The sequence below is a fragment of the Volucribacter amazonae genome (assembly GCF_029783845.1).
Classification (GTDB): Bacteria; Pseudomonadota; Gammaproteobacteria; order Enterobacterales; family Pasteurellaceae; genus Volucribacter; species Volucribacter amazonae.
The window spans coordinates 403,700-519,042 of the sequence record NZ_LWID01000001.1 but is presented as its reverse complement, the minus strand read 5'-3'; the positions used below and the strand labels follow the sequence as shown (position 1 = coordinate 519,042).

Here is a 115,343-nt window from a genome sequence, read left to right as displayed (position 1 = left end):
GGGCTATGGCGAAGATGGCGAACGTTGGTTAATAGATCGCTATAATATTTCTCATCGTTTACCTGATGCCGATGGAGTCATCGAACCTATTGATCCAAGAAATGCTGATGATTGGGCGATATTGGTTTCTGATGTATTAGAAAAAACCTATCCCCTTGCTTACCCTACTCAATATGCTATGCCGATTTTAGCCATGGCAGTAGATAGCGGAGGGGAAGAGGGGGTTACCGATAATGCCTATCGTTTCTGGCGACAATGTCGGCGAGATGGGATTGCCAAAAAAGTCTATTTGGTCAAGGGCGACAGTACAAAACGACAAAAGTTAATTACTCGCACTTACCCCGATAATACCCATCGTTCAGATCGTCATTCTTCCGCACGAGGTGATGTGCCTTTATACCTGTTACAAACAGATTATCTCAAAGATCGTATTAGTAATGCCCTTGCACGCCAAACAGTGGGGGCAAATTACATTCATTTTCCCGATTGGTTAGGAGAATGGTTTTTTAATGAATTAGTGTACGAAGAGCGAGGTGCTGATGGTAAATGGCGAAAACCGGGCAAAGGGAATAATGAAGCCCTTGATTTATTCTGTTATGCCCACGCAGTTGCCATTTTACGAGGCTATGAACGCATTAAATGGGGTGATGAACGAGATGTACCAAGTTGGGCAAATTTAGCGGAAATCAATCCCAATATTTTGCGAAATCATACCGCACTTTCTGAGCAATCCCCTACTCCCTCAGGACAATTTCCAAAAGCGAATAAAGAAAATCCGTCAACTTGGTTAAATGGGCAAAACAATAAAAGAGGTTGGTTATGAATATTTATACCATTGAAGAACTCAAACAAAAAATCCGTTTACTTGATGAAAAAATTGAAGCAGGTCAAAGCCAAGTCAGTTTCAATGGGCGAACAGTGGCATACAACATTAATGAGTTAACTAAGCAAAGAGAACGTTATCAACTCATGTTAGACCAACAACTTGCCGAAACAGGGCAACGAGTGAAAAAACACCGAATCAAATATGCGAGATTAATTTCATGAATATTCTGGAAAAAACCATTGCCGCCTTTTCGCCCAAATGGGCGGTTAGTCGAGCAAGAAATCGTTATGTGCTAAATGCTTACGAAGCCACCCTACCTAGCCGTAGCCATAAAGCTATACGAGAAGGGCAAGGAGCCAATCGTACTATACAGCAAAGTGCCATAAGCCTCAGAGAGCAAGCTCGCTCGTTAGATCAAAATCACGATATTGTGATTGGTATTTTAGACAAAATGGAAGAGCGGGTTATTGGCTCAAAGGGTATTCACGTTGAGCCTCAGCCATTAACCCTATCAGGCGACGTTCACGAAGAACTGGCAGAGCAAATTCGCCGTTTATGGGCAGAATGGTCGGTAAAACCTGAGGTAACAGGCTTATATACTCGTCCCTTACTAGAACGTATGCTACTAAGAACATGGTTAAGAGATGGCGAGGTTTTTGTTCAGTTAATTAAAGGTAAAGTAGCAGGACTAAAGCACGCTTCTCCCATTGCTTTTTCTCTTGAAGCCTTAGAGCCAGATTTTGTCCCATTAGCGAATAATGAAGCGGAACAGGGGCTGGTGCAAGGCATTTACATTAATGCTTGGCGAAAACCCACCGCTTATCAAGTTTACCTAGAAAACCCACAAGAGCCTCGGCATAGCACGGATAAAGTGAAAATTGTCAATGCTGAAAATATGCTGCATCTTGCTTTCCGTAAGCGACTTCACCAACTTCGTGGTGTAAGTTTATTACATGGCGTAATCATTCGCTTAGCGGATTTAAAAGAGTATGAAGAAAGCGAAAGAGTGGCAGCTCGTATCGCAGCCGCAATGACCTTATATATTAAGAAAGGCGATGCACCTTTATATGAAGAAAGCGATCTTCATCAAGAACAACGCTTATTTGATATTGCACCAGGGGCGGTGATTGATGACTTAAAACCGGGGGAAGATATTGGCTTGATCAATTCAAACCGCCCCAACACCAATTTAGAACATTTCCGTAATGGGCAACTTAGAGCGACCGCCGCAGGTACACGTTCTAGCTACTCCAGTATTGCTCGTGATTATAACGGCACCTATTCTGCTCAACGGCAAGAATTAGTGGAAAGTTTTGAAGGCTATGCGGTGTTACAAGATTGGTTTGTGGCCACCATTTCTCGCCCAATATATCGAGAATGGTTAAAAATGGCGATTGCCTCAGGCGTCATTCATTTACCGCATAATATTAATAAGGATTCCCTATTTAATGCCATTTACTCAGGGCCTGTTATGCCTTGGATCGACCCGATCAAAGAAGCAAATGTTTGGGCTGTACGAATTCGTGGCGGACTCGCCACCGAAAGCCAAGCCGTACGAGCCAGTGGCGCAAATCCTGCGGAAATTAAACAACGGCGTATCCTTGAAGTGGGAGAAAACCGTAAATATGGACTGAAATTTGATACAGATTTAACCAATACACAGGTAACCCATTATGACAACAACACAGCACAATCCAGCACTGACAAAGAATAGCCGTTCTTGGTATCAAATCCAAGCCAAAGGTAAACAAGGGGCTGAAATCCGTATTTTTGAAGAAATTGGTTTTTTAGGTGTTACTGCAAAAGCCTTTAGCAAAGAACTTACTGCCTTAGGTAAAGATTTAGAACAGCTTGATATTCATATTCATTCGCCCGGAGGCGATGTATTTGAGGGCATTGCCATTTACAACCTTCTCAAAAATCATCCAGCGAAAAAGACCGTCTATATTGACGGTCTTGCTGCCTCTATGGCATCGGTCATTGCCATGGCAGGCGATGAAATCATTATGCCTGAAAATGCTATGATGATGATCCATAAGCCTTGGGGCGTACAAGGTGGCGATGCGGAAGAAATGCGTAAATATGCTGATCTGCTTGATAAAGTAGAACATATTTTAATTCCTGCGTACGCTGAAAAAACCGGCAAATCTCACCAAGAGTTAGCCGAAATGCTAGCCTGCGAAACTTGGCTTAACGGACGAGAATGTGTTGAACAAGGTTTCGCCGATATACTTGCCAAGCCCTTACAGGCAATGGCTTCCTATCAATCCAAAAAACTAGAGGACTACAACAATATGCCAAAACACATTAAAGATATGTTATCTACAGAAGATAACCGCGTACAGGCGTTAAGCCAACAAGAACAACCTACAACGCAATCCCAGCCAGAAGCGCCAGCTCAGACGGCACAATTACAAGCCCAAATGGCGGAACGTAACCAAGCCATTAAAGCGGTATTTGCGCCCTTTAATGGGCAATACAATGAATTATTGGTGGAATGTTTAGGAGATATTCATATTAGCCCAGAGCAAGCCAAAGACAAACTGTTAGCTAAATTAGGCGAAAATACCAGCCCAAGCGTGCCACAAAACTATATTTATGTAGACAACGGTAATTTAGTGGGCGATAGTGTCAAAGCCTCATTGCTTGCCCGAGCAGGCTTTGAGGGTAGCCAAAAAGACAACGCTTACAATGCAATGACATTGCGTGAATTAGCCCGAGTGTCTTTAACTGATCGAGGTATCAGCATTTTAAACCTCAATCCAATGCAAATGGTCGGTTTAGCCTTTACTCACTCTACCTCTGATTTTGGGCAGATTCTCATTGATGTTGCACATAAATCCGTCTTAAAAGGTTGGGCAGAAAGCACCGAAAACTTTGAGCAATGGACACATAAAGGCACCTTAACGGATTTCCGTCCTGCTTATCGGGTCGGATTAGGTGGCTTTGATAGCTTACCACAAGTTCGTGAGGGGGCTGAGTATCGCTATGTTACCTTAAGCGACACAGGAACCCAAGTTTCCCTTGCCACTTATGGCGGAATGTTTAGCTTAACACGTCAGCTTATCATTAATGATGATATGCATATGTTAACCCAAGTGCCTTATAAATTAGGGCAAGCGGCACGAGCTACCATTGCGGATTTAGTGTTTGCGCAATTAACCGGCGATCCTGTGATGGGCTATGATGGTAAAAAACTCTATGATGCTTCCCATAAAAATACCCTAACGAGCGGCAAAATGGATATTGCTACCCTTGATAGTGCTATTCAGTTAATGAATGGACAAAAATCCTTTGATGGTAAGCAACTGGCGATTGAGCCTGATTTATTGCTTGCCCCTACCGCCCTATATACAAGAGCTAAACAAGTGATCGGCTCCAGTTCAGTAGAGGGGGCGGAGATTAACTCAGGTATCATCAATCCATTGAAAGATATTGTGCCTGTAGTGAAATCGCAACGCTTACAAGCTCAAAATGCCAAAATCTGGTACCTAATTAACAAAGAAGCCATTGAAGTGAGCTATTTAAATGGGGTGGAAACGCCATTTATTGATCAGCAAACAGGCTTTAATGTGGACGGGGTAACCACCAAAGTGCGTATTGATGCAGGGGTTAATGTATTAGACCATCGTGGTATTGTACGTGTAACCAATAGCTAATCCATCGCAAAAACTTCACTAAAACTGACCGCTCTTTGAGCGGTTTTTTATTTATAAAGGAAAACATTATGGCAAAAAATTTTATTCAACAAGGCGATACCATTGATTTTACGGCTAAAAAAACGCTTACCAGTGGCGAAGTCGTCGTATTAGAAGATCTGATTGGTATCTGCGTCACCGATGTAGAAAACAAAGGCACAGGTACAGCCATTGTTGGCGGTGTATGGCAAGTAAAAGCGAAACAAGCCGATGATATTAAACAAGGGGCGGTTTTATACTGGTCTGATACTGAGGGAGCAACATTAACCGCTGGATCAAATAAACGGCTAGGTATTGCTTGGACAAACTCAGATACCTCTTCATCATTGGTCGAGGTAAAGATCAATGCTTAGCCCCTTTGAGCAAGCATTGGCAAAAGCAGAGCAAGATATTCAACAGCTTATGATGAATGAATGGCTGATCCAAAATCAGCCATATCCTGCTTTACTTGATGAAAGCCCTAATGTAATGGGCGATGATCCGATTATTAACGGTACCTGTCGTACTCTAACCTTGTTTAAGTCCTCAGGTTACCAACCTAAATTAGGGCATCAGGTTAGTCGTGGACAACAACATTACGTTGTACGAGGGTTTAGCTTTAGTGATGAGCTTATTATTTTACAGTTGGAGTAACGATGAGTGTAAAGGTAACGGGGCTAGAACAACTACAAGCCAATGCGCAACAATTAGTAAAACAACAGCTCCCTAACGCCGTTGCCAAAAGTTTGAATAAAATTGCCAAAAATGCCCGTAAAAAGGCGATTAAACAAGTGGCGGCTCATATTGGTGTTCCAGTTAGAACCTTACAAGGACGTGTGCGTAGTCAATCAGCGAAACGGCGTCAGCCTGTGGCAAAAATGCGAGTGAATCGTATGGATATGCCATTAATTCGCTTGTTAGAACGCCCTAGAAACAAAATATGGGTAGGCAAAGGTGGCATTATCGTAGGTAAGTATGCGGTTGAACGTGGTTTTAAACAAAAACTGAAAAACGGACGACAACATATTATGCAACGTGTCGGCAAAGCGCGTTATCCTATTGATGTGGTTAAAATTCCCTTAAGTACCCCATTAACCAATGCGTTTCATCAACAACTGAAAGATTATCCTGCTCAAGTACAAAATGAGTTACGTCAACAACTCCAATTTATACTCGGAAAATAATCATGTTAATACATCAAAAAATTCGTGAAAAAGTGACCGCCCTTTTAACAGGGAATATTCCCCTTATCAATCATATTTACCCCTGTCGTCCATTATTTATTGATATTGATCAGGAAAAAGCGGTCATTGCCGTTTTTCTCAGTGATATTGAAGCTCAAGAAATTTCCCTTTGTAGTCATCAATGGAACGCCGCTCTCAATATCGCGATTTACCTTAAAACCGCAGAAGGCGAAGCCGAGCTTGATCGCATTGCTGAACAGGTTAAACAATGCCTTCAACAAGCGGTAAAAACCGAGGCGATTTTTGACGTCGTCAATGAAATCTCCTTGACTGAATACCTTTATGAACAAGATCAAACCAATCGTACTTGGTTTGTGGCAAATATTCGTTATCAAATTAACTATGAGGACTAAATTATGGCAACTAAAACTACCCCCTTTCAAGGAACAAAATTTTATCTCGGCATTGGCTTAGAAGCCAGTAAGAAAATCACTGCTTGCACCATTGCAACGCCCACCGTAACCGTTGCCTCCAATGGTTTAAAAGCAGGCGATGCGATCAAAATTAGCGGACTTGGTTCGTTAGATGGCTACTATCCTGTTAAATCCGTGGCAAGCGAAGTCATTACCTTGGCTGATGAAGTAGATTGGCGTGACAAAGACCAACCTACCGATTTCAAAAATGCCACCATTGAAAAAGTCAAATGGTCATCCAATTTCTGTGCCATTAAAAACATTGAAAAAGACGGTGACACCCTTACCGAAGAAGATGTGACGACAATGTGTAGCGAAGGTACTGAAACCGAACCGGGGGATATTGAATATGGCTCAGTAAAACTGACCTTTTTCTATGCCCCAGCCACCACCATGCAAGCGGATTTACGCAAAAAATTCTATGGCAAACAAACTTTCCCTTATTTAATCGTCTTCAAAGAACAACAAGGTTCGCTTTACGGCACCGGCTTTATCCAAACCAGTGCCAACATTAGTGGCGAAGTCAAAGGCAAGTTTGAAAGTGGCGTAACCATTAAACAAGCAACAAGAGATTATTTATTGCCTGTTAGTTAACAGCATAATTCGTTAAATACCGTATGTGGCAAAGCATACGGTTTTTTATTATCAAAAATCCAAGGAGATTAAAAATGACACTGCAAAAAATAGAAAACTTTGAACAATTTCTAAAGGTTAATGAGAAACAACGTATCGTTACCACATCTCGTCATATCGCAACAGTATTTGGTAAACGGCACGATAATATTATTCGTGATATTAAAGCTCTCATTATTGAACAAGATTGTGGAGAATTTGCTCTCCTCAATTTTGAGGAGACCACCTATATTGATGAATGGGGACGAAAACAACCAATGTATCAAATGACTAAAAATGGTTTTTTACTCTTAGTGATGGGTTATAGAACAAAAAAAGCAATGAAATTTAAAGTGGAATTTATCAAAGCATTTGATCTCATGCGTGAAAAATTACAACAAGAAGGTTATAGCTTAATACATAAATATAATGCGTTATGTCTTGAACATAAAGCCGAACAGAAATTTGCTAGTCTTTGTGGACAAGGGCTAAATCAATGGAAAGAGAAAAAGCCATTACTTGAAGCAACACTAAAAGTATTTGAAAACAAAATGCAAATTGAACTCCCACTTTTAACCAATCAATAAGGAAAATACGATGAAAGGTAATCGAGAATTACTACTAGCGACTAAGCCGAAATTAAAAGCACTCAACATAGATGGTGCAGAATATTTTATCCGAGAATTAACTGTTGGCGAAGTTAATGAACATCTTTACGGACAACAACAACGCCTTATTCAAATTGCTCAACAACAAGGCATAGAGCTTGATTTTGATAATGAGGAACAGCTAAGCAAACAGCTAGCTCAAGTTTATGATCCATACACCTTAGCCAGAACCCTCGCCCTACGTCTTTGCGATCAACAGGGGGTAAAATTGTTCGATCATAACAACCTTGATGATCTCAACGCACTAAGCCAATTGGACAAAAGTGTTTTTGAACAACTAAGCGAAGCTCTTGCTGAGGAACAAGTAAAAAACTCACCACCCGACGCAAGTTCCAATTAACCCTCTCACTTGCGTTGGGAAAAACATTGGCTGAAATTGAGCAAATGCCAGAAAGCCACTTGCAAGAATACCAACTCTTTTATCAACAACAACCCTTTGGGCTTTGGCGAGAAGATTACCGCACCGCTCAAATTAGCCATTTATTAGCGATGATCAACAGCGATCCAAAAAAATCTTCGTCCAAGCTTAGTGAGTTTATGCCTTTTTTCCCTACAACGTCAGAACAAACACAAGAGCAAGTCTTTGACGATGGTTCAGAGGTGTTTTTGGCGAGTCGTTAGAGTAATTCAATCATTTTTATTCATCAAATGAAAGTGATCTTTATTTATTGTAAGCTGTCTGTAAATATGATTTAATTACTTCCGAAATATTTACGGAGGATCTATGAAAAAATTATTGGTAATTGGATTAATTAGTGCTGTGCTAGCGGGTTGTTCTGTTAATAAAGAGCTTGTTGCCACTGGTGGAAGCAAGGCAGATGGTACAATTGAATTATCTTTTGAACATTCGCCATTTGAAACCCCTATAATCAATGAAGAAAAAGGGCTAGAACTTGCCAAAAAAAGATGTTCTGCTTGGGGATATGAAAATGCTGAAAAATTTGGTGGGCAAAAACAAATATGTACTCGCTTTGGTGGATTTGGCGGATGCGCTCTTTTTTTAGTGACTATTCAATATCAGTGTTTGGATAAATAATTCCTCAGTAATATCTTAGAATAGCGCCCCTACTAATGAAAATTAGCAGGGGATTTTATTTGACAACCAACCCTCATTTCATTATTATCATCAACAAGGTGTCGCAGCCTTAACAAGAAGCGGTAATCCGCAACCGAAATCCTATGCGGTTTTTTTGTATCTAGAATTTGACTTTTCCTTTTCTCTTTCCAGTCAATTTTAGAGTAAAAAACGGTAATAAAAAATCAATGCCGAGAGGGCGAGGAATACAATACCCGAAAGGGGAATAACTCCAGCTGACTTCTTGCAGCTTGCGAACCTCTTGGCACCCCTTATGTGTTGGGTACAAATTTCGCAAAATACAAGGAGACTAATATGTCTAATCAAATTTCATTTCAAACTTTTAATTTTAATAACACCCCTATCCGTATTGAAATTAAAAACAAAGAACCATTATTTTGTTTAACTGATGTCGCTCAGGTTTTGGATATTCAAAATGCTAACCCATTGAGATTTAACTTAAAAAATGACGGTATACATTTAATGTATAGTGTCGATAGTAAGGGCAGAAAGAATGAAATTACATTCATTAACGAACCTAATTTATATCGAGTGATTTTCAAATCACGCAAAGCAGAAGCGGTAAAATTCCAAGACTGGATTTTTGAAGAAGTGATCCCGCAAATCCGCCAAACAGGGCGGTATAGTATTCAGCAATAACAGCAACTCCCCTTACCCAAACCAGAGCCTACCTATACATTCAAATTCACTGAATATGAATTACAACAATTGGCTTGGTTATGGTTCGGACATAAACAAATGAACGAACTACTTGGCGAACTTATCGAGCCACTAGAAGCATTAGGCTCACGATTTAAAGGCAAGGTGTACAGCCACCACCACGAATATCGCCGACAATACGAAAATACCCAACAAACGCTACAACGGCTGATACGTCCTTTTGTTAATTCTAAAGAACTTAACTGGACAAGGGTAATTCCATGTATCTGCCCAAACCGACAGCTTATTAATAAAACGGATTTCTAAAAACTTCCCCAAAATCGACCGCTCTTATTTTAGGAGCGGTTTTTTATTATCCAAAATCCTCAGACAGCTTTAAATTGGTAGATACCAAGCCTGTAAAGGTAGATTTGTTGTAGGCAATACAACCCGATCAGAAATGGTCGGGTTTTTTATTATCTAAAACCCAAGAGGCATATCATATGGAAACATTAAAAGCAGAATTTTTAGGACAACAAATCACATTAGTGGATAACAATGGCGTAGCCTATGTTGCTATGCGTGAGATTGTTGAAGGGATTGGACTTGATTGGAAGTCTCAACATAGAAAATTAATCTATCAGTCTGGTAAATTCAGTTGTGGTCATATCACCACAACAGGGAAAGATGGCAAGAAATATGAAATGCTTTGTATCCCCATCAAAAAGCTAAACGGCTGGCTATTTTCAATTAATCCTAACAAAGTGCGTTCGGATTTAAAAACACGCTTAGAGGAATATCAGGAAGAATGTTTCTTAGCTTTATGGGATTACTGGACGCTAGGCGTAGCTAGACGTGATGAGGTTAAGAATAAATTATTAGAATGGAAACAAAAGGACTTAGAATCAAAAGAACGGGGGAGTGAAGCTGGTCGATTGCTAAATAAAAGAAAGCAAGAGAAAGCAATGTTAGAGATTGAGTTTTTACAGATTAAACAAATGGAGCTATTTATGCCAATTTAAAAGCATTGACAACTAACTCCTTGTTATCGTAATAAAAAACAAACCCCGATTACGGCAAACAATCGGGGGTTTTCTTTTACCCCTTATCCAAGTTTAGCAACTAAGGAGCAATTTTGATTAAGTATACACCAAAACATCAAGTAAAGGTAGGTGGAAAAAATAAGTAATTTACAAAAATCGACTAAACCAAATAACACGACCAATGATGTTCACTTTGCCTTTATTCATATATATTGGTAGATAGTTTTCATTGACGGAGCTGAGAATATACTCTTTAGCAAAATCATTATAGCTAACAAGTTTTACTCCACAATAATCCTCGATTTCAATTAAGCATGCTGAATTTAGAGTGATTTTTGTATCTGATTTATCAATCAGTAAAATGTCTCCGTCTTGGAATAAAGGTGCCATAGCATCACCTTTATAGTAGTAAGCTAATAAATTCTTTGAATCTATATGTTTAGGTAACATATCATCTGCAATATGAAAATAATCTGAGTCATAGTCTTCACTTAAGTAAAAAGGTACTTTAATTAAGCTAGTCTCATTTTGTTCAAGTGATTTGATAAGTGTCTCTAAATCAATATGTAGTACTTCGGCTATACGTTTTGCAGTTTCTATACGGGGTTTAGATAAACCATTTTCGTATTTAGAAATCAGTGCTGGCGTAATATTTGTTAGAGATGCAACCTCTTTTTGGGCTAGATTTAGTTTAATCCTCTTTTCTTTTATTAGCTGTTTAAATGGCAATAAAGGCATAAAAATTACTCTTATAAATAAAAAATTATTTGAAATTATCTTTTTTAATGATAATATTACTACTGATTACTTAATTGTGATCGACTATATAATATTAACACAAATTTATAGGTGAATACTATGAAAGAAAAAACAAGTAAAAAAAACATTACTGCAAACTTACCCACTTATCTCGTTGAATGGCTACAAAATTCGGCTAAAAAGAATTATCGCTCGGTAACACGTGAACTTCAGCGTTGTTTAGAAGAATGTATGAAAAATGAAAGTACAAAAGCATAGAAATAAGAAAGCCTTAATGGCGGCAACCATTAAGGCTTACGAAGAAACCTCTAATTAGCATCTAGGAGATTCAATTATGAATAATACTACTTTATCAGCAGAAATTCAAAACATTTCTACCCATAAACGTGCAGTTAAAACTGTCAATTTCCACAACCAAATACTTTTAACCATTGAACAAAACAACATTCATTATGTTGCTATGCGTCCTATATGTGAAAATATTGGTTTAGATTGGGCTGCTCAATATTCAAGAATTAAGCGTGACGAAGTGCTTTCGCAAGGTGTTGTCATCATAACAACACCTTCAAATGGTGGAGAACAACAAACACTTTGCCTACCAATCCAATACCTAAACGGTTGGTTGTTTGGCATTGATACAAAAAGAGTTAAACTAGAAATTAGAGAAACCTTAATTAAATATAAAAAAGAGTGCTACCAAGCTCTACATGATTATTGGTTTAAAGGCGAAGCTAAAAGAGAAATTAAACCACAAAAACTCACGAAAGAACACCAACTGTTTTTAAAAGATTTGGTAATGGATCGCACAAAACGGTTGCCGAAAGACAAGCAAGCCAAAGGGGCAATAACCCAATGGTCTGCGTTAAAAACGCATTTTGGTAAGTCTTATAAAGACATTGATGATGAACAGTTTGTGGAGGCAGTGAGCTTATTGGCAAGGTTGCCATTAGAGGGCGAGCTAATCGTTGAACAACAAAATACAGAGATGATTCAACTGCCCTACTCTATTTTTCTCGGTATTATGAAACATACTCGCTTGGCGAAGAAACTCGGTGAAAAAACAGAAACACTGCATAGAACGCTTTTTGAGTTATTAAAGATAGATCGTTATACCAGAAACGATCTTGCCGCCATAGCCTATGATGTCAGAGCTGAATTTAATGCTGTCTTAGATGTGGGCGAAAAATACTTGCGAGAATATCAAATTAAAAATGGCTTACTAGAGGAAATAAAGCCTAGAGTAAGAATGATAGCAAAATACTAGAAATTTTTTGAAAATCGACCGCACTTCGGTGCGGTTAAAGATGAGATTGATAAACTATTTAAACTTTGCTAATGTTAAGTAAAGCTAATCAAAAAAACAAAGGAGAAGAGCAATGGATAAATTCTATGATTTTCTTTTTAAGTCAACGAATTTTGCCTTTTTATGTGTCTTTATCGGTTTTTCTATCGTTGCTTTGCTTTTTATTGGCATTGTTGTCTATTCTGTTGTATTAAAACAAAGTGAATATCTCGAGTTTTTATTATGGGGATTTCTTCCTCTGATCATTATTACTCTTATTTATTACGGCATTAATTATTATAAATTTCATCAAGAGCTAAATAAAAAACACGCTGAACAACTTGCTAAAATAGCACGTGAAAGCCAAATCAGACAACAAAAACTTGAGGAAAGAGCATTAGAACTGGAAAGAAAATTAGCCAATTCTCCCGATATGACTGCTGAAGAAGTAACAACGCTATTGGAAGAGTTTTGTGCTAATGCCCCTCAAAAAGTACAAAGTAGCAAAAAAGAAGAAAATCCCCTTATCATCAATGTTAAAGTTACTTATGTTAAACCTAATGAAGAACAACAGAGAGGATAAAGTGATGTTAGAATTTATTGATAAATGTGCTTGCAAAATACTGAATATTTGCTTTTTTATTATAGTGTTTTTTTTCCTCTATTTTTGTGGTTTTGTTTTGTGGGTTATGGTAAAAGATTCAGAACTTTTCTGGACGATATTAAAAGTGGCAGGTCTCTTTTTAGTGGCACTACTGATTGGTTTAAGTACTTTCTCTTATTGGTTGCAGCAAAAAATAAAAAAAGATCTGTCGAAACCAACCGATAACGGGGTTAAATATATCATCATCAAATAATCATCTTTAACAACAATATAAAGCTCGCTTTGGCGGGCTTTTTTTATGGAGAAAATTATGTCTGGTGGATTAGGTCATCTCAATATTCAGCTTAGTTTAGATCAAGTTAAATTCCAGCAAAACTTACACAAAGCCCAACAAAAAGCCAAACAGTTTTCTGAACGCACTACCCAATATTTGGGTAATATTGAAAAAGCAATGAACTCCATTGATAGTTCCAATTCTTGGACAAGATGGGCTGTAAAATTAACGATTGGAAAAAATATAGTCAAAAGTGCGTTAGCTCAAGCCGATAGCTACACCGAATTACGCAATAAAATGGCATTGGTTACCGAATCAGCTACCGCCCAAAGTCAAGCCTTAGCCAATGTGTTTGATATTTCTATGCGAACCGCTCAAAGTGTAGAAGCAACTTCCTCGGTTTATCAAACTTTCGCACAAAATGCCAAACAATTGGGGCTTAATCAAGCGGATGTCGCAAATTTAACAGAGACCGTATCCAAAGCTGTGGCGATTTCTGGAGCAAGCACGGCAACAGCTTCTAATGCGTTAATTCAATTTAGTCAATCTTTATTAATGGGTAAGCTCAAAGCTCAAGAGTTTAATTCCTTAATGACCCAAACCCCTGCGGTAATCCAAGCCATTGCCAATGGGCTAGGTTTAACCACTGCTCAGCTTAAGGCGATGGTAGATAAAGGCGAAATTAGTGCAGAGAAAATGATTGAGGGCTTACGCAAAGCCAAAACCAGCGTTGATGAGTTACACCGCCAAACGGCTTTAACGGTTAACGGCGCTTTTGGTAATTTAAGCACCGCAATGACAAAATTTGTCGGCGAAGTGGATCAGGCTCATGGTGTTTCACAAAAACTTGCGGAAGCTATTGATTATGTTGCCCAAAATTTAGAGGAAACAATAAAAATGGCTGGCTTATTTATTGCCGCCTTATCCTTAGGGCATATAGGGAAATATACCGCCGCATTAGTCAGAAAAAGTTATGCTATCGCTAAAAACACGTCTGAGACAATAAAAGAGGCGCAGGCAATTCACAATAAGGTTCAAGCAGAATTAAAAGAAGCACAATCAACACAACGCCTTTTAGAAAGACAGCTAAGATTAAGCACAATAGAACAGCAAAGAATTGCTATTCGTCATCAAATAGAAGCTCAAAGCGTGCGGATAAAACAGCTCACAGATGCAGAAACGCTAGCTCAGCAAAATCTTACCTATACGAAAGTATTAGCGACTAGAGCCACTAAAGGTCTACAAGCCGCAATGGGCTTAATAGGTGGACCCGCTGGAGCAGCAACTATTGCAATAGGGGCTTTAGTTTCTTTTGTTTATCAAGCCAAACAAGCCAGAGAACAGGCACTTGATACTGCCAGTGCCAATGATCGTTTAGCGGAAAGTTACGACAACTTGACTGAATCCGCTTTAAACTTAAAGATTCATCAACAATTAGAACAGTTAGAAAACTACGAAGAACAAATCAAAAAAACACAACAAGCTATTAGTATCATTCAACAAGCCGCTTGGCAATTTGGATTGCCTATCAGTGAAAAAGAGTTAAAAAATATCCAAAAATTGCAAGCGGAATTAGAGCAATTAAAAGAAAATCAAAATATCGATCTATCGGCTTTAGAAAAACAGCTTACTCAACTGGGGAAAACCTTTATCCGTAGCGGCAAAAACATTGAGGAGTTCAAACAACATTTAAAAGTCATGGGAATTCAAGCAGATTTGGTAGAAAAGGTTATTCAAAATGTGCCACTAAGCCTTGATGAGTTAACCGATAGTACCAAACAAAGCGAGCAAGCCATTATTGATTTTGAACAGGCTCTCAAAAAGCTAGCCGAGAAAGAACAAGAGGTTTCTCAACGCCTTGAGATTTTAACTCTTGAAACCGCAGGGCATAATAAAGAGGCTTATGTACTGGCAGGGCTTTATCAAACCCTTGGGGTAACCGGTAAAGAATATGCTGAAGTATTAAAAGCGATTGCCACAGGGGATATTGAAGCGGCAGAAAGTGCGGCACAAGCCATTAATCTTTCCGCTGAGAGCTTACAGACTATGCTTAATATGGCGGGGCAATTAGGGGGAATGTATGAAAAGGATAAACAAAGCCAAACATTAAGTAAAAACCTGAAAGCAAGTGCCAAAAAAACCACGCAAGAGTTACGCAAAGAATGGACAGATTATTTTTATCAACTTGAACGCACTGGGGCAAATACTTGGCAAACGATTCAACTTGAAGAACAACGTTCTTTGCAAGAATTGGCGGAGAAATTGAAACATAGCATAGCCAGCTATGAAGAAGTAGAGCAAGCAAAAACATTGATTGTTCAACGTTATGCTAAACAACGTGCAGAATTAGCCGCCAGATACGATGTAAAACTTGCCGCTAAACACCAACTTGATCAACAAACACAAGAAATTGATGAGTTGCAAAAGGCAGGCGCATTAGGTTCATTGGAAGCAACTCGAGCTAAACAAAATGCCAAGTTTCAATATGCCCAAACTGTAGCACAAAATGCCGTATCTCCATTAGATCAAATGCAAGCCCTTTACGATCCAAATCAAGCAATACAAAATCAGCAAAGCCAAGAACTGGCTTTATTACAAGCCTTCAACGAGCAAAAGTTGATGACTGAGGAGGAATTCCAGCGGCGTAAACAGCAAATTATTGATCGTTATAAATATGATCAACAGCAAAAAGATTTGACCGCTTATTCTGAAGGCTTATCGGCTTTAGGATCTAGCTTTGAACAAATGGCATCCATGGTGGAACAATCTGCGGGGAAACAATCAGCCGCTTATAAAACCATTTTCGCTACGGCGAAAGCCTTTGCCATTGCGGAAGGTATGGTCAATATTTATAGTGCCGCCATAAAAGTGATGAACGATTGGGATAGTATGACCTATGCGGAAAGGATTGGTAAAAGTATGGCATTAATGGCACAAGGTATGGGCTTAATTACCAAAATTTCTAGTGTAGGATTTGCTAGTGGTGGTTATACGGGAGATGGCGGTAAATATGCTCCTGCGGGCATTGTCCATCGTGGCGAATATGTGATAACTAAAGAGGCTACTGCTCGTTTAGGTCGGGGCTTTTTAGATCAGCTTAATTATGGCATTGTTCCTCGTCGTGGTTTTGCCACTGGGGGAGGTATCGCAATCCCTGCTGTCCCTCGTCAAAATACAAATTTTTCCCCATCAAATGGGCAAACAACTTCGCAAGTGAATATTACGATCAATATTGATAAGTCAGGTAATGAAGAGAGTGATACTAAACAACAGGCTCAACAAGCCGCAACATTGGGAAGAGAGTTAGAAGCTGCTGTTTTAGCCGTATTACATAAACAACGTCGCCCGGGTGGGCTCTTATCAGGAGGATAAATGACATTAGAGATCTTAGCTTATTGCCCTAAACCGGGTTACAGCATAGCTAGTGAACCTCGTCGCAAGGTAAATCAATTTGGAGACGGTTATCAGCAACGTCAAGTTGATGGACTTAATCCTTTATTACGGGAATATCAATTAACCTTCAACCTTAATCATCGACAAGCGAAACAGTTTGAACAGTTTTTGATTAAAAAAGGCGGGGTTACCGCTTTTTTATTTCGAGAAAAACCGAAAGAAAATCTTATCAAAGTGGTTTGCCCTAAATGGGGGCAAATTGTGGGAAAAACCCATATTGAGTTTAATTGTACTTTTGAGGAAGTTGTGTAATGCCCAATATCATCACCAACCAAATGAAACTGGATTTAGCTCGCCTTGAACAAGATGCTATGGTGGAATTGTTTGAGGTGGATTTACGTGGGCTTAAGGATAGAGATGGCATCAATGGCGAACTTTATCGCTTTTATGCGGGGAGTAATCAGATGATGCAACCTATTACTTGGCAAGGGAAGGTTTATCAGCCTTATGGGGTAAAAGCGGACGGTTTTGAACTCTCTGGGCAGGGACCGAGCAATCGTCCAACCTTAACCTTAGCCAATATTAATGGTTTTATCACAGGATTGATTGAGCGTTTTGAACAATGCCTTGGGGCTATTGTGCGACGGCGTTTGATTTATGCCCAATATCTTGATGCGGTTAATTTTGCTGAGGGGAATCCACAAGCCGATCCTACGCAAGAGGCGTTGAGTGTCTTTGTGATTGAGCAACTCTCTAGCTTGAAACAGGATATTGCGAGCTTTACCTTAGCCTTACCGTTAGAAACGGATAATGCGATGATTTCTTCACGCTTAGTCACAGTAACCTGTTGTTGGTTATATCGTAGCAGTGAATGTGGTTACACTGGTCCTGCGGTTGCCGATGAAAAAGATCAGCCTGTTATTGATATGACAAAAGATAAATGTAGCCGTCTTCATACGGGCTGTAAATTGCGGGGTAACCTTGCCAATTTTGGTGGGTTTGTGAGTGTGAATAAATTAGCTTAGGGGGAATGATGTTAGCCTTAAAACAAACAATACTGGCTTATGCCAAACAATGTGAACCGCAAGAATGTTGCGGTTTTGTTGTTTTTAGGGGCAAGCAACAGGTGTTTATCCCTTGTCAAAATATCGCACAAGACCCTGAGAACTTTTTTGAAATTGCCCCAGAGGACTTTATTCAAGCTAGCCAATATGATGGCATTGTTGCCTTGGTACATTCCCACCCTAAGGGCGAGCCGAGATTATCGCCGATGGATCGGCAAATGCAGCTTTATTCTGGCTTAGATTGGTGGTTAGTTGCCAACAATGAAGTCCATCGCTTTGCCTATATCCCCCCTTTACTAGGGCGACCTTTTGAACATGGTGTAACGGATTGCTATTCCCTTTTTCGGGATTTTTACCGTTTAGCTGGCGAGGAATTGCCTGATTTTGAGCGTGCGGATTATTGGTGGGAAACGGGACAAAATTTGTATTTAGACAATATGACTCAATACGGCTTTGAGCGGTTGCCAGCGGAAAGTGCGGTGCAAATTGGCGATATTATTTTAATGCAAGTGGGGGCAGAAGTCCCCAATCACGCAGCCATTTATCTTGGCGATCAACAGGTATTACATCATTCCCCTAAGCGTTTATCAAAACGCGATTTATACGATGGGTATTGGTTAAAGCATACTCATAGCATTTGGAGATTTAGACAATGGTCAAGGTTAGATTTTACGGTTCCCTTAAACAGTTTGGCACAGTATTCTGCTTAGATTGTCAGAATGTCGCTGAGATTATCCGCGCATTAACCACGCAAAATCCGGCATTACGTCAGTTTATGCAACAGGGGTTATTTAAAATCCGTATCGGTAAGGATTATCTGGATAATCGTTTTCTTGAAAAAGGGATGTTTTACCGTTTAAAAGACAATATGACAGTGCATTTTACGCCAGTATTAAAAGGAGCAAAAAAATCTGGCATAGGAATATTTCAAACCATTGTAGGAGCAATAATGGTTGTCGTAGGCTTTGCTCTTTCTTGGACAGGTGTTGGAGCGGCAATAGGTACTTTAGGAGTTGGGTTATTAGTCGGAGGGGTAGCACAAATGCTAACAAAAACCCCTAATATGAGCAATAACGGCAATGATACGGAAAAAACACGTTCTACCTCTTTTTCCAATCTTAGCAATATGGTGGCACAGGGCAAAATGGTGCCATTGGCTTATGGGCAAATTCGTACCGGCTCATTAGTTATTTCGCAAGGGGTAGAAACCTATGATGTTGACTCAGCAACACAAGATAATTCCTCAGTGGGTTTTAGAAAAGGTCAAATAAAGATAAGTTAAGGAGAGAATATGGGCGGTAGTCAAGGTGGTGGCGGTCGTACGCCAGTGGAAGCCAAAGAAAGCGGACGTTCTAAACAGAAGGTTAAGATTGTTGAGATTATTTCAGAGGGAGAAATTCAGGGGCTTGTTGATGGGGTAAAATCTGTCTTTTTAGATAACACCCCTATTCAAGCGAGCGATGACAGCTATAACTTTGAAAACGTGGTCGCCGAGGGGCGAATTGGTAGCCAAGATCAAGATATTTTAACGGGATTTGATACTTCTGAGAAAGAAGTGTCGGTAGGAACGCAAGTTCGTAAAACCACGCCGATTACCCGTACTATTACTGATAACAAGGTAACCCGTTTACGCTTAACCTTAGGGGTACAATCTTTATTTGCTCAAAACGATCAGGGCGATACTAATCCTACCCATGTGGACTTGAAAATAAGCATTGGCGATAAAAGCTACTCAGTGAGTATTCATGGCAAATATAGTTCACAATATTTACGCCAATTTGTTTATCAGGATTTGCCCCCTGTGCCGTTTCGTGTGAAAGTGGAGCGAATCACTGCGGATAGTCAATCACAACGTTTACAAAATAATACCCTTTGGGCCAGTTATACGGAAATTATTGATACAGAATTTACCTACCCTAATACGGCGGTGGTGGGAATGAATTTTGATTCCGAATATTTTAGCTCAATACCTAACCGCACTTATGAGGTGCTTGGCATTAAGGTCAAAGTACCGAGCAATTACGATCCTATTACACGTCAATATCAAGGCATGTGGGACGGCACTTTTAAGATCGCTTGGACAAATAATCCCGCTTGGGTGCTTTATGATATTGTAACCAATAAACGTTACGGCTTAGGGCAACGCTTAGGGGATTTCGGCGTAGATAAATGGGCATTATATCAAGTGGCACAATATTGCGATCAGCTTGTGCCAGACGGTTTTGGCGGACAAGAGCCACGTTTTACCTGTAATGCATGGATCACTGAACAACGCTCAGCCTATGAAGTGATTAATGATATTTGCTCAATTTTTCGTGCAATGCCAGTATGGAATGGGCGTGAACTCACCGTCATTATGGATCGCCCTGCCGATCCTGTTTGGACTTATACTAATGCCAATGTGCTTAATGGCGAGTTTAGTTATCAATATTCGGCAATGAAAGCCCGTCATAATGCGTTACAAGTGGAATATGCCGATGCCACGAATAATTACGAAAAAACCATTGAATATGTGTCTGATGATGAAAGTATTCGCCGTTACGGCTTAAACCTGAAAAAAATCACTGCCTTTGGTTGTACGAGCCGAGGACAAGCCCACCGCACAGGTTTATGGATTTTACAAACAGAGAAATTAGAAACCAAAACCGTTACCTTTAGTGTAGGGGCGGAAGGCTTAATGCATATCCCCGGCGATATTATCCAAGTTGCGGATAGCCATTTTGCGGGTACAGACATTGGCGGACGTGTGGTTGCAGTGAATGGGCGAATGGTTACCCTTGATCGTGAAATTGATCCACAAGGGGAAAGCTATTTTAATTATATTAATTCCTCAGCAAAATCCGTTAATATCAAAATATTAGCGGTGGCGGGTAAACAAATTACCCTTGATAGCCCGCCTACAGGCTTACAGGAGCAAGGGATATGGACGCTCACTAGCCAACAAGTCAGCTCGCAATTATTTCGAGCCTTAACCATTAGCGAGGAAGAAAAAGGCAAATACCGTATTACCGCCTTACAGCACGAGCCACAAAAAGAAGCGATTGTGGATAACGGGGCATTTTTTGAACCTAAGAAAACCACTTTATTGACAGCCCCACAATTACAACAACTTTATATTGGCACCGCAGAAAATGGGGCGATTGCTGTAACCGCCACCACCAGTAGTGGATTAGGTAGCGTAAAATATGATGTACGGATTTATAAAGACGGCAGCCTGTATGATGTCAAACTCGGTTTAAATACCCCAAATCTCACGTTGGAAGATTTACCTAATGGTGAATATCGTTTAGTGATTGCGGCGAAAAACGAAGACGGCCAGCTTATTAACGAAAAAATCGAGAGCTTTACCGTAGATAAGCCACCTATGCCTACAGGCGTGCGGGTTACTGGGGGATTAAGCGACATTAGTCTTGAATGGGATTATATTGATGAATTTACCCAAACAGAGATTTTTGCCTCAGCAAAAAATCAGCTTTCAAGTGCGGTCAAAATTGCCAAAGTTTTTGCCAAAAGTTACAGCCATAATGTCGGGGCAAAACAAATCCGCTATTACTGGCTAAGACATACGCGTGGCATCAACACAGGGGCATTTTACCAACAACAGGGCTTAAAAGGCGAAAGCGGCGTAGATATTGAGCAAGAGCTAGCTTTCCTTAACGAAAAGTTATCGGGCAATATTGTTAATGACATTATCGACACTGCCCTACCAGCTCGCAATCTTGAATTGATTAAATACGTTGATGAGCTAGACGTTAATACCAACATAGGACACAATCAAGTTAGCTATAATGGGCAGTTGTACACTTGGAATAAAGAGGAGAATAAATACAAAGCCTTAGATGTTGATACGATAGATGCAAGTAAAATCAATGGGAAAATTGGATTAAGTCAGATTGAAACCATTACATTTAACAACATTACAGGCGAGATACCTACAACAAAATTGCCTAAAATTAGCTTACAGGGTTTAAGTACTGATTTAGTTAATTCATTAAATGAAATGGATACCTATATAAGTGAAACATTTCCTAATGATTTAAATAGCGTAAAAAATAGTGTGCAACAGGTCAGCAACAGTTTAACTACTACAGCTAGATCAATCGGTACTAAAATCACGAATTTAGAAACAGCTAACAAGAATACTGCTGAAAGCATTAAAACACTTACAGCCCAATCCAAAACGAATAAACAAAATATCGCAGGGTTACAACAAAGCGTTAGTGCTATTGCTAATGATACTTCAACACAAGCACAAAGTATTAATTCATTAAATACAGAATTAGCAGGTGTAAAAGGTAATGTAACAGCGTTACAAAATAGTATTAGTGAAAACAACAAAGCTATTACTGAAAAATATAACGGTTTAAGCACAACAGTTAATAACGTAACAAGCAATATCCAAAACCTACAAAAAACGGTTAGTGATAATAATAGTACACAAGCTAAAAGTATTGAGAATTTAAGTTCACGTTTAGATAATATTAAAATTGGTGGACGTAATTTAATACTTGGATCGGAAGTTATTTTTGATAAATATACTGGTAGAGATTTAGCGAAACTAGAAGTAAGCCCGTATATTGTTGAATATATGAATAACACGCCTTTAGATTTAACAGTATCAATTTATATTGAATACTCAAACTTTAAAGGTAGTACTACATATTTATCTAGTAACCGCATAGGTCTATGTGTTGGTATCAGATACACAGACAATACCACTCAATGGGTAGAAGTCTTTTCAAATGGTGAAACCAATGTATTACCTACTAGCATTAAAGGGCGTATCTCAAAAAGCTATAAAGTTGCAGGTAACAAAACAATTAGAACTATTGATGTTTATGTGCAGAATAGATTAGCCAATTTTGATGCTATTGTGGGCTATCCACAATTAGAGATTGGTAACATTACTACAGAATGGACGAAAGCACCAGAGGACACAGATACTAAGTTGTTAGATGCAGTTAGTGCTGATATTAAAACGTTGAAAGAAACACAAACAACACAAAATACAGCTATAACACAGCAATTATCAACAGCAACAAGCAAAATAACTAACTTAGAAAGCAGACAATCCGCACAGTCAGCTACTGTCTCAAACCTACAAAAAACGGTTAGCGATACAAGCGGAAAAGTACAAAGTATTTACGGTGTAAAGATTCAGACGGTTAGCAACGGTAAGAAAGTGTTAGCAGGGATAACGCTCAACGCTAATGAAATCGCTAGTGAGATTGTACTCGCTACAAATAAGCTATTGTTGATTGATCCAACCAGTGGCAATAATACAGCACCTTTTGAAGTTAAAGCCATTAGTGGTAGTGCTAAGATTTTCTTAAAAGGAGACTTGATTGCTAGCGGAACCGTAACCGCAGATAAAATAGCAAGTAATGCTATTACTTCAAGCAAAATAGCCACCAATTCAATTAATGCGAGCCATATTGTTGCAAACAGTATTACGTCCGCCCAAATCCAAGCCGGGGCGATTAGAGCCGAGCATCTAGCCGCAGATGCAATTAGTGCAGAGAAGTTAGCCGTAGGTTTAGGTGGTAACATTATACCTAACCCTATTTTTGCCAATGATGGTTATGGTTGGAAAGAAAGTAAAGGCACTTATACCGGTACTGTTACTAGAACGTTCAGAAGTGAGGGGGATAATAATTGGACGGTTAAAGATGCTTTACCTACTGAAAAGGTATCAATGACTAGGTTTAATGGCACAGTGAATACTACCGGACGATATGATCCTATGGCTATTGTAATGAGAGTAAGTAGAGGTAAAACTTATATCTTTAGTGGTTATTTTCAATGCTTGAGATGTGAGGGAATGTTGTTGGTAGAGGAATATGCGAATGAAACTACATACACTAAATTATTAGCCCAAAGCAATCCTTTGGTACGTAGTAACGGCAATACAGATAGTAACGTAGGAGGTTCGTTTATTAATGGCTTTGCTACTGCACCAAGATACTTTTTAAAATTCACAGCACCAAATAGCGGTTGGGTAAGACTGGCATTTAGGGTGGTTAGTTGGAACGGAACTAATCCTGACGTGTACATAGGACGCCCACAATTAGAGGAAGTTCCCACCGGCGTAAATGCCCCTACTCAATGGAAGAATAGCGGTGTTACCAGTATTCATGGCGGATCAATTGTCGCCAACAGCATTACCACCGAACAACTCTCTGCAAATGCGGTAACTGCCAATAATATTGCAGCAGGTGCTATTAACAGCAACCACATTGCCACTAACAGCATTAACGCTAATCACATTGTCAGTAAATCCCTTACCGCTGATTTACTTAATGTCAGCAGTTTATCAGCGATTAGTGCGAATTTAGGGGCTGTTACGGCTGGACGGATTACAGGAACAACCATTGAAGGTAATCAAATTGTCGGAGGAAGTATTTCGGGTACAACCTTAACAGGTTCAACGGTAAAAGGAGGTATAATTGAAGGAAATACCATTAATGGCGGCGTAATAAATGGGGCAACAGGAAATTTTGCTGGCACTATTTATGCTCAAAATATTATTGGTGATGTCGTAAAAATGTATGTTTGCAATAAAAATCAAGTCATAACTATTGGAGCAATGCCTTTTACAAGAATACTTATTTTAATTCCTATTATGATTAGTACTAAATACACCTCTGTACAATCAGGAAGTAATCCGAATGTAACAAGAAGAACATATCATAAAGTATTTATCGATAATGTAGATAATAACAAGGCTATTATAAGTGATGAGGTTATAGCTTATAGTGGAGGTGAAAGAGAATATAAAATGGTATCGGGGTACTATACTATTCCTGCTGATACAGAGCTTAAACTCAAATATCGTACTTATAACAATGGATCATCTCCAAATACGGTTACTTTTCTTGTATCTAAAGTTTAATCAAATCAATTCGTAATCCAACTAATAAAGGAAAAACACAATGACAACATTTAACAAAATCTTAAACCCAATGTATTCAACTATCGCTTCTTACTCAACCCAAGACGACGGCTCAATGAGTGCCAAATATGTCGTAGGTACAGGAAAAGATAGCAAGGGTAGTATAACCGAGTTTACGCCGATTATCAGCGAATATAAGTATATCGATCCTGAACAAGCCAAACTCATTAACGAACAGCCACTTACCGCTGATGATATTGGTAAAACGCCTAGTGAAATTATGCTAAAACGGATTTATAATTACTTAAAGGAGAGTAATCAGATTGTAGTGTAGGTTAAAGGGGGCTAATGGCTCCCTTATTTTTTATTAGTAAATAAGAGATTTTATAAGTGATCAATTGAAATAGGAAATTTAATAATGTTTGACGAGAATTTGACGTAATAGTTATAAATAACAATTAAATCTTGGTAAGATAATTAAGGAATGATATAATGAATAGGTGTTTAAGTCTTTGATTTATAAGTTAATAATAATTACATCTATTTATAAGATAGGGGTCTTGAAAACCGGCGAGGGTTTACGCCCTCCGTGAGTTCGAATCTCACTTCCTCCGCCATCAAGTTCTATTAAGTCGTAAGTAAAAGTATGAAAATCAATAACTTACGGCTTTTTTATTTTCTAAGTTTCTTATTTTAGATAACAAAATTACGATTGATCAGTCCTTAGATATTTCCAGAATATTCCTATTTTTGCATAACTTAAAAAGTAGCTTGCATTTTATAGATGAAATTGTAAAATAGCCATTCCTTTGTCTTCGCTGAACTAGAGATCGGCGAAAGATGTATGATTAACACTCTCAATTTATTAGGAGTAAAAAATGTCTCTAAGCGTAGAAAAAAAAGCAGAAATCGTTGCAGAATTTGGTCGTGACAGCAAAGATACAGGTTCTGCCCAAGTACAAATTGCGTTACTAACTGCACAAATTAACCATTTACAAGGGCATTTTGCAGAGCATAAAAAAGATCACCATGGTCGTCGTGGTTTATTACGCATGGTTTCTCGTCGTCGTAAATTATTAGATTACTTAAAACGTACTAATTTAGAACTCTATACTAGCACTATTGCTCGTTTAGGATTACGTCGTTAATTATTTTACTAAATAAAAAAAGCCCCTTAAGTGATCTGCCCCCCAAAAGTTGGACTAACTAACCAACAGATTAAGGAGCAGATTTTTTATGACAAAATATAGCCAAGACTTTAAACAACAAGTGATTGATTTCTATTTTCAGCATAACAACGAACTTGCCCACACTTGTCGCCATTTTAACCTCGCGAAAAAGGTAGTAAGATGCTGGCTCCGCTTATTTAATTATGCTGGAAAAGAGGGATTAAAAGTGCGGCAGACCCGACAGGTTTATTCTCCTGAATTTAAACTTCAGGTACTTGAACCCATTCTGCGTGGAGATTGTACCGCCGAGCAAGCGATGGTTGACTTTGGTTTGTCTAATACAGGGCTTATCAGCCAATGGTTGAAAAATTATTTAGAACAAGGTATAAACGGGCTATTGTCGAAAAAACCTCAAGGTTCAAGCAAAATGAAAACCAAATACCCCCAAATGCCACCGCCACCGAAAACCGAAGAAGAACGCTTGCGTTATCGTATTTTAGAGCTTGAGGCGGAGGTCGCCATTCTAAAAAAGTGGCAAGAGTTAAGCCAGCAAAAAATCCGGAAAAAGCCGAAATAGTTAAGGCATTACGCCAACATTTTCCTTTAGAAATCTTGCTGACCTTGACAGGATTGAAACGGAGTACATTCTTTTACCATTTGCCGCCAAAAAGCGAGAAAAATGCGGAAATCACCGAGAAAATTCTGGAAATTTACGAGGAAAATCAGGGAAATTATGGCTATCGGCGTGTTTGTGCTGAATTGCGTAAGTCTATGATGATTAATCATAAAAAAGTGCAAGCGATTATGCAGCAGTTAGGCTTAAAAGGGAAATGTGTTCAGCAAAAATACCGCTCTTATCGCGGAAAGGTGGGCGATATTGCGGACAATCTTTTGCAACAAGATTTTCAGGCGAAAGCCCCTAATGAGAAATGGGTAACCGATGTGAGCGAATTTAAGTGTAAAGAGGGCAAGCTATATTTATCACCCATAAAGGATTTATTTAATGGGGAAATTATTGCTTATGATATTTCTCGCAGTGCGAATTTTGAGCAAATTAGGCGAATGATGGGGCAAGCTATTGCCAAACTTGATGGAAGCAAGCCGATACTGCATTCCGATCAGGGTTGGCAATATCAGATGATAGGTTATCAGCGATTATTGCAAGAAAAGGGTATCCGCCAGAGTATGTCTCGGAAAGGCAATTGCCTTGATAATAGTGCGATGGAAAGTTTTTTCGGGCGGTTAAAAACGGAATGTTATTTTGGTAAGGTTTTTGAGCGTTTTGAGCAACTGGAAACGGCGTTGCATGAATATATTGCATATTACAACAATAAACGTATTCAAGCTAAATTAAACGGATTGAGCCCGGTGGCGTATAGGGTTCAGTCATTGATGAGGTAAGTCTAAGTTTTTGGGGTCAGATCATAAGGGGCTTTTTTATTATATACTTCTTGACTTTAGCCCATGAAACCCGTATTATTCCCACCGTCCTTAGACAAGGAGGAATGGTCGAGTGGTTGAAGGCACCGGTCTTGAAAACCGGCGAGGGTTTACGCCCTCCGTGAGTTCGAATCTCACTTCCTCCGCCATCAAGTTATATTAAGTCGTAAGTAAAGAGCTTTCAAATCAATAACTTACGGCTTTTTTATTTTCTGGCAGATCGAATAAATTTTCGTTTTCTGCTTGCATTTTTGAGCTGTCAAAAATAGACTTTGACGAAAACTTGACTTGATTTGCGTAGTTCAATAAATGCTCTGCGTTTAAATGGGCATATTTCTGCACCATTTCTAAGGTTTCCCAGCCACCAAGTTCTTTTAAAACCATTAGCGGCGTGCCGTTTTGAACATGCCAACTTGCCCAGGTATGCCTTAAATCATGAAAACGAAAATTGGTTATATTGGACTTATTCAAAGCCCGCTTAAAATCCTCCCTATCAATATCCGTAATTAATTTTCCTTTTCCCCGATGAAAAATGTAATTTGAGATTTTCTTCGTTTCTTTTTGCCTTAAGAAATTGATTGCTTCGTGGCTTAAAGGCAATGCCCTTGCTCGCCCTGATTTGGCAATATCGCTCGTTACAATAGCGATACTTCTTATAAAATCAATTTTATCCCAAGTAAGTATCAGGATTTCGGCCATTCTAGTCTCCTGCTTGATTTGCTCCAAAAGGTAAGCATCCAACAATAAAAAGTAATCTTAGAACCTACCGAGTTTTATAGCAGGTAATATCGTTATCATTAATATTAAACAAAGGGTAATTTTTTTAAATAAATTTACAATGAATTATCTTTATTTCGGCAGTTTATTATCACTGCCAATCTACTTAAATCCTTAGCTTTTATTCCCTAATCATCTCCAAAAACAACCGCATAATGGATAAATCAGCGGTTAATTCAGGGTGAAAAGCACAGGCGAGTTGTTTGCCTTGTTTGGCTAAGACAGGGTTGCCCTCAAATTCGGCTAAAATTTCTACCTTATCGGTATTGACGGCTTTAATGTAAGGGGCGCGAATAAATACGGCTGGAACAGGGGTTGGAAGTCCCTTTACGGTAAGATCGGTTTGAAAGCTATCCACTTGTCGCCCAAAAGCATTACGTTGTACCACAATGTCCATCAAATTAAGATGACTCGGTTCATCGCCCACCAGTTGTTTTGCCAATAGGATCATACCAGCACAAGTGCCGAAAATGCCTTTGCCCTCGTGAGCAAATTGTTGAATTGCCTCAATAAAACCATATTGACGCATTAAGCGACCAATGGCGGTACTTTCACCGCCAGGAAGGATTAAACCATCAAGTGCGGTCAGATTTTCCACTGTTTTTACCGCAATCGCATTTGCACCAAGTTGTTGAATTTGCTGTAAATGTTCACTTACAGCCCCTTGTAATGCCAATACGCCAATGCTGAGTTGTGCATTTGTTTTCATTTTACCAACCACGCTCTTGCATACGTTCATTCGCAGATAATTGTGAAATGTCTAAACCACGCATAGGTTCGCCTAATTGTTCAGATAAGCGGGCAATCAGATCATAATCTTGATAGTGGGTTGTGGCTTGTACAATGGCTTTGGCAAATTTTTCAGGGTTTTCCGCTTTGAAAATACCTGAACCGACAAATACGCCATCAGCGCCTAATTCCATCATTAATGCGGCATCAGCAGGGGTGGCAACGCCGCCTGCGGCAAAATTAACTACTGGCAATTTTCCTAATCGTTTGATTTCTAGTAGCAACTCAAAAGGCGCACCAAGATTTTTTGCTTCTGTCATTAATTCATCTAGGTTCATTGCCACCACTTTACGCACTTGGGCATTGACTTTACGCATATGGCGTACCGCCTCAACAATATTGCCTGTGCCGGGTTCACCTTTGGTACGCAACATTGATGCCCCTTCGCCAATACGGCGTAACGCCTCGCCTAAATCACGACAGCCACAGACAAATGGCACAGTAAATTCACTTTTGAGCAAGTGAAACTCTTCATCGGCTGGGGTTAATACTTCGCTTTCATCAATATAATCCACCCCCATTGCCTCAAGTACGCGTGCCTCCGTAATGTGTCCGATACGGGCTTTTGCCATAACAGGGATTGATACTGCATTCATCACTTCTTTTACAATGCGAGGATTTGCCATTCTCGCCACCCCACCTGCGGCACGAATATCAGAGGGGACACGCTCTAATGCCATTACTGCCACCGCTCCTGCAGCCTCGGCAATACGTGCTTGCTCCGCATTGACTACGTCCATAATCACGCCACCTTTTTGCATTTGTGCCATACCACGTTTTACGATGTCTGAGCCTAAAATTGTTGTCATTTGGGTTTCCTTCAGTTGAATTGAATAAATGAGTGGCTATTTTGGCTAATCTTAGGTATGGTTAAAAGGGTCAATTTTTAATAAAATAATGAGGTCAGATTATGCGGCGATTGAATTATCAACTTTATCGGCACAGTAGCACACCTTTATATGTACAGCTTTATCAGCAAATTCGCCAAGCTATTCACGCTGAACAACTTCAATTTGGCGATAAATTACCCTCTAAACGGCATTTATGCGATTATTTACAAATTAGCCAAAATACCGTTGAGAATGCCTATGCTCAATTATTGGCAGAGGGATATATTGAATCGCAGCCAAGACGGGGGTTTTTCGTATGTTTTCAATCGGAATTACAATTAGCTCGCCAACCCCCTCGTCAGAAACCAACCGCATTTCAGCCTAAAGCGAATTATCTCTATGATCTCAACCCTAATGCCATTGATACCGCACATTTTCCTTTTGCCATTTGGCAAAAATGCGGACGAGGCTTAGGGCATAAACAACAAGAACAATTATTAAGTTTAGGCGATAATCAAGGGGAATTGAGCTTGCGTAATGAGATTGCTGATTACTTACTTGCCTCAAGGGGCATTCATTGTGAGCCTGCCCAAATTGTGGTGGCGGCTGGGGTGGATAGCTGTATGCAACAGCTTATTTTGCTCTTTAATCAGCTAATGGAAAAGCCCGTTTATGCTATGGAATCTTATGGTTATACTTCAGTAAAAAAGCTGTTAGCCCTTTATCATAAACCCATAGTTACCTTGCCTTTACACCAGAATAATGAACTTGATCTCAGCCAGTTAGCCCCACAATCGGTTAATATTGCCTTTGTTACCCCCTCTCATCTTTATCCTTTTGGACAAGTGTTAAGCATTGGGCAACGGCAAAATTTGTTAGAATGGGCGGATAACGGCACGCAACGTTATATTATTGAAGATGATTATGACAGCGAGTTTCGTTACAAAGGAAAACCCATACCTGCTTTGCAAAGCCTTGATATGAATCAAAAAGTCATTTATCTTGGTTCATTTTCCAAGTTAATTATGCCAGCTTTGCGTATTGCCTTTATGGTGTTGCCCAAATCCTTATTGCCTGCTTACCAGCAATATTGTGGCTTTCTTCATTCTTCCGTTTCACGTTTTGAACAACAACGGCTAGCAAAATTTATGGCGCAAGGCTATTTTGAACAACATATTCAGCGTATGCGTAAGCGTTATCGCAAAAAAATGGAATTATTATGCCAATTATTAACCCCTTACCGCCAATACTTACGCTATTATGGCGAACATTCAGGTTTTTATTTATTGATTGAAGTATTAAATAGCCTTTATGATGTAAATGAATTAACCCAACGAGCAAAAGCAGTAGGGATTTTGGTCTATCCCATTAATTATCCGAATAAATGTTTATTATCCCTTGGTTTCGCAAATCTCAACGAAAATCAGTTAAGTAACGCTGTTGGTTTATTGTGTTTGCAGTGGGGGTTAAGGGATAAGTGTTTATAGAAAGAACAGTAAAAAATACCCAAAAACTCATCACACTTTTATAGATCTGGCAACAAAGCGTTTTGAGATCAAGCAAATGATATGTTGAAAAGTGATTAAGAACTACAAAATATTGAGCCTAATGCTTACTTTTTAGTACGTATTCATCTAATTTCCAAATTTTTATTAAATATCGCAAACGTTTGCTTAAAAGTGCGGTATAATTTTTCAAAATTTTTTAATACAGGTAAACACAATGACAGAAATTAGCTTAAAAAAAATTTATTCAGGTAAAGTGCGAGATCTTTATGAAATCGATCAGCATAGAATGTTAATGGTTGCAACCGATCGTTTATCGGCATTTGATGTGATTTTGCCCGATCCAATCCCGGGCAAAGGGGAAATTTTGACGCAAATTTCCAATTTTTGGTTTAAGAAATTAGCCCATATTATGCCAAATCATTTCACAGGCGAAACAGTGTTTGATGTTTTGCCTGCTGAGCAAGCGGAACAATTACAATATCGTGCGGTGTTGTGTAAGCGTTTAACGCCGATCAAAATTGAGTCTATTGTGCGTGGTTATTTGACGGGCAGTGGCTTAAAGGATTATCAAAAAACAGGCACAATTTGTGGGCTTGCTTTACCTGAAGGGCTGGTTGAGGCGAGTAAATTACCAGAGCCTATTTTTACCCCTTCAAGTAAAGCGGAGGTGGGCGATCACGACATTAATATTAGCTTTGCTCAATGCCAACAAGCAATCGGTAAAGAACTGGCAGAACAAGTCAAGGAAAAAGCCATTGCGTTATATACTGAAGCTGCAAGATATGCTTTGAGCAAGGGCATTATTATTTGTGATACCAAGTTTGAATTTGGGCTAGATGAAAACGGGGTCTTAACTTTAATGGACGAAGTGTTAACGCCAGATTCAAGCCGTTTTTGGTCAGTGGAAACCTATCAAGAGGGGACAAACCCACCGTCTTTTGATAAACAATTTATTCGTGATTGGTTAGCCCAAAGCGGTTGGAATAAACAACCGCCTGCGCCAACCGTGCCAGCTGAAATTATTGAAAAAACTGTTGCAAAATATCAAGAAGCATTAGATTTATTAACCAAATAATGCTTATTTTTAACTTAAGTGATTTTCCCGCCCTTTGTTTTATCAAAGGGCGGTCATTTTTTGGATTATTTCTGTTAATTTTTTGTTAAGCAAACGATTGCTTATACCTTATTTTCAAGTATAATCCGCCACTTAAATTTCATTTTAATCTAAGGAAAAACATGAACCATTTATTATATTCCGTTGAAGATAAACCACCATTCGGCTTGAGTTTATTATTAGCAGCACAGCATTTATTAGCCGCATTAGGCGGCATTATTGCCGTTCCTTTGGTAATCGGTAATGTATTAAAATTGCCTGTGGAAGATACCATAGTGTTAGTAAATGCCGCTTTGTTAATTTCAGGGGTGGTAACCATTGTACAATGTAAAGGGATTGGGCCTATTGGTATTCGTTTGCCTAGCGTGATGGGAACGAGTTTTACCTTTGTAGCCGCGGCATTAGCCATTGGTTTTAGTGAATATGGCGTGGCTGGCATTATGGGCGCATCGCTTGCGGGATCGGTGGTAATGATTATCGGCAGTTTCTTTATGCCTTATATTCGTAAACTTTTCCCACCTGTGGTAACAGGTACAGTGGTAATGATGATCGGTTTAAGTTTGATCCCTGTGGCGGTAGACTGGTTCGCAGGTGGGCAACGTGGCGATAGTCATTATGCGACCCCTGAAAATTTAATGATGGCGACCTTTGTATTGGTTATCGTAGTGGCATTGGTACAATGGGGGAAAGGCATTTTTTCTGCCGCCGCTATCGTGATTGGTATGATGACTGGCTATATTGTTGCTTTAGCATTAGGCTGGGTGGATTTTACGGGTGTTAAAGAGGCGCAAGTTTTTGCCGTACCTCAACCTTTGCATTTTGGTTTAGCCTTTCCCATTTCAGGCATTATTGGTATGAGCATTGCTTATTTGGTTACCATTGTGGAATCCAGTGGCAACTTCTTAGCCTTAGGTAATGCCACCCAAACAGAGATTACCGGCAAACATTTACGAGGCGGAGTATTATGTGATGGATTAGGCTCTGCTTTGGCGGCTTTGATGTCCACCACGCCATTTTCTTCTTTCTCACAAAATATCGGTGTGATTTCACTCACAGGCGTAGCAAGCCGTTATGTGGTGGCATTAACAGGGGCATTATTAGTGTTAGCAGGTTTGTTCCCTGTTTTTGGAGCATTGATTGTGTCTATTCCATTACCCGTATTAGGTGGTGCAGGATTAATGATGTTCGCTATGATTATCGCCGCTGGGATACAAATGCTAGATAATGTTGAACGTAGCCGCCGTAATGGCTTAATTATCGCCATTTCTATTGGCTGTGGCTTAGCGGTAACCACACGCCCTGAATTATTAGATAAATTACCGAGCTTTTTCAAAGAAGTGTTTGGTTCAGGTATTACAGTGGGATCATTACTGGCATTGGTATTGAATTTAGTTTTACCCCAAGATAAAAAAGCCTAATTGTTTTATCCATTTATAAAAAGTGAAAGTCGTGAGCAAAATGCCACGACTTTTTGTTATAATATGCCCTTTAATTTTATTTCATAGAAGGACGTAATATGGAAACCATGCCAACCTGCCCAGTTTGTCAAGGGCAATATGTTTATCACGATAGTATTCATTTTGTTTGCCCTGATTGTGCACACGAATGGGCAGAGAATGAAAATGTTAGCCAAGAGCAAGAGAGGGTTTATAAGGACAGTAATGGCAATCTCTTGCAGGACGGTGATTCGGTGATTTTAATTAAGGATCTCAAAGTAAAAGGCTCTTCTATTGTGTTGAAAAAAGGGACAAAAGCGAAAAATATCCGCCTTGTGGACGCTGATCACGATGTTGATTGTAAAATTGATGGGCAAAGTTTTTCATTAAAATCGGAATTTTTGAAAAAAGCATAAAAAATTTTGGCAAAATAGACCGCACTTTTAACATAATGATAGGAATAAGTTACGATGCTCAAGCAAGTTTCTGACAATTTATTAGCACCGAGCCAGTTGTCGGTGCAGGATTTTCCACAGGTTTTTGATATTCTTTTACAGCGTAATGTTGATTATGCTGATCTCTATTTTCAATTAAGCCAAGATGAAAGTTGGGTTTTAGAGGACGGTATTATCAAAGAAGGGGGCTTTCATATTGATCGTGGGGTTGGTGTGCGAGCCATTAGTGGCGAGAAAACGGGCTTTGCTTATTCTGATCAAATTAATCTAACAAGTTTACAACAATGTGCCAATGCCATTAAAGGGATTGCTCAATCGGCACAAACTCAAGCCATGGCTTTGCGTGATTTTGCGCTAACACAAGCACCGCTACGCTATGCTGCCATTAACCCTTTAGCCATGGAAAAAGAGCAGAAAATTGAGATTTTGCGTTTAGTGGATCGTATTGCTCGTGCGGAAGATCCGAGAGTAACGCAAGTTTCAGCCAGTTTAACAGCATTATATGAAGAAGTGTTAGTGGCAGTCACAGACGGCACTTTAGCCGCAGATATTCGCCCATTAGTGCGTTTGTCGGTATCGGTTTTGGTGGAACAAGACGGCAAGCGTGAGCGTGGTGGGGCTGGTGTTGGTGGACGAGTAAGCCTAGATTGGTTTTTACAACCTTACTTAGGCGAAATCAGAGCGGTCTATTTCGCTAAAGAAGCAGTGCGTCAAGCCTTAGTGAATTTATCGGCAGTGGCTGCCCCCGCTGGGTTAATGCCAGTGGTACTTGCCGCAGGTTGGCCGGGCGTGTTATTACACGAGGCAGTAGGACATGGCTTAGAGGGTGATTTTAATCGTAAACAAAGTTCGTTGTTTGCAGGAAAAATCGGCGAGCTGGTAACTTCGCCATTATGTACCATTGTTGATGACGGTACTTTGCCTGATCGACGTGGATCTTTAACCATTGATGATGAAGGCGTGCCGAGCCAATGTAATGTACTGATTAAAGAGGGTATATTGCAAGGCTATTTACAGGACAAAATGAATGCCCGTTTAATGGGAGTAAAGCCTACTGGCAATGGACGGCGTGAGTCTTATGCTCATTTACCGATGCCAAGAATGACCAATACTTATATGCTTGCAGGACAAAGCAAATTTGATGATTTAATTCATTCAGTGGATTATGGAATTTATGCACCGCATTTTGGCGGTGGGCAAGTGGATATTACTTCGGGAAAATTTGTATTTTCTGCCTCTGAAGCCTATTTAATTGAAAAGGGAAAAATTACCAAACCTGTTAAAGGCGCAACCTTAATCGGCAGTGGTATTGAGGTTATGCAAAATATTTCTATGGTAGCGGATCAGGCTGAATTAGACCATGGCATAGGTGTCTGCGGCAAAGAGGGACAAAGTGTGCCTGTTGGTGTAGGACAACCTGCCCTTAAAATAGATAAAATGACGGTTGGTGGGACGGATTAAAAGTTGAATGATGACGTTTTATAAGGTTTTATTTTTGAAAGAACTATATTTTTCCCGTTTTGCTTACTTTCTTTGCTTGCACAAAGAAAGTAAGCAAAGAAATGCCCCCTAGAAAAATTCTGATCCTGTGTTTCAACTTGAACTATCACGCCACATTTCTGAACTCGCCTTGCTCCGCAAGGCTCAAACAGCAGAAATGTGCCTATGGTTCTAAGTTTTACACAGAGAATTTTTAAGGGGGCATGATCGGAAATATTGAGATTATTGGAAAATTTTTCTAAAATTGACCGCACTTTAATTCAGTAATAAAGAAAATAATGCGCCCTTATCCCCTTAAAAGCCCCAGCCTAAACTTAGAACGATAGAAAAAATACCCTAAAACAAAGCATTACGTCTATATATTCCAACTAAGCAAACGTTTACTTACCTCTTAACTTTGATTAGAATAAGCTCTTTCTTATGACTTAAGGGGCTATTATGTCAACGCCAACTGATCAAACAAACACATCTTTTTTAGAAAAACATTTTTTATTAAAACAACGTGGCTCTCACTTACGCCAAGAGATTATTGCTGGATTAACCACCTTTTTGGCGATGGTTTATTCTGTGATTGTAGTGCCTAATATGCTAGGGGCTGCGGGATTTCCACCTGAATCGGTGTTTATTGCTACCTGTTTAGTGGCAGGTTTGGGCTCAATTTTAATTGGGCTTTGGGCAAATACCCCAATGGCAATTGGTTGTGCGATTTCTTTAACCGCCTTTACTGCTTTTAGTTTAGTGATTGGGCAACAAGTTTCTGTACCTGTGGCATTAGGGGCGGTATTTCTTATGGGGGTAGTCTTTACCTTGATTTCCGCAACAGGTATTCGTGCGTGGATTTTACGCAATTTACCCATAAGTATTGCTCATGGTGCAGGGATTGGTATTGGTTTATTTTTATTATTAATTGCCACCAATGGCGTTGGGCTAGTGGTAAGTAATCAAGCGGGTTTACCTGTTCAATTAGGCGATTTTACTTCGTTTCCTGTGCTAATGTCGTTATTAGGCTTAGCGGCGATTATTGGCTTGGAAAAATTACAAATTAAAGGGGCGATTTTATGGGTGATTATTGCTATTACCTTAATTGGATTATGCTTTGATCCTAATGTAAATTTTAATGGCGAAGTGTTTAAAGCCCCAACTTTTGGCGAACAATCCTTATTTTTGCAACTGGATATTATGGGGGCATTACAACCTGCCATTTTACCTGTGGTATTTGCGTTAGTAATGACCGCTGTATTTGATGCCACTGGTACTATTCGTGCCGTTGCTGGACAGGCAAATTTAATTGATAAAGAGGGACAAATTATTAATGGAGGGAAAGCCTTAACCTCTGATTCTGTGAGTAGTTTAATGTCAGGGGTATTAGGCACTTCACCTGCTGCGGTTTATATTGAATCCGCCGCAGGGACAGCCGCTGGCGGTAAAACAGGGATTACAGCCATTGTAGTGGGGGTACTGTTTCTTTTAATGCTATTTTTTCAACCTTTAGCTTTTCTTGTACCGGGCTATGCCACCGCACCTGCGTTAATGTATGTGGGATTATTAATGTTAAGCAACGTGAGCAAACTGGATTTTAATGATTTTGTCGGTGCAATGAGCGGCTTGATTTGTGCGGTATTTATTGTGCTTACCGCAAATATTGTAACGGGCATTATGCTAGGTTTTGCTAGCCTTGTCATTGGGCGTTTAATCAGTGGCGAAATCGCAAAATTAAATGTAGGAACGGTAATTATTGCGATTGTGTTGGTTGCTTTTTATGCGGGTGGCTGGGCAATTTAATAAAGGTATAGTCGTCCCCTTTAAATTGAAACGACTATATTATTTTAAAGTGCAATAACTATAAATAACAGCGAGTTTTATAATACTCGCTGTTAGTGATTGCTAGTGTAACCGTATTAATTAGCTTGTTTTACTTCTTCTAACCATTTCTTAACAATACGTTGCCCTTCTTCGCTTGAACCAAATTTGTTAAAGTCAAAATCAATCAGTTGCAATTTACTTGGATCAATAGAATTTGGCGAAACTTTCGCATTGATATTGGCAGGAATTTGATAAGCCCCAGCTTCACGCCAAGGTAATTCTTGAGCTTCTACGTCTAACGCCCAATCTACAAATAATTTGGCATTATCAAGATTTCTCGCACTTTTGATAATACTCAGCCCACCTAAGGCATAACCATCGCCCTCACAAGGCAATACACTAACAATAGGTGCGCCTTTATCTTTTTCTATTTGATAATCGTGTAAATAGCCAATAGCTATAGCGGTTTCACCACGGGCAAGGCTATTGGTTACCATACCACTTTTGCCATAATAAGGAATATTATTATTTAATTGTTTGAGGTAATCAAAGGCTTGCTCTTCGCCCCAAAGTTGAATTAGGGTGGCGATAAAATTATAACTTGTGCCAGATACTTGAGGATCAGGCAATAAAACTTCCCCTTTTAATTTCGGATCAAGTAAATCACGCCAACATTGTGGATATTGATTTTGTTCAATGCCGAGTTTAGCCATTTTTTCTGTATTAATCCCCATTGCTAATATCAGCATATACATAACGGAAGTATAATCGCCATATTGTGCCATTAAGGTATTAAATTGTGGCATAATTTGCGTTTGTAACGGCGAACGATAAGCCTCAAGTAACCCCAGATCGGCGGCTTGTAGATGAGGTTCAATAGTGCCACCAAGCCAAACATCCGCTTGTGGGTTGTTTTGCTCAGCTTTAATTCGGCTTAAAATAGCCCCTGTTCCATTTCTAATAAATTTGCTATCAATTTGGTATTTTTCTGAAAAGGTTTTTAATAATTTTTCGCAAGCCTCTTGTTGCAAGGTACAATAGACGGTTAATTTTCCTTTAGCTATTGCCAGATTGCTGGTAAATAAAAGGCTTGAGGCTAAGGCTAACGCCGTTACTAGCGGTTTGATGGTGTTTTTCATTAATTGATTCCTGTGTTTGATTGTCATTTTTATCTATTTGGTAATAACAATTTTATTGAGTAAGAATGTTATAAAATTGTTATTACTAGAGTATAAGCAAAATGAGGTGTAAGTAAACCCATTATTGATGAAATATAGCCGTTCCACTTTAAATATAATACAGCGAGACACGCCAATGTTGTATTATTTTAAAGTGGTGCGATTATATTCAAGCTCTCAAACAAAAGTGCGGTCAATTTTGCAAAAATTTTTTTGCCCCAATTAACCGCTTTTCCTACTTATTAGCCAGAATTACCGCCCTTTTCGGCGCAGGGTAGCCCTCTATGGTTTTGCTATGATCCTGTGGATCAAGGAAGTCAATAAGGCTTTCATTTTCTAACCATTCCGTTTTGCGTTGTTCGGCGAGAGAGGTGGTGGCAACGTCAACACAACGAATATTGCGAAAACCGCATTTGGCAAGCCATTGAATTAAAGCAGGCACAGAGGGAATAAAATACACATTTTTCATTTTGGCATAGCGATCTATCGGCACTAATACATCATTTTGTCCGCCGTCAATCACTAGGGTTTCCAATACTAATTCACCATTTTTTACCAGTTGATTTCTTAATTGACTAAGATGATCGAGGGGGGATTTACGATGATATAACACCCCCATAGAAAACACCGTATCAAAGGCAGCTAGTGGTTGCATTTGCTCAATACCAAGCGGAATAAGATTGGCTCGCCGATCATTGTTAAGCAATTTACGCACCGCTTCAAATTGGCAAAGAAAAAGTTCGGTGGGATCTATGCCAACCACCATACTTGCCCCCTCGCCGATCATTCGCCACATATGATAACCACTACCACAGCCTACATCTAAAATAAGCCGATCCTGTAATGGGGCAAGGTGTGGTAATACTCGTTGCCATTTGAAATCTGAACGCCATTCACAATCAATATGGATACCATAAAGATGATAAGGTCCTTTACGCCAAGGCATAAGTTGCTTGAGGTGGTGGATAATACGTTGTTGTTCCCCTTGGTTGAGGGCAAGTTGGCGTTCTGCTTTTACCGCATTTTTTAGATCAATATTATCTGCGGTGAGTGGAGGCAAATGTGCAATAATTTTACACCATTTAGCATAGTCGCCATGGGTTTGTTGTTGCCATTGTTTGAGTTGGGCTGGCAGGGTTTCTAACCAAGCCGAGAGTGGCGAGGTGGCAATTTGCTGATAAAAAGGACGAAAATCAATCATAGTATGTTGTGTTATTCAAGGATTATTTTATTGCAATCATTGAGCCAAAATTAAAGCATTGAAACCAGCTTTCTATATGGCTAAAACCGATTTGGGCAAGGCGTTGTTTATGTAATTCAATGGGATCAGGACGCATAACGTTTTCTAACGCACTGCGTTTTTGGCTAACTTCTAATTCACTGTAACCATTGGCACGTTTAAATTGATGATGAAGATCAATCAGTAACTCATTAATTTTTTGATCTTGAAATTGGAATTTTTCCGATAACACCAAAACCCCCCCTTGATTTAAGCCTTGATAGATTTTTTCTAGCAGGTTAAGGCGATCCTGTGGCGGTAAAAATTGTAGGGTAAAGTTCAAGATCACCATTGAGGCATTTTCAATGGGGATATCACGAATATCCGCACAAAGAATTTGCACAGGAATATTGCTGTGATAAGCGGAAATTTGTTGGCGACAACGTTCTACCATAGGGGCGGAATTATCTACTCCAATAATTTTAGCCTGTTCATGGCGAATATGCCGTCTTACCGCCAATGTTGCCGCCCCTCTGGAACAGCCAAGATCATAGACTTGGCTTTGTGGCGTAACGAAACTGGCTGCCAACATACCAATGGCAGTAATAATATTGCTGTACCCTGGGACGGAACGCTGGATCATATCGGGAAAGACTTCGGCAACGGATTCGTCAAAGGTAAAATCGCCAAGGCGTTCAATGGGGGCGGCAAATAAGGTATCTTTGTTCATAAAACAGCTGAATTTAATCTAAAAAGTGCGGTCATTTTAGAAGATGTTTTTTAATTACACAAATAAATTTAATCTGTTTGAAATATCCGTTATAATCCCCCAATTATTTTTTGTGAAAAAAGTGAAAGGATTGGAATATGATGCGAACAGAATATTGTGGGGCGTTAAAGCGTGCTGATATTGGCAAACAAGTAACCTTGAGTGGTTGGGTACATCGCCGCCGTGATTTAGGTGGCTTGATTTTTATTGATATGCGTGATGTGAAAGGCATTGTACAAGTTTGCTTTGATCCTAAATATCCACAAGCATTAACTGCCGCCGCAGGATTACGCAATGAATATTGTATTCAAATCCAAGGGGAAGTGATTGCTCGTCCTGATAACCAAATTAATCCTAATATGGCCACAGGCGAAGTGGAAGTATTGGCTCACCAGTTGCATATTTATAATGCTGCGGAGGTGTTGCCATTGGATTTTAATCAGAATAATAGTGAAGAACAGCGTTTAAAATACCGTTATTTAGATTTACGCCGTCCTGAAATGGCGGAGCGGTTAAAGACCCGTGCCAAAATTACCAGTTTTGTCCGCCGTTTTATGGACGACAATGGTTTCTTGGATATGGAAACCCCAATGCTGACTAAAGCAACGCCAGAGGGGGCAAGGGATTATCTTGTGCCAAGTCGGGTGCATAAAGGCAAGTTTTATGCTTTACCCCAATCGCCACAGCTATTTAAGCAATTATTAATGATGTCAGGCTTTGATCGTTATTATCAAATTGTCAAATGTTTTCGTGATGAAGATTTGCGTGCCGATCGTCAGCCTGAATTTACCCAAATTGATGTGGAAACCTCTTTTTTAACGGCAGAACAAGTACGAGAGATTATGGAAAAAATGATCCACGATCTTTGGCAGGCGATTTTAAAGGTGGATCTGGGTAAATTCCCTGTGATGACGTGGCAAGAAGCGATGCAACGCTATGGTTCAGATAAGCCAGATTTAAGAAATCCGTTAGAAATTGTTGATGTGGCAGATTTGGTTAAACAAGTGGAATTTAAGGTATTTAATGCCCCAGCTAATGATCCTAATGGACGTGTGGCAGTTATTCGTGTGCCAAATGGGGCGAGCATTACCCGTAAACAAATTGATGAATATACTCAATTTGTGGGGATTTATGGGGCGAAAGGCTTGGCGTGGTTAAAAGTCAATGAGCGAGCGGCAGGCTTAGCTGGTATTCAAAGTCCAGTGGCGAAATTTTTAAGCGAAGAAATTATTTCACAAATTTTAGACCGCACTTCCGCACAAGATGGCGATATTTTATTCTTTGGGGCAGATAAATGGCAGGTTGCCACTGATGCGTTAGGGGCATTACGTTTGAAATTAGGGCGTGATCTTGGTTTAACACAGCTTGAGCAATGGTGTCCATTATGGGTGATTGATTTCCCTATGTTTGAGCGTGATGAAGAGGGCAATTTAGCCGCAATGCACCACCCATTTACTTCGCCAAAAGCTTTTACCCCAGAGCAATTAGAAGCCGAACCGACTCAAGCTGTCGCCAATGCTTATGATATGGTGATTAATGGTTATGAAGTGGGCGGTGGCTCGGTGCGGATTTTTGATCCGATTATGCAACAAACGGTTTTCCGTATTTTAGGCATTGATGAACAGGAACAACGTGAAAAATTTGGTTTCTTACTTGATGCGTTAAAATTTGGTACGCCACCGCACGCAGGATTGGCTTTTGGGCTTGATCGCTTAACAATGTTATTAACAGGTACAGATAATATTCGTGATGTGATCGCTTTCCCGAAAACCACCGCCGCCGCTTGTTTGATGACGGAAGCACCAAGCGTAGCCAATCCACAAGCCTTGGCAGAACTTGCCATTCAGGTTAAAACAGAAAAACAATAAGTCAATGAATTAGGATAAGTGCAATGCTAAGAAAGTTCTTAGCTTGCACGCTTTTATAAGCAATGAGTGAGAATTTTAAAAATCCTAAATCGGTGCTGGTGGTTGTTTATGCCGTTTCTACGGGCAAGGTATTAATGTTGCAACGCAAAGATGATCCTGATTTTTGGCAATCGGTATCAGGTAGCATTGAAACAGGCGAAACCGCTTGGCAGGCGGCACAACGTGAGGTTTGGGAAGAAATTGGCTTAACCGCAACAGGCTTAATTGATTGTCAGCAAAGCGTAGAATTTGAAATTTTTGCACAATTTCGGTATAAATACGCACCTCATATTACCCATTGTTTAGAACATTGGTTTTTATTACCACTGGCACAAGAAAGTGCGGTTAAATTAACGGAACATTTGTCTTACCAATGGTTAGCCCCTCAAGTGGCGGCGAAACTAACCAAATCTTGGAATAATGGTAAGGCGATTGAACAACTGCTTTCGCCAAACAGTAAAACTGTTTAGCGAGAAGAATATAAATTATTTGAGATAAAGAGGAATGTTATTATGGCAGGTCATAGTAAGTGGGCAAATATTAAACATCGTAAAGCCGCACAAGATGCTCAACGAGGCAAAATTTTTACTAAATTAATTCGTGAATTGGTTACAGCAGCAAAATTAGGGGGAGGCGATGTTTCCGCTAACCCACGCTTGCGTACCGCTGTGGATAAAGCCTTATCCAGTAATATGACAAGAGATACCATTAATCGTGCTATTGAGCGTGGTGTAGGCGGTGGCGATGACACCAATATGGAAACACGTGTTTATGAGGGCTATGGACCAGGCGGTACAGCGGTAATGGTGGAATGTTTAAGTGATAATGCTAACCGTACCATTTCGCAAGTACGTCCAAGTTTTACCAAATGTGGCGGTAACTTAGGTACTGAGGGTTCAGTAGGCTATTTATTTAGCAAAAAAGGCTTAATTTTAATCGCCAACGCCGATGAAGATAGCTTAACGGAAGCGGCGATTGAAGCCGGGGCTGACGATATTCAACCGCAAGAAGATGGTAGCTTTGAAATTTACACCGCTTGGGAAGATTTGGGCGAGGTGCGTGATGCCATTCAAGCAGCTGGCTTTAAAATTGAGTCAGCAGATGTTACAATGATCCCCTCTACGACAGTAGAACTTGATGCGGAAACCGCACCAAAGTTACTTCGCTTAATTGATATGCTAGAAGATTGTGATGACGTACAAAATGTTTATCACAATGGCGAAATTAGCGAAGAAGTGGCAGCCTTGCTGTAAAATAATCATTCATAATAACAAGGAGTAATGATGAAATTAACAAAATTTGTACCTGTATTATTGGCTTCAGCCGTATTAGCCGCTTGTGCTCAAGATCCAGTGAAAGTGATCGAAAAAGCCGATGAACAAGGGGTAAATAAAGTGGTAGCTTATAATTGTGGTGCTGATAATAACACTTCTATGGTGGTAACTTATTCTTTTGTTGGCGAGAATGCAAAAACAGCAAAAGTGTTATTAAATAATCAAGCAATTCAAGATACCTTTGTGCGTAACCCAAAAAATGACGATTTTGCTCAATTTGTTACCGTAGCAGGGGATTATACTTTAAATATTGATAGCGGTTTATCTGCGACTAATTATGCGACTATTCCAGCGATTATGTTGTTTAATAATACCGCTAAAGCGGACAACATTTTAGCGAAAAATTGTAAAATTGATGTGAGTGTTACGGCACAATTAAATCAATAATAAAATAAGACTAATATAAGCGAGCTAAGGCTCGCTTATTTATATAGTCGTTCCACTTTAAAATAATACTGTGTTGGCACACCTCATCATACGCTTTGTTCTGTCTTCAGCCTGCCGCCTGTCTTATTTTAAATTGAAACGACTATATTTTGTATGAAAATGGAATAAGTATGAGCATTATTCTAGGTATTGATCCGGGGTCAAGAATAACGGGCTACGGTGTAATCCGACAACAGAAAAACCAGCTACTTTATTTAGGCAGTGGCGTTATTCGTACCCAAGCAGAGGATTTACCCACCAGATTAAAACGCATTTATGCAGGCGTTAGCGAAATCATTACCCAATTTCAACCCGATTGTTTTGCTATTGAACAGGTATTTATGGCGAAAAATGCCGATTCCGCCCTAAAACTTGGGCAAGCTCGTGGCACTGCTATTGTGGCAGCGGTTAATCATCAACTGCCAGTTTTTGAATATGCCGCTCGTTTAGTCAAACAAACTGTGGTAGGAATAGGCTCGGCAGATAAAGTACAAGTTCAACATATGGTTAGCAAAATTCTCAACTTAACAAGTTGCCCACAAGCGGACGCTGCCGATGCCTTAGCTATCGCCATTACTCACGCCAATACCACTCAACATTCGCTGTCTATTTCTCAAGCTTTAACCAATACCAAAACACAAGATAATATGACCGCACTATTAAAAACCCGATATAGCCGAGGGCGGTTTAGGTTGAAATCCTAAAATTTTTGCTAAAATTTATGATTTTTCATTGACAACCGCATAAATTTTAGGTATTTCTAAGCACATTCTGTTTTTAATTAAAAAATAATGTAAAAATGCACCGCACTTTTATCCGTACCACCACCATTATTATGATGACCATTATTATTAGTGGGGCGGGCTAGTGCGTAAAACCATATTCACGAAACCCGCATAATCAATGCGGGTTTTTTTATAAATATTTATTCATTTATATCCACAGGAGAACAACATGAAAGTTTTAAAATTTGGTGGGACGTCTTTAGCCAATCCCGAGCGTTTTTTGCAGGCAGCCCAGTTGATTGAGCAGGCACATTTAGCCGAACAGGCTGCCGCGGTTTTATCAGCCCCTGCTAAAATTACCAATCATCTTGTCGCCCTTTCTGAAAAAGCCCCTCTTAATCAATCAACCGATCAGCATATTAGTGAAGCACTAGAGATTTTCTATAATATTATCAATGGATTATATGAAAAAAATAATAAGTTTGATTTAGTGGGAACAAGAAAAATTATTGATCAGGAATTTGCTCAAATTCAGGAGCTATTGGCACAAATGCAACAAACGGGACAATGCCCTGATGCGGTAAAAGCCACCATAGATTCACGTGGTGAAAAACTTTCTATTGTGATGATGAAGGCTTGGTTTGAGGCTTGTGGTTATCAAGTTACCTTGATTAATCCTGTGGAAAAATTATTGGCTTATGGCAGTTATTTAGAATCTTCTGTGGATATTGAGATTTCAACGCAACGTATTCAAGCGGAAACCATTCCAGCGAAAAATGTGGTGTTAATGCCCGGATTTACCGCAGGGAATGAACAAGGCGAATTAGTGTTATTAGGACGTAATGGTTCGGATTATTCTGCCGCTTGTTTAGCCGCTTGTTTGCAGGCATCGGTATGTGAAATTTGGACGGACGTTGATGGGGTTTATACCTGTGATCCTCGTTTAGTGCCTGATGCAAGATTATTATCTAGTTTAACCTATCATGAGGCAATGGAATTATCTTATTTTGGGGCAAAAGTGATTCACCCCCGTACCATTGGACCATTGGTACAAACGAACATTCCTTGCTTAATCAAAAATACGGGCAATCCAACAGCAGCAGGAACAGTGATTAATGCCAATGTGGTTTCTGAACAGTTACAAGTAAAAGGCATTACGAATTTAGATAATTTATCTATGTTTAATGTGTCTGGACCCGGTATGCAAGGTATGGTGGGTATGGCGGCTCGTGTCTTTTCTACTATGTCAAAAGCCAATGTGTCAGTGATTTTAATTACTCAATCCTCATCGGAATATAGTATCAGTTTTTGTGTTCCTACTAAATTGACGGAAGTCGCCTTGACAGCTTTAAATCAAGAGTTTGCTCAAGAACTTGCTTCACAACAGCTTGAGCCAGTGGAAGTAATTAAAGATTTATCCATTATTTCGGTGGTGGGCGATGGTATGCGACAAAGTAAAGGCATTGCGGCTCGTTTCTTTACGGCGTTAGCCCAATCAAATATTAGTATTGTTGCCATTGCACAAGGTTCTTCTGAGCGTTCAATTTCTGCGGTTGTGGCACAAAATAAAGCGATAGAGGCAGTGAAAGCTACGCATCAAGCCCTGTTTAATAATAAAAAAGTGGTGGATATTTTCCTCGTGGGCGTTGGTGGCGTTGGTGGCGAATTGATTGAACAAATTAAAAACCAAAAGCAATATTTAGCAGGGAAAGATATTGAAATCCGTGTTTGTGCTTTAGCCAATTCTAATAAAATGTTGCTAAATGAAAATGGCTTGGATTTAAGCCACTGGCAACAGGATTTGGATAATGCAACTCAACCATCAGATTTTGATGTCTTGTTATCTTTTATTAAATTGCATCATGTGGTTAATCCTGTGTTTGTGGATTGTACTTCGGCGGATTCGGTGGCAAGCCTATACGCACGAGCGCTAAAAGAGGGCTTTCATGTGGTTACGCCAAATAAAAAAGCCAATACCAGAGAATTAGCCTATTATCAATTATTGCGTGATAATGCTCGCCGTAATCAACGTAAGTTTTTATATGATACCAATGTGGGAGCGGGTTTACCTGTGATTGAAAACTTACAAAATTTATTAGCGGCGGGCGATGAACTTGAGCGATTTAATGGTATTTTATCAGGTTCATTATCCTTTATTTTTGGTAAGCTAGAAGAGGGAATGACCTTATCGCAAGTGACTGCTTTAGCTAGAGAAAAAGGCTTTACGGAACCCGATCCACGTGATGATTTATCGGGGCAAGATGTGGCACGCAAATTGCTCATTTTAGCCAGAGAAAGCGGTTTAAATTTAGAACTTAGCGATGTAGAGGTTGAAGGTGTGTTGCCAGCAGGATTTGCCGAGGGAAAATCGGTAGAGGAATTTATGGCAATGTTACCACAGCTTGATGCAGAATTTAGTGCCAGAGTGGAAAACGCCAAAGCCGCAGGAAAAGTTTTGCGTTATGTGGGGCAAATTGAACAAGGTAAATGCAAGGTATCCATTGTGGAAGTAGACAGTGATGATCCTTTGTATAAAGTGAAAAATGGCGAAAATGCTTTGGCATTTTATACTCGCTATTATCAGCCTATTCCATTATTATTGCGTGGTTATGGGGCAGGCAATGCGGTAACCGCCGCAGGGATTTTTGCTGATATTTTAAGAACATTACAAAGTAATGGAGGAATCAATGGTTAGAATTTATGCTCCAGCTTCTAGTGCGAATATTAGTGTGGGTTTTGATACTTTAGGTGCAGCAATTTCCCCTATTGATGGTTCTTTGCTTGGCGATGTGGTACAAATTGAGCCGATTGCACAAGGATTTGAGTTGGATTCTGTGGGCTATTTTGTGCGTAAATTACCTAAAGAGCCACAAAAAAATATTGTTTATCAGGCCTATGTCTTATTTAGCGAACGCTTGAAATTACGCAATGGTAAAATCAAGCCTTTACGCTTGACCTTAGAAAAAAATATGCCAATTGGTTCAGGTTTGGGATCAAGTGCTTGTTCCATTGTGGCGGCGTTAGTGGCATTAAATCAATTTCATCAACAGCCTTTTTCTAAGATGGAATTATTAGAAATGATGGGCGAATTAGAGGGGCGTATTTCGGGATCTATTCATTACGATAATGTTGCTCCTTGTTATCTTGGTGGTGTGCAATTAATGGTGCAATCCTTAGGCAATATTTGCCAAACTTTGCCATTTTTTGATGATTGGTATTGGGTTTTGGCTTATCCGGGGATTGAGGTATCTACTGCGGAAGCCAGAGCCATTTTACCAAAACAATATACTCGGCAAGATGTGATTGCTCATGGTCGCCATTTAGGCAGTTTTGTGCATGCTTGTTATACCCAACAAGCCGCATTAGCAGCATTAATGATGCAAGATGTGATTGCTGAACCTTATCGTGAGACTTTATTGCCTAATTTTGCCGAAGTCAAACAGGCAACACGCGATCTTGGCGCATTAGCTACGGGTATTTCGGGTTCTGGTCCAACCATTTTTTCTATTGCCCCTGATTTGGCACACGCTAGCCGATTAGCTAATTATTTAGAACAGCATTATTTACAAAATAACGAAGGCTTTGTGCATATTTGTAAAGTGGATAATGCTGGTGCAAGAGAATTGTCCTAAAGCAGATTACAGGTATAATAAGCAATTATTTTAAGTATGGAATAACACAATGAATTTATACAATATTAAACACCCCGAACAACAAGTGAGTTTTGCCCAAGCGGTAAGCCAAGGGTTAGGCAAAGATCAAGGATTATTTTTCCCTGAGCATATTCCGCAATTCAGTGAAGAAGAAATTGCTCAATTATTAGCATTACCTCTAGTTGAACGTAGTCAACGCATTTTAGCCCGTTTAATTGGCGATGAAATTCCTGCCGAACAGCTTAATCAAATGGTAGAAAATGCCTTTACATTCCCAGCGCCAGTGGCAAAAGTGGTTGACAATATTTATGCTTTAGAGCTTTTTCATGGGCCAACCTTAGCTTTCAAAGATTTTGGTGGACGCTTTATGGCTCAAGCCTTGGCGAATGTGCGTGGTGATGGCAAAATTACCATTTTAACCGCAACCTCTGGCGATACAGGGGCGGCAGTGGCACACGCATTTTATGGCTTGCCAAATATTGAAGTGGTTATTTTATATCCAAAAGGTAAAATTAGCCCATTACAAGAAAAATTATTCTGTACGCTTGGTGGCAATATTCGTACTGTTGCGATTAATGGCGATTTTGATGATTGCCAAGCCTTAGTGAAACAAGCCTTTGATGATCAAGAATTGCGAGAAAGCATCGGATTAAACTCGGCAAATTCCATTAATATTAGCCGTTTACTAGCGCAAATTTGTTATTACTTTGAGGCAGTGAGCCAATTACCAAAAGAACAGCGACAAAACCTTGTTGTGTCTGTGCCAAGTGGTAATTTTGGAAACCTTACCGCAGGTTTAATTGCCAAATCTCTTGGCTTACCAATTAAACGTTTTGTGGCGGCAACCAATGCGAATGATACTGTACCACGTTATTTGCAAGATGGGCATTGGAATCCTCATGATACCGTTGCTACTTTATCTAATGCCATGGACGTAAGTCGCCCAAATAACTGGCCTCGGGTAGAAGAAATTTTCAAACGTAATGGTTGGGCATTAACTGATCTTCATTCTGCTGCCTTAACTGATCCCCAAACAGAGCAGGCATTGAGTGAACTCTATGGTAAAGGTTATCTCTGTGAGCCACATGGTGCGATTGCTTACCAAGTGTTAAGCCAAGATTTACAAGCGGACGAAACAGGGCTGTTCCTTTGTACGGCTCACCCAGCGAAATTCAAAGAATCGGTAGAACGCATTTTATCCATTGATTTACCATTGCCAGAAGCATTAGATAAGCATAATAAATTGCCTCTCTTGTCTGATGAAATGGCAAATGATTTTGCTACGCTAAGAGCTTATTTGTTAGCGTCATAATGATTTAGAAAAGTGCGGTAAAAATAAATAAAATTTTTACCGCACTTTTTCTGACTTTTTAAAAGCTAGGAACAAACTATGGATTTACACCATATCCGCCAAGAATACACCAAACAAGTATTATCCATTAAACAATGTGCGTCCAATCCTATACAACAGTTTGAACAATGGCAACAGCAAGCCTTACACGCCGAAGTGAATGAGCCTACGGCAATGAACTTAGCCACCGTTGGTGCTGATGGACGTCCGAGTGCCAGAATGGTATTGCTCAAAGAAGTGAATGTACAGGGTTTTGTGTTCTTTACCAATTATTTAAGCCATAAAGGACAAGATCTTGCGGTTAACCCCTTTGCTAGCCTAACTTTTTTCTGGGCGGAATTACAGCGACAAGTCCGCATTGAGGGACGAGTAGAAAAAATCAGTGCGGAACAATCGGATCAATATTTTGCTAGCCGTCCTTATACCAGCCGATTAGGGGCTTGGGCAAGTGAACAAAGTCAACCCATTGAAAATTATCGCAGTTTATTAGCTAAAGCGGCAAAACTTGCCCTTACTTACCCACGTCAAGTACCTCGTCCACCTCATTGGGGCGGTTATGTTGTTATACCTGATATGATTGAATTTTGGCAAGGTAGAGCCAGTCGCTTGCATGATCGTATTCAATATCAGTTTCAACAAGGCGAATGGCATAAACGCCGTTTATCACCTTGATTTTTTGACGTTATTTATTAAGCAAAGTGCGGTGGGTTTTAGTAAAATTTTTATAGTTGTTCTACTTTGATATAAGACGACAAGACTTTCTATTTTATCAAGAAATGTTTATAATTTGCCTGTTTTATTATGTGAATAACCTCAATGTTAGATTGAACTAAGGAGCCTATATGAAAGGTTTAATAAAATTAACGGTTGTTAGTACAGCCATTTTACTTGCTGCTTGCGCCCCTCGTGATACCACACATTATTTATCTATTGATGAAGCATTAAATTCTCCTCAAGCTAAACAAGTACTTAATCCTAATATTAAACTTTATTTTGGTAAGCCTGCACCGGGTAATGTGGTTGCGGCAGGGTTGGTGAGCAATAAAAAAACCAATGCAGCGAATAAGACCGATCAAGGGGCTTGTCAATGGGCGTTTTTATCGGCAGTAAAACAGTTCCAAGATCGTGCGGCATCTAATGGTGCAACTAAAGTAGGCAATTTAGTCAGTTATTATAAGAAAAATACTTATAAAAGTACGACACAGTATGAATGTCATGCTGGCAATATTATTGCAGGTGTAGCCTTAAAAGGTGATATTGTTAAGTAATTTTTCACATTAATATATAATGCCCTGCTGATTAGATAGCAGGGCTATTATATTGTATTTTAAGCAAAACATTGGTAATTTCTACCGCACTTTAAGTTTGTAATTTTTATGTCTAAAAAGCATATTCTTGTTGTATCTTATTCTCAAACAGGGCAGTTGTCTTGTCTTGTGGATCATTTTTTGCAGCCATTAATGCCATTACAGGAAACAGGGCAGGTTGTAATTGAACAATGTGTGGTTAAACCAATTAAGCCTTATCCTTTTCCTTGGACATTATTTTCCTTTTTTGATCAATTTCCTGAATCAGTGCATTTAAAACCTGCTCCCATTGAAATACCACAACTTGAGCGAGAGCATTATGATTTAGTGATTATTGCTTATACCGTATGGTTTTTATCGCCAGCTCAGCCCATTACCGCTTTTTTACAATCAGCACAAGCGAAACAAGTTTTATCTAATACACCCGTTATTACCTTAATTGGGTGTCGCAATATGTGGCTTATGGCACAAGAAAAGGTCAAAATGTTATTGGCTAAAAATGGAGCAAATTTAATTGGTAATATTGTTAAGGTGGATCAATCAAATAGTTGGGCGAGTTTTATTACCACTCCTGCTTGGTTATTAACGGGCAATAAACAAGCGATTTCTTGGTTGCCTTCTGCGGGGATTAGCGAAAGTGAAATCATGGATATGCAACGTTTTGGACGACGATTAAAACAAGTATTGCAGGATCAACAGCCCTTGGATCAAAAGGTTTTTCAATATATGCAAGCGGTAACCATTGATGAAAAATTAATGATGAGCGAGAAAGTCGGACAACGAAGTTTTTATCTTTGGGGAAAGTTACTGTTAAATTGTGGTAAAATTTCGCCGTTATTACGCAAAATTGTACTTTATGTTTATATTTTATTTTTAATTGCTTTGATCTTAACAGTCGTACCGATTTCTGCGTTAATTAAAACCTTATTAAGACCTTTATTAAAAGATAAATTGGCTAAACAGCGAGCTTATTTTGCTGCCCCGTCAGGAGAAGAATAATGTCAAGGTTGCAACAAGTTTATATTAATCATATTGCTAGCTTTTTGCCGAATCAAGCGGTAGATAATGATCAAATAGAGCAAGTTTTAGGCAAGATTGGGGATATTCCTTCACGTGTGCGTAAAATGATTTTACGTTCAAATGGCATTAAACAACGCTATTATGCGCTAGATCCTATTACACGACAAGCAACTCATACTAGCACTGATTTGGCAGTAGAGGCGATAAAAGGCTTAGAGCAGCAAGGTTTTCTAATACAAAATATGGATTTTCTCGCTTGTGGTACGTCTTATCCAGATCAAATTTTACCCGGGCAAGGGGTAATGGTGCAGGGATTATTGCCTAATGCACCAGCTTGCGAAGTGATTACCACCGCAGGGGTTTGTGTCGCAGGTATGGCAGCAATGAAATGTGCTTATCAAGCAATTCGTACAGGTGAGCATCAAACGGCGGTAGCAGTTGCTTCGGAGGCAGCTTCTGCAGTTATGCGGAGTGAGAATTTCCAAGCTGAAATTGCTGAAAAACAATTAATCAATGCGAAACCAGAAATTGGTTTTAGTAAGGATTTTTTGCGTTGGATGTTATCTGACGGTGCTGGAGCAGTGGCATTATCTTCCAGCCCAAATAAAACAGGGATAAGTTTGAAAATTCATTGGATAGAATTAATTTCTTATGCCAATGAAATGCCTGTTTGTATGTATGCAGGAGGAGAGGTTGAACAAGGGCGTTTTGTGAGTTGGAAAGGGAAAGATAGCCAATATCGTGAGCAACATAGTTTAATGGCAATTAAACAAGATGTGAAATTATTAAATGAACATATTGTTGAATATACGGTAGAAAAAGCCTTGCAACGTATTATAGCAAAATATCAATTAACGGCAGATTATATTGATTATTTATTACCGCATTATTCTTCTCATTTTTTTCGCGATAAGCTACTGGCAGGCTTAGAACGTATTAATTTTGTTATTCCATCACAAAAATGGTTTACCAATTTATCCCATAAAGGTAACACAGGATCTGCCTCTATTTATATTATGTTAGAAGAATTTGTGCGTACTCATAGGTTGAGAGCTGGGCAAAAAATACTTTGTTATGTACCAGAAAGTGGGCGTTTTTCTTCTTGTTTTATGTTACTTGAGGTGGTTAATGGAGATTAAGGATATTCCACAAGATAACAGTAAGATTTTTGCTGGGCAGAAAAAAGTTATTTATGCTACAAGGCAAGGAAAATATGAAATGAGTACGACAACAGGGTGGATCGAAGAAGAGTTTGTTACGCAGCAGGCAGTATTGGATTTACAACAAAAGGCACAGGAGGCTTGGCAAGCGGTTAAGTGCGGTCAAAAATCAATAATTTTTTATTTGATGTATAAATATCGTTTTGATGAAACCAGCTTAGCCCAAGCAACGGGGTTATGGAAATGGCAAGTTCGCCGTCATTGTCAGCCTAAGGTATTTGCTCGTTTATCTTGCAAGACCTTAGCGAAATATGCTCAAGCATTTCAGTTATCTATCGCTCAATTAAATCCGTTAGAGTACCATAATGATGAATTTTGAGCAGTTACATCAACATACCGCACATTGTGAAACAGGGGTAATGTCAACCCTATTAAAAGCAAAAAATATTGAACTAAATGAAGCCATGGTTTTTGGTTTAGCCCATGCCTTGACTTTCGTTTATTTACCCTTGTTTAAAATTAGTGGAATGCCCTTAATTTCTTATCGTATGCCGCCACGCAGTATTATTAAAAATGTGAGTCAAGCTTTAAAACTTCCTTTAAAGCAACGTAAGTTTCGTGATCCTCTACAAGGGCAATTTGAGCTTGATCGATTATTGGCTGAAAATAAATTAGTAGGCTTACAAACGTCAGTATTTTGGTTACCTTATTTTCCCCCAGAAATGCGTTTTCATTTTAATGCGCATAATTTATTGGTTTATGCTAAAGAAAATGATGAATATCTTATTAGTGATCCCGTTTTTGAACATGTACAACGTTGTTCCCAGCAAGATTTACAACGAGCAAGATTTGCTAAAGGGGCGTTATCAGCAAAAGGATTATTATATTATCTTGATGAATTACCGCCATCGCCACTTGATAATTTTGCCATTTTGCTTAAAAAAGCAATGGTCAAAAATGCGAAACAAATGCTTGCTCCAGTGCCGTTTGTTGGGGTAAAAGGTATGCGTTATTTGGCTAATACTCTTGAGGGGGTTGCGCATTCTTCCCATACTGAACAATATAAAAAGTTATTTTTGGGGCATATTGTGCGTATGCAAGAAGAAATTGGGACAGGGGGAGCAGGTTTTCGTTATATTTATGCTTATTTTTTACAACAAGCCAGCGAGATTTGTCAAAATCCTTTGTTGGATTCACTTTCTCAGCAAATGACCGAAATTGGCGATCAATGGCGACAGTTTGCTAGTTTTTGTGTTAAACAATGTAGAAAAACACAGGTTGAGGGATACCAACAATTAGCGATAAAGTTACGAGATATTGCATCTCAAGAAGAACAATTATGGCGACAATTAAAAAGAATACGTTAGTGGATTATGATTGATATATCTCAGTTAAGCTATCGCTATCCCGATAGTCAAGATTTTGCTTTACAGCAAATTAATCTACATATTCCTCAAGGTAAAACAATAGGATTACTTGGCTCAAATGGAGCAGGCAAAACAACGTTAATGTCTTTGTTAGCGGGGTTGTTACCTATTCAGCAAGGGCAAATTTACTTGGAGAATATTGCTTTTGCTGACTTAACGAAGTTACAACGACAAAAAATTTCTTTAGTACCACAAGATTTTGCTTTTTATCCTCTTTTAACCGTATGGGAAAATCTTAAATTTTTCGCCGCACTTTATTCTGTAAAAAATGCACATTATTTATCTTCTTTACTTGAAATGACAGGATTAACGCCACAACGTGATAAGTTGGCTAAGCAATTATCGGGAGGAATGAAACGCCGATTAAATTTTATTATCGGTTTAATTAATCAACCTAAAATCATTTTCTTAGATGAAATTACGGTGGGGGTTGATCCACTTTCTCGCCAGTTTATTTTGTCTATGGTAAAACAATTACATGAGCAAGGCATAACCATTATTTATACTTCCCATTATTTGCAGGAAATTGAGCAGTTATGCCAAGAAATTGTTTTATTGCAACAGGGAACAATGGTTTACCAAGGCGATATGGCACAAATTCTTGCACAAAATGATTGTCATTCTTTAGAGCAGTTTTATCTTAATTTTTTGGCTAAACAGGCGGATAACCATGTTAATTAGTGCCATTAATAAAGAAATGCGTTTATTATGCCGAGATTTACATGGTGTTGCGGTATTATTTATGATGCCTGTGCTATTTATGTTTATTATGTCAGCCGCATTAAGCGATGATAATCAGATTAATCAACAGGCAAAAATGGTGTTATTAGGGCAACAAAATGATGATTTTAATCAACAATTTAGCCAAGTCCTCAAGCAACAACATTTTCTGATAACATTAGACAATATTGACGAACTAAAAAAATATCAGCGACAATTACAACAGAATCAAATTGATTTATTGATTGTCAATGTAAATCAACAAGATACCCCATTAGCAGATATTCAGCCATTACAACTTTGGATTAATCCTCGTTTCGATCCTGCTCGCTTATTAGCAATTAAAGGGGCGTTACAGCGTTATTATATACAACAACGTATTACGGATTATTTGCAAGATAACCATATTCAGTTAGCTAATAATCAACAAGAACAAATTAAACAAATAGAGCAACAGGTTAATCAACAGTTAATCCAAAAATTTAATCATATTACTTATTATTTGAGTAGCGAAGTATGGCAAGATATTTATCTTAATGCCCAAGGCGAGCAAATTCATAAACCTAATTCAGTCCAGCATAGTGTACCAGCTTGGTTAATTTTTGGTATGTTTTTTATTTTAATTCCTTTGTCTAATGTGATGACAATGGAGCGACAAACCAATACGATTACACGTTTAGCGATGGCACAAGCATCGGCTTGGCAATTAATTATGGCGAAATTTATTCCTTATTTTATGATTAACCAATGCCAGTTTATGGGTATGGTAGGCTTGGGTTATTTTGTGTTGCCTTTATTAGATATGCCTACCTTTTCTTTAGTAGGGAGTTTTAGGGATTATTTGTTGTTATCCAGTTGTATTAGTTTAGCGGCGTTAGGTTATGGGTTATTGATTAGTGTTATTGCTCGTACTACTGAACAAGCGGTAGTATTAGGTGGCGGTGGGATCATTATTATGGCGGCAATAGGAGGGATTATGGTGCCTACTTATATTATGCCTGAAATGATGCAGATGCTTGCCCATTTTTCGCCAATGGGCTGGGCATTAATAGCTTTTCAGGATTTATTATTAAATCAATATTCATTAGCCCAAATTCAGTTTTATTTATATTTACTAATGACTTTTGGTTTAGTTTGTTTAATGATTGCTGTCTTTATTTATCAATATCAATTAAAAACACAGGTAAGATTTTAATGACATATCGATTTACTTTAGCCACAGGCGAGTTGGAATTAGAGCTTAAAAAATTGATTATACAAGAAACGGAAAAAGAGACATTTGATCCCTTAGATATTACGGATGATGAATTATTATTTGGCGAACAAAGTCGCATACAATTAGATTCATTAGATGCTTTACAAATTGTAGTTGCCTTACAAGCGCATTTTGGTGTGCGTTTAAATGGCGATAGAATGGTAAGAAAATATATGATGTGCGTTAAAGATCTTGCCCAATTTATTCGGGATAGCCAACAATAATGGCAAGCTATTTATATGCGAGTACCTTATTATGTGCCAATAAACTAGGTAAAAAGCCCGCTTATTTGTTTGATACGCATAAAGTATTGCCCTATTTTTCGGTTTTTTCAGAGGATCGTTTAAGGTTATCGCAACTTTATCAATATATTGAGCAACAACTTGAAGATTGTCTTGAACAAGCACAATGGTCGTTACAGGAAATGAATAAAATTCCTATTTTCCTTGGTTCTACGGGGTATGTGATTACCGATTGTGAAGCAAGATATTGTGAGGATAAATCTTTACCTAATCCTCATCGCTTAACCCACATTAGTGATTATTTAGCACAAAAATATCAGACACAGGTATTTAATTTTGCAACCTCTTGTACTTCATCAGCTCAAGCAATCTATTATGCGAGTAAAATGTTAAAGCAAAATAATTGTCAACGAGCCATTGTGATCGGTTTTGAAAGTTTTAATCGACTTACTTTTGAACATTTTCACGCAATGGGATTATTAGCAGAGTCATTTGATTATCAGCCATTTAATTGTCAACAAGAGGGCATCATTTTAGGCGAAGGAATAGCCTGTATTGCGTTATCACAGCAACCTAATCCTCAATTTCGTTGTGAGTTACTTGCGGAGCAAAGCCTAACAGATAATGGTAGCTTGACTAATATTAACACACAATTTTTAGGGGAATTATTACAAAATATTTGCCATATAGGCGGTATAGAAAAAGCTCAATTAAATGCCATTAAGGTTCATGGTGTGGGTGGTATTTCTGATCAGACTGAGTTAGAAGTCCTACAACAATATTACCCTAATATCCCTTTATTATTGGCGAAACCTCAGTTAGGACATTGTTTAGGGGCAAGTGGAGCAATGGAAACAGCATGGCTGTTACAGGCTTTACAACAAAAGCAAAAAATATCTATGTTAAAAAATAGTCAAAATCTGACCGCACTTGAAACGAGATTAGCCAATGGATATTACTTAACTTATTTTTTAGGTTTTGGTGGGAGTAATCTAGGTTGGTTACTAGATTGGGAAGATTAATATGCAACAACATTATTATTTGCGAGCAAAATCTGCTTTTATTACGCAACAAGATACAGAGCAAACTTTGCGTTTAAAATTAAAAGACTATGGTATTGATGGACGGCGTTTAAGTGTTTTTAGTCAACTTGCTTTATTAGCAGCATTGCCATTAAAACAAGATATATCAGTAGAGACGAATATTTATCTTGCCTCGCCTTTTAATTCGCCCACAAAATTTAATAAAATGTTTGTGCCATTAATGGAGCAAAATATTCCCAGTCCTTTAGATTTTATGGCAAATCTAAATAATGCGACTACTTTCCAACTTTCTCAGCTTTTTCAAACAAAAGGCAATACGCTATTTTTAGCGGTTAATCAACATAATTATTTACAACCTTTTCAGCTGGCACAGTTAGATTTGCAAATGGGACAAATTCGTCAAGCGTTAGTCGGTTTTACCTATGAATCTAACCAAGTTGAGAAAAAACAAGGGGCTTATTGGTGGCTATTAACAAGTGCTTCACAAGCCAAGCAAATAGTAAACCAAAGCGAAATTACTACTTGTTTTATGGATTTAATTGTAGCCTGAGAAAGCTATATAATAAAAAAGCACCTTATTTCAAGGTGCTTAAAAAATCTGGTTGCGGGGGCTGGATTTGAACCAACGACCTTCGGGTTATGAGCCCGACGAGCTACCAAGCTGCTCCACCCCGCGTCAACAGGTGTGCAATATACGCTTTTAAAAATTTATTGCAATCATTAATTAAGATTTTATGTGTTGTTTGCTAAAAAAATAGTCTATATGTTGATTTAATCCACAAAATTGTGCCGATATAGTCGTTCTACTTTAAAATAATACAGTGTTTTTAAAATAATACAGTGTTGCTACGCCTAGCCGTACTTGTTGTACTGTATTCGGCGTACCGCCTTGTCTCATTTTAAATTGAAACGATTATAAATTTTTAAAATAGGCTATTTATTTTTCATTTTTTTTGGTAGTTTATAGCCTTTGTTTTATAGAGCTATTTGTTGGAATATTTATGCTATTTTTTAACCAAATTTATGCTTTCTCACGTTTAATTCTTGTTTGTTTATTGGGGTTATTGCTCGTTCATTGTAGTTCAAATAAAACGCAATCAGTTTCGCCTTGGGCTGAATATAAAGAACTTGGAGCAAAATATACAGGACGTAATTATCTTTCTTTGCCATTAACCCAAGTGGCACAAGTTGAAAACCAAACAGGCGTGGTAAATCAGGGCGATTTTTTAACGCAATTATCTAAGGTAAGAAATTATTCACCAAGTTTAAATTCAAGCCATGCACATACTTATGCCAAGATTACTCGTTGGGTTGCGGCTGGGGGCAATGTTAAAGATCTTGCCACTTTTGATATTGGTATGCAACAAATGGCAGGATTTGATGGTTATCAAAATGTGTTAATGACTGGCTATTACATTCCTGTTTTTCAAGCAAGAAAGCAACCGCAAGGGGAATATCAACACCCTATTTATGCGTTACCCAAAAATAAACGCTTTACTCGTGCACAAATTTATGCAGGAGCATTGCGTGGACAAGGTTTGGAGCTAGGTTATACCACAATGTATAACGTTTTTGCCATGGGGGTACAGGGAAGTGGTTTTGCGGATTTTGGCGGTGGCAAATTAGCACATTTTGCTTATGGTGGACAAAATGGTTTTAGTTATACCAGTGTAGGACGCTTATTGGTGGAAGATGGCGAAGTTGAAAAAGAAAAAATGTCAATGCAAGCGATTAAGGAATGGGGTGAGCGTAATCCCGATCGTTTTCAGGGATTGTTAGAACGTAATCAATCTTATGTCTTTTTCAAACATGATCCCACTTTTGATGTAAAAGGGGCGGCTGGCGTGCCATTAGTGGGGCTTGCTTCAGTGGCAGTGGATCGCAATGTCATTCCATTAGGCAGTATTTTATTAGTGGAAATCCCTCAGCTTGATAAAAAAGGTAAATGGACAGGAGAGCATGTTTTGCATTTAGCCGTTGCTTTAGATGTGGGGGGGGCAATTAAAGGGCAACATTTAGATTTATATCAAGGAATTGGCGATGAAGCAGGTCATACCGCAGGCCTATTGAAACATTATGGGCGAGTTTGGGTGTTAAAATAATGGATAATGTGATCAACGAGGATTATCAACGCCGTTTTGGTGGTATTGCACGTTTGTATGGGGAACAAGCTCTAATACAATTACAGCAAGCACATATTTGCGTTATTGGTATTGGTGGGGTAGGTTCTTGGGTGGTTGAAGCCTTGGCGAGATCAGGTATTGGCGAGATAACCTTAATTGATATGGACGATATTTGTGTTACTAATATTAATCGGCAATTACCTGCTTTAACCCAAACCATTGGACAATTAAAAACGGAAGTGATGCAACAACGTGTACAACAAATTAATCCCCAATGCAAAGTACATATTATTGATGACTTTATTGGGCAAGATAATTTGGCTATCTATCTTAACCGCCATTTTTCTTATGTGATTGATGCTATTGATAATGTAAAAACCAAAGCAGCGTTATTGGCATATTGTAAACGGCATAAAATTAAAGTGATCAGCGTTGGTGGCGCAGGGGGGCAAACTGATCCTCGTCAAATTCAAATAGCAGATCTAAGCAAAACCATTCAAGATCCTTTATTAGCCAAAGTGCGGTCAGTTTTGCGTAAAGAATATGGCTTTAGTCAAAATCCTAAACGCAAGTTTGGTATTGATGCGGTTTTTTCTACGCAACCTTTAATTTTTCCTCAATTATCAACGGGTTGTGAAGTATCGGCAACTATGAATTGTGCTAATGGTTTTGGGGCGGCAACTATGGTTACCGCAACCTTTGGCTTTTTTGCGGTGGCAAGGGTAATTGAAAAGTTATTAGCGGTAAAATAACTTATTTTTTATTAAAAAAAAAGATAGCTATTTTATAAAAAACAGGGTAATCTAACCGCACTTTGCCATAGTTAGGGAGAAAATGATTTATGCGTTTAACCAATTCTTTATTTAAAAAAACCATCTTTGCCAGTGCATTAACCCTGTTTGCTACGCTATCAAATGCAACGGTATTAACCTCAATTAAGCCTCTTGGTTTTATTAGTGCGGCGATTGCTGATGGTGTTACGGATACGCAAGTGCTTGTTCCAGCAGGTGCATCGCCTCATGATTATAGTTTAAAACCTTCTGATATACAGAAAATCAAAAGTGCAGAACTGGTCGTATGGATTGGCGAAGATATTGATAGCTTTTTGAGTAAAAGTATTGAGGGAATTAATCGCAAAAATGTGCTGACAATTGCAGATATTAAGGGAATAGAGCCATTATTATCTGACCATGACCATAAACATAGCCATAATCATGGGCATTCTCATGATCATAGCTTAAATTGGCATATTTGGTTTTCCCCTGAAATTAGCCAGTTAGTGGCAATTAGCCTAGCAGAAAAACTCTCTGAGCAATATCCAGATAAAAAACAGCAAATTGCAGATAATCTTGCCACTTTTCAGCAACATTTAGCGGATAAAAATCAACAGATTATGCAACAGCTTGCCCCGGTGAAAGATAAAGGCTTTTATGTATTTCACGATGCCTATACTTACTTCAATGAAAATTATGGGCTAAATCAAGTGGGGTATTTTACGATTAATCCATTAGTTGCTCCGGGAGCAAGAACCTTAGCCACAATTAAACAACAAATTAATGAACATAAAGTCGCTTGTTTATTTGCTGAACCACAGTTTACGCCAAAAGTGATTGAGACTTTGAGCAAAGAAACCGGTGTTGCAGTAGGAAAATTAGATCCCATTGGCGAGGCTATTTCATTGAGTAAAACCAGTTATATGGATTTTTTACAACATATGGCTGATGATTATTACGCTTGTTTAAGTGGCAAGGTTTCGGGGTAATTTTTGTATAGTCATTTTAGTGGAAGTAGTCCATATTAGCTTTTATTGTTTTAAAGTAGGACGACTATATTTTCAAATTAAAATGATGATATTTGTCTAATTCATAATCAGGCATAGCGAGGCAAATTGAGCCGCTATGCTTTTTTTTATAGTCGTTCCACTTTAAACTGATACAGCGTTGGTACGCCTTGTCTCATTTTAAATTGAAACGACTATATCTTATGCTGGTTGATAGCGAATAAGCCCTTCTTGTTGTGTGGTGGCAATTAAACGTCCTTGTTGATCGAAAATTTGCCCTCGGCTTAATCCTCTTGCGCCACAGGCATTATTACTTTCTATGGCGTGTAATAACCAATGGTTAAGGTCAAAAGAACGATGAAACCAAATAGCATGGTCAATGGTTGCCACTTTCATACCTCTTTCCAAAAAGCCTTTACCATGGGGTTGTAATGCGGTTAGTAGACAATGAAAATCCGAAAAATAGGCGAGTAAACATTGTTGAATTTTTTGATCTAAAGGGACATTGCCATTAGCTTTGAACCAAGCAAATTGTTCTGGCGGCAATACTGTGCCTTTAAATGGGTTGTTTATATATTTGGTACGAATGTCAAAGGGACGCTCAGCGGTAAATTTTGAGCGAATTTGTTCAGGAATAAAAGGGGCTAATTGCTGTAATAAGGCATTTTCCGATGTCAAGGCTTCAGGCGGTTCTACATTGGGCAGAAGAGATTGATGTTCAAAGCCTGTTTCTTCGGTTTGAAATGAAGTCGTAATATGGCATATAGCTTGATGATGTTGAAGTGCTTTTACCCGTAAAGCAGTAAAATTATGCCCTTCTCGCAATGTTTCCACATTATAAATAATCGGATATTGGCTATCGCCCGGGGCGAGAAAATAGGCATGGCAAGAATGAAGTATTCTCTCTTGTGGGGCAACTTGCATTGCCGCAGATAAGGCTTGAGCAACTACTTGTCCACCAAATACTTGGCGTAGTCCTAAATCTTGGCTATTCCCTCTAAATAAAAAATCATCAATTTTTTCTAATTTTAGTAATGCAATCAGTTGGTCTAATACGACAGACATAAAATTTCCTCTTTATTTAGCCTTGTTTGAACAGAAGTGATTATAATTTATTTTTTACAGCATTTTACAGAGAAAAATCACAAATTTTTCTGTTATAAATAGGGATTTTTTGGTAAATTGTGTGCAAATTTTTGGCGTGAAAAAATACCAGTGATGACTGGTTAGATGATTTAATGTTAATAGGCTTATTATGTTTAAAAAAATTCGTGGTTTATTTTCTAATGATCTCTCTATTGATTTAGGGACAGCAAACACTTTAATTTATGTAAAAGGACAAGGAATTGTATTAGATGAACCCTCAGTGGTGGCAATTCGTCAAGATCGAGTCGGATCATTAAAGAGCATTGCCGCTGTGGGCAAGGAAGCTAAAATGATGTTAGGACGTACGCCGAAAAGCATTGTGGCAATTCGTCCTATGAAAGATGGGGTTATTGCAGATTTCTTTGTAACGGAAAAAATGTTGCAATATTTTATTAAGCAAGTGCATAGCAGTAATTTTATGCGTCCTAGTCCTCGTGTGTTAGTTTGTGTGCCAGCAGGGGCAACACAGGTAGAACGCCGAGCCATTAAAGAATCAGCTATTGGTGCAGGAGCAAGAGAGGTCTATTTAATTGAAGAACCTATGGCGGCAGCGATTGGGGCAAAATTGCCTGTTTCTACCGCAACAGGTTCTATGGTTATTGATATTGGTGGTGGAACAACAGAAGTGGCGGTAATTTCCTTAAATGGCGTGGTTTATTCATCTTCGGTACGTATTGGTGGCGACCGTTTTGATGAAGCCATTATTGCTTATGTTCGCCGTACCTTTGGTTCTTCTATTGGTGAAGCAACCGCAGAGCGAATTAAAAAAGAATTAGGTTCAGCTTATTTGCAAGATGATGATGAAATTCTTGAAATGGAAGTACATGGGCATAATTTATCGGAGGGGGCACCAAGAACCTTTAAATTAACTTCTCGTGATGTGTTAGAGGCGATTCAGCAACCGCTTAATGGTATAGTTACTGCAGTGCGTACCGCATTAGAGCAATGTCCACCTGAACTCGCTGCTGATATTTTTGAACGAGGTATGGTGCTGACAGGCGGTGGTGCTTTATTACGCAATATTGATATTTTATTGTCAAAAGAATCAGGTGTGCCAGTGATTATTGCTGAAGATCCATTAACTTGTGTAGCGCGTGGCGGTGGCGAAGCGTTAGAAATGATCGATATGCACGGCGGCGATATTTTTAGTGATGAATTATTATAATTTCCTGTAATAACTGAAAAAGTGCGGTAAAAATGACCGCACTTTTACACTTGCTATTGGATCTGCTATGAAACCGATTTTTGCCAAAGCACCACCATTAGGCATTCGCCTTGCTCTTGCGGTACTTGCTTCCATTGCCCTGATTATTTCAGATGGGCAAAATCATACTATGATTAAGGCGAGAACCATTATGGAAACGGCGGTTGAAGGTCTCTATTATTTAGCAAATTCTCCACGCTCGGTGCTTGATGAAGTATCGGATAACTTAGTAGATACTTCTAAATTGCAGATTGAAAACCGCATATTAAGACAACAATTGCGTGAAAAAAATGCAGAATTGTTGCTCTTGGATCAACTAAAAGTTGAAAACCAACGGTTACGCCTGTTACTCAATTCGCCATTACGGCAAGATGAATATAAAAAAATCGCAGAAGTATTAACTGCAGAAACTGATGTTTATCGTCAGCAAGTGGTCATTAATCAAGGCGAAAATGATGGTGTTTATGTGGGACAGCCTGTTATTGACGAAAAAGGGGTTGTGGGACAAGTCATTTCGGTTGGTGCAAATACTAGCCGAGTTTTGTTAGTTACTGATGTTACCCATGGTATTCCTTTGCAAGTTTTGCGAAATGATGTACGAGTTATTGCCACTGGTACAGGGCGTAATGATGAGTTAATGCTAGAAAATGTTCCGCGTAGTGTTGATATTCAAAAAGGTGATTTATTAGTCACCTCAGGTTTAGGTGGACGTTTCCCAGAGGGGTACCCTGTGGGCATAGTCAGTACCATTTCTCGCAGTGGGCAAAATTATTTCGCTACAGTAACAGTTAAGCCTCTTGCTTCCTTAGAGCGGTTGCGTTATGTGTTATTGTTATGGCCAACCAATGAAGATTTACGTAAAGCGAATGCCTTATCTCCAGAAGATGTGCGTAATGCTGTACGTCAACGTTTTTCTCAACAAAAAGAGAAAATTCAAGAAAATAATGAAATCAATCAGAATATTGAGCAAAATGTTGAGCCTGAGCGCAGTGGATTAGTTGAACCACCAGTGTTTGAAAATGCCCCAATTAATGTAGAAGAAAGTTCCCCTTCCGATATATTAAATGGTACAACAGGAGAGCAATGATGAAAGGAAATCTTATTCTACAATGGGTCATTTTACTCAGCATCTTTATTATTGCACTTACCTTGGAAATTATGCCTTGGCCAACCAATTTGCAAAGTTTTCGCCCAGCTTGGTTGATTATGGTATTGACTTATTGGGCAATGGCGATCCCGAATAAAATTAGCATTGGTAGTGCTTTTATTTTGGGTGTGTTATGGGATTTGATACTTGGCTCTAATTTAGGTGTTCACGCCTTGATTTTATCTGTATTTACTTACTTAATTAGTGCTAATCATTTGATTTTACGCAATCTTTCTCTTTGGCAACAAAGTTTATTAATGATCCTTTTTGTGATTGTTATTCGCTTTGGTATTTTCTTTATTGAGTTATTTTTACATACAGCTGTATTTAATTGGAAAGAAATTTTTGGGGCAATTTTTACGGGTTTATTGTGGCCTTGGTTATTTTTGTTATTGCGTCAAATTCGTAGGAAATTGCATATCAAATAAGAATAAAATTTGGCTAAAAGATACCGCACTTTTTGTGAAAGTGCGGTTATTTTTTATATAGTCGTTCCAGCTTAAAATAATACAGCGTTAGTACGCCTCGCCGTACCGCCTTATTTTAAATTGAAACGATTATAATTTAATAAAATTCTGCCGATAATACGCTAACTCTGCGATAGATTCACGAATATCATCAAGGGCTAAATGGCTATTTTTTTTACTAAAACCCGCAAGGATCTCAGGCTTCCAACGGCTTGCCAATTCTTTTAACGTGCTGACATCTAAATGACGATAATGAAAATAATCGGCTAAATCGGGCATATATTGGTAGAGAAAGCGTTTATCTTGGGCAACGCTGTTACCACAAATAGGGGAGCAACCTTTAGGTACCCATTTCTTTAAAAAATCAAGCGTTTGCAATTCAGCGGCTCGTTCATTGAGTTTACTTTGTTTAACTCGTTCAATTAATCCATTCGCACTATGGGTTTTTACGCACCATTCACTCATGGCATTCAGTAAGGTATCAGGTTGATGAATGGCAAGCACAGGGCCTTCCGCTAAAATATTAAGATCTTTATCGGTAACAATGGTGGCAATTTCAATGATCCGCTCTTTCTTGGGGTCAAGCCCTGTCATCTCGAGATCAATCCAGATTAGGTTTTGTTTATCTTGTAACATAGTGTATCCTTATAGCAATTTTGGACTATTTTAATCAAAAATACATAAAAAAACGACCGCTCTTTTAGGCTTTTTGCGGACGTTTTCCCAATAGAATAAATATTTTTACTATGGCAAAAGCGAAACTTACGAAAAACCAACAACGCCGTATTCGTTCTAATAAGGCGAAAGCATTACATCGTCATCAAGCAAATTGCGAGAAACAAGACATATGGCAAGATGATTTACTGGGCGAACCACAGCAAGGGCTTGTGATTACACGCTATTCTGCCCATGCTGATGTGGAAGATCAGCAAGGCAATATTTTTCGTTGTAATTTACGTCGAACCTTAGCCAATGTTGTGGTGGGAGATAGGGTAATATGGCGACAAGGACATCAACATTTACAGGGCATTAGTGGCGTTATTGAAGCGGTTGAGCCTCGCCAAACGGAGCTTTGTCGCCCTGATTATTATGACGGCTTAAAGGTGATTGCAGCAAATATTGATCGTATTATTATTGTTTCAGCGGTATTGCCCATCTTATCTTTGAATATTATTGATCGTTATTTGGTGGTATGTGAAACCGTACAAATTCCCCCAGTGATTGTGGTCAACAAAGCAGATCTATTAACCTCTCAACAACGTGAAGCGGTGGAGCAACAGTTAAAAATCTATCAAGATATTGGTTATCAAACCTTATTGATTTCTGCCAAAACAGGGGAAAATATGGCAAAACTGACCGCACTTTTATCGCAAGGTACAAGTATTTTTGTCGGGCAATCAGGTGTAGGGAAATCCAGTTTAGTGAATCATCTTTTACCTGAAGTGAATGCACAGACTAACGAAGTCAGTGAAACCTCAGGATTAGGACAACATACCACCACATCATCACGTTTATACCATTTACCACAAGGCGGTGAATTGATTGATTCCCCCGGGATTCGTGAATTTGGATTATGGCATTTGGAGCAGGAACAAATTGCTAAAGGTTATCGTGAGTTTCAGTATTTTCTAGGTACTTGTAAATTTAGGGATTGTAAACATCAAACAGATCCCGGTTGTGCATTAAAACAAGCGGTGGAACAAGGAAAAATTCACCCAATACGCTTTGAAAATTATCATCGTGTCGTCGCAAGTTTAACGGAAACAAAATCGCAACGTCATTTTGTCGCTGATACGCTGAATGATTGATTAAAATATAAGAAAAAAGCTGAATTTTGTTTAAAAAATATTCTATAATGGCTTTTTTTTGTGGACTAGCTCAAATTTTTATTGGATTATTGTTGATTATTTTATGGGAATAATCATACTAGGCAACGGATTTATTTTAATTCATAAAATAAATAGAAAATATAGCGATTTTCTTTGTATTTTGTAATCAGCTATCAGGCTATATTGTAAACGAATTTTAATTGACTATTTTTATAGAGGAAAACATTATGTATTCAAAAGATGTTGAAATTACTGCTCCAAACGGCTTACATACTCGCCCAGCAGCACAATTTGTAAAAGAAGCTAAGGCTTTTACTTCTGATGTTACCGTTACTTCAGGTGGAAAAAGTGCCAGTGCGAAAAGTTTGTTTAAATTACAAACATTAGGCTTAACACAAGATACAGTGATTACTATTTCCGCTGAGGGCGAAGATGAACAACAAGCGGTTGAACATCTTGTAGCACTTATTCCAACTTTAGAATAATGAAATTGCCACAAAATCATTTGTGGCATTATTCTGTTTAGTTAGCGTTAAGCTTTTTTATTTTTACTCATAAAAGGGTCATATAATGATTTCAGGAATTTTAGCTTCTCCGGGTATTGTATTTGGTAAAGCGTTAGTGCTTAAAGAAGAAAAAATCGTTCTTGATTTTCAAAAGATTACAGAAGATCAAATTGAGGCAGAAGTGGCACGTTTTTATGCGGGGCGTGATGCTGCGATTCAGCAATTAACGGCGATTAAAGAGCGTGCTCGTCAGACCTTAGGGGAAGAAAAAGAGGCCATCTTTGAAGGTCATTTAATGATTTTGGAAGATGAAGAGTTAGAAGAAGAAATTCTAGATTATTTGCGTAGCCATAAAGTCAATGCGGGCGTAGCAGCAAGTAAAGTGATTGATCAACAAGTAGCGATGTTGTCCGAAATTGATGATGAATACTTAAAAGAACGAGCGGGCGATATTCGTGATATTGGTAATCGCTTAATCAAAAATATTTTAGGTATGCACATTGTTGATTTAGGTGATATCAACGAAGAAGCTATTTTAGTGGCTTATGATTTAACCCCTTCTGAAACGGCTCAATTAAATCTTGATAAAGTCCTAGGCTTTATTACCGATATTGGTGGAAGAACTTCGCATACTTCCATTATGGCACGTTCTTTAGAATTACCTGCCATTGTGGGGACAAATAATGTTACTGCGTTAGTCAATTCTGGCGACTATTTAGTTTTAGATGCGATTAACAATGCGGTTTACGTTAATCCTTCACAGGAAGAAATTGATCGTTTACGAGCTTTAGAACAACAAATTAATGAAGAAAAAGCGGAGTTAGTTAAACTAAAAGATCTCCCTGCTCTGACCCTAGATGGACATCGTGTTGATGTTGTCGCTAACATTGGTACTATTCGTGATTGCGAAGGGGCACATCGTAATGGTGCGGAAGGGGTAGGATTATATCGTACCGAATTTTTATTTATGGATCGTGATCATCTCCCAACAGAAGAAGAGCAATTTATTGCTTATAAAGAAGTGGTTGAGGCGATGGACGGACGCTTAGTGATCTTGCGTACTATGGATATTGGCGGCGACAAAGATTTGCCTTATTTGGATTTACCAAAAGAAATGAATCCATTTTTAGGTTGGCGAGCAATCCGTATTGCTTTAGATCGCCGAGAAATTCTTAATGCTCAATTAAGAGCGGTATTGCGTGCTTCTGCTTTTGGTAAATTAGCGGTTATGTTCCCAATGATTATTTCAGTAGAAGAAATTCGTGAATTAAAATCGGTAATTGAAACCTTAAAACAAGAATTACGCAACGAAGGCAAAGCCTTTGATGAAGAAATTCAAATTGGTGTTATGGTTGAAACCCCAGCTGCGGCAATGAATGCTAAATTCTTAGCCAAAGAAGTGGATTTCTTTAGTATTGGTACGAATGATCTCACACAATATACCTTAGCGGTGGATCGTGGTAACGAAATGATTTCACATTTATATAACCCAATGAATCCTGCGGTACTTGCTTTAATTAAACAAGTGATTGAAGCATCTCATGCAGAAGGAAAATGGACAGGAATGTGTGGTGAATTAGCAGGCGATGAAAAAGCCACTATTTTGCTATTAGGTATGGGATTAGATGAATTTAGTATGAGTGCGATTTCTGTTCCTCGTATTAAAAAATTAATTCGTAATGTTGAATTTGCCGAAGCGAAAGCGCTTGCAGATAAAGCATTAACCCAACCAACAAGTGCCGATATTGAGCAATTAGTTGCGGATTTTTTGGCAGAAAAAGCATTAAATTAGATACAAATTGATTTTTTTGCGTTAAAATGCGAACAAATATCACTTGGTAGGAGATTAAATAATGGGATTATTTGATAAATTATTTGGTTCAAAAGAAAACAAAGCTGTTGACGTAGAAGTTTTTGCGCCGCTTTCTGGCGAAATTGTCAATATTGAAGATGTACCTGATGTTGTATTTTCAGAGAAAATTGTGGGTGATGGCGTTGCTATTCGTCCAACTGGTAACAAAATTGTTGCGCCAGTAGATGGTGTGATTGGTAAAATTTTTGAAACTAATCACGCTTTTTCAATGGAATCTACAGACGGTATTGAATTATTTGTTCACTTTGGTATTGATACCGTGGAATTAAAGGGTGAAGGCTTTACCCGAGTTGCACAAGAAGGACAACAAGTTAAACGTGGCGAAACTATCATTGAATTTGATTTGCCATTATTAGAATCAAAAGCGAAATCCGTATTAACCCCAGTGGTTATTTCTAATATGGACGAAATTAGCCATATTGAAAAGAAATCTGGCGAAGTTGTTGCCGGTGAATCTGTGGTGTTAGTTCTGAAAAAATAATTATTTTTGTTAATGTTATTAAACCCTCTATATTAGGGGGTTTTTTTATAAATCTCTGCTCAAAAAATAGCAAAAAAATCATAAAATATTGGTGATGGATCACAATTTTGATGAATGCCCCATTGCAGTTATTTACAGAAAATAACAATCTGTTAAAATGCGTCTGCTCTAATAAGGAGTGTTTTTATTAAGGTTTTTTATTATGTTGTGGTTTCTATTTTGTGTCGGCTTATTGATTGCTGGCTATTTTTTTTATGGAACGTTGATGGAGAAAATTTTTAAAATTAATCCTGAACGTCTTACTCCCGCCCATTCTATGGCAGATGGTATTGACTATGTACCTATGTCTAAAAAGAAAATTTGGCTTATTCAGTTATTAAATATCGCAGGTACAGGTCCAATTTTTGGTCCGATTTTAGGGGCATTATATGGTCCAGTGGCGATGTTATGGATCGTATTCGGTTGTATTTTTGCCGGTGCGGTGCATGATTATTTCTGCGGTATGTTAAGTATTCGTAATAAAGGGGCGAATATTCCTTATTTGACCGGTAAATATATTGGTCAGCCGGCAAAACATTTTATGAATGTTTTTGCTATTATTTTATTATTGTTAGTTGGGGTAGTATTTGTGGCTAGTCCTGCTAATTTATTAAGCAGTATTACTTCCGAGCTATTAGGTTCAGGTAGTTTAAGTTCTAATGCGGTTAATGAAGAAGTAACTTCAGGTTCAGCGACTATTTTGGTTACTTGGACAGCAATAATTTTTATTTATTATATTATTGCTACTTTATTACCGATTGATAAAATCATTGGACGCATTTACCCATTATTTGGTGCATTATTGCTGTTTATGACGTTGGGTATGTTCTTTGGTTTTATTTTAAATGATATCCCATTCTTTAGAACCTTGTTCCCAGAAGTGGGCTTTTGGGGTGTTGAAGTGGGTATCGCCGATTTCTTTAAAAATATGAATACCTCAAACTTACCAATTTGGCCAATGCTATTTATTACCATTGCTTGTGGTGCGATTTCAGGTTTCCATGCAACCCAAACCCCATTAATGGCACGTTGTGCGAAAAATGAAAGTGAAGCTCGCTTTATTTTCTATGGTGCGATGATTGCGGAAGGGGTAATCGCTTTAATTTGGTGTATGGTTGGCTTAAGTTTCTATGAAAGTCCAGAGGCTATCAATGAAGCGATTAATGTAGGTACACCAGCTAAAGTGGTATATGATTCAGCCATTGGTATGTTAGGATTATTTGGTGGTATTCTTGCAGTATTAGGGGTGGTGGTATTGCCAATTACCTCTGGAGATACCGCATTCCGAGCGGCGCGTCTATTAATTGCGGATTTCTTTAAATTAGAGCAACGTACTTTCTCTAAACGTTTAATGATTGCTATTCCTCTATTTGTACTTGGCTTTATTATTTCTCGTGTGGACTTCCAAGTATTATGGCGTTATTTCGGTTGGGCGAACCAAACTACTGCAATGATTATGATGTGGACAGCAGCCGCTTATTTATATCGTTATCAAAAATTCCATTGGGTATGTAGTATACCAGCGATGTTTATGACGATGGTTTGTGCTACTTATATTGCTTATGCCCCTATCGGTTTACATTTAAGCTACGATGTTTCTGTGTGGGTCGCTTTTGCAACTACGGTTATCGTTACTTTTGCATTCTTTAAATTCCTTAAACCTTTAGATAAGGAACAAGAAGCCGAATTAGAAAATGCTAAGTAATTAGTAACAAATTGATAGGAAATCTGCTCTTTGGGGGCAGATTTTTTTTATGTTTTTAAAGTGGAATGACTATATTATGAAGTGCGGTCTATTTTGGCAGAATTTTTTATAACCAACCTATTTCTTTTTGTTAATATTATGTAAAATCTCAACGATTGTTGTTTTTTATTTATGCAAGGAGCGTTATGGCTTTAACGGCTTTTTTCTCTGGTTTTGCGTTAGGACTGTCTTTAATTCTTGCTATAGGGGCACAAAATGCCTTTGTGCTAAAGCAGGGCATAAAACGTCAATATGTTTTTACAGTTTGTTCCATTTGTGCCTTATCTGATGCTTTATTGATTTCATTAGGGGTATTTGGTTTTGGTGAGATAATCCAACAATATCCGTTGATTGTGGAAATAGCCCGTTATTTTGGGGCATTCTTTCTCTTTGTTTATGGATTAAAAAGTTTTCATTCTGCCATTAAACAACATAATAGCTTACAAGCACAGGGACAAGAACAGCAACAGTTAGTAAAAATTGTTTTAGTTTGTTTGGCATTTACTTGGCTTAATCCACACGTTTATTTAGATACGGTCATTTTAATTGGGGCAATTTCTACGCAATTTTCCGAAAAGTATTCCTTTGCTCTGGGGGCGATGTTCGCTTCATTTGTATTCTTTTTTAGCTTAGGTTATGGGGCTAAATTGCTACGTCCTTTGTTTGCCAATCCGAAATCTTGGAAGATATTAGATATATTGATTGGGATAATTATGTGGAGTATTGCTTGCTCGTTGTTATGGAATAATTAAGGTTATTTGAGGGTTTGGTGTAAGCAAGGCATAGGAAAAAACCTATGCCGAGTTTGTATATTAAAGTGATTTTAGATCAACTAAAGCGTCAGCGGTAATATCACTGATTTTTTGATTACTGGTTAAGGTCATCGCGACTTTCATTTCTTTATGGAAAATATCAAACATATTTTCTACCCCAGCTTGCCCTGCAGCCCCTAAGGCATAAACAAAAGCACGACCTAATAAGCAAGCATCAGCGCCTAAAGCGATCATACGCACCACATCAAGCCCATTACGAATACCCGAATCTGCAAGGATTTTAATATCGCCTTTTACTGCATCAGCAATGGCAGGTAAGGCTCTCGCACTAGATAACACGCCGTCTAATTGGCGACCACCATGGTTAGACACCACAATACCATCAGCCCCAAAACGCACTGCATCTTTGGCATCATCAGGATCAAGAATACCTTTAATTACCATTGGACCGTCCCAAAACTCACGAATCCATTCCAAATCTTTCCATGAAATAGAAGGATCGAAGTTTTGTGTGAGCCAACCGATATAATCGTCTAAACCAATTTGTTTTCCCATATAATGAGATACATTACCAAGGGTATGTGGTTTGCCTTTTATACCTACGTCCCAAGCCCAGAATGGGTGAAAAGTGGCTTGTAATATGCGGCGAATTTCTTTATAAGGACCGCTCATACCAGAGTGCATATCACGGTATCTCGCCCCGGGTGTAGGCATATCAACGGTAAAAACAAGGGTAGAACAACCTGCCGCTTTTGCCCGTTGCAACGCATCTTTCATAAAGCCACGATCACGCAAAACATATAATTGAAACCACATTGGACGCTTAATTACAGGTGCGACTTCTTCAATAGGGCAAATGGATACCGTAGAAAGGGTAAAAGGTACACCTTTATTATCCGCTGCTTTTGCGGCTTGTACTTCGCCACGTCTGGCATACATACCTAAAGCACCCACTGGGGCAAGGGCAACAGGCATAGATAATTTTTCGCCAAATAATTCTATTTCGGTATTAAGCTCCGACATATCTTTTAGTACACGTTGACGTAATGCAATATTGGCAAGATCGCTGACATTACGTTGTAGTGTTTGTTCTGCATAAGAGCCACCGTCTGCATAATGAAACATAAATGGAGGAACACGGCGACGTGCTGCTTTACGATAATCATTGGCTGATGAAATAATCATTATATGAACCTCTTATCTAAGATAATGAATAAAACAATGTAGGATAAATCAATGTTTCATTCCCTAAGATTAGCCTTAGTGCAATTCTGTGAGGGGGATAATCATTGTAATCTACATTTTGATAACAGGGAAATAACAATAATAGAAATAGTTATTATTTGCAAATAATTAAGTGGAAAAATTGCGCAAGAAGTGAGAGTTTTAATAAAAAATGAGAATTAGATCACAAATCATTTTATTAGTAAAAGATTGATGCAGTTTAAGGAAAAAACTGTTATTGTTCTTTCACTTTAAAATCATACGGCATTGGTATTCCCTGTCTCATTTTAAAGTGGAATGACTATAAATTGGAATGGCTATCATAATGACATAAAAAAAGCACCTCTGTTGTGGGGGAAGAGGTGCTGAAATGTTGGAGTGATTATCTATTTATGTTTGTTGTTATGTGTTAATGATAATTATTATCATTAATTTAAGCAATATTATTTACAAATGTTTACAAACGTGTGCTAGATTATCACAGGAACATTATGGCTTAGTTTTAATCCACAAGGAATTTGTTGTTGGAATTCAAATTCACCAGCATAGCAATAAACTTCAACCCCAAGTTTGACAGCTTGTTGCAATAACTGGTTATATTCAGGATCAATATCTTCAGCGACACGAAAACGATCAAAACCATTGTGTAATCCTGCGAAAAAAATTACCGCTCTTTTACCTTGTTGTTTGATTTCCATAAGTTCACGTAAGTGTTTTTGTCCTCTTGTTGTTACCGCATCAGGAAATTGCCCAAGTCCATTGCGGACTAAGGTAACTGATTTGACTTCCACATAGCAATCTACCAATCCTTCTCCTTTTAGTAAGAAATCAATACGGCTATTTTCTTTGCCATATTTGACTTCAGGGTAAATCTCGTCATATTCCGCCAGTTGGCTAATTTGTTTGTTTTGTAATGCTTCTAAGGTAAGTTGATTAGAACGATGAGTATTAATACAAACAAATTGTTGTTGGTTAAGTTGAGTGAGTTCCCAAGAAAAAGGGTATTTGCGAGTAAGGCTTTTGGAATCAGAATACCAAATAGTATCGCCAGCACTGCCACAGCCTAACATTGTGCCTGTATTTGCACAGTGAATAGTAGTCGTTTCGCCATTAGCTAATTCAATATCTGCCATAAAGCGTTTATAACGGCGAATTAGTTTGGCTGGTTGTAAAGGAGGAAATTGCATAATAATAGTCCTAAATTAGTGTGAATACGCTTTATTGAAAGGGGCATTTTAGCGGTAAATTTGTCCGAATAAAACTAATTGTTGTAAGCTGTCAAATTAATTGAAAAAAGTCTTTGTTATTTGGCTAAGTTTAGTGGTAAATTGAGCTGATAGTTAAAATCATTTAGTTTTCTTGTGGAGAAAGGAATTGAATTTAACTATGGTTTAATAATCGCGAATGTTGATATTCGCTTATTTATAGTCGTTCCATTTTAAAATAATACGGCGTTGCTCGCCTTGCGATATGCTTTGTACTGTTTGCGGTGTGCCGTTTTGTCTTATTTCAAATTAAAACGACTATAATTTGATTATGGGCGGGAAGTTTTCCTAAGTTATTGATTAACCAATTATAAGGAATAAATAATTATGCTAATTGGTGTACCTAGAGAACTGCTTGACAATGAATGTCGTGTAGCGGCAACGCCGAAAACTGTACAGCAGATCTTAAAACTTGGTTTTGATGTGATTGTTGAACACGACGCAGGTTTTAAAGCAAGTTTTGAAGATCAGGCTTTTGTTGAGGCAGGCGCTAAAATTGGTTCAGCACAAGATGTATGGCAAGCAGATATTATTTTTAAAGTTAATGCACCTACTGATCAGGAAGTGGAATTGATTAAGGACGGAGCGACCTTAGTCAGTTTTATTTGGCCAGCACAAAATCCACAGTTAATGGAAAAATTGTCAGCCAAAAATATTAATGTATTAGCTATGGACGCGGTACCGCGAATCTCAAGAGCACAATCCCTTGATGCGTTAAGCTCAATGGCAAATATTGCAGGTTATCGTGCGGTGGTTGAAGCGGCACATGAATTTGGTAGCTTTTTTACTGGGCAGATTACTGCGGCAGGTAAAGTGCCGCCAGCGAAAGTGTTAGTTATTGGTGCTGGGGTAGCTGGTCTTGCTGCTATTGGTGCAGCGAATAGTTTAGGTGCTATCGTTCGTGCGTTTGATTCCCGTCCAGAAGTAAAAGAACAAGTGGAATCTATGGGGGCGAGTTTCCTTGAGATTGATTTTAAAGAAGAAGGTGGCTCAGGCGATGGTTATGCCAAAGTGATGTCTGAAGAATTTAACCGCCGAGCTTTAGAATTATATGCGGAACAAGCGAAAGAAGTGGATATTATTATTACCACCGCATTAATTCCGGGCAAACCAGCACCACGTTTAATTACCAAAGAAATGGTTGACTCAATGAAGCCTGGATCGGTGATTGTGGATTTAGCAGCAGCCACTGGCGGTAACTGTGAGTTATCAAAAGCGGGCGAAGTGGTTACCACTGAAAATCAGGTAAAAATTATTGGTTATACCGATTTACCAAGCCGTTTACCAACCCAGTCATCACAACTTTACGGCACTAACTTAGTGAATTTACTTAAATTATTATGTAAAGAAAAAGATGGCAATATCAATATTGATTTTGATGATGTAGTACTTCGTGGGGTTACTGTCATTAAAAATGGTGAAGTGACTTGGCCAGCCCCTCCAATTCAAGTTTCTGCTCAACCTAAAGCGAAACCAGCGGTAGAGGCAGTTAAAGCAGAAGAAAAACCAACAGATCCTAAAGTGAAATATGGCATTATGGCAGTTGTTGCCTTGTTATATTTATGGGTAGCCTCTGTTACTCCAACCTCTTTCCTTTCTCATTTTACCGTCTTTGTTTTAGCCTGTGTGGTGGGATATTATGTGGTATGGAATGTAAGCCATGCGTTACATACCCCATTAATGGCGGTAACTAATGCGATTTCTGGCATTATTATTGTCGGTGCATTATTACAAATTGGGCAGGGCAGTTTCTTTATCAGTTTACTTGCCTTTATTGCGATTTTAGTCGCCAGTATTAATATCTTTGGGGGCTTTAAAGTTACCCAACGTATGCTTTCTATGTTTAGAAAAGGTTAAGGAGGAAAGCAATGTCTGAAGGTTTAGTTCAAGCAGCTTATATTGTTGCGGCACTGCTTTTTATTATGAGTTTAGCAGGGCTTTCTAAGCACGAAACAGCCAAAGCGGGTTGTTGGTATGGTATCGTGGGTATGGCGATCGCTTTAGTTGCTACCATTTTTGGTCCTGCGGTAAAAGGGCAATTTTGGATCTTATTATCAATGGCGATTGGGGCAGGGATTGGTATTCGTCAAGCCTTAAAAGTTGAAATGACTGAAATGCCTGAATTGGTCGCAATTTTGCATAGTTTTGTGGGCTTAGCGGCGGTATTAGTCGGCTTTAACAGTTATGGCTTGCATCATGCAGCGGAAGTACCTGCTTATTTAGATGAAGCTGGTAAAGTCGCTTTCTTAGCGGAGCAAGCGGTTTTAGCTAATATCCATAATGTGGAAGTTTTCTTAGGGATTTTCATCGGTGCAGTAACCTTTACAGGTTCTGTGGTTGCCTTTGGTAAATTGCGTGGAATTATTAATTCTAAAGCCCTAATGTTACCTCACCGTCATAAACTTAATTTAGCGGCTTTAGTGGTTTCAGCTTTATTGATGATCGCTTTCTTAAATTCACCAGAAAATATTTTCCCAGTGTTATTAATGACCGCCATTGCTCTTGCTTTCGGTTGGCATTTAGTGGCTTCAATTGGTGGAGCGGATATGCCTGTTGTGGTGTCTATGCTTAACTCTTATTCTGGTTGGGCAGCGGCAGCGGCAGGCTTTATGTTGAGTAATGATTTATTAATCGTTACAGGGGCATTAGTGGGGTCATCAGGTGCGATTTTATCTTACATTATGTGTAAAGCTATGAATCGTTCATTTATTAGCGTCATTGCGGGTGGTTTTGGTAATGATGTGCAATCCTCAGATGATCAGGATTATGGTGAGCATCGTGAAACCAGTGCTGAAGAAGTAGCAGAAATGTTAAAAAATGCTAGCTCTGTTATTATTACCCCCGGATATGGTATGGCAGTAGCGCAGGCACAATATCCAGTGGCTGAAATTACCCAAAAATTGCGTGAGCGTGGGGTTAATGTACGCTTTGGTATTCACCCTGTTGCTGGACGTTTACCGGGACATATGAATGTATTATTAGCCGAAGCCAAAGTGCCTTATGACGTGGTGTTAGAAATGGACGAAATTAACGAAGATTTCCCAGACACCGATGTGGTTTTAGTGATTGGTGCGAATGATACGGTAAACCCAGCAGCAATGGACGATCCGTCTAGCCCAATTGCAGGTATGCCGGTATTAGAAGTGTGGAAAGCACAAAATGTGATTGTATTTAAACGTTCTATGGGGGTTGGTTACGCTGGAGTACAAAATCCATTGTTCTTTAAAGACAATACACAAATGTTACTGGGCGATGCAAAAGAAAGCGTTGATGCGATTTTGCGTGCGTTGTAATCGTTTAATAATAAAATAAGTCTAAATTAAACCGCACTTTTTGAAGTGCGGTTATTTTTTACAAAATTTTAAATTTGCGAGAAAGATCAAAGAAAGTTACCCTAATTTATGTTTATATACCTCTTATTGTTTAACTAAATAAGGGGATTTTATGGCTGACTCACTTTATTCCTCACTAAAAAAACTCACTCGTTATCCTTTAGCGCTTGCTCGCAAAAGAAAAGTATTTTATTTCCTGTTGTCTTTTGTGATTGGCTGGTTATTGATGTTGCTGGTGTCCGATCCCGCCTTTACTCAAACGCAAAATTATGTGTTATTTTTATTATTTTTTGCCATTTCATTATGGGTAACTGAGGCGATTCCACCATTTTCCGTAGGCATTTTGATTATTGGTTTTTTAGTGTTAATTATGGGACAACAGGATGCTGAGAATGCAATCCAATATTTACAAACTTGGTCGGATAGTGTGATTTGGTTGTTTTTAGGGGGCTTTTTCTTAGCCGAAGCTATGAAAAAAACGGAACTTGATGTGGCATTATTAAAAACAATGTTACCGAAATTTGGTACTAATCCTAAATATGTATTATGGGGCGTTATGCTAATTACAGGGGCAATTTCTATGTTAATGAGCAATACCGCAACTACAGCGATGATGATTGCGACATTTGCTCCTCTCTTTGCCACGCTGGATAAAAAATCTAACTTATCACGAGCATTATTACTCGGTATTCCTGCTGCGGCTTCTATTGGCGGAATAGGGACAATCATTGGTTCTGCCCCTAATGCTATTGCGGTAGGTGCATTGGAAAATATGGGATATTCCATTTCTTTTTTAGAGTGGATGCTAGTGGGAACACCTTTGGCTTTTGTACTACTGTTTGTGTTTTGGCGAGTATTATTGGTACGTTATCGCCTTAATAAACAAGCTAGTTTAGATTTTTCCTTTTTACAGCAACAACCGAAAATCATTAGCGTAGAACAAAAAACACAAAAAAGTATTGTATTAGTGATTTTAGCTTTGACCTTGTTCTTTTGGCTAACCGCTAAATGGTTTGGTATTCCTGTGGCAGCGGCATCAGGTATTCCGATTGTTGGTTTAACTATGTTAGGGATTATTGATGCGGAAGATGTACGTAAGTTGCCTTGGGATACCTTAATGTTAGTGGCAGGGGGATTGGCATTAGGCTTAGCCATAGAAGAACAACAAATTGCTAGCCATTTTGTCCAACAATTAAGCCATATTAATATTAGTTTTATGGCATTATTGATTATGTTCAGTTTTATTACCGTGTTATTATCCAATTTTATGAGCAATACGGCGGCAACAACGATCCTTATTCCCGTTGCTTTATCGCTATTAAAAATGTTCGGTGGCGAAGTTAATCCGATTATTTTACCTTTGGTGATTGGTATTTGTGCCTCTTGTGCCTTATTTTTACCTGTATCTACTCCGCCAAATGCCATTGCTTTCAGTACAGGACTGATTAAGCAATCCGAATTTCGTTTAGGGGGTGTTGTTATTGGTTTACTTGGACCTATTTTGACCATGCTTTGGGTATTGTTGATTGTGTCTGTGTTGTATTAAAGTATGGCAAGGCGTGGCAACGTTTAAAGTGCGGTGGTTTTTATCAAAATTTTGCTTTTAAGCTATGTGCAATATGATTAAGAGGGTGTTATGCAACAACTCAACGTAACCTTACAACGTCCAATTATCGATAATTTTACCGATATTATTTATCATCAAGTGGTACAAGCCCGTTTAGTGCGACAATTACGTTTATCATTATTAGTCCCAAGAACGGTAAATGTGAAACCTGTGATTATCTATTTCCCCGGTGGTGGATTTCTCTCGGCGGAATATAACAAATTTATCCAAATGCGAATGGCATTAGCCGAGCGAGGATTTGTGGTGGCTTGTGCGGAATATCGGGTTATTCCTGATACCTTTCCTGCTCCTGTACAAGACGGTAAAGCCGCCATTCGTTATTTACGCGCCTTTGCCGACCAATATGGTATCAATCCGCAACAAATAGGGGTATTAGGCGATTCAGCAGGTGGTTGGCTGGCACAAATGTTGGCATTAACCGATGACGAAACTGACTTTCAACAGGGGCAATATTTAAACCAATCCGCACAAGTACAAGCGGCAGTATCTTTATATGGTTTATCTAATCTCCTTAATATTGGTGAGGGCTTAGGGATAACAATAGAAGCTGTACATCAATCTCCAGCAGTAACCGAGGCATTGCTGGTTAATGGCGTTGCCTTTAATCAATTTGCCGGGGCAAATATTGATAGCGATCCTGCTAAAGCCTTATATGCCAGCCCAATGGGGCATCTACAAGGCAATAAGCCCCCTTTATTATTAATGCATGGTGAACAAGATAGATTGGTATCGCCTAAGCAAAGCGAACAGCTTTATCACGCCTTACTCGCTAATCATCAGCCTGTTCAACTGACTACTATACCCCAAGCACAACATGGTGATGAATATTGGTATCAACAAAGCGTTATAGACTATGTTTGCCAATGGTTTATCCAACAATTCGGACTACCTAAACAGCAATGGATTGAGCAAGAGGGGTTGCAAGGAAGGTTATAATTTAAATAAAAGCGTGGGGAAATAATTATCTCCACGCTTTTTATTGATTATTGAGTAATAATTATTTCAAACTACCCACCATATCTTCAGGGCGTACCCATTGGTCAAATTGTTCAGCGGTAACTAAACCTAAATTAATGGCTTCTTCTTTTAAGGTTGTGCCATTTTTATGAGCAGTTTTAGCAATTTTGGCGGCATTTTCATAACCGATATGGGTATTTAATGCGGTAACTAACATCAAAGATTGTTCTAATTGGTGTTTGATTCTTGGATAGTTTGGCTCAATGCCACTAGCACAATGTTCATCAAAAGAAACACAGGCATCAGCTAAAAGTTGAGCAGATTGTAAGAAATTGGCTGCCATGACAGGCTTAAATACATTTAATTGAAAATGCCCTTGTGAACCAGCAAAAGAAATGGTGGTGTCATTACCTAATACTTGTGCACAAACCATAGTTAAGGCTTCACATTGGGTTGGATTGACTTTACCCGGCATAATTGATGAACCCGGTTCATTTTCAGGTATTAGAATTTCGCCAATACCAGAACGTGGACCAGAGGCTAATAAGCGAATATCATTAGCGATTTTAAATAAAGAAACCGCTAATTGTTTTAATGCCCCATGGGTTTCTACCACCGCATCGTGAGTCGCTAATGCCTCAAATTTATTTTCCGCAGTAATAAAAGGTAAGCCAGTAAATTTGGCAATATAATCCGCCACTTTTACATCATAACCTTTCGGGGTATTTAATCCTGTTCCTACCGCTGTTCCGCCTAGGGCTAATTGGCTTAAATGAGGTAAGGTATTTTTTAAGGCACGCAAGCCAAAATCAAGTTGAGCAGCATAGGCTGAAAACTCTTGTCCTAAGGTTAATGGCGTTGCGTCCATTAAATGGGTACGCCCAATTTTTACTACATCTTTAAAGGTTTCTGCTTTACTTGCAAAGGTTTTTTGTAAACGTTCAATACAAGGAATGGTTACTTCCACCACTTTTTTATAAGCGGCAATGTGCATCGCTGTTGGGTAGGTGTCGTTTGATGATTGAGATTTATTTACATCATCATTAGGGTGAATAATGGATTTTTCGCCTAATTTACCGCCGTTAAGCACATGAGCTCGGTTAGCGATGACTTCATTTAGGTTCATATTGGATTGTGTCCCCGAACCTGTTTGCCAAATGACTAAAGGAAATTGATCATCAAGTTGATGAGCTAGAATTTCATCGCAGGCTTGTGCAATGAGATCACGTTTTTCCGCAGGTAATACCCCAAGATCCGTATTGGCATAAGCTGCGGCTTTTTTTAAATAAGCAAAGGCTTCAATAATTTCCTGCGGCATAGAGGCTTCAGGACCGATTTTAAAATTATTGCGTGAACGCTCAGTTTGAGCTGCCCAGTATTTGTCGGCAGGCACTTTAACTTCGCCCATGGTGTCTTTTTCAATACGAAATGTCATAATATTTCCTCTAGGTAAATGAAAAAATCTGATAAAATTCTAACACCTATGAGTTAGAAATAAAATGTAAGAGATAAGGTTTTGTGATTTAGATCATATAAGATAAAGTCGTGCCTCTTTAAAATAATACAGTATTGGTATGCCTAGCCTTATTTTAAATGACGACCGCCATTAACCGCTAAACAAGTGCCAGTAACATAATCACTTTGCATTAAATATTCCACCGCTAAAATCATTTCTTGATAACCACCGCACTTTTGCATTAAGGATTTTTGTTGGGCTTTTTGTTGATAGGCTAGATCGTCATCGGGATTAAAGGCGATCAAGGCAGGGGCGATACTGTTTACTTTGATATGCGGGGCGTATTTTTGGGCAAAACTTTGGGTTAGATTTTCCATGGCAGCTTTGCTTGCGGCATAGGCAATATGCTTGGCACTGCCTTTATGGGCGACATAATCGCTGATATGAATAATATTACTAGTGGATTTTGTCCGTTGTAATAATGGGGCAAGTAGTTGATTGAGTAAATAAGGGGCTTTAACGTGAACTTGTAGCATTTCGTCCATTAATTGACCGAGTTGGTTCATAGGCTGATCCTGTTCCGCTTGCCAGCTAGAGGCGTTATGAATTAAACAGTCTATTTGAGGGCATTGTTGTTGCACTTGCTCGGCAAATTGTATAATGCCTTGTTCAGTGGCAAAGTCGGCTTGTAGGCTGACAACGTTTAAGGCGTGTAATTGTGCCAGTTGTGGATAAAAAGTGCGGTAGGAAATCAGCACATTTTTTCCTTGTTGAGCAAAATGTTGAGCAAGGGCAAAACCAATGCGTTTAGCACCGCCAGTAATCACGATCCAAGATGAATTTAGTTTGGTTGGCATAGTTTTAACTCAGTTAAAAAATCAATAAAAGCACGCACTTTGGCGGGTAAATAACGGCGATGAGGGTACACAACATGAATATCTACGGTGTTTTGTTGATAATCAGGAAGAAGTTCTACCAATTCGCCAGAAGCAAGTTCTTGTTCAATAAGAAAACGTGGTATGTTAATAATACCTAAGCCTGTTTTTGCCATTTCAACTAACACTAAGCCGTTGTTACTAACAAATTTAGAATTTACTTTGGCTTGATAATGTTTTTTGTCTTTTTGCAATTCCCAAATTAGGCTGTAATTAAATTTATAGATAAGACAATCGTGTTGGCTTATTTCATCAGGTGTTGTTGGTGAACCTTTTTGAGCGAGATAGCTTGGCGAGGCAACAATGTGCATGGTAGATGAAGCAATTTTTTTGGCAACCAAGGTATTTTCTGCCAGTTGACCAATGCGTAGAGCAAGATCATAGCCTTCGCCAATTAAATCTACTTTACGATCGGTATATTCAATATTCACATGTAAATTGGGGTGAGCATAGAGAAATTTTGCCAGATTAGGGGTAATAAAACGAACGCCAAATTCTCTCGGTACAGAAATAGATAAATTCCCCTGTAAAGCGGAATTATGATTGGCAATACTGGCGTCCGCTTCTTCTAATTCCATTAAAACAGATAAACAACGTTGATAGTAAATTTGTCCTGCCTCGGTAGGGGTGATCTTGCGAGTGGTACGTTGCAATAAACGGGTTTTAAGTTGTTCCTCAAGTTGAGAAATCAATTTACTGACCATTGCTACGGAAATATTCATTTGTTGTGCCACTTGAGTAAAACTTTGGCTTTCAATGACACGACAAAATACTGAAATCGCATTTAGTTTATCCATTTTATTGCCTTTGGGTTGTAATTATAATTAATCCTTGCTATTGTTGCGCCCAAATCAATTAAATTTTGGCGATATGAGAATTTTGGATAAAAACAGATAAAAATGCAAATAAAACTCTTCATATCTTTTCTTATTATTATCATTAGGAATAAAAATGAGCAAATCATTGGTGATTGTGGAATCTCCAGCTAAAGCGAAGACGATTAATAAATATTTAGGTAAAGATTATATTGTCAAATCAAGTGTGGGGCATATTCGTGATTTACCCACAGCGGGATCTTCTACAGGGGAAAAAGCGAAACCTATTTCCACAAAAGGTTTAAGTGCGGAACAAAAGCAGAAAATTAAGCAGGAAAAAGAGCGTAACGCCTTAGTAAAACGTATGGGGATTGATCCTTATCATGATTGGCAGGCAAATTATCAGATTTTGCCGGGCAAGGAAAAAGTGGTTAGTGAACTTAAAAGCCTTGCTAAAAAAGCGGATCATATTTATTTGGCTACCGATTTGGATAGAGAAGGGGAAGCAATAGCTTGGCATTTAAGAGAAGTGATTGGTGGTGAAGAACAACGTTTTAGTCGTGTGGTGTTCAATGAAATTACCAAAAATGCCATTCAACAAGCCTTTGATAAGCCAGAGCAATTAAATATGGATCGGGTTAATGCTCAACAAACTCGCCGTTTTCTTGATCGAGTGGTGGGTTTTATGGTGTCGCCGTTGTTATGGAAAAAAGTCGCAAGAGGATTATCCGCAGGGCGTGTACAATCCGTTGCGGTAAAATTGTTGGTGGAACGTGAGCGAGAAATTAAAGCCTTTAATCCTGAGGAATATTGGCAAATTTCAGTACAAACACAGACAAGCCAACATCAATTGCTTAATCTTGATGTGGTTGAATATCAAGGTAAAAAATTTGAGGCTAAAAATGAACAACAGGCTCAAACGGCAACAGATTTTCTTGCTCGGGCAGATTATGTGGTTACCTCGTTGGAAACCAAACCCACTAGCTCTCGTCCAAAAGCGCCGTTTATAACCTCAACCTTGCAACAAACCGCTAGCACGAGATTGGGTTTTGGCGTAAAAAAAACCATGATGTTAGCACAACGTTTGTATGAAGCGGGTTATATTACTTATATGCGTACTGACTCCACTAATTTAAGTCAAGACGCATTAACTATGGCAAGAAATTATATCCAAAACCAATTTGGCGAAAATTATTTGCCAGAAAAACCGCACTTTTATTCCAGTAAAGAAAATGCCCAAGAAGCACACGAGGCAATTCGCCCTTCTGATGTGAATACGTTAGCAGAACATTTAAAAGAGATGGATAAAGATGCGGTACGTTTATATGATTTAATTTGGCGGCAGTTTTTGGCTTGTCAAATGCCTGCGGCACAATATGATAGTAGCACTGTTACCGTAATGGCAGGGGAGTATGAACTAAGAACCAAAGGACGGATTTTACGCTTTGACGGTTGGACAAAGGTATTGCCTGCCTTGAATAAATCGGCAGAGGATAAAGAACTTCCAGCTTTAACCATTAACGAGAAATTGCAGCTCAAGGTCGTTCAACCTGAGCAATTATTTACTAAACCGCCAGCTAGATTTACTGAGGCATCTTTAGTAAAAGAACTTGAAAAACGCGGAATTGGTCGCCCTTCTACTTATGCCACCATTATTTCTACTATTCAAGAACGTGGTTATGTGCGTAGTGAGAACCGCCGTTTTTATGCGGAAAAAATGGGCGAGATTGTTACCGATCGCCTTAATCAATCCTTTGCTGAATTGATGAATTATGATTTCACTGCCAATATGGAAGATGTATTGGATCAAATTGCCAAGGGAAATAAAAATTGGAAAACAGAATTAAATCAATTCTTTAAAGATTTTTCCTCGCAATTAAGCCAAGCGGAGCTTGATGAACTTGAAGGTGGAATGAAACCTAATAGCCTTGTGCCAACAGAAATTAGTTGCCCAACTTGTGGACGACCTATGGCAATTCGTACCGCCAGCACAGGGGTATTTTTAGGCTGTACAGGTTATGCTCTGCCAGTAAAAGAGCGGTGTAAAACCACGATGAATTTAATTCCTGAGGCAGAGTTGCTGAATGTGCTTGATGATGCTAGCGAAACCAAAGCCCTAATGGCACGCAAACGTTGTCCTAAATGTGGTTCGGCAATGGATAGTTACCTTATTGATGGACAACGTAAATTGCACATTTGTGGTAATAATCCGAATTGTGATGGTTATATCGTTGAACAAGGTAGCTTTAAAATCAAAGGCTATGACGGTCCAGTGGTGGAATGTGATAAATGTGGTGCGGATATGCACTTAAAATTAGGGCGTTTTGGCAAGTATATGGCTTGCACAAACTGCGATAATACACGCAAAATCCTAAAAAATGGCGAGGTTGCACCACCAAAAGAAGATCCAATTCCATTCCCTGAATTGAAATGTGAAAAATCTGATGCGTATTTTGTGTTGCGTGATGGGGCAAGTGGGGTGTTTATGTCGGCACATAACTTCCCTAAATCTCGTGAAACCCGGGCGGCAAAAGTGGCAGAGTTAGCACAATATGCTGAGCGTTTACCTGAAAAATTAGCCTATCTTGCTCAAGCTCCACAACAAGATCCCGAGGGAAATGCGGCAATAATTCGTTTTAGTCGTAAAGAAAAACGTCAATATGTTACTTCGGAAAAAGAGGGTAAAGCCACCAAATGGCGTGTAGATTATATTGATGGAAAATGGGTTGAAATAGCAAAATAAATGTTGATTGCATAAATGTTTAAGGCATTATACTTCTACCAGTATAATGCCTTTTGTTTATATAGTCGTCCCACTTTAAAATGATACAGCGTTGGTACGTCTCGCCGTACTACTTGTACTGTCTTTGACGTACCGCCTTGTCTCATTTTAAATTGAAACGACTATAGCTTATTGTTGCCAATAAGCACGTTTGGCTTTTTGTAGTTTTTCATAAGCGGCGAGCAGTTTTTGATGGGCGGTAAATTGTTGCAAATGTTCATCATCGGCTAGTAAATCATAGAATGGACTTGCTTTACCTTGAATAGCTTGCCAAGCGGCAGTAACAGCGTTTTCCCCATACATTTTTTCAAATACGCTACGGTATTGTTGTGGGTCTCGCTGGTTATCAAGATAAAGTTCAAGAGATTGGATTAGACAACGATAATAATTGGCTCGTTCTGGGGTAAACACCGAGCTATTCATACTGATTGTCCAATTTGCCCAATCAAGTGCTTCATCAAGTTGCCCTAAGGCAAGGTGTAACATTGATTTTAGTTCGCCAATGCGTAAGGTTACCCAGCCTGATTTAGGTGGCGGAACAATACCAATAAATTCACGCACTCGGGTAGCATCATCAATACCTTGTTCATCAAGTTCATCAAGCAATTCTTGGTAAGTGGCTTTATCGTGGTGGAAATGTGGTAGATCAAGTAAAATTTCTCGCCACGCCATACCCATATTATTATTGGCATAAATCAAATCATCTTGCGGATAAATATCCGACATACTTGGCACGATAATACGGCAAGCATAAACACCAAGGTGGTTATAATCCATAATATAGACTTCTTTGCCTAGTTGATTAAATATCCGCATAAGGTTTTGATATTCTTGTTCAGTCGTGCCAGAAAAATCCCAATCCACAAAGGCAAAATCAGGAGTTTGTTTAAACAGATCCCAAGAAATAAGCCCACTTGAGTCAATAAAATGGGTTTCAAGGTTAGCATGTTCCGCCACATCATCATTATCAAATGAAGGAGCAGTAAAGACATCAAGATCTTTTAAGCTACGCCCTTGTAATAATTCGGTAACCGTACGTTCTAAAGCTACTTGGAAATTTGGGTGAGCCCCAAAAGAGGCAAAACAAGTACCATTTTGCGGATTTAACAAAATCACACAAATAACAGGATATTTACCGCCTAATGACGCATCATAAGCCAAAATCGGAAATCCCTCTTGTTCAAGTTTAGCGATAGAGGCTTGAATAGAGGGATAACGAGCCATAACCTCCGCAGGAATTTCGGGTAGGCTAATGGCTTCGGCGATAATTTTGTTTTTCACATAACGCTCAAATACCTCAGATAAACCTTGTACACGGGCTTCATACTGTGTATTACCCGCTGACATACCATTGGACACATAAAGATTAGCGATAATACTTTGTGGAATATACACCACTTGCTCATCGCTTTGGCGAACATAAGGCAAGGCAACAATTCCTCGTTGTTCATTGCCTGATTGTAAATCAATTAATAAATCAGGGGTTAATGCCTCTTCAGGATCGTAATAAGCACGCAGATAATCGTCCAAAATGCCTGCTGGAAGTTGCTCTGGATCATCAATAGCAAACCATTTTTCGTTGGGATAATGGACAAACTCGCCCTGAGCAATATCTTGCCCTAAATAATAATCAGCAAAGAAATAATTGGTGGATAAACGTTCAAAATATTCCCCCAAGGCAGAGGCTAACGCCGATTTTTGGCTTGCCCCTTTGCCATTGGAAAAACATTGCGGACAATCAGCATCACGTAAATGCACTGACCATACATTAGGCACTGGATTAAGCCAAGAGGCTTGCTCAATATTAAAACCAAGTGCGGTCAGTTTTTGCTGAAATTTTTCAATACTTTCTTCAAGGGCGGCATCTTTGCCAGGGATAAAGGTTTGTTCTGTCATCTGATTAAGATCCTTTTTTATGGTATAAGTGAGGCATAATAGAGAATTTTGCTTAGGACTTCAAGGGGATTTATTGGTTAATCAAATGGTTAGGGGAATGTGATGTGAGATTAATTATTTTGCTCTTTATTTAAAGGGCGGTAAGGGATTATTTTTCTCTGATCTCATTGATGGTTTTCGTTATTAGGGTTTTTCTCTACTTTCAGAAAATAGGGGGGAGGATGATATAGGGTTGAATAATTGAAAGGGATGATTAAGTAATATGTAAAACTAACACAGACCTTAATTATCTGTTTTCTATTCCCTATGTTTTCATTAAAATTTTTACTAAAACACCATTCCCAAAATCGTTGTTATCCTGTATAATCCCGCCGCAATATTTTTTAACATTAACCTTCCATAAAGAGAGATATTGCAATGCTTAGAGTAGTCAAAGAAGCCTTAACATTTGATGATGTTTTGCTCGTTCCAGCCCATTCAACGGTGCTTCCTAATACCGCTGATTTATCCACTCAACTGACTAAAACCATTCGTTTAAATATTCCAATGTTATCCGCTGCTATGGATACCGTTACCGAGGCTCGTTTAGCCATTTCATTGGCTCAAGAGGGCGGTATTGGTTTTATTCATAAAAATATGTCTATTGAACGCCAAGCGGATCGTGTGCGTAAAGTGAAAAAATTTGAAAGTGGTATTGTCAGCGATCCTGTTACTGTTCGTCCAGATATGACGTTAAAACAAGTGGCTGAATTAGTTGAAAAAAATAAATTCGCAGGTTATCCCGTTACCTTAGCAAATGGTGATTTGGTGGGGATTGTTACAGGGCGTGATACCCGTTTTGTGTCGGATTTAACTTTACCTGTGAGTGCGGTAATGACGCCGAAAGAACGTTTAGTGACTATTCGTGAAAATGCCCCTCGTGAACAAATTTTTGAATTAATGCATAAACACCGCATTGAAAAAGTATTAGTGGTTGATGAGCAATTTAAATTAAAAGGTATGGTTACCTTAAAAGATTTCCAAAAATCGGAACAAAAACCTAATGCTTGTAAAGATGAATTTGGTCGTTTGCGTGTTGGTGCGGCAGTGGGCGCTGGGGCTGGTAACGAAGAGCGGATTGAGGCATTAGTGCAAGCGGGCGTTGATGTGTTATTGATTGACTCTTCGCACGGTCATTCTGAGGGGGTATTACAGCGTGTGCGTGAAACGCGGGCGAAATACCCTGATTTGCCAATTATTGCAGGCAATGTGGCAACAGCAGAGGGAGCGATTGCTTTGGCAGATGCGGGGGCAAGTGCGGTCAAAGTGGGAATTGGTCCGGGATCAATTTGTACTACGCGTATTGTTACTGGGGTGGGCGTGCCACAAATTACTGCCATTGCGGATGCGGCGGCTGCCCTAAAAGAACGTGGTATTCCTGTGATTGCTGACGGCGGTATTCGTTTCTCTGGTGATATTGCTAAAGCCATTGCGGCAGGGGCATCTTGCGTGATGGTGGGGTCAATGTTTGCAGGAACAGAAGAAGCGCCAGGAGAGATTGAACTTTACCAAGGACGTGCCTTCAAATCTTATCGTGGAATGGGATCACTGGGGGCAATGGCAAAAGGCTCTTCCGATCGCTATTTCCAAACCGATAATGCTGCTGATAAGTTAGTGCCTGAGGGCATTGAGGGGCGTATTGCCTATAAAGGTTATTTAAAAGAAATTATTCATCAACAAATGGGTGGTTTACGCTCTTGTATGGGCTTAACGGGCTGTGCTACTATTGACGAATTGCGTACCAAAGCACAATTTGTTCGTATCAGCGGTGCGGGTATTAAAGAAAGCCATGTACATGATGTGGCAATTACCAAAGAAGCACCGAATTATAGAATGGGCTAATTTTTAATTAAGTGGGCAATGATGCCCACTTTACTGTTTTAGAGAGAAACAAAATGAGCAGAACATTTTATATTGAAAATAAAAAAAGGTTATTCAGAAAAAGAACAGTTATGACGCCCGCTCAAGTTCTACCCTTAGTAGAAAACTTATCTGTTTATGATTTTCCGCTTGATGAAGAAGAATATCAACAATTATTGGCTGCACCTTTAAGCCAATTTGTTGCTTTACAACTTGGGGTTGAAGGAAAAAGTAGTCGTTGTTTTGAATTAGCTTATGATGATGAAACGGCAAATTACTCAGTGAGAGTATTAACACCCAGTACCAAATCTGATTGGCAAATTGCTTTACATTTTACTGAACAGTTAGCAAAACAGTTGAAAAGTCCAATTATTGATGAAGATGGAAATATTTATCATGCTCATATTAGTTATGATTATGAAAAAGATATTTTATTTGGTTTAAATGTCTTAATGAATGACAAAAATGATCGTCCTATTTTGCAAGGTATTCATCATCCAATCTGTTTTTCAGCCGAAATGATAGAAAATATTAATAATGCCGATGATAAACTTGTAGAGTTTGAGAAAGTTTTTTATGAAAATCAATATGTTGATGGCTATTTTGCTAAACAACGATTTTATAATAATGAAGATAAAGTAATTGGTGCATATTCTCTTACACAAGAGAATAAAACTATTTTACCCTTTAAACCAGAAATAGAATGGCAATATTTAAATGAAATATCAGAGGATGATATTGATAAATGGATAATTACATTAGTGTCATTTGAAGACGAAAATGATGGTAGTACATATTATGTACTTGGCAAATTGGATTATCATCAATTTATACAAAAATTACCGAACGATAAGTATCGTTATATTGATGGTAAATATATTTTAATTGAGCCTCTTTCTCAAACGGAATTACAAAATTTTATTACTGAATAGAGATATAAAATGAATAACATACACAATCATAAAATTTTAATTTTAGACTTTGGTTCTCAATATACCCAACTAATTGCTCGCCGAGTGCGGGAAATTGGCATATATTGTGAATTGTGGGCGTGGGACGTCAGCGAACAGGATATTCGTGATTTCAATCCTAACGGTATTATCTTATCGGGCGGGCCTGAAAGCACCACCGCTGAAAATAGCCCCCGAGCTCCTGAATATGTGTTTAACGCTGGTGTGCCTGTGTTAGGTATTTGTTATGGTATGCAAACCATGGCAATGCAATTAGGCGGTTTAACTGAAAACTCTGAGCATCGTGAATTTGGCTATGCGGCAGTTTCGTTGCAAAATCCAACCGCACTTTTTGCTGGTTTAGATGACGGTGAGCATCAATTAGATGTTTGGATGAGCCATGGCGATAAAGTTACGCAATTACCACCGCACTTTCAAATTACAGGTATCACGCCAACTTGCCCGATTGCGGCAATGTCCGATGAAAATCGTCATTTCTACGGCGTACAATTTCACCCCGAAGTTACCCATACCAAGAGCGGTCTAAAATTGCTACAAAATTTTGTGGTAAACATTTGTGGTTGTGCGACTAATTGGACTGCAGAAAATATTATTGAAGATGCTGTTGCTCGCATTAAAGCTCAAGTAGGCGATGACGAAGTCATTTTAGGCTTATCTGGTGGCGTGGATTCTTCGGTTACCGCATTATTATTACACCGTGCTATCGGCAAAAATTTACACTGCGTTTTCGTGGATAACGGCTTATTACGCCTAAATGAAGCGGATCAAGTGATGGCAATGTTTGGCGATAAGTTTGGTTTAAACATTATTCGTGTTGATGCGGAACAACGTTTCTTAGATGCCCTAGCAGGGATTGATGAACCTGAAGCAAAACGCAAAACCATAGGTAAAGTCTTTGTTGATGTGTTTGATGATGAAGCCAAAAAACTGAGTAAGGTCAAATGGCTGGCTCAAGGTACGATTTACCCTGATGTAATAGAATCAGCCGCCAGCAAAACAGGCAAAGCTCACGTGATCAAATCTCATCATAATGTCGGCGGTTTACCTGATTATATGAAATTAGGCTTGGTTGAGCCATTGCGTGAGTTATTTAAAGATGAAGTGCGTAAAATTGGTTTAGCCCTTGGTTTACCAGCGGAAATGCTCAATCGCCACCCATTCCCTGGTCCAGGTTTAGGCGTGCGTGTGCTGGGCGAAATCAAAAAAGAATATTGCGATTTATTACGCAAAGCCGATGCGATTTTCATTGAAGAGCTTTACAAAGCGGATTGGTACTACAAAGTAAGCCAAGCCTTTACCGTCTTCCTACCCGTTAAATCCGTAGGGGTAATGGGCGATGGACGTAAATACGACTGGGTAGTATCATTGCGTGCAGTAGAAACCATTGATTTTATGACCGCCCATTGGGCACACTTGCCTTATGACTTGCTCGGCAAAATCTCTAACCGCATTATTAACGAAGTTGATGGCATTTCTCGTGTGGTTTATGATATATCAGGTAAGCCACCAGCGACTATTGAGTGGGAATAAAACATACGCATTTCAATGATATTCAATTCATTTCAAAAATAGCTAAAAGCCTTGTTGCCACAAGGCTTTTCTATTTCTTCCTATTTCACTCTATTTCATATTATTTTAATTTTTTGTCGGTTATTTTGACGGTAAAGGCTTGCGCTATTCAAGAAAAAGATCAAAAATACCGTCAAATATATGACGGTAAAAATGACAGAAAATGCTAACAGATACAAAAATCAAATCTTTAAAACCCAAAGATAAAGTTTACAAAGTTTCAGATCGTGATGGGCTTTATGTTACGGTGTCCGTTGCTGGCACTATCACTTTTCGCTACGACTATCGCATAAACGGTAGGCGAGAAACGCTAACTATTGGTCGTTATGGTGCTGATGGTATTAATCTTGCTGAAGCTCGTGAACGTTTAATGATTGCACGTAAACAGGTAAGCGAGGGGATTTCTCCAGCAGGAAAAAAACGTGCGGAACGCAATCAAATTCGTAATGCAGATCGCTTTTATGTATTTGCAGAAAAGTATCTGGCAGAAGTGCAGTTAGCTGAAAGTACAAAGGCTTTACGGATAGCAACATATGAGAGGGATATTAAAAATACCTTTGGAAATCGTTTGATGACCGAAATTACAATGGATGAGATTCGTCGCCATTGTGAGCAAATTAAAGAGCGTGGAGCTCCCTCTACGGCAATTTTAGTGCGTGATTTAATTGCAAATATTTATCGATATGCTATTCAAAGGGGTCATAAGTTTATTAACCCTGCTGACGACATTTCTAATTCATCAATTGTAACATTTAAGAAACGTGAACGAACATTAAGCCCAAGAGAAATTCATTTATTTTTTACTGCTCTTGAGAAAACTCAGTCTGATTTTGCTTTAAAAAAGGCTTTGAAGTTTATTTTGTTAACGCTAGTAAGGAAAAGTGAGCTAATTAATGCTACTTGGGATGAAATTAATTTTAAACATAAAGTTTGGACTATTCCTGCTAATATAGTAAAATCTAATTAAATACGCTACAATATTCACATGGCATACTCAAAAGACCACCGACAAATGATATTAGCCAAACTCAAAGGTGGCGCAAGCTTTCGAGAATTGGCACAAGCGTTTCAGCTCAGTACCAATACCATCCAGAGATGGAAGAAAAAACCTGAACGAAAGAAACGTATTGTTAAACCTTATAAGATTGATAATGACCTCCTCAAAGCGGATGTTGAGGCTTATCCCGATGATTATCAATGGCAGCGAGCACAGCGTTTAGGTTGTAGCCAAAATGCCATTTGTACGGCTTTGAAAAGGCTAGGAATAACGCGTAAAAAAAGACGTTAGCGCATTCTCAAGCAGATACTGAAAAACGAAAGTCTTTTCTTAATGCGCTAAAAGCATTTAAAAAAGCGGGAAGAAAAATCATTTATTTAGATGAGAGCGGCTTTAAAATGCATGACAACAGACTGCATGGGTATGCTCAAAGAGGTAAGCCTTGTCTTAGCCAGTATAACTGGCAACTTAAAAACCAGAGTAATGTCATCGGTGCTGTACTTAATCAACAGCTGTTTGCTGTGGGGCTGTATGATTGTAGTATTAATAGCGATGTTTTTCATGGTTGGGTCGAGCAGTTATTACTTCCGCAACTTCCTGATAACAGTGTTATTGTGATGGATAATGCCGCTTTTCATAAAGGTTCAGACACAAAAGCATTGATAGAAGCCGCGGGGCACACCATTCTCTGGCTCCCACCTTACAGTCCTGACCTTAATCCAATTGAACGTACTTGGGCTTGGATAAAGCAAAAACGCAAAGAATGGCAGTTAAATTGCATCGACCGTTTATTCTTTTATTTTATGTGGTTGTGTGGCGATTTTTAATGGGTTTTACTATATACACCACAACTATTCATTTTGATTAAATCACTATATTTCATAAGGTTTTCCTTCTTTGTTGATTAAACATTCTCAATAAAATCTTTACTAAATCTTGATCTTATGATTCTGATGCGTGTTTCTTTCGCCTTATCTATGGCAACCTGCCACATCTGCAACGCCGCCCCAATATCATCACAATCCAGCATTTCTAAGCAGTCCATCATTAAATTAATACTGATATTAATCTGCTCTTTTAAATCCAACTTGCTATTAACGTCCATTCTCCACTCCTTTCCAATGTAAGCAAAACGCCATACGGTTTAAGCAATAGTCTTGATTTTGCGGATTTTGGGCTAAACTTGCCGATTTTCGCCATAATTCTGCGGCATAACTCAAGTCGCCAGCCTTTTCTACTTCTGCCGCCAGTTGGCTTAATTGTTTAAAGTCGTGTTTCATCTTTTCTCCTTATTTGCGTGGTTAAAACACATTCCAAACGCCTCTTAACAGAGCTTTAAAAGGCGTTTAAATGGGCTTTAAACTATTTATCCTATGAAGTTAAGAATACATATAATGCATATACAACCTAAACCAAATGCAAGAGGAATTAAAAATGCTCCCATAACAATGTAAAGTAAGATTTCCATTTACACCCCCGCCATATCTAAACTCACTGGCTGATATTTACCTTGCTCATCGCGCTCATAAAAGCGGATATAATCTTTACTGCTGACCACCTGCATACTGTCCGAAATAGCTTGCATGGCTTTTAGCCAACGCTCATCTTGAATATCCACCTTTCTTAATGAGAAAATGCGAGCAGTGCTTAAGTTACCTTCTTTATCCACTTGGAAAGCGTTATCAATTAAGGAGCGCAGCTCGGGACGGGCTTCAACTGACCATTCGTGCAAACATTCATCAATCAAGGTTTTGGCGGCGTGAATACGCTCATCAAACCGAATATGGTCAGATACCGCCACCTGTAATTTATATTTACCGTCATAGGTAAAGAGGGTTAAATTCCCTTTACGCCCGCCCATTTTTACCCCGTATTTTTCGGAAGACAGGTCAACAAATGCCCCAACATCATTGAAAACTTGTTGCTTAAAGGCTTTCATTGCCTGTTGTACATTCATTGCCTTTTCAACAAAATCACGCACTAGGGCATCACGCGCTTTATCTATTTCCCTCACTAACTTCATCGGGGGTTAAATGCCCTTTCGCATCTTTCCAGTAAGTTTTGCCTTCAATTACAGTTTTGCTCATAATGTCTCCTTGTTTTTATTTAAAATTGCTACAACTTTTATTGCTCTAAAACTTCAAAATGACTAATCCCATGTACCAGCACATCAATAAGTTGATTAGGGTTGTTGTGGTTTTCTTCTCCCCATAAAACACAATATTTAACAAATAAAGGGTCTTTTCGAGTAATCAGATATATTTTTCCTATTTCCAGCACGTTTTATTCTCCTATGTCGTTATAAAAATCCGTATTCGAGTAATGCTTAATCAGCCAGTCTTGGATATATTTTTCCTGCTCTGGCGTTAAATTTGGCTGAAATTCGCCATATTCTTGTTTCCATTCTTGCCTTGCCTTTTCTTGCCAGCAAGATTGATCGCAGATGTCTTGTTCCGCTTGCTGACAGGCTGATAACAGTAGCGGTATGATTAGGGTTACATATTTTTTCATCTTAAACCCCTCGCATTTGAGCTTGTGCCTGTAACACCAAATCTAAAGTAATCAGCGTGCCGTTGCCCTTGGCGGCAATACCTGCTAAACGTAAATACTGAGTTAAGGCTCGTAAACCGCCTGCCTCTTTACCGATTTCATATAAAACGGTCATCAATTCTTTAGGATCTGTATTAGATTAGCAGTTATGATAGACTGCAAAAATGAAGATAACTCATTGTAAATTAAAAAGAAAAATGCAGCTAAAACTCCTTGAGTTTTTTGTTCTTGAAGTAACGGCAAGAGCAGCGGCTGATCTATTAGGAATAAATCCTAATTCTTCAGCACTTTTTACCGTAAAATTCGCCAAGTGATTGGCTATCATCTTGCCCTGCAAGCTCACGAAGTTTTTGAAGGGGAAGTTGAACTTGATGAAAGTTATTTTGGTGGTGTTAGGAAAGGAAAACGAGGACGTGGAGCGGCAGGAAAAATCGCTGTTTTCGGTATGCTAAAACACCAAGGTAAGGTTTATACCATTGTAGTTGAAAATACACAGACGAAAACTTGACTTCCTGTTATTAAAAGAAAAATTCAACCAGATAGCATTGTATATACGGACTATTACCGCAGTGATGATGTTCTTGATGTGAGTGAGTTTAAACATTATCGGATTAATCATCAAAGCCATTTTGCGGTAAAGAAAAATCACATCAATGGCATTGAAAATTTCTGGAATCAAGCCAAACGCATATTAAGAAAATATAATGGTATTGACCGAAAATCCTTTCCTTTATCCTTGAAAGAATACGAGTTTCGGTTTAACTTTGAGACACCTTCTCAGCAACTTAAAATCTTGCGAAAATGGTGTGGAATTTAGGGCTAATCTAATACAGCCCCTTAGTTTATTTAGACTTTGTGATAAACAGAAAAAAATGTTTTAATATCAACAGCGGAAGATTTTGTTATTAAAACCTTAAGTAATCAAAAAGAGAACTCCGAGCCACTTGCGGATTATAAAGTAGCCTAAGCCTTTAAAAGGCAATACTTATCTAAGGGGCGTTTTTCCTTAAATCGTCCCATTGGCACGGAATCATAATACAGAGAACAGGTAATTTTAATCAACGCAAGAATATTAATTTTGTGGTACATCTCACATTATTTAAAGGCGTTTACACATAATTTAAACACGATTTAAACGCTATTTCTTGTTTCTAAAACTGAATGAAAATAAACAAGACTTTTAACCCCAATTCCAGATTTTTCTAAAACTACATATTACCCAATAAAAAAAGGGCTGATTTTCCTCTCAACTCTTGATTTTATTGATATTGTTCCACTTAATTCCGTTTATTCCCACATAATTCCTAATTTCTAATACTGGGTGATGTTTAACATCCATTACACCAACTTTAATAAAAAAACTCCTCAATATTGAGGAGTTTTTTTAGATTATTTTGCCGCTTTTAACTGTTGATAGTAGTTTTCATAGATTTCAACGGCATCACTAACATCATCTTGCCAGTAGCTGTTGTTTAGCACTTCAGCTGTTGGATAAATAGCAGGATCTTGGGTAATTTCTGTAGGTAATAATGCTAGCGCCTCTTTGTTAGAGGTAGGATAACCGATTTCTAGGGTTAGTTTTGCTGCAGTATCTTTACCAAGCATATAGTTAATAAGTTTATGAGCACCATCTGGGTTTTTAGAGGTTGCTGGAATAGCTAGCGTATCTACCCATAATACTGGACCTTCTTTTGGGAACACCATATTAATTGGGGCATGTTCTTTTTTCGCAATACGCACAGAACCATTCCATAATTGACCAATGTCAGTTTCGCCAGAAATAAAGGTATTAGCAGGATTATCTGAAGTGAAAGATAAAATATTTGGGCGAAGTTTTAGCAATTCTTCATAAGCTTGTTTGATTACTTCAGGATCTTTAGTATTTGGATCTTGACCTAATTTTAATAACGCAATGTTAAAGACTTCACGTGCGTCATCTAATAATTGAATTTTGCCTGCAAACTCAGGTTTCCAGAAATCTCCCCATGAAGTAAATTCGCTACCATCACCATAAACATCAGTATTAAATGCAATACCTGGTGCACCTAATAATTGTGGTAAAGAATATTTGTTACCTTTATCATAAGGTTTATCCAACATATTTGGATCAAGTTCTGCAATAACGGGTAGTTTGCTATGATCCAATTCCATTAGCATGCCTTCACGAGCCATTTTAGATACGAAATAATTTGATGGAGCAATAACATCATAACCACCGTTCGCCCCTTGGGTTTTTAATTTCGCATACATGGTTTCGTTTGATTCTAAACTTGAAACGATAACTTTGATACCTGTTTCTTTAGTAAATTCTTCAAGTAAACCTTCTGGTACATATTCAGTCCAAGTATAGAGATACACAGTATCATTTGCTGGAGCCGGTGCTGAATTTTCAGCGGTTTTTGTGTCTTTGTCGTTACAACCAGTGACGGCAACAGCCACAAGGCTTGCTGCAAAAAGACCTGCTAATTTTTTCATTCTATCATCTCCTGTTAGGGGGAAAAATTACCTTTTCTACTACTAGAAAAGAACAAAAAAACGCCTTGACAGCGTCAAGGCGTATTGTATGTGGTATTCAATCATTTGTGAAGTAATTATTTACCTTTTCTTGCAACAAGTTGACTGAGGATAACTAAAATTAATGAGGCGACAATCATAATTGTTGCTAAAGCATTGACTTCAGGCGTTACCCCTGTTTTCACTAATGAGAATATTTTGAGTGGTAAAATTTCATAACTTACGCCCGTTACAAAAGAAGAAACCACAACATCATCAAGGGAAACGGTAAAGCTAAGTAGCCAACCTGATACGACCGCAGGTAAGGCGAGAGGTAGAATGATTTTACGTAAAATAGTAAATTCGCCTGCACCAAGATCTTTAGCTGCCTCAAGCATTTTTACATCAAAGCCTTGTAAACGGGAGAATACAGCCACAACCACATAAGGCAAGCAGAAAGTAACATGGGCAAATAGTAATGACCAAAAGCCCAATGAAATGCCTACGAGCATAAATAAAGCAAGTAAAGATACCGCCATAACAATATCAGGCGACATCATTACAATAAATAACATTCCACCTACCGCTTGTTTGCCACGAAAACGGTAGCGATAAAGCGCAATAGCAGTTAAACCACCGATGATGGTTGCTAAAGTGGCGGCAAAAAAGGCAATGGTTACCGAGTGAATAGCCGATTGGATTAAGGTATCGTTATTAAATAAACGTTCATACCAATTCCAGCTAAAACCTTTCCAAGTTAAACCATAACGATCTGAATTGAAAGAATTCACCACCAAAATAATGATTGGGATATATAAATAGGCATATACCACAAACATAAAAATATTGCGTAGTAAACGACCTATCATCTATTCTAACTCCATTTTTTTGTTTAACAATTTGTTGGCACGATAGTAGATAAAAATCAATAATGCCATTAACAAGGTTAATGCAATACTAATCGCTGAGCCAAATGGCCAGTTACGAGAAATCAAGAATTCGCTCTTAATGACATTCCCTACTAACAAGACTTTGGCACCCCCAAGTAAATCCGCAACATAGAACATACCCATTGCAGGCAATAACACCAATAAGCAACCAGCGACAATACCGGGCATTGTTAAAGGAATGATTACATGAATAAAGCGTTGTATTGCATTTGCACCTAAGTCTTTTGCCGCTTCTAATAGGCGTAAATCAAGTTTTTCAATGGTGGCATATAATGGCAAAATCATAAAAGGTAATAGGATATAAACTAAGCCAATGATTACCGCAATTTCTGTATTTAAGATACGAATAGGTTCATCAATAATCCCTAGAGCAATCAAGCTATTATTTAAAATCCCCTTAACACCAAGAAAGATTTTCATACCGTAAATACGAATTAATGAATTTGTCCAAAAAGGGAGAATAACCAAGAATAACAAAAACGGACGATATTTACGATTGATTTTGCTAATCATAAACGCAAAGGGATAACCAATAATCAAACAGATTATTGTGGCTATACCTGACATATAGAGCGAATTCCACATTACTTTAGCGTATAAAGGTTCAAATAAACGTTTATAGCTATCTAGTGAAAAAGTAAACTCAATAAAATTGCTACTATCTCGGGTTAAAAAGCTCGTGATAAGTACGAGCAAATTGGGTATTAATACAAAGAAAATTAACCAAGCGAAAATAATAGCAACGGTAATATTCTGAAATTTACGCGTTGTCATTTTCATCTTTTAGTACCACTTCCCATTTATCAATCCAAGTTACCCCTACTTTTTGATCTAATGAATGATCAATATTTGGGTCATCTTCGTTAAAGAATTCGCTAACTAACACAGTTTTACCATTATTATCCAATTCTACGGTGGATTCTAAAGTCATACCTTTATAGTTACGTTCACGAATATGTCCAATAAAACCATTTGGCGATTGCTCGTTTTCATCAAGCTCTTCTAATAAAATATCTTCTGGACGGAGTAAGACATGAATTTTATCGCCTGCATTGAGTGCAAGATTGGAGTAAATTTCGCAAATGCGTCCTTCAATATCAGCACGAATACGTTCTTCATCAATACGCTCAAGCATCGTACCATTGAAAATGTTGATTTCACCAATGAATTTTGCCACAAATAAGTTTTTTGGCTCTTCATAGATTTCTCGAGGTGAACCATCTTGTTGAATATTACCACCACGCAATACAATAATACGATCGGACATGGTTAATGCCTCTTCCTGATCGTGGGTTACAAAAATAAAGGTAATACCGAGTTGGCGTTGCAAGGCTTTTAGTTCATTTTGCATTTGCTTACGTAATTTATAATCCAACGCCGAGAGAGATTCATCAAGCAATAAGACTTTAGGTTTATTAACCACCGCTCGAGCAATAGCAATACGCTGTTGTTGTCCACCAGATAACTGAGCAGGTTTACTATCGGCATATTCCTCAAGTTGTACCATACGTAATGCTTCCATTACACGAGGCTTAATTTCAGCATTGGGTACTTTTTGCATACGCAAACCAAAAGCCACATTATCAAAAATCGTCATATGTGGAAAAAGTGCGTAGCTTTGGAACACCGTATTGACATGGCGTTGTTCAGCAGGAATATCGGTAACATCTTCACCATCAAGGATAATTTGACCGCCGTCTAATTCTTCAAAACCAGCAATTAAACGCAAAATGGTTGTTTTACCACAACCAGAAGGCCCTAGAATGGTTAAAAACTCTCCATGATTAATGGTTAAATCAATATTATTCACTACTGTTTTATTGCCATAAGTTTTCTTTATGGAACGAAGCTCAATAATTGGCTTGTTTTGAACTAAATTTTCCACTAGCTTTGGTTTTCTCCCTCAGTTATCACAGTACTGTGATTAAGATCAACAAAATGCAAATAAATAGCGAAAAGTCTTATTTGCTACCTAAAATTTCAAATGTTAAATGATATAGTGATTAGCACATAATGAAAAGGGATTAATCGCATTTTTTCTGAAAAAGTGATAGGATTTTTAACAAACGGCGTAAAATTGAGAATACCTTATGCAACTCCAACAACAAAAACAATTATTGCTAGAACGTTTTTTAAACTATGTCAGCATTGATACCCAATCTAAAGTAGGGGCAAAACAATCGCCAAGTAGTCAAGGACAAATAAAATTAGCCAAATATTTAATGCAAGAATTGACCGCACTTGGGTTACAGCAAGTAAATATGACAGAACATGGCATTGTAACCGCTTATTTACCTTCCAACCAAAAACGAGCACCGACTATTGGTTTATTCGCTCATTTAGATACTTCGCCACAAATGACAGGCAAAAACGTCAAACCTGAAATTATTGAAAATTATCGTGGTGGTGATATTGCATTAGGGATCGGCGATGAATTTATTAGTCCCGTTTATTTTCCTTTTTTACAAGGTTTGGTGGGAAAAACCCTAATTGTTACTGATGGAACAACCTTATTAGGCGCTGATAATAAAGCAGGAATTGCGGAAATTATGACCGCACTTTCTTACCTAGTTAGCACAAATAAACCACGTGCAAACTTACGCATCGCTTTTACACCTGATGAAGAAATTGGCTTAGGTATGAATTTTTTTCCTATTCAACAATTTCCTTGTGATTTTGCTTATACCATTGATGGTGGCGAAGTTGGCAGTTTAGAATATGAAAATTTCTATGCAGCACAAGCGGTTATTACCATTTATGGACGAGCGATCCATACAGGTTACGCCAAAGGGAAATTAATTAATGCACTTGCTTTAGCATGTGAATTACAACAAGCCTTTCCGCAAGCTGAAACCCCAGAAAATACCGAAGAAAAACAAGGTTTTTTTCATTTAGATCAATTTGTTGGCGATATTGAAAAAGTTGAATTGCATTACCTTATCAGAGATTTTGATAAAACAAACTTTACCGCAAGAAAACACTATATACAACAACTTGTTGCACAATTTAATCAACAAAAACAACTCCCACAACCGATCCAAGTAGAGATTGAAGATAATTACATCAATATGTACGAAAAAGTACAAACTGTACCACAAGCCATTCAATTAGCAGATCAAGCAATGCGTTATTGTGGTATTACCCCATTACATAAACCGATCAGAGGGGGGACAGATGGAGCAAAATTAGCCGAGCTTGGCATTGCCTGTCCAAACTTATTTACTGGTGGCTACAATTTTCATAGCAAGCATGAGTTAATTACACTAGAAGGAATGTTAAGTGCTGTTGAGGTAATCGTAACGATTGCAGAATTGGCGGGGGAAAATTTTTAGTAACATTTGGTCAAGGATAAGACGCTAGGGAGTCGTTATGAATAATCGCCATAAAATTATTTTAGCATTATTAAATGATTTAAAAAAATTATCGGTACATCAATTAGCTGAACGATTAAATGTTTCTCTTGAAACGATACGACGAGATTTAGCTTTGCTTTCACAAGCTGGATTGATTTATCGTACTCATGGTGGTGCAGTTAATAAAGAAACGAAAGATATAGGTGCACCATTCCAGATTCGGCAACGAACACGAGCTGAACAGAAAAAATATATTGCATCATTAGTTGCTGATTATTTTTTTGAAGATATGGTATTAGGACTTGATGCCAGTTCTACCAGTTGGTATGTTGCACAACTTATTCCAGATATGCCTTGCACAGTAGTGACGAATTCAATGCATAATATTAATGCACTGGCGAGTAAAACCAAGATTAGAACTATTGCCACAGGGGGGATTTACTCTGCTAAATACCACGCTTTTTATGGTCCGTTATCTGAACGTTTATTATCAAGATTGCATATTAATATTTCTATTTTTTCTTGTGTAGGATTAGATGATACTGGGGCAATTTGGGAATCAAATGAACTTAATGTTTCAATTAAAAATAAGTTTATAGAAACATCTGAGCAAAATTTTCTTGTGATTGATGCCTCTAAATTTAATAAAAGAAATTTAATTAAGTTAGCAGATCTATCCGAATTTGATATTCTATTTAGCGAAAAGAACTTGCCTGAATCAATAATAAAATATTGTGATAAGCATAATGTTATGATTGTCCAATAGAGATTCTCAATTTCATTTCTTTAGCCTGACTGTTTTGGCTGATTTGACTGTTTATGATTAAATCACAATATTTCAGTCAAAAATGATTTCCTATTTTTATCTTAATAACCTATTTTTTGTGACTTTATTCACAGAATTCCTATTAAATCCTAAATTTTCTTTTTTTATTTTGAATGATATTTGATGATATTAGCAAATCTTGTTGCTTTTGTTATTTATGAAGTTGGAAATAAATAACAAAGAAGTAATAAGGTTTATTAAATAGCAGTAATCAATAAATACTATTCTTATAAAAGGAGACAATGATGAGCCAATATAGACCAATTAAAATCGGAATTCGCCCTACTATTGATGGTAGAAGAATGGGAGTAAGAGAGTCTTTAGAAACGCAAACTATGAATATGGCGAAAGCTGTTGCAGATCTATTACAACGCAATGTTCGTTATGCTGATGGGCGTTTTTTAGAATGTGTCATTGCGGATAGTTGTATTGGGGGTGTGGCTGAAGCGGCTGCTTGTGCGGATAAGTTCAAAGATGAAAATGTAGGGGCGGTGATTACGGTAACTCCCTGTTGGTGTTATGGTAGTGAAACCATTGATATGGATCCGCATATGCCAAAAGCAATTTGGGGATTTAACGGTACAGAAAGACCGGGTGCGGTATATTTGGCGGCAGCATTAGCCGGACATTCTCAATTTGGTTTACCTGCTTTTTCTATTTATGGTGAGCAAGTACAGGAAGCTGATGATGAGTCAATTCCTCTTGATGTTCAACAAAAATTATTGCGTTTTGCGAAAGCTGCATTAGTAGTTGCTACATTAAAAGGAAAATCTTATTTATCTATTGGGGCCGTATCAATGGGAATTGCAGGTTCAATAGTGGATCAATCTTTTTTTCAACATTATTTAGGTATGCGTAATGAATATGTGGATATGAGTGAAATTAAGAGAAGATTGGAATTGGAAATTTATGATAAAGCCGAGGTGGAATTAGCTCTGTCTTGGGTAAAACAGTATTGTCAAGAAGGAATAGATGTGAATAAAGCTGAATATCAGCGTTCAGCAGAACAAAAAGAAAAGTTATGGCAAGATTTAGTCAAAATGACTGTAATTACTCGAGATTTAATGGTGGGTAATCCAAAATTAGCCGAACTAGGTTATGGTGAAGAAGCATTAGGACATAATGCCATTGCAGCTGGTTTCCAAGGGCAGCGTCAATGGACGGATTTTATGCCAAATGGTGATTTTATGGAGGCTATTTTAAATTCTACCTATGATTGGAATGGGGTTAGACCTCCTTATATTTTAGCCACTGAAAATGATTCATTAAATGGCGTAACGATGTTATTTGGCCATTTGTTGACTGGGCAGGCACAAATTTTTGCCGATGTGAGAACTTATTGGAGCCCTGATTCTGTAGAGCGCGTAACAGGTTATCGTCCACAACAAGGATTTATCCATTTATTAAATTCTGGTGCGGCAGCCCCTGATGGCACAGGACAGCATCAAGATCAAAATGGTAATCCAGTGATTAAGCCTGCTTGGGAGGTTACGGAACAAGATGGTCAACGTTGTTTAGCACATACAAAATGGTGTGCAGCAGTGCATGAATATTTCCGAGGTGGTGGGTATTCCTCTCAATTTCTGACTAAAGGTGATATGCCATTTACTATTAGTCGAATCAATATTGTAAGAGGATTAGGCCCTGTTTTACAAATAGCAGAAGGTTGGTCGATAGATTTACCTGAGAAAGTACATCAGCAATTAAGTCAACGAACCAATGAAACTTGGCCTTGTACTTGGTTTATTCCTCGTTTAACGGGTACTGGTGCATTTACCGATGTTTATTCTGTAATGGCAAATTGGGGAGCTAATCATTGTGTTGCAACTTACGGACATATTGGTGCGGATTTGATTACTTTAGCTTCAATGCTACGTATACCCGTATGTATGCATAATGTTGATAATAAACATATTTTCAGACCAAGTACGTGGAATGCTTTTGGGCAAGATAAAGAAGGGCAAGATTATCGTGCCTGTGAAACTTTCGGTCCTTTATACAAATAATGAAGATGATTGGGGCATTTTGTCCCAATTTTATCAGGAGGAATATATGCCGATTAGTTTAATTTTAGATTGTGGAGCAACTAATGTTAGAGCAGTGGCTATCGATCATCAAGGTAAGTTATTAGCAAGTTACCATTATGCCAATCAAGTGAATTCACAAGGAAATAACGGCTATTTGGTTTGGGATTTTGAAACAATTTATCAAAAATTAATCGCAGCGGCTCAACATACAATCTCACAACTCACACCAGAATTTATTGAGGATATTGTTGCAATAGGTGTAACAACTTTTGGTGTTGATGGTGCACCTTTTGATAATAAAGGAAACCAGCTGTATCCGATTATTTCTTGGCAATGTCCCCGTACCCTTGAGGTAATGAATGCGTTATACCAACAATTTGATATGTCTCAGTTATATCAAGCTAATGGTATTGCTAAACAAAGTTTTAATACCTTGTTTAAATTGCGTTGGTTACAACAAAATGAGCGTGATATATATCAAAAGATGGCTAAATTTGTTTTTATTTCATCAATGATTAATCAACGTCTTACAGGGCGTTTTACTACCGATCGTACTATGGCTGGCACTTCAATGATGACAAATTTAGTGGGCGATGATTTATGGCATTCTGACGTTTTCGCTTTATTAAACATTGATGAAGGGCATTTTGCAGAAGTCGTTAATGCAGGAGAAATTATTGGTTTATTAGATAAGGATATTGTTAGCCAAATAGGTTTAATTAAACCCATTCCTGTAGTTTCTTGTGGTCATGATACTCAATTTGCCATTTTAGGATCAGGTGCTGGCTTAAATCAGCCAGTATTAAGTTCCGGAACATGGGAAATTTTGATGACGAGAGTAAAAAAGGTGCAAGACTTGTCTTCTTATCAAAATCAAGGATTAACCGTTGAATTAGATGCCCAACAAGGCTTACTTAATCCCGCAATGCAATGGTTAGGTTCAGCAGTATTGGAATGGGTGGGAAGAACATTCTTTGCCGATGTTTATCAACAGTCAAATTACTATACTACGATGATAAATGAAGCAGAACAAGCAAGGGAAAGCACTAATCCAACGAAGTTTGTAGGAAAATTTGATATTTCTGAGCCGACTTCCCAGCTAACAGGTTTATCTATCCATACCCGTAGGGGACAGATTTACCTCGCAGCATTATCTTTTATGGCAGAGCAACTTAGAGTGAATTTGCAATGTTTGCAAGAACTAGCCAATTTTACACCGACAAAGTTAATTTGTGTTGGTGGTGGATCAAAAAATCGGTTGTGGAATCAACTACGTGCCAATGCAATACAGTTGCCGATAGATATCGTTGATGTTAGTGAAACAACGGCGTTAGGGGCGGCGATGAATGTGTTTTATGGAATAGGCATTTATCAAAGTATTGAACAAGCTCAGCAATTAATGCAGGCATCTTATCAAAGAATTTACCCAAATTAGGAGAAACAAATGCTTAAAGGAATTCACCCAAGTATCTCACCAGATTTATTAAAAATTTTAGCTGAAATGGGGCATGGCGATGAAATTGTTTTAGCTGACGCCCATTTTCCTGCGCATCAACTACATCAAAAAGTAATTCGTAGTGATGGTGTATCTATTGTGACATTACTCAGTGCAATAACGCCATTGTTTGCTTTTGATGATTATGTTGATAGCCCGCTTACTATGATGCAAGCCGTTTCAGGAGATTATTTAGATCCTCTCGTTGAGCAAAGCTACCAGCAGTCTATTGGTCATTATATTGATGTACCAACTATTCATCGTATTGAACGTTTTGAATTTTATCAGCGAGCGAAAGAGGCTTATGCAATTGTGATGACAGGCGAAACGGCGAAATACGGCAATATTATTTTGAAAAAAGGGGTAACACCCATTGTAGAAAATTAAGGATAAATGATGAACAGATCAATTCTTGCAAAAAAAATTATAGAAACTTGTTTAGCAATGACCAAATTAGGACTTAATCAAGGGACAGCTGGCAATGTCAGTGTCCGATATCAAAATGGTATGCTGATTACCCCAACGGGTATGCCTTATGAATTGATGACAGAGGAAAGCATTGTTTATGTTGATGAATTTGGTAAATATGAACAAGGAAAATTACCCTCTAGTGAATATTTATTCCATCTAGCCGTATATAAAACACGCTCAGATATTGGCGCAGTCGTACATAACCATTCTGTAAACTGTGCTGCCTTGTCAATTCTTAATAAAGGTATCCCACCTATTCATTATATGATTGCAGTCAGTGGTACAGATCATATTCCCTGTATTCCTTATGCAACTTTTGGAACAGCCAAATTAGCTGAATATGTAGCCGCAGGCATTAAGCAGTCTAAAGCGATTTTATTAGCACACCATGGTTTAATTGCTGCAGAGCAGAATTTAGATAAAGCCTTATGGTTAGCGAATGAAGTAGAAGTATTAGCAAAATGGTATTTGATGTTATTAGCTACAGGAGAACAAATTCCATTATTAAGTCAGGAGGAAATGGCAATTGTATTAGAAAAATTTAAATCCTATGGATTAAGAATTGAAAAATAAAAAGAATTTATAAAAGGAGACAAATAATGAAACCAACGATTTTAGAAAGAAAATATATTATTCCCTTTATATTAATTACCAGCTTATTTGCACTCTGGGGATTTGCAAATGATATTACTAACCCTTTAGTGGCAGCGTTTCAAACAGTAATGGAAATACCTGCTTCAGAGGCAGCGTTAGTCCAATTTGCCTTTTATGGAGGCTATGGCACAATGGCGATTCCAGCAGCTTTATTTGCTAGCCGTTATAATTATAAATATGGTATTTTATTGGGATTAGCCCTGTATGCAATAGGGGCTTTATTGTTTTTTCCAGCGGCTAAGTTTGAATTGTTTAGTTTTTTCTTATTATCGCTTTATATATTAACCTTTGGTTTAGCTTTTCTTGAAACAACAGCTAATCCTTATATCTTATCAATGGGCGATCCTCAAACGGCAACAAGACGTTTAAATTTGGCACAATCTTTTAATCCTCTGGGTTCAATTACAGGAATGTTTGTTGCATCAAGTTTTATTTTAGCTAACTTACAATCGGATAAACGTGATGAACAGGGGAATTTGATTTTTGAGAGTTTATCAGCGGCTGAAAAAGCCATAGTCAAAACCAATGATCTTGCTATCATTCGTGATCCTTATGTGATATTAGGGCTTGTAGTCATTACTATTTTTATAATTATTGCCTGTTATAAAATGCCAAATACACGTATAAATTCTGCTAAATTAGGTTTTGCTGAAGCTGTGAAACGTTTGTCTTCAAATGCTAAATATCGAGAAGGCGTGATTGCTCAATTATTTTATGTTGGCGTACAAATTATGTGTTGGACTTTTATTATCCAATATGCCGAAAGATTAGGCTTTACTAAAGCAGAAGCACAAAATTACAATATGGTCGCTATGGGACTATTTATTTGTAGCCGTTTTATTAGCACAGCATTAATGAAATATCTAAAAGCAGAATTAATGTTATTAATTTTCGCTATTGGTGGCGGCTTGAGTATTTTAGGTGTGATATTTATTGACGGCATAATGGGGTTATATTGCTTGATATTAACATCAGGATTTATGTCATTAATGTTTCCAACTATTTATGGGATTGCATTATATGGATTAAAAGAAGAAACAACGATAGGTGCTGCAGGATTGGTTATGGCCATTGTTGGTGGAGCATTAATGCCACCGTTACAAGGACTTATTATTGATCAAGGCGAAGTATTTAATTTACCAGCGATTAATTTTTCTTTTGTCCTACCTTTAATTTGCTTTGTGGTAATAGGAATTTATGGGTATAGAACACTAAGAATTTTAAAATAAATATATATGAAATTTTAAACGACTAAAAATCAAGCGGCTAATGACTTAGCCGCAAAATTTATTCTTCCGTATCCAAAAGATCGGCAAATTGAGCATTTAAAGCCTTGGCTAAATCTTGAGGGTTAATTTCTATATCTAACCCTCGTTTTCCACCTGAAATAAAAATTGTTGAAAAACCGACCGCACTTTTATCAATAATCGTTGTCAGTTTTTTCTTTTGCCCTAAAGGGCTAATCCCGCCGATTAAATATCCTGTGGTTTTTTGTGCTACCTGTTTATCCGCCATTTCTGCTTTTTTACAACCCAAAACCTTCGCCACCTTTTTTAAACTTAATTGATAAGCCACAGGAATGACCATGACCGCTAATTTCTTTTGATCATTGTTTTGAGCAATAAGTAAAGTTTTAAAGGTTTGTAAGGGAGATAAACCTAATTTTTCTACAGCCTCTTCACCAAAATGAATATTGTCAGGATCATGTTGATAACTGTGTAATTGAAACACAATTTGGGCTTTTTTTAAAAAATCTATGGCAGGTGTCATAGCATATTCCTTCTTTCTTGCATAAAATAGTACCGATATTTTACAGCGGAGAAAAAAATGAATACAAGTTTAAATATTGCCATAGCTGCGGAATTTAGTTTAACCCATAAAATTGTTAGTTATTTAGAACAAACTGAACTTGCTATTGGGCAACTTAGCATTGCGGATATTTATCCTTTTAATGAAGAACAAGGCATACGCTTTCATAATAAAAGTATTGCTCATCAAGATTTTGCCGAAATTGACTGGCATAATGTCAATTATCTCTTGTTTGCGGGGGATATTGAAAAAGTCAATTTGTTACCACAAGCTACCCAAGCTGGCTGTATCGTCATAGATATTCAGGGAGTTTGTGCTAGTTTAGAGGGCGTTCCTGTTGTAGTGCCAAGTGTAAACGAACAACAATTAACTCAATTACGCACCCATAATATCGTGAGTTTACCTGATCCACAAGTTACTCAAGCCGCTTTGGCTTTAAGTGCCTTTAGTCACGAAAATCTTAATCAAGTATTTATTACTAGTTTACTGCCAGCTTCTTATTGTAGCCACGATCAAGTAGAGCAATTAGTAGGGCAAACTGCACAATTACTTAATGGTATTCCTCTTGATGAACAACAGCAACGTTTGGCTTTCAATGTATTGCCCCAAGTTAAAACGAATTTGAGTTTACAATTAACTAAAATTTTTCCTCAGTTGACACAGATAATTTTTCATCAAGTTCAAACGCCAGTATTTTATGGTATGGCGCAAACCTTAACATTAAGCTTTGATTATGTTATTGAGCCAACGCAGGTAGTGGCACAATGGCAACAACATCCTTTGATTAAATATTATGATCAACCCTTAATGACGCCAGTTACAAATGGTGAAATGGAAAATGATCAATCATATTGCCATTTGCATATTAGTCAATTAGAACAAGTTGAGGAACAATTGACTTTATGGACTGTGAGCGATGAACAACGTTTCTCACAAGCACAAATGGCAGTGGAATTGTTGATAAGGATAAACCAGCAAGAAGGATAGTTTATATTTTCGTCCCTTTGAAAAAAGGGGCGAAACTATTAACAATCTCAGAGAATTAACAGTAAAAATAATCTCAAAATTCACCGCACTTTGAGGTTTAATACTAATTCGCTCAACGAGTGAAATAGACTATTAATTTGCTAAAAGAAAAGTAACCCTTTTAAAAACTTATCGCCACTTCCCCGTAAATTTGCTAAAATTTTGCAGAAAAACCACGATAGTTTTTCAATTTATTTTTAAATAACCTAATTGGAAATATTTCATCATGGAAAATCAATCTTTTCTACAACGATTTTTTAAAATCAAACAACATCATAGTAGCGTAAAAACAGAAATTATCGCTGGTATTACCACCTTTTTTACCATGGTCTATATTGTTTTCGTCAACCCGTCTATTTTAGGGGTAACAGGTATGGACACGCAGGTCGTTTTTGTGACTACTTGCTTAATTGCCGCTATCGGCACTATTGCAATGGGACTATTTAGTAATTTACCTATTGCCTTAGCGCCTGCTATGGGCTTGAATGCTTTTTTTGCTTATGTAGTTGTATTGAAACTTGGATATAGTTGGCAAGTGGCAATGGGAACGATTTTTTGGGGATCTATCGGTTTATTTTTATTAACATTATTACAAATCCGTTATTGGCTTATGTCCTCAATTCCTCTGGGACTTCGTGTGGGTATTGGGGCAGGAATAGGACTATTTATTGCCTTAATTGGATTTAAAAATATGGGATTAGTGGTAGCCAATCCTGCCACTTTAGTAACGGTGGGAGATTTACATTCACCACAATTATTATTAGGTGTTTTAGGCTTTTTTATTATTGTGGCAATGGCAGCGAAAGGACGTCATTCAGGGGTATTAGTATCCATTATTGTGGTTACTGCTCTAGCCTTGTTATTTGATGATAATGTGCAATTTAATGGTGTAATGTCTATGCCACCGAGTTTAACCCCTGTTGTGGGACAGGTGGATATTGCTGGGGCATTAGATACCGCATTAATCGGCATTATTTTTTCCTTTATGTTGGTTAATTTATTTGATTCTTCAGGAACATTAATTGCGGTAACCGATAAAGCAGGCATTGCTGATAACAGAGGGCGTTTCCCAAAAATGAAACAAGCCTTATTTGTGGATAGTAGCAGTGCAGTATTAGGTTCTTATATGGGTACATCAGCCATTAGTACTTATATTGAAAGTGGTTCAGGTGTTTCCGTAGGTGGAAGAACGGGATTAACCGCAGTGGTTGTCGGCGTATTATTTTTATTAACTATTTTCTTTTCCCCTTTAGCCGCAGTCGTACCAGCCTACGCAACAGCAGGAGCATTAGTATTTGTGGGTATCTTGATGGCATCAAGTTTAATTAAGGTGCAATGGGACGATCTGACCGAAGCAACGCCTGCATTTATTACTGCCGCAATGATGCCATTTACTTACTCCATTACGGAAGGAATTGCTTTTGGCTTTATTGCTTATTGTGTAATGAAAACCTGCACTGGACGAATTAAAGAAATTAATTTACCAGTGGCTATTGTGGCATTATTATTTTTAGTAAAATTTATTTGGGTTGGTTAATTTACCCCATTGTTACAAAATAGAAAGTGATATAAGCGCAGGGCTTATATCACTTTATTTCTTTAATTTTATAGTCGTTCTACTTTAAAATAATACAGAGTTGGCACGCCTCGTTGTACTCTTTTTACTGTCTTCGGCGTACCGCCTTATTTTAAATTGAAACGACTATATCTCCTCCGCTTTTGCTAACGGGGTTCGCCTCTTTTACAAAGGGGACGGCCTACTTTCTTTACTCGTGTAAAGAAAGTAGGCAAAGAAAACACGCCCTAGAAAAAGCCTTTATCCAGCCTTTCACTAAGAACGATATAGTAAAACCCATTAAAAATCGCCACACAACCACATAAAATAAAAGAATAAACGGTCGATGCAATTTAACTGCCATTCTTTGCGTTTTTGCTTTATCCAAGCCCAAGTACGTTCAATTGGATTAAGGTCAGGACTGTAAGGTGGGAGCCAGAGAATGGTGTGCCCCGCGGCTTCTATCAATGCTTTTGTGTCTGAACCTTTATGAAAAGCGGCATTATCCATCACAATGACACTGTTATCAGGAAGTTGCGGAAGTAATCACTGCTCGACCCAACCATGAAAAACATCGCTATTGATACTGCAATCATACAGCCCCACAGCAAAGAGCTGTTGATTAAGTACAGCACCGATGGCATTACGCTGGTTTTTAAGTTGCCAGTTGGATTGGCTAAGACAAGGCTTACCTCTTTGAGCATACCCATGCAGTCTGTTGTCATGCATTTTAAATCCGCTCTCATCTAAATAAATGATTTTTCTTCTCGCTTTTTTAAATGCTTTTAGTGCATTAAGAAAAGACTTTCGTTTTTCAGTATCTGCTTGAGAATGTGCTAACGTCTTTTTTTACGCGTTATTCCTAGCCTTTTCAAAGCTGTACAAATGGCGTTTGGGCTACAACCTAAACGCTGTGCTCGCTGCCATTGATAATCATCGGGATAAGCTTCAACATCGGCTTTGAGGAGCTCGTTATCAATCTTATAAGGTTTAACAATACGTTTCTTTCGTTCAGGGTTTTTCTTCCATCTCTGGATGGTATTGGTACTGAGCTGAAACGCTTGTGCCAATTCTCGAAAGCTTGCGCCACCTTTGAGTTTAGCTAATATCATTTGTCGGTAGTCTTTTGAGTATGCCATGTGAATATTGTAGCGTATTTAATTGGATTTTACTATATACGAATAATTTTGGAACTCGCTACGCTCAAACAGTCAAAATTATTCTATCGTTCTAAGCTCAGGCTGGGCTTTTTAA

General features: G+C 38.4%; 108 protein-coding genes, 2 tRNA genes and 6 pseudogenes (1 of these 116 cut by a window edge). 88 read left to right on the top strand and 28 right to left on the bottom strand.

The features are described 5' to 3' along the window. The 16 genes from A6A20_RS02605 to A6A20_RS02530 all read left to right on the top strand — a co-directional run. Positions 1–823, top strand: the 3' end of a protein-coding gene (locus A6A20_RS02605) for a phage terminase large subunit family protein (protein WP_279572006.1). The gene continues 1,277 nt to the left of window position 1, outside the view; the window shows 823 of its 2,100 coding nt (coding positions 1,278–2,100); its start codon lies beyond the left edge, outside the window; the stop codon is at positions 821–823. Beyond that, positions 820–1,047, top strand: a complete 228-nt coding sequence (locus A6A20_RS02600; protein WP_279572005.1) for a hypothetical protein — start codon at positions 820–822, stop codon at positions 1,045–1,047. Before A6A20_RS02605 ends, A6A20_RS02600 begins: the two co-directional genes overlap by 4 nt. Beyond that, positions 1,044–2,540, top strand: a complete 1,497-nt coding sequence (locus tag A6A20_RS02595) for a phage portal protein (RefSeq protein WP_279572004.1) — start codon at positions 1,044–1,046, stop codon at positions 2,538–2,540. Before A6A20_RS02600 ends, A6A20_RS02595 begins: the two co-directional genes overlap by 4 nt. Continuing rightward, complete coding sequence (locus A6A20_RS02590; protein WP_279572003.1) at positions 2,500–4,485, top strand: ClpP-like prohead protease/major capsid protein fusion protein; 1,986 nt, start codon at positions 2,500–2,502, stop codon at positions 4,483–4,485. Before A6A20_RS02595 ends, A6A20_RS02590 begins: the two co-directional genes overlap by 41 nt. Before the next feature lie 68 nt (positions 4,486–4,553). Then, positions 4,554–4,877, top strand: a complete 324-nt coding sequence (locus A6A20_RS02585; RefSeq protein WP_279572002.1) for a DUF2190 family protein — start codon at positions 4,554–4,556, stop codon at positions 4,875–4,877. Next, complete coding sequence (locus A6A20_RS02580; protein ID WP_279572001.1) at positions 4,870–5,157, top strand: phage tail protein; 288 nt, start codon at positions 4,870–4,872, stop codon at positions 5,155–5,157. The genes A6A20_RS02585 and A6A20_RS02580 overlap by 8 nt, the downstream gene beginning before the upstream one ends. A gap of 2 nt (positions 5,158–5,159) precedes the next feature. Next, positions 5,160–5,687, top strand: coding sequence for a phage tail protein (locus A6A20_RS02575; protein ID WP_279572000.1), 528 nt, complete (start codon positions 5,160–5,162; stop codon positions 5,685–5,687). Positions 5,688–5,689: 2 nt separating this feature from the next. Further along, positions 5,690–6,100, top strand: a complete 411-nt coding sequence (gene gpU, locus A6A20_RS02570; protein WP_279571999.1) for a phage tail terminator protein — start codon at positions 5,690–5,692, stop codon at positions 6,098–6,100. Between the two features lie 3 nt (positions 6,101–6,103). Then, complete coding sequence (locus tag A6A20_RS02565) at positions 6,104–6,754, top strand: hypothetical protein (RefSeq protein WP_279571998.1); 651 nt, start codon at positions 6,104–6,106, stop codon at positions 6,752–6,754. A gap of 74 nt (positions 6,755–6,828) precedes the next feature. Further along, the gene (locus tag A6A20_RS02560) at positions 6,829–7,359 is read left to right on the top strand and encodes a Rha family transcriptional regulator (RefSeq protein ID WP_279571997.1); all 531 of its coding nucleotides are present in this window, start codon (positions 6,829–6,831) and stop codon (positions 7,357–7,359) included. A 10-nt stretch (positions 7,360–7,369) separates the two neighbouring features. After that, positions 7,370–7,780: a hypothetical protein gene (locus A6A20_RS02555; RefSeq protein WP_279571996.1), complete on the top strand. Its 411-nt coding sequence runs from the start codon at positions 7,370–7,372 to the stop codon at positions 7,778–7,780. A 26-nt stretch (positions 7,781–7,806) separates the two neighbouring features. Then, positions 7,807–8,061: a phage tail assembly protein T gene (locus A6A20_RS02550; RefSeq protein WP_424585405.1), complete on the top strand. Its 255-nt coding sequence runs from the start codon at positions 7,807–7,809 to the stop codon at positions 8,059–8,061. 103 nt (positions 8,062–8,164) lie between these two features. Then, a complete protein-coding gene (gene yecR, locus A6A20_RS02545) occupies positions 8,165–8,476 on the top strand; it encodes a YecR family lipoprotein (RefSeq protein ID WP_279571995.1) in 312 nt (103 codons plus the stop codon). A 354-nt stretch (positions 8,477–8,830) separates the two neighbouring features. Continuing rightward, a complete protein-coding gene (locus A6A20_RS02540) occupies positions 8,831–9,175 on the top strand; it encodes a BRO-N domain-containing protein (protein ID WP_279571994.1) in 345 nt (114 codons plus the stop codon). A 69-nt stretch (positions 9,176–9,244) separates the two neighbouring features. Continuing rightward, on the top strand, positions 9,245–9,502 hold the full coding sequence (locus tag A6A20_RS02535) for a P22AR C-terminal domain-containing protein (protein ID WP_424585404.1): 258 nt from the start codon (positions 9,245–9,247) through the stop codon (positions 9,500–9,502). A gap of 176 nt (positions 9,503–9,678) precedes the next feature. Continuing rightward, positions 9,679–10,197: a phage antirepressor N-terminal domain-containing protein gene (locus A6A20_RS02530; protein WP_279571993.1), complete on the top strand. Its 519-nt coding sequence runs from the start codon at positions 9,679–9,681 to the stop codon at positions 10,195–10,197. 168 nt (positions 10,198–10,365) lie between these two features. Here A6A20_RS02530 and A6A20_RS02525 read toward each other — a convergent pair whose 3' ends face one another. Next, a complete protein-coding gene (locus tag A6A20_RS02525) occupies positions 10,366–10,956 on the bottom strand; it encodes an XRE family transcriptional regulator (protein WP_279571992.1) in 591 nt (196 codons plus the stop codon). A gap of 120 nt (positions 10,957–11,076) precedes the next feature. Here A6A20_RS02525 and A6A20_RS02520 point away from each other — a divergent pair, with 120 nt between their 5' ends. The 14 genes from A6A20_RS02520 to A6A20_RS02455 all read left to right on the top strand — a co-directional run bounded on the left by A6A20_RS02520 (position 11,077) and on the right by A6A20_RS02455 (position 27,244). After that, the gene (locus A6A20_RS02520) at positions 11,077–11,235 is read left to right on the top strand and encodes a hypothetical protein (RefSeq protein ID WP_279571991.1); all 159 of its coding nucleotides are present in this window, start codon (positions 11,077–11,079) and stop codon (positions 11,233–11,235) included. A gap of 76 nt (positions 11,236–11,311) precedes the next feature. Further along, on the top strand, positions 11,312–12,241 hold the full coding sequence (locus A6A20_RS02515; RefSeq protein WP_279571990.1) for a phage antirepressor N-terminal domain-containing protein: 930 nt from the start codon (positions 11,312–11,314) through the stop codon (positions 12,239–12,241). Positions 12,242–12,353: 112 nt separating this feature from the next. Further along, a complete protein-coding gene (locus A6A20_RS02510; RefSeq protein WP_279571989.1) occupies positions 12,354–12,842 on the top strand; it encodes a hypothetical protein in 489 nt (162 codons plus the stop codon). 4 nt (positions 12,843–12,846) lie between these two features. Further along, entirely contained in the window at positions 12,847–13,116 is a 270-nt protein-coding gene (locus tag A6A20_RS02505) for a hypothetical protein (protein ID WP_279571988.1), read from the top strand. A 57-nt stretch (positions 13,117–13,173) separates the two neighbouring features. Beyond that, positions 13,174–16,509 carry a tape measure protein gene (locus A6A20_RS02500; RefSeq protein WP_279571987.1) on the top strand — a complete coding sequence of 1,112 codons (3,336 nt, stop codon included), beginning with the start codon at positions 13,174–13,176 and terminating at the stop codon, positions 16,507–16,509. After that, on the top strand, positions 16,510–16,842 hold the full coding sequence (locus A6A20_RS02495) for a phage tail protein (protein WP_279571986.1): 333 nt from the start codon (positions 16,510–16,512) through the stop codon (positions 16,840–16,842). Beyond that, positions 16,842–17,555: a phage minor tail protein L gene (locus tag A6A20_RS02490; RefSeq protein ID WP_279571985.1), complete on the top strand. Its 714-nt coding sequence runs from the start codon at positions 16,842–16,844 to the stop codon at positions 17,553–17,555. Before A6A20_RS02495 ends, A6A20_RS02490 begins: the two co-directional genes overlap by 1 nt. A gap of 5 nt (positions 17,556–17,560) precedes the next feature. Continuing rightward, positions 17,561–18,304, top strand: coding sequence for a C40 family peptidase (locus A6A20_RS02485; RefSeq protein WP_424585403.1), 744 nt, complete (start codon positions 17,561–17,563; stop codon positions 18,302–18,304). Further along, complete coding sequence (locus tag A6A20_RS02480; protein WP_279571983.1) at positions 18,247–18,876, top strand: tail assembly protein; 630 nt, start codon at positions 18,247–18,249, stop codon at positions 18,874–18,876. Before A6A20_RS02485 ends, A6A20_RS02480 begins: the two co-directional genes overlap by 58 nt. 9 nt (positions 18,877–18,885) lie before the next feature. Next, positions 18,886–24,486, top strand: coding sequence for a TipJ family phage tail tip protein (locus A6A20_RS02475; RefSeq protein ID WP_279571982.1), 5,601 nt, complete (start codon positions 18,886–18,888; stop codon positions 24,484–24,486). Positions 24,487–24,526: 40 nt separating this feature from the next. Next, entirely contained in the window at positions 24,527–24,820 is a 294-nt protein-coding gene (locus A6A20_RS02470; RefSeq protein ID WP_279571981.1) for a hypothetical protein, read from the top strand. A 544-nt stretch (positions 24,821–25,364) separates the two neighbouring features. Continuing rightward, on the top strand, positions 25,365–25,634 hold the full coding sequence (gene rpsO / locus A6A20_RS02465) for a 30S ribosomal protein S15 (protein ID WP_279571980.1): 270 nt from the start codon (positions 25,365–25,367) through the stop codon (positions 25,632–25,634). Between the two features lie 88 nt (positions 25,635–25,722). Next, positions 25,723–27,056, top strand: a protein-coding gene (locus tag A6A20_RS02460) for an IS3 family transposase (RefSeq protein WP_279571979.1) whose coding sequence is annotated in 2 segments (ribosomal slippage) — positions 25,723–26,179 and positions 26,179–27,056 — 1,335 coding nt in all. Because the reading frame shifts where the segments join, the coding sequence is not laid out codon by codon here. Positions 27,057–27,154: 98 nt separating this feature from the next. Beyond that, positions 27,155–27,244 (top strand) — tRNA-Ser (locus A6A20_RS02455). Positions 27,245–27,281: 37 nt separating this feature from the next. Here A6A20_RS02455 and A6A20_RS02450 read toward each other — a convergent pair. The 3 genes and pseudogenes from A6A20_RS02450 to pdxS form a co-directional block, all read right to left on the bottom strand. Beyond that, positions 27,282–27,797: pseudogene (locus A6A20_RS02450) on the bottom strand (site-specific integrase); the annotation flags it as partial. Between the two features lie 196 nt (positions 27,798–27,993). After that, positions 27,994–28,581: a pyridoxal 5'-phosphate synthase glutaminase subunit PdxT gene (pdxT, locus tag A6A20_RS02445; protein WP_279571978.1), complete on the bottom strand. Its 588-nt coding sequence runs from the start codon at positions 28,579–28,581 to the stop codon at positions 27,994–27,996. 1 nt (position 28,582) lies between these two features. Further along, positions 28,583–29,470, bottom strand: a complete 888-nt coding sequence (gene pdxS, locus A6A20_RS02440; protein ID WP_279571977.1) for a pyridoxal 5'-phosphate synthase lyase subunit PdxS — start codon at positions 29,468–29,470, stop codon at positions 28,583–28,585. A gap of 101 nt (positions 29,471–29,571) precedes the next feature. On the opposite strand from pdxS, the gene pdxR reads away from it, so the two are divergent. The 6 genes from pdxR to A6A20_RS02410 all read left to right on the top strand — a co-directional run bounded on the left by pdxR (position 29,572) and on the right by A6A20_RS02410 (position 37,286). Then, positions 29,572–30,978, top strand: a complete 1,407-nt coding sequence (gene pdxR, locus A6A20_RS02435; RefSeq protein ID WP_279571976.1) for a MocR-like pyridoxine biosynthesis transcription factor PdxR — start codon at positions 29,572–29,574, stop codon at positions 30,976–30,978. 235 nt (positions 30,979–31,213) lie between these two features. Beyond that, positions 31,214–32,074: a phosphoribosylaminoimidazolesuccinocarboxamide synthase gene (locus A6A20_RS02430; RefSeq protein WP_279571975.1), complete on the top strand. Its 861-nt coding sequence runs from the start codon at positions 31,214–31,216 to the stop codon at positions 32,072–32,074. Between the two features lie 161 nt (positions 32,075–32,235). Next, positions 32,236–33,531 carry a nucleobase:cation symporter-2 family protein gene (locus A6A20_RS02425; protein WP_279571974.1) on the top strand — a complete coding sequence of 432 codons (1,296 nt, stop codon included), beginning with the start codon at positions 32,236–32,238 and terminating at the stop codon, positions 33,529–33,531. A gap of 98 nt (positions 33,532–33,629) precedes the next feature. Further along, positions 33,630–33,965 (top strand): zinc ribbon domain-containing protein YjdM, encoded by a 336-nt coding sequence (locus tag A6A20_RS02420; protein ID WP_279571973.1) that lies wholly within the window; start codon positions 33,630–33,632, stop codon positions 33,963–33,965. Positions 33,966–34,019: 54 nt separating this feature from the next. Beyond that, positions 34,020–35,465: a metalloprotease TldD gene (gene tldD / locus A6A20_RS02415; protein ID WP_279571972.1), complete on the top strand. Its 1,446-nt coding sequence runs from the start codon at positions 34,020–34,022 to the stop codon at positions 35,463–35,465. Between the two features lie 477 nt (positions 35,466–35,942). Then, entirely contained in the window at positions 35,943–37,286 is a 1,344-nt protein-coding gene (locus A6A20_RS02410) for an NCS2 family permease (RefSeq protein ID WP_279571971.1), read from the top strand. Between the two features lie 116 nt (positions 37,287–37,402). Here A6A20_RS02410 and A6A20_RS02405 read toward each other — a convergent pair whose 3' ends face one another. The 3 genes from A6A20_RS02405 to cmoA all read right to left on the bottom strand — a co-directional run bounded on the left by A6A20_RS02405 (position 37,403) and on the right by cmoA (position 40,434). Beyond that, on the bottom strand, positions 37,403–38,446 hold the full coding sequence (locus tag A6A20_RS02405; protein WP_279571970.1) for an ABC transporter substrate-binding protein: 1,044 nt from the start codon (positions 38,444–38,446) through the stop codon (positions 37,403–37,405). A gap of 274 nt (positions 38,447–38,720) precedes the next feature. Continuing rightward, on the bottom strand, positions 38,721–39,686 hold the full coding sequence (cmoB, locus tag A6A20_RS02400; RefSeq protein ID WP_279571969.1) for a tRNA 5-methoxyuridine(34)/uridine 5-oxyacetic acid(34) synthase CmoB: 966 nt from the start codon (positions 39,684–39,686) through the stop codon (positions 38,721–38,723). Between the two features lie 22 nt (positions 39,687–39,708). Further along, a complete protein-coding gene (gene cmoA, locus A6A20_RS02395) occupies positions 39,709–40,434 on the bottom strand; it encodes a carboxy-S-adenosyl-L-methionine synthase CmoA (protein ID WP_279571968.1) in 726 nt (241 codons plus the stop codon). Between the two features lie 137 nt (positions 40,435–40,571). Between cmoA and aspS the strand changes: the two genes are divergently transcribed. The 19 genes from aspS (at position 40,572) to A6A20_RS02300 (ending at position 58,593) form a co-directional block, all read left to right on the top strand. Further along, entirely contained in the window at positions 40,572–42,341 is a 1,770-nt protein-coding gene (aspS, locus tag A6A20_RS02390) for an aspartate--tRNA ligase (protein WP_279571967.1), read from the top strand. Positions 42,342–42,403: 62 nt separating this feature from the next. Beyond that, complete coding sequence (gene nudB, locus A6A20_RS02385; RefSeq protein WP_279571966.1) at positions 42,404–42,850, top strand: dihydroneopterin triphosphate diphosphatase; 447 nt, start codon at positions 42,404–42,406, stop codon at positions 42,848–42,850. Between the two features lie 42 nt (positions 42,851–42,892). After that, positions 42,893–43,633, top strand: a complete 741-nt coding sequence (locus A6A20_RS02380) for a YebC/PmpR family DNA-binding transcriptional regulator (RefSeq protein ID WP_279571965.1) — start codon at positions 42,893–42,895, stop codon at positions 43,631–43,633. Between the two features lie 30 nt (positions 43,634–43,663). After that, positions 43,664–44,101, top strand: coding sequence for a hypothetical protein (locus A6A20_RS02375; protein WP_279571964.1), 438 nt, complete (start codon positions 43,664–43,666; stop codon positions 44,099–44,101). Positions 44,102–44,271: 170 nt separating this feature from the next. Next, on the top strand, positions 44,272–44,844 hold the full coding sequence (gene ruvC / locus A6A20_RS02370; RefSeq protein WP_279571963.1) for a crossover junction endodeoxyribonuclease RuvC: 573 nt from the start codon (positions 44,272–44,274) through the stop codon (positions 44,842–44,844). Between the two features lie 250 nt (positions 44,845–45,094). Continuing rightward, positions 45,095–47,560 carry a bifunctional aspartate kinase/homoserine dehydrogenase I gene (gene thrA / locus A6A20_RS02365; RefSeq protein ID WP_279571962.1) on the top strand — a complete coding sequence of 822 codons (2,466 nt, stop codon included), beginning with the start codon at positions 45,095–45,097 and terminating at the stop codon, positions 47,558–47,560. Further along, positions 47,553–48,497 carry a homoserine kinase gene (gene thrB, locus A6A20_RS02360; RefSeq protein WP_279571961.1) on the top strand — a complete coding sequence of 315 codons (945 nt, stop codon included), beginning with the start codon at positions 47,553–47,555 and terminating at the stop codon, positions 48,495–48,497. The genes thrA and thrB overlap by 8 nt, the downstream gene beginning before the upstream one ends. A 49-nt stretch (positions 48,498–48,546) precedes the next feature. Then, on the top strand, positions 48,547–49,830 hold the full coding sequence (gene thrC / locus A6A20_RS02355; RefSeq protein ID WP_279571960.1) for a threonine synthase: 1,284 nt from the start codon (positions 48,547–48,549) through the stop codon (positions 49,828–49,830). A 78-nt stretch (positions 49,831–49,908) separates the two neighbouring features. Next, positions 49,909–50,541 carry a pyridoxamine 5'-phosphate oxidase gene (pdxH, locus tag A6A20_RS02350; RefSeq protein ID WP_279571959.1) on the top strand — a complete coding sequence of 211 codons (633 nt, stop codon included), beginning with the start codon at positions 49,909–49,911 and terminating at the stop codon, positions 50,539–50,541. Between the two features lie 170 nt (positions 50,542–50,711). Then, the gene (locus A6A20_RS02345; protein WP_279571958.1) at positions 50,712–51,137 is read left to right on the top strand and encodes an excinuclease ABC subunit A; all 426 of its coding nucleotides are present in this window, start codon (positions 50,712–50,714) and stop codon (positions 51,135–51,137) included. Positions 51,138–51,245: 108 nt separating this feature from the next. After that, positions 51,246–52,175: a dialkylrecorsinol condensing enzyme gene (locus A6A20_RS02340; protein WP_424585402.1), complete on the top strand. Its 930-nt coding sequence runs from the start codon at positions 51,246–51,248 to the stop codon at positions 52,173–52,175. Further along, a complete protein-coding gene (locus tag A6A20_RS02335) occupies positions 52,175–53,335 on the top strand; it encodes a beta-ketoacyl-ACP synthase III (RefSeq protein WP_279571957.1) in 1,161 nt (386 codons plus the stop codon). The genes A6A20_RS02340 and A6A20_RS02335 overlap by 1 nt, the downstream gene beginning before the upstream one ends. Further along, positions 53,325–53,735: a helix-turn-helix domain-containing protein gene (locus A6A20_RS02330; protein WP_279571956.1), complete on the top strand. Its 411-nt coding sequence runs from the start codon at positions 53,325–53,327 to the stop codon at positions 53,733–53,735. Before A6A20_RS02335 ends, A6A20_RS02330 begins: the two co-directional genes overlap by 11 nt. After that, positions 53,722–54,723, top strand: coding sequence for a BtrH-related acyltransferase DarH (gene darH / locus A6A20_RS02325; protein WP_279571955.1), 1,002 nt, complete (start codon positions 53,722–53,724; stop codon positions 54,721–54,723). Before A6A20_RS02330 ends, darH begins: the two co-directional genes overlap by 14 nt. A 6-nt stretch (positions 54,724–54,729) precedes the next feature. Next, positions 54,730–55,464, top strand: a complete 735-nt coding sequence (locus A6A20_RS02320) for an ABC transporter ATP-binding protein (protein WP_279571954.1) — start codon at positions 54,730–54,732, stop codon at positions 55,462–55,464. Beyond that, positions 55,454–56,698 carry an ABC transporter permease gene (locus A6A20_RS02315; RefSeq protein WP_279571953.1) on the top strand — a complete coding sequence of 415 codons (1,245 nt, stop codon included), beginning with the start codon at positions 55,454–55,456 and terminating at the stop codon, positions 56,696–56,698. Before A6A20_RS02320 ends, A6A20_RS02315 begins: the two co-directional genes overlap by 11 nt. Beyond that, a complete protein-coding gene (locus tag A6A20_RS02310) occupies positions 56,698–56,982 on the top strand; it encodes a phosphopantetheine-binding protein (RefSeq protein WP_279571952.1) in 285 nt (94 codons plus the stop codon). Before A6A20_RS02315 ends, A6A20_RS02310 begins: the two co-directional genes overlap by 1 nt. Continuing rightward, on the top strand, positions 56,982–58,022 hold the full coding sequence (locus A6A20_RS02305; RefSeq protein WP_279571951.1) for a beta-ketoacyl synthase N-terminal-like domain-containing protein: 1,041 nt from the start codon (positions 56,982–56,984) through the stop codon (positions 58,020–58,022). The genes A6A20_RS02310 and A6A20_RS02305 overlap by 1 nt, the downstream gene beginning before the upstream one ends. 1 nt (position 58,023) lies before the next feature. Then, positions 58,024–58,593 (top strand): hypothetical protein, encoded by a 570-nt coding sequence (locus tag A6A20_RS02300; protein ID WP_279571950.1) that lies wholly within the window; start codon positions 58,024–58,026, stop codon positions 58,591–58,593. A 49-nt stretch (positions 58,594–58,642) separates the two neighbouring features. On the opposite strand, the gene A6A20_RS02295 is transcribed toward A6A20_RS02300, so the two are convergent. Continuing rightward, positions 58,643–58,719: transfer RNA gene (locus tag A6A20_RS02295), tRNA-Met, on the bottom strand. A gap of 325 nt (positions 58,720–59,044) precedes the next feature. Between A6A20_RS02295 and mltA the strand changes: the two genes are divergently transcribed. From mltA to znuA, 3 genes are all read left to right on the top strand, one after another. Continuing rightward, positions 59,045–60,145, top strand: a complete 1,101-nt coding sequence (gene mltA / locus A6A20_RS02290) for a murein transglycosylase A (RefSeq protein ID WP_279571949.1) — start codon at positions 59,045–59,047, stop codon at positions 60,143–60,145. After that, positions 60,145–60,918: a tRNA cyclic N6-threonylcarbamoyladenosine(37) synthase TcdA gene (gene tcdA, locus A6A20_RS02285; RefSeq protein ID WP_279571948.1), complete on the top strand. Its 774-nt coding sequence runs from the start codon at positions 60,145–60,147 to the stop codon at positions 60,916–60,918. The genes mltA and tcdA overlap by 1 nt, the downstream gene beginning before the upstream one ends. 89 nt (positions 60,919–61,007) lie before the next feature. Next, positions 61,008–61,928, top strand: a complete 921-nt coding sequence (gene znuA / locus A6A20_RS02280; protein ID WP_279571947.1) for a zinc ABC transporter substrate-binding protein ZnuA — start codon at positions 61,008–61,010, stop codon at positions 61,926–61,928. Between the two features lie 219 nt (positions 61,929–62,147). Here znuA and tesB read toward each other — a convergent pair whose 3' ends face one another. Beyond that, positions 62,148–63,011, bottom strand: a complete 864-nt coding sequence (gene tesB, locus A6A20_RS02275; RefSeq protein WP_279571946.1) for an acyl-CoA thioesterase II — start codon at positions 63,009–63,011, stop codon at positions 62,148–62,150. A gap of 187 nt (positions 63,012–63,198) precedes the next feature. Between tesB and A6A20_RS02270 the strand changes: the two genes are divergently transcribed. The 3 genes from A6A20_RS02270 to mreD all read left to right on the top strand — a co-directional run bounded on the left by A6A20_RS02270 (position 63,199) and on the right by mreD (position 65,871). Continuing rightward, a complete protein-coding gene (locus A6A20_RS02270) occupies positions 63,199–64,257 on the top strand; it encodes a rod shape-determining protein (protein WP_279573722.1) in 1,059 nt (352 codons plus the stop codon). 67 nt (positions 64,258–64,324) lie between these two features. Next, positions 64,325–65,383 carry a rod shape-determining protein MreC gene (gene mreC, locus A6A20_RS02265; RefSeq protein ID WP_279571945.1) on the top strand — a complete coding sequence of 353 codons (1,059 nt, stop codon included), beginning with the start codon at positions 64,325–64,327 and terminating at the stop codon, positions 65,381–65,383. Then, the gene (gene mreD / locus A6A20_RS02260) at positions 65,383–65,871 is read left to right on the top strand and encodes a rod shape-determining protein MreD (protein WP_279573721.1); all 489 of its coding nucleotides are present in this window, start codon (positions 65,383–65,385) and stop codon (positions 65,869–65,871) included. The genes mreC and mreD overlap by 1 nt, the downstream gene beginning before the upstream one ends. A gap of 129 nt (positions 65,872–66,000) precedes the next feature. On the opposite strand, the gene orn is transcribed toward mreD, so the two are convergent. Then, the gene (gene orn, locus A6A20_RS02255; protein ID WP_279571944.1) at positions 66,001–66,546 is read right to left on the bottom strand and encodes an oligoribonuclease; all 546 of its coding nucleotides are present in this window, start codon (positions 66,544–66,546) and stop codon (positions 66,001–66,003) included. Between the two features lie 110 nt (positions 66,547–66,656). Between orn and rsgA the strand changes: the two genes are divergently transcribed. The 6 genes from rsgA (at position 66,657) to A6A20_RS02225 (ending at position 73,134) form a co-directional block, all read left to right on the top strand. Continuing rightward, positions 66,657–67,718, top strand: a complete 1,062-nt coding sequence (gene rsgA, locus A6A20_RS02250; protein ID WP_279571943.1) for a small ribosomal subunit biogenesis GTPase RsgA — start codon at positions 66,657–66,659, stop codon at positions 67,716–67,718. Between the two features lie 248 nt (positions 67,719–67,966). After that, a complete protein-coding gene (gene ptsH / locus A6A20_RS02245; protein ID WP_279571942.1) occupies positions 67,967–68,224 on the top strand; it encodes a phosphocarrier protein Hpr in 258 nt (85 codons plus the stop codon). A gap of 85 nt (positions 68,225–68,309) precedes the next feature. Further along, entirely contained in the window at positions 68,310–70,037 is a 1,728-nt protein-coding gene (gene ptsI / locus A6A20_RS02240) for a phosphoenolpyruvate-protein phosphotransferase PtsI (RefSeq protein WP_279571941.1), read from the top strand. A gap of 61 nt (positions 70,038–70,098) precedes the next feature. Continuing rightward, the gene (gene crr / locus A6A20_RS02235; protein WP_279571940.1) at positions 70,099–70,599 is read left to right on the top strand and encodes a PTS glucose transporter subunit IIA; all 501 of its coding nucleotides are present in this window, start codon (positions 70,099–70,101) and stop codon (positions 70,597–70,599) included. A 202-nt stretch (positions 70,600–70,801) separates the two neighbouring features. Beyond that, on the top strand, positions 70,802–72,343 hold the full coding sequence (locus tag A6A20_RS02230; RefSeq protein WP_279571939.1) for a carbon starvation CstA family protein: 1,542 nt from the start codon (positions 70,802–70,804) through the stop codon (positions 72,341–72,343). Between the two features lie 185 nt (positions 72,344–72,528). Continuing rightward, entirely contained in the window at positions 72,529–73,134 is a 606-nt protein-coding gene (locus A6A20_RS02225; RefSeq protein WP_279571938.1) for a LysE/ArgO family amino acid transporter, read from the top strand. Between the two features lie 60 nt (positions 73,135–73,194). On the opposite strand, the gene lldD is transcribed toward A6A20_RS02225, so the two are convergent. Continuing rightward, the gene (gene lldD / locus A6A20_RS02220) at positions 73,195–74,340 is read right to left on the bottom strand and encodes an FMN-dependent L-lactate dehydrogenase LldD (RefSeq protein WP_279571937.1); all 1,146 of its coding nucleotides are present in this window, start codon (positions 74,338–74,340) and stop codon (positions 73,195–73,197) included. 509 nt (positions 74,341–74,849) lie between these two features. After that, the gene (gene sfsA / locus A6A20_RS02215; protein ID WP_279571936.1) at positions 74,850–75,566 is read right to left on the bottom strand and encodes a DNA/RNA nuclease SfsA; all 717 of its coding nucleotides are present in this window, start codon (positions 75,564–75,566) and stop codon (positions 74,850–74,852) included. A gap of 405 nt (positions 75,567–75,971) precedes the next feature. Here sfsA and pntA point away from each other — a divergent pair, with 405 nt between their 5' ends. The 4 genes from pntA (at position 75,972) to A6A20_RS02195 (ending at position 81,539) form a co-directional block, all read left to right on the top strand. Next, on the top strand, positions 75,972–77,501 hold the full coding sequence (gene pntA / locus A6A20_RS02210) for a Re/Si-specific NAD(P)(+) transhydrogenase subunit alpha (RefSeq protein WP_279571935.1): 1,530 nt from the start codon (positions 75,972–75,974) through the stop codon (positions 77,499–77,501). Positions 77,502–77,512: 11 nt separating this feature from the next. After that, complete coding sequence (gene pntB, locus A6A20_RS02205; RefSeq protein ID WP_279571934.1) at positions 77,513–78,937, top strand: Re/Si-specific NAD(P)(+) transhydrogenase subunit beta; 1,425 nt, start codon at positions 77,513–77,515, stop codon at positions 78,935–78,937. 151 nt (positions 78,938–79,088) lie between these two features. After that, positions 79,089–80,522: an SLC13 family permease gene (locus A6A20_RS02200; protein WP_279571933.1), complete on the top strand. Its 1,434-nt coding sequence runs from the start codon at positions 79,089–79,091 to the stop codon at positions 80,520–80,522. A gap of 90 nt (positions 80,523–80,612) precedes the next feature. Beyond that, complete coding sequence (locus A6A20_RS02195) at positions 80,613–81,539, top strand: alpha/beta hydrolase fold domain-containing protein (RefSeq protein WP_279571932.1); 927 nt, start codon at positions 80,613–80,615, stop codon at positions 81,537–81,539. Between the two features lie 61 nt (positions 81,540–81,600). Here A6A20_RS02195 and fumC read toward each other — a convergent pair whose 3' ends face one another. The 3 genes from fumC to A6A20_RS02180 all read right to left on the bottom strand — a co-directional run bounded on the left by fumC (position 81,601) and on the right by A6A20_RS02180 (position 84,748). Beyond that, a complete protein-coding gene (gene fumC, locus A6A20_RS02190; protein ID WP_279571931.1) occupies positions 81,601–82,995 on the bottom strand; it encodes a class II fumarate hydratase in 1,395 nt (464 codons plus the stop codon). A 149-nt stretch (positions 82,996–83,144) separates the two neighbouring features. Next, a complete protein-coding gene (gene folM, locus A6A20_RS02185) occupies positions 83,145–83,873 on the bottom strand; it encodes a dihydromonapterin reductase (protein WP_279571930.1) in 729 nt (242 codons plus the stop codon). Next, a complete protein-coding gene (locus A6A20_RS02180) occupies positions 83,858–84,748 on the bottom strand; it encodes a LysR family transcriptional regulator (RefSeq protein WP_279571929.1) in 891 nt (296 codons plus the stop codon). The genes folM and A6A20_RS02180 overlap by 16 nt, the downstream gene beginning before the upstream one ends. 154 nt (positions 84,749–84,902) lie before the next feature. Here A6A20_RS02180 and topA point away from each other — a divergent pair, with 154 nt between their 5' ends. Next, positions 84,903–87,509: a type I DNA topoisomerase gene (gene topA / locus A6A20_RS02175; RefSeq protein ID WP_279571928.1), complete on the top strand. Its 2,607-nt coding sequence runs from the start codon at positions 84,903–84,905 to the stop codon at positions 87,507–87,509. Positions 87,510–87,677: 168 nt separating this feature from the next. Here the strand turns inward: topA and ycaO are convergent, their stop codons facing one another. Beyond that, complete coding sequence (gene ycaO, locus A6A20_RS02170; protein ID WP_279571927.1) at positions 87,678–89,444, bottom strand: 30S ribosomal protein S12 methylthiotransferase accessory factor YcaO; 1,767 nt, start codon at positions 89,442–89,444, stop codon at positions 87,678–87,680. Positions 89,445–89,861: 417 nt separating this feature from the next. Between ycaO and guaB the strand changes: the two genes are divergently transcribed. From guaB to A6A20_RS02140, 6 genes and pseudogenes are all read left to right on the top strand, one after another. Next, positions 89,862–91,325: an IMP dehydrogenase gene (guaB, locus tag A6A20_RS02165; RefSeq protein WP_279571926.1), complete on the top strand. Its 1,464-nt coding sequence runs from the start codon at positions 89,862–89,864 to the stop codon at positions 91,323–91,325. 53 nt (positions 91,326–91,378) lie between these two features. Beyond that, a complete protein-coding gene (locus A6A20_RS02160) occupies positions 91,379–92,275 on the top strand; it encodes a DUF4299 family protein (RefSeq protein ID WP_279571925.1) in 897 nt (298 codons plus the stop codon). 9 nt (positions 92,276–92,284) lie between these two features. Continuing rightward, on the top strand, positions 92,285–93,844 hold the full coding sequence (gene guaA / locus A6A20_RS02155; protein WP_279571924.1) for a glutamine-hydrolyzing GMP synthase: 1,560 nt from the start codon (positions 92,285–92,287) through the stop codon (positions 93,842–93,844). Between the two features lie 202 nt (positions 93,845–94,046). Beyond that, a complete protein-coding gene (locus tag A6A20_RS02150) occupies positions 94,047–94,850 on the top strand; it encodes a tyrosine-type recombinase/integrase (RefSeq protein ID WP_279571923.1) in 804 nt (267 codons plus the stop codon). Between the two features lie 18 nt (positions 94,851–94,868). Then, complete coding sequence (locus tag A6A20_RS02145; protein WP_279571922.1) at positions 94,869–95,171, top strand: IS630 transposase-related protein; 303 nt, start codon at positions 94,869–94,871, stop codon at positions 95,169–95,171. A gap of 11 nt (positions 95,172–95,182) precedes the next feature. Continuing rightward, positions 95,183–95,707, top strand: a pseudogene (locus A6A20_RS02140) (IS630 family transposase); the annotation flags it as partial. A gap of 77 nt (positions 95,708–95,784) precedes the next feature. Here A6A20_RS02140 and A6A20_RS02135 read toward each other — a convergent pair. From A6A20_RS02135 to A6A20_RS02115, 5 genes and pseudogenes are all read right to left on the bottom strand, one after another. Next, positions 95,785–95,985 (bottom strand): hypothetical protein, encoded by a 201-nt coding sequence (locus tag A6A20_RS02135; protein ID WP_279571921.1) that lies wholly within the window; start codon positions 95,983–95,985, stop codon positions 95,785–95,787. Further along, a complete protein-coding gene (locus tag A6A20_RS02130; protein ID WP_279571920.1) occupies positions 95,975–96,160 on the bottom strand; it encodes an ANR family transcriptional regulator in 186 nt (61 codons plus the stop codon). The genes A6A20_RS02135 and A6A20_RS02130 overlap by 11 nt, the downstream gene beginning before the upstream one ends. 188 nt (positions 96,161–96,348) lie before the next feature. After that, positions 96,349–96,967, bottom strand: a pseudogene (locus tag A6A20_RS02125) (DUF3164 family protein). A 196-nt stretch (positions 96,968–97,163) separates the two neighbouring features. Next, positions 97,164–97,391 (bottom strand): hypothetical protein, encoded by a 228-nt coding sequence (locus A6A20_RS02120; RefSeq protein ID WP_279571919.1) that lies wholly within the window; start codon positions 97,389–97,391, stop codon positions 97,164–97,166. Between the two features lies 1 nt (position 97,392). After that, positions 97,393–97,554: pseudogene (locus A6A20_RS02115) on the bottom strand (AAA family ATPase); the annotation flags it as partial. Between the two features lie 40 nt (positions 97,555–97,594). Between A6A20_RS02115 and A6A20_RS02110 the strand changes: the two are divergent. Further along, positions 97,595–98,247, top strand: a pseudogene (locus A6A20_RS02110) (IS1595 family transposase). 572 nt (positions 98,248–98,819) lie between these two features. Here the strand turns inward: A6A20_RS02110 and A6A20_RS02105 are convergent. The 4 genes from A6A20_RS02105 to potA all read right to left on the bottom strand — a co-directional run bounded on the left by A6A20_RS02105 (position 98,820) and on the right by potA (position 102,758). Next, complete coding sequence (locus A6A20_RS02105) at positions 98,820–99,905, bottom strand: extracellular solute-binding protein (protein WP_279571918.1); 1,086 nt, start codon at positions 99,903–99,905, stop codon at positions 98,820–98,822. 116 nt (positions 99,906–100,021) lie between these two features. Further along, entirely contained in the window at positions 100,022–100,789 is a 768-nt protein-coding gene (gene potC / locus A6A20_RS02100) for a spermidine/putrescine ABC transporter permease PotC (RefSeq protein ID WP_165865490.1), read from the bottom strand. A 3-nt stretch (positions 100,790–100,792) separates the two neighbouring features. Beyond that, positions 100,793–101,653 (bottom strand): spermidine/putrescine ABC transporter permease PotB, encoded by an 861-nt coding sequence (gene potB, locus A6A20_RS02095; protein WP_279571917.1) that lies wholly within the window; start codon positions 101,651–101,653, stop codon positions 100,793–100,795. Next, on the bottom strand, positions 101,634–102,758 hold the full coding sequence (gene potA, locus A6A20_RS02090; RefSeq protein WP_279571916.1) for a spermidine/putrescine ABC transporter ATP-binding protein PotA: 1,125 nt from the start codon (positions 102,756–102,758) through the stop codon (positions 101,634–101,636). The genes potB and potA overlap by 20 nt, the downstream gene beginning before the upstream one ends. A gap of 205 nt (positions 102,759–102,963) precedes the next feature. Between potA and pepT the strand changes: the two genes are divergently transcribed. The 7 genes from pepT to fucP all read left to right on the top strand — a co-directional run bounded on the left by pepT (position 102,964) and on the right by fucP (position 110,928). Continuing rightward, entirely contained in the window at positions 102,964–104,205 is a 1,242-nt protein-coding gene (gene pepT / locus A6A20_RS02085) for a peptidase T (RefSeq protein ID WP_279571915.1), read from the top strand. A gap of 37 nt (positions 104,206–104,242) precedes the next feature. Next, a complete protein-coding gene (locus tag A6A20_RS02080) occupies positions 104,243–104,992 on the top strand; it encodes a DeoR/GlpR family DNA-binding transcription regulator (protein ID WP_279571914.1) in 750 nt (249 codons plus the stop codon). A 305-nt stretch (positions 104,993–105,297) separates the two neighbouring features. Beyond that, positions 105,298–107,058, top strand: coding sequence for an L-fucose isomerase (fucI, locus tag A6A20_RS02075; RefSeq protein ID WP_279571913.1), 1,761 nt, complete (start codon positions 105,298–105,300; stop codon positions 107,056–107,058). 46 nt (positions 107,059–107,104) lie between these two features. After that, positions 107,105–108,514, top strand: a complete 1,410-nt coding sequence (gene fucK, locus A6A20_RS02070) for an L-fuculokinase (RefSeq protein ID WP_279571912.1) — start codon at positions 107,105–107,107, stop codon at positions 108,512–108,514. 9 nt (positions 108,515–108,523) lie between these two features. Then, entirely contained in the window at positions 108,524–108,961 is a 438-nt protein-coding gene (gene fucU / locus A6A20_RS02065; RefSeq protein ID WP_279571911.1) for an L-fucose mutarotase, read from the top strand. A gap of 9 nt (positions 108,962–108,970) precedes the next feature. Further along, positions 108,971–109,618, top strand: coding sequence for an L-fuculose-phosphate aldolase (locus A6A20_RS02060; RefSeq protein ID WP_279571910.1), 648 nt, complete (start codon positions 108,971–108,973; stop codon positions 109,616–109,618). Positions 109,619–109,644: 26 nt separating this feature from the next. Beyond that, on the top strand, positions 109,645–110,928 hold the full coding sequence (fucP, locus tag A6A20_RS02055; RefSeq protein WP_279571909.1) for an L-fucose:H+ symporter permease: 1,284 nt from the start codon (positions 109,645–109,647) through the stop codon (positions 110,926–110,928). Positions 110,929–110,986: 58 nt separating this feature from the next. On the opposite strand, the gene ybaK is transcribed toward fucP, so the two are convergent. Beyond that, on the bottom strand, positions 110,987–111,469 hold the full coding sequence (gene ybaK / locus A6A20_RS02050; protein ID WP_279571908.1) for a Cys-tRNA(Pro) deacylase: 483 nt from the start codon (positions 111,467–111,469) through the stop codon (positions 110,987–110,989). Positions 111,470–111,526: 57 nt separating this feature from the next. Between ybaK and A6A20_RS02045 the strand changes: the two genes are divergently transcribed. Together A6A20_RS02045 and A6A20_RS02040 are read left to right on the top strand one after the other, a co-directional pair. Beyond that, entirely contained in the window at positions 111,527–112,495 is a 969-nt protein-coding gene (locus tag A6A20_RS02045) for an oxidoreductase (protein ID WP_279571907.1), read from the top strand. Positions 112,496–112,760: 265 nt separating this feature from the next. Then, complete coding sequence (locus A6A20_RS02040) at positions 112,761–114,071, top strand: NCS2 family permease (protein ID WP_279571906.1); 1,311 nt, start codon at positions 112,761–112,763, stop codon at positions 114,069–114,071. Positions 114,072–114,389: 318 nt separating this feature from the next. Here A6A20_RS02040 and A6A20_RS12725 read toward each other — a convergent pair. Together A6A20_RS12725 and A6A20_RS02025 are read right to left on the bottom strand one after the other, a co-directional pair. After that, positions 114,390–114,845 (bottom strand): annotated as a pseudogene (locus A6A20_RS12725) (transposase). 80 nt (positions 114,846–114,925) lie between these two features. Next, positions 114,926–115,228, bottom strand: coding sequence for an IS630 transposase-related protein (locus tag A6A20_RS02025; RefSeq protein ID WP_279571903.1), 303 nt, complete (start codon positions 115,226–115,228; stop codon positions 114,926–114,928). Positions 115,229–115,343 lie beyond the last annotated feature (115 nt).

Coding starts and splice junctions, on each gene's coding strand:
- A6A20_RS02025 (WP_279571903.1), bottom strand. CDS start 115,228: ATGGCATACTCAAAAGACTACCGACAAATGATATTAGCTAAACTCAAA.
- yecR (WP_279571995.1), top strand. CDS start 8,165: ATGAAAAAATTATTGGTAATTGGATTAATTAGTGCTGTGCTAGCGGGT.
- A6A20_RS02200 (WP_279571933.1), top strand. CDS start 79,089: ATGGCTGACTCACTTTATTCCTCACTAAAAAAACTCACTCGTTATCCT.
- pdxH (WP_279571959.1), top strand. CDS start 49,909: ATGGATTTACACCATATCCGCCAAGAATACACCAAACAAGTATTATCC.
- A6A20_RS02060 (WP_279571910.1), top strand. CDS start 108,971: ATGAACAGATCAATTCTTGCAAAAAAAATTATAGAAACTTGTTTAGCA.
- ptsH (WP_279571942.1), top strand. CDS start 67,967: ATGTATTCAAAAGATGTTGAAATTACTGCTCCAAACGGCTTACATACT.
- A6A20_RS02130 (WP_279571920.1), bottom strand. CDS start 96,160: ATGAAACACGACTTTAAACAATTAAGCCAACTGGCGGCAGAAGTAGAA.
- A6A20_RS02505 (WP_279571988.1), top strand. CDS start 12,847: ATGTTAGAATTTATTGATAAATGTGCTTGCAAAATACTGAATATTTGC.
- A6A20_RS02555 (WP_279571996.1), top strand. CDS start 7,370: ATGAAAGGTAATCGAGAATTACTACTAGCGACTAAGCCGAAATTAAAA.
- sfsA (WP_279571936.1), bottom strand. CDS start 75,566: ATGCAATTTCCTCCTTTACAACCAGCCAAACTAATTCGCCGTTATAAA.
- A6A20_RS02310 (WP_279571952.1), top strand. CDS start 56,698: ATGACATATCGATTTACTTTAGCCACAGGCGAGTTGGAATTAGAGCTT.
- A6A20_RS02195 (WP_279571932.1), top strand. CDS start 80,613: ATGCAACAACTCAACGTAACCTTACAACGTCCAATTATCGATAATTTT.
- A6A20_RS02150 (WP_279571923.1), top strand. CDS start 94,047: ATGCTAACAGATACAAAAATCAAATCTTTAAAACCCAAAGATAAAGTT.
- A6A20_RS02520 (WP_279571991.1), top strand. CDS start 11,077: ATGAAAGAAAAAACAAGTAAAAAAAACATTACTGCAAACTTACCCACT.
- A6A20_RS02530 (WP_279571993.1), top strand. CDS start 9,679: ATGGAAACATTAAAAGCAGAATTTTTAGGACAACAAATCACATTAGTG.
- A6A20_RS02425 (WP_279571974.1), top strand. CDS start 32,236: ATGAACCATTTATTATATTCCGTTGAAGATAAACCACCATTCGGCTTG.
- fucU (WP_279571911.1), top strand. CDS start 108,524: ATGCTTAAAGGAATTCACCCAAGTATCTCACCAGATTTATTAAAAATT.
- pntB (WP_279571934.1), top strand. CDS start 77,513: ATGTCTGAAGGTTTAGTTCAAGCAGCTTATATTGTTGCGGCACTGCTT.
- fucP (WP_279571909.1), top strand. CDS start 109,645: ATGAAACCAACGATTTTAGAAAGAAAATATATTATTCCCTTTATATTA.
- A6A20_RS02565 (WP_279571998.1), top strand. CDS start 6,104: ATGGCAACTAAAACTACCCCCTTTCAAGGAACAAAATTTTATCTCGGC.
- A6A20_RS02180 (WP_279571929.1), bottom strand. CDS start 84,748: ATGGATAAACTAAATGCGATTTCAGTATTTTGTCGTGTCATTGAAAGC.
- mreC (WP_279571945.1), top strand. CDS start 64,325: ATGAAACCGATTTTTGCCAAAGCACCACCATTAGGCATTCGCCTTGCT.
- crr (WP_279571940.1), top strand. CDS start 70,099: ATGGGATTATTTGATAAATTATTTGGTTCAAAAGAAAACAAAGCTGTT.
- cmoA (WP_279571968.1), bottom strand. CDS start 40,434: ATGAACAAAGATACCTTATTTGCCGCCCCCATTGAACGCCTTGGCGAT.
- A6A20_RS02135 (WP_279571921.1), bottom strand. CDS start 95,985: ATGGACGTTAATAGCAAGTTGGATTTAAAAGAGCAGATTAATATCAGT.
- A6A20_RS02575 (WP_279572000.1), top strand. CDS start 5,160: ATGAGTGTAAAGGTAACGGGGCTAGAACAACTACAAGCCAATGCGCAA.
- A6A20_RS02105 (WP_279571918.1), bottom strand. CDS start 99,905: ATGAAAAAATTAGCAGGTCTTTTTGCAGCAAGCCTTGTGGCTGTTGCC.
- A6A20_RS02080 (WP_279571914.1), top strand. CDS start 104,243: ATGAATAATCGCCATAAAATTATTTTAGCATTATTAAATGATTTAAAA.
- A6A20_RS02595 (WP_279572004.1), top strand. CDS start 1,044: ATGAATATTCTGGAAAAAACCATTGCCGCCTTTTCGCCCAAATGGGCG.
- A6A20_RS02375 (WP_279571964.1), top strand. CDS start 43,664: ATGAAATTAACAAAATTTGTACCTGTATTATTGGCTTCAGCCGTATTA.
- A6A20_RS02040 (WP_279571906.1), top strand. CDS start 112,761: ATGGAAAATCAATCTTTTCTACAACGATTTTTTAAAATCAAACAACAT.
- A6A20_RS02510 (WP_279571989.1), top strand. CDS start 12,354: ATGGATAAATTCTATGATTTTCTTTTTAAGTCAACGAATTTTGCCTTT.
- A6A20_RS02525 (WP_279571992.1), bottom strand. CDS start 10,956: ATGCCTTTATTGCCATTTAAACAGCTAATAAAAGAAAAGAGGATTAAA.
- pepT (WP_279571915.1), top strand. CDS start 102,964: ATGCAACTCCAACAACAAAAACAATTATTGCTAGAACGTTTTTTAAAC.
- A6A20_RS02145 (WP_279571922.1), top strand. CDS start 94,869: ATGGCATACTCAAAAGACCACCGACAAATGATATTAGCCAAACTCAAA.
- A6A20_RS02225 (WP_279571938.1), top strand. CDS start 72,529: ATGGCTTTAACGGCTTTTTTCTCTGGTTTTGCGTTAGGACTGTCTTTA.
- A6A20_RS02585 (WP_279572002.1), top strand. CDS start 4,554: ATGGCAAAAAATTTTATTCAACAAGGCGATACCATTGATTTTACGGCT.
- A6A20_RS02120 (WP_279571919.1), bottom strand. CDS start 97,391: ATGAAAAAATATGTAACCCTAATCATACCGCTACTGTTATCAGCCTGT.
- aspS (WP_279571967.1), top strand. CDS start 40,572: ATGATGCGAACAGAATATTGTGGGGCGTTAAAGCGTGCTGATATTGGC.
- pdxT (WP_279571978.1), bottom strand. CDS start 28,581: ATGAAAACAAATGCACAACTCAGCATTGGCGTATTGGCATTACAAGGG.
- lldD (WP_279571937.1), bottom strand. CDS start 74,340: ATGATTATTTCATCAGCCAATGATTATCGTAAAGCAGCACGTCGCCGT.
- folM (WP_279571930.1), bottom strand. CDS start 83,873: ATGCCAACCAAACTAAATTCATCTTGGATCGTGATTACTGGCGGTGCT.
- ruvC (WP_279571963.1), top strand. CDS start 44,272: ATGAGCATTATTCTAGGTATTGATCCGGGGTCAAGAATAACGGGCTAC.
- rsgA (WP_279571943.1), top strand. CDS start 66,657: ATGGCAAAAGCGAAACTTACGAAAAACCAACAACGCCGTATTCGTTCT.
- pdxS (WP_279571977.1), bottom strand. CDS start 29,470: ATGACAACAATTTTAGGCTCAGACATCGTAAAACGTGGTATGGCACAA.
- A6A20_RS02330 (WP_279571956.1), top strand. CDS start 53,325: ATGGAGATTAAGGATATTCCACAAGATAACAGTAAGATTTTTGCTGGG.
- thrB (WP_279571961.1), top strand. CDS start 47,553: ATGGTTAGAATTTATGCTCCAGCTTCTAGTGCGAATATTAGTGTGGGT.
- fucK (WP_279571912.1), top strand. CDS start 107,105: ATGCCGATTAGTTTAATTTTAGATTGTGGAGCAACTAATGTTAGAGCA.
- guaB (WP_279571926.1), top strand. CDS start 89,862: ATGCTTAGAGTAGTCAAAGAAGCCTTAACATTTGATGATGTTTTGCTC.
- guaA (WP_279571924.1), top strand. CDS start 92,285: ATGAATAACATACACAATCATAAAATTTTAATTTTAGACTTTGGTTCT.
- A6A20_RS02480 (WP_279571983.1), top strand. CDS start 18,247: ATGGTCAAGGTTAGATTTTACGGTTCCCTTAAACAGTTTGGCACAGTA.
- A6A20_RS02490 (WP_279571985.1), top strand. CDS start 16,842: ATGCCCAATATCATCACCAACCAAATGAAACTGGATTTAGCTCGCCTT.
- gpU (WP_279571999.1), top strand. CDS start 5,690: ATGTTAATACATCAAAAAATTCGTGAAAAAGTGACCGCCCTTTTAACA.
- tesB (WP_279571946.1), bottom strand. CDS start 63,011: ATGTCTGTCGTATTAGACCAACTGATTGCATTACTAAAATTAGAAAAA.
- A6A20_RS02430 (WP_279571975.1), top strand. CDS start 31,214: ATGACAGAAATTAGCTTAAAAAAAATTTATTCAGGTAAAGTGCGAGAT.
- A6A20_RS02485 (WP_424585403.1), top strand. CDS start 17,561: ATGATGTTAGCCTTAAAACAAACAATACTGGCTTATGCCAAACAATGT.
- ycaO (WP_279571927.1), bottom strand. CDS start 89,444: ATGACAGAACAAACCTTTATCCCTGGCAAAGATGCCGCCCTTGAAGAA.
- mreD (WP_279573721.1), top strand. CDS start 65,383: ATGAAAGGAAATCTTATTCTACAATGGGTCATTTTACTCAGCATCTTT.
- znuA (WP_279571947.1), top strand. CDS start 61,008: ATGCGTTTAACCAATTCTTTATTTAAAAAAACCATCTTTGCCAGTGCA.
- A6A20_RS02410 (WP_279571971.1), top strand. CDS start 35,943: ATGTCAACGCCAACTGATCAAACAAACACATCTTTTTTAGAAAAACAT.
- A6A20_RS02380 (WP_279571965.1), top strand. CDS start 42,893: ATGGCAGGTCATAGTAAGTGGGCAAATATTAAACATCGTAAAGCCGCA.
- A6A20_RS02495 (WP_279571986.1), top strand. CDS start 16,510: ATGACATTAGAGATCTTAGCTTATTGCCCTAAACCGGGTTACAGCATA.
- ptsI (WP_279571941.1), top strand. CDS start 68,310: ATGATTTCAGGAATTTTAGCTTCTCCGGGTATTGTATTTGGTAAAGCG.
- A6A20_RS02475 (WP_279571982.1), top strand. CDS start 18,886: ATGGGCGGTAGTCAAGGTGGTGGCGGTCGTACGCCAGTGGAAGCCAAA.
- A6A20_RS02470 (WP_279571981.1), top strand. CDS start 24,527: ATGACAACATTTAACAAAATCTTAAACCCAATGTATTCAACTATCGCT.
- fucI (WP_279571913.1), top strand. CDS start 105,298: ATGAGCCAATATAGACCAATTAAAATCGGAATTCGCCCTACTATTGAT.
- pdxR (WP_279571976.1), top strand. CDS start 29,572: ATGCGGCGATTGAATTATCAACTTTATCGGCACAGTAGCACACCTTTA.
- thrC (WP_279571960.1), top strand. CDS start 48,547: ATGAATTTATACAATATTAAACACCCCGAACAACAAGTGAGTTTTGCC.
- A6A20_RS02590 (WP_279572003.1), top strand. CDS start 2,500: ATGACAACAACACAGCACAATCCAGCACTGACAAAGAATAGCCGTTCT.
- A6A20_RS02340 (WP_424585402.1), top strand. CDS start 51,246: ATGTCTAAAAAGCATATTCTTGTTGTATCTTATTCTCAAACAGGGCAG.
- A6A20_RS02160 (WP_279571925.1), top strand. CDS start 91,379: ATGAGCAGAACATTTTATATTGAAAATAAAAAAAGGTTATTCAGAAAA.
- A6A20_RS02305 (WP_279571951.1), top strand. CDS start 56,982: ATGGCAAGCTATTTATATGCGAGTACCTTATTATGTGCCAATAAACTA.
- A6A20_RS02560 (WP_279571997.1), top strand. CDS start 6,829: ATGACACTGCAAAAAATAGAAAACTTTGAACAATTTCTAAAGGTTAAT.
- potB (WP_279571917.1), bottom strand. CDS start 101,653: ATGAAAATGACAACGCGTAAATTTCAGAATATTACCGTTGCTATTATT.
- tcdA (WP_279571948.1), top strand. CDS start 60,145: ATGGATAATGTGATCAACGAGGATTATCAACGCCGTTTTGGTGGTATT.
- A6A20_RS02345 (WP_279571958.1), top strand. CDS start 50,712: ATGAAAGGTTTAATAAAATTAACGGTTGTTAGTACAGCCATTTTACTT.
- rpsO (WP_279571980.1), top strand. CDS start 25,365: ATGTCTCTAAGCGTAGAAAAAAAAGCAGAAATCGTTGCAGAATTTGGT.
- mltA (WP_279571949.1), top strand. CDS start 59,045: ATGCTATTTTTTAACCAAATTTATGCTTTCTCACGTTTAATTCTTGTT.
- A6A20_RS02335 (WP_279571957.1), top strand. CDS start 52,175: ATGTCAAGGTTGCAACAAGTTTATATTAATCATATTGCTAGCTTTTTG.
- A6A20_RS02600 (WP_279572005.1), top strand. CDS start 820: ATGAATATTTATACCATTGAAGAACTCAAACAAAAAATCCGTTTACTT.
- A6A20_RS02405 (WP_279571970.1), bottom strand. CDS start 38,446: ATGAAAAACACCATCAAACCGCTAGTAACGGCGTTAGCCTTAGCCTCA.
- thrA (WP_279571962.1), top strand. CDS start 45,095: ATGAAAGTTTTAAAATTTGGTGGGACGTCTTTAGCCAATCCCGAGCGT.
- A6A20_RS02580 (WP_279572001.1), top strand. CDS start 4,870: ATGCTTAGCCCCTTTGAGCAAGCATTGGCAAAAGCAGAGCAAGATATT.
- pntA (WP_279571935.1), top strand. CDS start 75,972: ATGCTAATTGGTGTACCTAGAGAACTGCTTGACAATGAATGTCGTGTA.
- A6A20_RS02420 (WP_279571973.1), top strand. CDS start 33,630: ATGGAAACCATGCCAACCTGCCCAGTTTGTCAAGGGCAATATGTTTAT.
- A6A20_RS02515 (WP_279571990.1), top strand. CDS start 11,312: ATGAATAATACTACTTTATCAGCAGAAATTCAAAACATTTCTACCCAT.
- A6A20_RS02500 (WP_279571987.1), top strand. CDS start 13,174: ATGTCTGGTGGATTAGGTCATCTCAATATTCAGCTTAGTTTAGATCAA.
- cmoB (WP_279571969.1), bottom strand. CDS start 39,686: ATGATTGATTTTCGTCCTTTTTATCAGCAAATTGCCACCTCGCCACTC.
- darH (WP_279571955.1), top strand. CDS start 53,722: ATGATGAATTTTGAGCAGTTACATCAACATACCGCACATTGTGAAACA.
- topA (WP_279571928.1), top strand. CDS start 84,903: ATGAGCAAATCATTGGTGATTGTGGAATCTCCAGCTAAAGCGAAGACG.
- fumC (WP_279571931.1), bottom strand. CDS start 82,995: ATGACATTTCGTATTGAAAAAGACACCATGGGCGAAGTTAAAGTGCCT.
- orn (WP_279571944.1), bottom strand. CDS start 66,546: ATGTTACAAGATAAACAAAACCTAATCTGGATTGATCTCGAGATGACA.
- tldD (WP_279571972.1), top strand. CDS start 34,020: ATGCTCAAGCAAGTTTCTGACAATTTATTAGCACCGAGCCAGTTGTCG.
- A6A20_RS02300 (WP_279571950.1), top strand. CDS start 58,024: ATGCAACAACATTATTATTTGCGAGCAAAATCTGCTTTTATTACGCAA.
- A6A20_RS02315 (WP_279571953.1), top strand. CDS start 55,454: ATGTTAATTAGTGCCATTAATAAAGAAATGCGTTTATTATGCCGAGAT.
- A6A20_RS02540 (WP_279571994.1), top strand. CDS start 8,831: ATGTCTAATCAAATTTCATTTCAAACTTTTAATTTTAATAACACCCCT.
- A6A20_RS02320 (WP_279571954.1), top strand. CDS start 54,730: ATGATTGATATATCTCAGTTAAGCTATCGCTATCCCGATAGTCAAGAT.
- nudB (WP_279571966.1), top strand. CDS start 42,404: ATGAGTGAGAATTTTAAAAATCCTAAATCGGTGCTGGTGGTTGTTTAT.
- ybaK (WP_279571908.1), bottom strand. CDS start 111,469: ATGACACCTGCCATAGATTTTTTAAAAAAAGCCCAAATTGTGTTTCAA.
- A6A20_RS02045 (WP_279571907.1), top strand. CDS start 111,527: ATGAATACAAGTTTAAATATTGCCATAGCTGCGGAATTTAGTTTAACC.
- A6A20_RS02230 (WP_279571939.1), top strand. CDS start 70,802: ATGTTGTGGTTTCTATTTTGTGTCGGCTTATTGATTGCTGGCTATTTT.